Source organism: Luteibacter sp. 1214 (assembly GCF_031455395.1).
GTDB lineage: Bacteria > Pseudomonadota > Gammaproteobacteria > Xanthomonadales > Rhodanobacteraceae > Luteibacter > Luteibacter mycovicinus.
Window position 1 is genome coordinate 56117 of sequence record NZ_JAVDSQ010000004.1, and the last position, 112313, is coordinate 168429.

Annotated in this window: 107 protein-coding genes and 2 riboswitches (2 of these 109 running past the window's edge); of the genes, 71 read left to right on the forward strand and 36 right to left on the reverse strand. The window is 65.5% G+C overall.

The window, feature by feature from the left end:
* Positions 1-337: the 5' portion of a hypothetical protein gene (locus J2X57_RS11115; protein ID WP_309866991.1), read on the reverse strand. 221 nt of this gene lie to the left of the window's left edge; only the first 337 of its 558 coding nucleotides appear in the window; its start codon is at positions 335-337; its stop codon lies beyond the left edge, outside the window.
* Positions 338-432: 95 nt separating this feature from the next.
* Here J2X57_RS11115 and J2X57_RS11120 point away from each other — a divergent pair, with 95 nt between their 5' ends.
* Positions 433-912 carry an SET domain-containing protein-lysine N-methyltransferase gene (locus tag J2X57_RS11120; RefSeq protein ID WP_036110728.1) on the forward strand — a complete coding sequence of 160 codons (480 nt, stop codon included), beginning with the start codon at positions 433-435 and terminating at the stop codon, positions 910-912.
* Between the two features lie 104 nt (positions 913-1016).
* On the forward strand, positions 1017-1562 hold the full coding sequence (locus tag J2X57_RS11125; RefSeq protein ID WP_043695622.1) for a type 1 glutamine amidotransferase domain-containing protein: 546 nt from the start codon (positions 1017-1019) through the stop codon (positions 1560-1562).
* Between the two features lie 94 nt (positions 1563-1656).
* Here the strand turns inward: J2X57_RS11125 and fusA are convergent, their stop codons facing one another.
* A complete protein-coding gene (gene fusA, locus J2X57_RS11130) occupies positions 1657-3696 on the reverse strand; it encodes an elongation factor G (RefSeq protein ID WP_309866995.1) in 2040 nt (679 codons plus the stop codon).
* A gap of 183 nt (positions 3697-3879) precedes the next feature.
* Between fusA and J2X57_RS11135 the strand changes: the two genes are divergently transcribed.
* Both J2X57_RS11135 and J2X57_RS11140 read left to right on the forward strand, forming a co-directional pair.
* Positions 3880-4884 (forward strand): hypothetical protein, encoded by a 1005-nt coding sequence (locus J2X57_RS11135; protein WP_051943340.1) that lies wholly within the window; start codon positions 3880-3882, stop codon positions 4882-4884.
* 58 nt (positions 4885-4942) lie between these two features.
* Entirely contained in the window at positions 4943-6955 is a 2013-nt protein-coding gene (locus J2X57_RS11140) for a hypothetical protein (protein WP_309866998.1), read from the forward strand.
* Here J2X57_RS11140 and J2X57_RS11145 read toward each other — a convergent pair.
* Positions 6948-7436 (reverse strand): RDD family protein, encoded by a 489-nt coding sequence (locus tag J2X57_RS11145; RefSeq protein ID WP_309867001.1) that lies wholly within the window; start codon positions 7434-7436, stop codon positions 6948-6950. The genes J2X57_RS11140 and J2X57_RS11145 overlap by 8 nt on opposite strands.
* 184 nt (positions 7437-7620) lie before the next feature.
* Between J2X57_RS11145 and J2X57_RS11150 the strand changes: the two genes are divergently transcribed.
* From J2X57_RS11150 to J2X57_RS11175, 6 genes are all read left to right on the forward strand, one after another.
* On the forward strand, positions 7621-7971 hold the full coding sequence (locus J2X57_RS11150) for a hypothetical protein (RefSeq protein ID WP_309867003.1): 351 nt from the start codon (positions 7621-7623) through the stop codon (positions 7969-7971).
* 54 nt (positions 7972-8025) lie between these two features.
* A complete protein-coding gene (gene xerD, locus J2X57_RS11155) occupies positions 8026-8958 on the forward strand; it encodes a site-specific tyrosine recombinase XerD (RefSeq protein WP_036110738.1) in 933 nt (310 codons plus the stop codon).
* An 88-nt stretch (positions 8959-9046) separates the two neighbouring features.
* Positions 9047-9796 carry a DsbC family protein gene (locus J2X57_RS11160; protein WP_309867008.1) on the forward strand — a complete coding sequence of 250 codons (750 nt, stop codon included), beginning with the start codon at positions 9047-9049 and terminating at the stop codon, positions 9794-9796.
* Between the two features lie 95 nt (positions 9797-9891).
* The gene (gene purL, locus J2X57_RS11165; protein WP_043695610.1) at positions 9892-13755 is read left to right on the forward strand and encodes a phosphoribosylformylglycinamidine synthase; all 3864 of its coding nucleotides are present in this window, start codon (positions 9892-9894) and stop codon (positions 13753-13755) included.
* A gap of 16 nt (positions 13756-13771) precedes the next feature.
* A complete protein-coding gene (locus J2X57_RS11170) occupies positions 13772-14626 on the forward strand; it encodes a glycosyltransferase family 2 protein (RefSeq protein ID WP_309867015.1) in 855 nt (284 codons plus the stop codon).
* Positions 14623-15525 (forward strand): DMT family transporter, encoded by a 903-nt coding sequence (locus tag J2X57_RS11175; protein ID WP_309867018.1) that lies wholly within the window; start codon positions 14623-14625, stop codon positions 15523-15525. The genes J2X57_RS11170 and J2X57_RS11175 overlap by 4 nt, the downstream gene beginning before the upstream one ends.
* Before the next feature lie 3 nt (positions 15526-15528).
* On the opposite strand, the gene J2X57_RS11180 is transcribed toward J2X57_RS11175, so the two are convergent.
* On the reverse strand, positions 15529-16659 hold the full coding sequence (locus tag J2X57_RS11180) for an aldose epimerase family protein (RefSeq protein ID WP_309867020.1): 1131 nt from the start codon (positions 16657-16659) through the stop codon (positions 15529-15531).
* 137 nt (positions 16660-16796) lie between these two features.
* On the opposite strand from J2X57_RS11180, the gene J2X57_RS11185 reads away from it, so the two are divergent.
* A complete protein-coding gene (locus J2X57_RS11185) occupies positions 16797-17504 on the forward strand; it encodes a FadR/GntR family transcriptional regulator (protein WP_036110755.1) in 708 nt (235 codons plus the stop codon).
* Positions 17505-17551: 47 nt separating this feature from the next.
* Here J2X57_RS11185 and J2X57_RS11190 read toward each other — a convergent pair whose 3' ends face one another.
* Positions 17552-17758 carry a YbdD/YjiX family protein gene (locus tag J2X57_RS11190; RefSeq protein WP_081996606.1) on the reverse strand — a complete coding sequence of 69 codons (207 nt, stop codon included), beginning with the start codon at positions 17756-17758 and terminating at the stop codon, positions 17552-17554.
* A 10-nt stretch (positions 17759-17768) separates the two neighbouring features.
* Positions 17769-19844 carry a carbon starvation CstA family protein gene (locus J2X57_RS11195; RefSeq protein ID WP_309867024.1) on the reverse strand — a complete coding sequence of 692 codons (2076 nt, stop codon included), beginning with the start codon at positions 19842-19844 and terminating at the stop codon, positions 17769-17771.
* 199 nt (positions 19845-20043) lie between these two features.
* On the opposite strand from J2X57_RS11195, the gene def reads away from it, so the two are divergent.
* Complete coding sequence (gene def, locus J2X57_RS11200) at positions 20044-20580, forward strand: peptide deformylase (RefSeq protein ID WP_043695599.1); 537 nt, start codon at positions 20044-20046, stop codon at positions 20578-20580.
* A gap of 132 nt (positions 20581-20712) precedes the next feature.
* Here the strand turns inward: def and J2X57_RS11205 are convergent, their stop codons facing one another.
* From J2X57_RS11205 to ettA, 3 genes are all read right to left on the reverse strand, one after another.
* The gene (locus J2X57_RS11205) at positions 20713-21096 is read right to left on the reverse strand and encodes a hypothetical protein (protein ID WP_036110760.1); all 384 of its coding nucleotides are present in this window, start codon (positions 21094-21096) and stop codon (positions 20713-20715) included.
* Between the two features lie 119 nt (positions 21097-21215).
* Positions 21216-22031, reverse strand: a complete 816-nt coding sequence (gene pyrF, locus J2X57_RS11210) for an orotidine-5'-phosphate decarboxylase (protein ID WP_090352606.1) — start codon at positions 22029-22031, stop codon at positions 21216-21218.
* Positions 22032-22188: 157 nt separating this feature from the next.
* Entirely contained in the window at positions 22189-23847 is a 1659-nt protein-coding gene (gene ettA / locus J2X57_RS11215; RefSeq protein WP_036110767.1) for an energy-dependent translational throttle protein EttA, read from the reverse strand.
* Between the two features lie 256 nt (positions 23848-24103).
* On the opposite strand from ettA, the gene J2X57_RS11220 reads away from it, so the two are divergent.
* Positions 24104-25294: a hypothetical protein gene (locus J2X57_RS11220; protein WP_309867032.1), complete on the forward strand. Its 1191-nt coding sequence runs from the start codon at positions 24104-24106 to the stop codon at positions 25292-25294.
* 5 nt (positions 25295-25299) lie between these two features.
* Here the strand turns inward: J2X57_RS11220 and J2X57_RS11225 are convergent, their stop codons facing one another.
* Entirely contained in the window at positions 25300-26265 is a 966-nt protein-coding gene (locus tag J2X57_RS11225) for a hypothetical protein (RefSeq protein WP_309867035.1), read from the reverse strand.
* A 229-nt stretch (positions 26266-26494) separates the two neighbouring features.
* Between J2X57_RS11225 and glyA the strand changes: the two genes are divergently transcribed.
* From glyA to J2X57_RS11285, 12 genes are all read left to right on the forward strand, one after another.
* A complete protein-coding gene (gene glyA / locus J2X57_RS11230; protein ID WP_036110770.1) occupies positions 26495-27751 on the forward strand; it encodes a serine hydroxymethyltransferase in 1257 nt (418 codons plus the stop codon).
* A 3-nt stretch (positions 27752-27754) separates the two neighbouring features.
* Positions 27755-28270, forward strand: coding sequence for a transcriptional regulator NrdR (nrdR, locus tag J2X57_RS11235; protein ID WP_079522607.1), 516 nt, complete (start codon positions 27755-27757; stop codon positions 28268-28270).
* A 41-nt stretch (positions 28271-28311) separates the two neighbouring features.
* Positions 28312-29376: a bifunctional diaminohydroxyphosphoribosylaminopyrimidine deaminase/5-amino-6-(5-phosphoribosylamino)uracil reductase RibD gene (gene ribD / locus J2X57_RS11240; protein WP_036117160.1), complete on the forward strand. Its 1065-nt coding sequence runs from the start codon at positions 28312-28314 to the stop codon at positions 29374-29376.
* Complete coding sequence (locus J2X57_RS11245) at positions 29373-30359, forward strand: Gfo/Idh/MocA family oxidoreductase (protein WP_309867041.1); 987 nt, start codon at positions 29373-29375, stop codon at positions 30357-30359. Before ribD ends, J2X57_RS11245 begins: the two co-directional genes overlap by 4 nt.
* An 88-nt stretch (positions 30360-30447) precedes the next feature.
* A riboswitch (FMN riboswitch) is annotated at positions 30448-30599 on the forward strand.
* A 125-nt stretch (positions 30600-30724) separates the two neighbouring features.
* On the forward strand, positions 30725-31366 hold the full coding sequence (locus tag J2X57_RS11250) for a riboflavin synthase (protein ID WP_036110775.1): 642 nt from the start codon (positions 30725-30727) through the stop codon (positions 31364-31366).
* 12 nt (positions 31367-31378) lie between these two features.
* Complete coding sequence (ribB, locus tag J2X57_RS11255) at positions 31379-32470, forward strand: 3,4-dihydroxy-2-butanone-4-phosphate synthase (RefSeq protein ID WP_079522606.1); 1092 nt, start codon at positions 31379-31381, stop codon at positions 32468-32470.
* Positions 32471-32540: 70 nt separating this feature from the next.
* On the forward strand, positions 32541-33473 hold the full coding sequence (gene ldcA / locus J2X57_RS11260) for a muramoyltetrapeptide carboxypeptidase (RefSeq protein WP_309867048.1): 933 nt from the start codon (positions 32541-32543) through the stop codon (positions 33471-33473).
* A 45-nt stretch (positions 33474-33518) separates the two neighbouring features.
* Positions 33519-33986 (forward strand): 6,7-dimethyl-8-ribityllumazine synthase, encoded by a 468-nt coding sequence (ribE, locus tag J2X57_RS11265; protein ID WP_036110782.1) that lies wholly within the window; start codon positions 33519-33521, stop codon positions 33984-33986.
* Positions 33983-34429 carry a transcription antitermination factor NusB gene (gene nusB, locus J2X57_RS11270; RefSeq protein WP_036110783.1) on the forward strand — a complete coding sequence of 149 codons (447 nt, stop codon included), beginning with the start codon at positions 33983-33985 and terminating at the stop codon, positions 34427-34429. The genes ribE and nusB overlap by 4 nt, the downstream gene beginning before the upstream one ends.
* A gap of 35 nt (positions 34430-34464) precedes the next feature.
* Positions 34465-35418: a thiamine-phosphate kinase gene (gene thiL, locus J2X57_RS11275; RefSeq protein ID WP_309867055.1), complete on the forward strand. Its 954-nt coding sequence runs from the start codon at positions 34465-34467 to the stop codon at positions 35416-35418.
* Positions 35415-35915, forward strand: a complete 501-nt coding sequence (locus tag J2X57_RS11280; RefSeq protein ID WP_309867058.1) for a phosphatidylglycerophosphatase A — start codon at positions 35415-35417, stop codon at positions 35913-35915. Before thiL ends, J2X57_RS11280 begins: the two co-directional genes overlap by 4 nt.
* Positions 35916-35924: 9 nt before the next feature.
* Positions 35925-36896: an aldo/keto reductase gene (locus J2X57_RS11285; RefSeq protein WP_309867061.1), complete on the forward strand. Its 972-nt coding sequence runs from the start codon at positions 35925-35927 to the stop codon at positions 36894-36896.
* A gap of 317 nt (positions 36897-37213) precedes the next feature.
* Here J2X57_RS11285 and J2X57_RS11290 read toward each other — a convergent pair whose 3' ends face one another.
* Positions 37214-37948, reverse strand: coding sequence for a 16S rRNA (uracil(1498)-N(3))-methyltransferase (locus J2X57_RS11290; RefSeq protein WP_309867065.1), 735 nt, complete (start codon positions 37946-37948; stop codon positions 37214-37216).
* An 83-nt stretch (positions 37949-38031) separates the two neighbouring features.
* Here J2X57_RS11290 and J2X57_RS11295 point away from each other — a divergent pair, with 83 nt between their 5' ends.
* Positions 38032-38661, forward strand: coding sequence for a 2-hydroxychromene-2-carboxylate isomerase (locus J2X57_RS11295; protein WP_036110797.1), 630 nt, complete (start codon positions 38032-38034; stop codon positions 38659-38661).
* Between the two features lie 199 nt (positions 38662-38860).
* On the forward strand, positions 38861-40342 hold the full coding sequence (locus tag J2X57_RS11300; RefSeq protein ID WP_309867070.1) for an N-acetylmuramoyl-L-alanine amidase: 1482 nt from the start codon (positions 38861-38863) through the stop codon (positions 40340-40342).
* 76 nt (positions 40343-40418) lie between these two features.
* On the opposite strand, the gene J2X57_RS11305 is transcribed toward J2X57_RS11300, so the two are convergent.
* Complete coding sequence (locus J2X57_RS11305) at positions 40419-41762, reverse strand: adenosylmethionine--8-amino-7-oxononanoate transaminase (protein WP_036110800.1); 1344 nt, start codon at positions 41760-41762, stop codon at positions 40419-40421.
* A 57-nt stretch (positions 41763-41819) separates the two neighbouring features.
* Here J2X57_RS11305 and gspN point away from each other — a divergent pair, with 57 nt between their 5' ends.
* Genes gspN through mazG form a run of 5 tightly spaced genes read left to right on the forward strand, consistent with a single transcriptional unit; the run spans position 41820 to position 45541 of the window.
* Entirely contained in the window at positions 41820-42593 is a 774-nt protein-coding gene (gspN, locus tag J2X57_RS11310; protein ID WP_036110802.1) for a type II secretion system protein N, read from the forward strand.
* Entirely contained in the window at positions 42590-43378 is a 789-nt protein-coding gene (locus J2X57_RS11315; RefSeq protein ID WP_043695567.1) for an inositol monophosphatase family protein, read from the forward strand. Before gspN ends, J2X57_RS11315 begins: the two co-directional genes overlap by 4 nt.
* Positions 43375-43932 (forward strand): ADP compounds hydrolase NudE, encoded by a 558-nt coding sequence (nudE, locus tag J2X57_RS11320; protein WP_036110809.1) that lies wholly within the window; start codon positions 43375-43377, stop codon positions 43930-43932. The genes J2X57_RS11315 and nudE overlap by 4 nt, the downstream gene beginning before the upstream one ends.
* Positions 43929-44750: a 3'(2'),5'-bisphosphate nucleotidase CysQ gene (cysQ, locus tag J2X57_RS11325; RefSeq protein ID WP_309867076.1), complete on the forward strand. Its 822-nt coding sequence runs from the start codon at positions 43929-43931 to the stop codon at positions 44748-44750. The genes nudE and cysQ overlap by 4 nt, the downstream gene beginning before the upstream one ends.
* Positions 44747-45541, forward strand: a complete 795-nt coding sequence (mazG, locus tag J2X57_RS11330) for a nucleoside triphosphate pyrophosphohydrolase (RefSeq protein WP_308847896.1) — start codon at positions 44747-44749, stop codon at positions 45539-45541. The genes cysQ and mazG overlap by 4 nt, the downstream gene beginning before the upstream one ends.
* Positions 45542-45628: 87 nt before the next feature.
* Here the strand turns inward: mazG and J2X57_RS11335 are convergent, their stop codons facing one another.
* Entirely contained in the window at positions 45629-46189 is a 561-nt protein-coding gene (locus J2X57_RS11335; protein WP_309867080.1) for a hypothetical protein, read from the reverse strand.
* Between the two features lie 165 nt (positions 46190-46354).
* Here J2X57_RS11335 and J2X57_RS11340 point away from each other — a divergent pair, with 165 nt between their 5' ends.
* Together J2X57_RS11340 and J2X57_RS11345 are read left to right on the forward strand one after the other, a co-directional pair.
* Positions 46355-47134 (forward strand): DUF4097 family beta strand repeat-containing protein, encoded by a 780-nt coding sequence (locus J2X57_RS11340; RefSeq protein ID WP_309867083.1) that lies wholly within the window; start codon positions 46355-46357, stop codon positions 47132-47134.
* Between the two features lie 65 nt (positions 47135-47199).
* On the forward strand, positions 47200-48303 hold the full coding sequence (locus J2X57_RS11345) for an SLC13 family permease (RefSeq protein WP_309867085.1): 1104 nt from the start codon (positions 47200-47202) through the stop codon (positions 48301-48303).
* A gap of 44 nt (positions 48304-48347) precedes the next feature.
* Here the strand turns inward: J2X57_RS11345 and phaZ are convergent, their stop codons facing one another.
* From phaZ to J2X57_RS11370, 5 genes are all read right to left on the reverse strand, one after another.
* Positions 48348-49631: a polyhydroxyalkanoate depolymerase gene (phaZ, locus tag J2X57_RS11350; protein ID WP_051943347.1), complete on the reverse strand. Its 1284-nt coding sequence runs from the start codon at positions 49629-49631 to the stop codon at positions 48348-48350.
* A gap of 83 nt (positions 49632-49714) precedes the next feature.
* Positions 49715-50479 (reverse strand): class I SAM-dependent methyltransferase, encoded by a 765-nt coding sequence (locus J2X57_RS11355; RefSeq protein WP_036110825.1) that lies wholly within the window; start codon positions 50477-50479, stop codon positions 49715-49717.
* A gap of 25 nt (positions 50480-50504) precedes the next feature.
* The gene (locus J2X57_RS11360) at positions 50505-52787 is read right to left on the reverse strand and encodes a molybdopterin cofactor-binding domain-containing protein (protein WP_309867095.1); all 2283 of its coding nucleotides are present in this window, start codon (positions 52785-52787) and stop codon (positions 50505-50507) included.
* On the reverse strand, positions 52784-53335 hold the full coding sequence (locus J2X57_RS11365; protein WP_079522592.1) for a (2Fe-2S)-binding protein: 552 nt from the start codon (positions 53333-53335) through the stop codon (positions 52784-52786). Before J2X57_RS11365 ends, J2X57_RS11360 begins: the two co-directional genes overlap by 4 nt.
* Positions 53336-53382: 47 nt before the next feature.
* Complete coding sequence (locus tag J2X57_RS11370) at positions 53383-54696, reverse strand: amino acid permease (RefSeq protein ID WP_043695548.1); 1314 nt, start codon at positions 54694-54696, stop codon at positions 53383-53385.
* A 131-nt stretch (positions 54697-54827) separates the two neighbouring features.
* On the opposite strand from J2X57_RS11370, the gene J2X57_RS11375 reads away from it, so the two are divergent.
* From J2X57_RS11375 to murD, 3 genes are read left to right on the forward strand one after another with little or no spacing between them, the layout of a single operon-like run.
* Positions 54828-57440 carry a bifunctional aspartate kinase/diaminopimelate decarboxylase gene (locus J2X57_RS11375; RefSeq protein ID WP_303048772.1) on the forward strand — a complete coding sequence of 871 codons (2613 nt, stop codon included), beginning with the start codon at positions 54828-54830 and terminating at the stop codon, positions 57438-57440.
* The gene (gene murL, locus J2X57_RS11380; RefSeq protein ID WP_309867099.1) at positions 57437-58786 is read left to right on the forward strand and encodes a UDP-N-acetyl-alpha-D-muramoyl-L-alanyl-L-glutamate epimerase; all 1350 of its coding nucleotides are present in this window, start codon (positions 57437-57439) and stop codon (positions 58784-58786) included. The genes J2X57_RS11375 and murL overlap by 4 nt, the downstream gene beginning before the upstream one ends.
* The gene (gene murD, locus J2X57_RS11385; protein ID WP_309867102.1) at positions 58773-60125 is read left to right on the forward strand and encodes a UDP-N-acetylmuramoyl-L-alanine--D-glutamate ligase; all 1353 of its coding nucleotides are present in this window, start codon (positions 58773-58775) and stop codon (positions 60123-60125) included. The genes murL and murD overlap by 14 nt, the downstream gene beginning before the upstream one ends.
* 36 nt (positions 60126-60161) lie before the next feature.
* Here murD and J2X57_RS11390 read toward each other — a convergent pair whose 3' ends face one another.
* Complete coding sequence (locus J2X57_RS11390) at positions 60162-60425, reverse strand: hypothetical protein (RefSeq protein ID WP_036110839.1); 264 nt, start codon at positions 60423-60425, stop codon at positions 60162-60164.
* Complete coding sequence (locus tag J2X57_RS11395) at positions 60422-61594, reverse strand: flagellar hook-length control protein FliK (protein WP_309867106.1); 1173 nt, start codon at positions 61592-61594, stop codon at positions 60422-60424. The genes J2X57_RS11390 and J2X57_RS11395 overlap by 4 nt, the downstream gene beginning before the upstream one ends.
* 219 nt (positions 61595-61813) lie before the next feature.
* Between J2X57_RS11395 and tgt the strand changes: the two genes are divergently transcribed.
* From tgt to secF, 4 genes are all read left to right on the forward strand, one after another.
* Entirely contained in the window at positions 61814-62944 is a 1131-nt protein-coding gene (gene tgt / locus J2X57_RS11400; protein WP_036110844.1) for a tRNA guanosine(34) transglycosylase Tgt, read from the forward strand.
* A gap of 142 nt (positions 62945-63086) precedes the next feature.
* Positions 63087-63428 (forward strand): preprotein translocase subunit YajC, encoded by a 342-nt coding sequence (gene yajC, locus J2X57_RS11405; RefSeq protein ID WP_036110847.1) that lies wholly within the window; start codon positions 63087-63089, stop codon positions 63426-63428.
* 59 nt (positions 63429-63487) lie between these two features.
* Complete coding sequence (gene secD / locus J2X57_RS11410; RefSeq protein WP_309867110.1) at positions 63488-65368, forward strand: protein translocase subunit SecD; 1881 nt, start codon at positions 63488-63490, stop codon at positions 65366-65368.
* A gap of 12 nt (positions 65369-65380) precedes the next feature.
* Complete coding sequence (gene secF, locus J2X57_RS11415) at positions 65381-66343, forward strand: protein translocase subunit SecF (RefSeq protein ID WP_036110852.1); 963 nt, start codon at positions 65381-65383, stop codon at positions 66341-66343.
* Between the two features lie 991 nt (positions 66344-67334).
* Here the strand turns inward: secF and J2X57_RS11420 are convergent.
* Positions 67335-67574, reverse strand: coding sequence for a hypothetical protein (locus J2X57_RS11420; RefSeq protein WP_036110855.1), 240 nt, complete (start codon positions 67572-67574; stop codon positions 67335-67337).
* Positions 67575-67775: 201 nt separating this feature from the next.
* Here J2X57_RS11420 and J2X57_RS11425 point away from each other — a divergent pair, with 201 nt between their 5' ends.
* The 5 genes from J2X57_RS11425 (at position 67776) to J2X57_RS11445 (ending at position 71791) form a co-directional block, all read left to right on the forward strand.
* A complete protein-coding gene (locus tag J2X57_RS11425) occupies positions 67776-68054 on the forward strand; it encodes a hypothetical protein (RefSeq protein WP_036110859.1) in 279 nt (92 codons plus the stop codon).
* A gap of 119 nt (positions 68055-68173) precedes the next feature.
* Positions 68174-69487 (forward strand): ATP-binding protein, encoded by a 1314-nt coding sequence (locus J2X57_RS11430; protein WP_308847717.1) that lies wholly within the window; start codon positions 68174-68176, stop codon positions 69485-69487.
* 79 nt (positions 69488-69566) lie between these two features.
* Positions 69567-70421, forward strand: a complete 855-nt coding sequence (gene motA / locus J2X57_RS11435; protein WP_036110862.1) for a flagellar motor stator protein MotA — start codon at positions 69567-69569, stop codon at positions 70419-70421.
* 6 nt (positions 70422-70427) lie between these two features.
* The gene (motB, locus tag J2X57_RS11440; RefSeq protein WP_308847718.1) at positions 70428-71474 is read left to right on the forward strand and encodes a flagellar motor protein MotB; all 1047 of its coding nucleotides are present in this window, start codon (positions 70428-70430) and stop codon (positions 71472-71474) included.
* Positions 71475-71563: 89 nt separating this feature from the next.
* Positions 71564-71791 carry a hypothetical protein gene (locus tag J2X57_RS11445; protein WP_036110866.1) on the forward strand — a complete coding sequence of 76 codons (228 nt, stop codon included), beginning with the start codon at positions 71564-71566 and terminating at the stop codon, positions 71789-71791.
* Between the two features lie 60 nt (positions 71792-71851).
* On the opposite strand, the gene murU is transcribed toward J2X57_RS11445, so the two are convergent.
* Complete coding sequence (gene murU, locus J2X57_RS11450; protein WP_309867120.1) at positions 71852-72523, reverse strand: N-acetylmuramate alpha-1-phosphate uridylyltransferase MurU; 672 nt, start codon at positions 72521-72523, stop codon at positions 71852-71854.
* Entirely contained in the window at positions 72520-73533 is a 1014-nt protein-coding gene (locus J2X57_RS11455; protein ID WP_043695522.1) for a phosphotransferase, read from the reverse strand. Before J2X57_RS11455 ends, murU begins: the two co-directional genes overlap by 4 nt.
* 154 nt (positions 73534-73687) lie before the next feature.
* On the opposite strand from J2X57_RS11455, the gene J2X57_RS11460 reads away from it, so the two are divergent.
* The 5 genes from J2X57_RS11460 (at position 73688) to J2X57_RS11480 (ending at position 77922) form a co-directional block, all read left to right on the forward strand.
* Positions 73688-75289 (forward strand): flavin monoamine oxidase family protein, encoded by a 1602-nt coding sequence (locus J2X57_RS11460; protein ID WP_197056489.1) that lies wholly within the window; start codon positions 73688-73690, stop codon positions 75287-75289.
* On the forward strand, positions 75286-75708 hold the full coding sequence (locus tag J2X57_RS11465) for a cytochrome c (RefSeq protein ID WP_043695517.1): 423 nt from the start codon (positions 75286-75288) through the stop codon (positions 75706-75708). The genes J2X57_RS11460 and J2X57_RS11465 overlap by 4 nt, the downstream gene beginning before the upstream one ends.
* A gap of 3 nt (positions 75709-75711) precedes the next feature.
* Positions 75712-76206, forward strand: a complete 495-nt coding sequence (locus J2X57_RS11470; protein WP_043695515.1) for a RidA family protein — start codon at positions 75712-75714, stop codon at positions 76204-76206.
* A gap of 77 nt (positions 76207-76283) precedes the next feature.
* Positions 76284-77561: a nucleotide sugar dehydrogenase gene (locus J2X57_RS11475; protein ID WP_309867128.1), complete on the forward strand. Its 1278-nt coding sequence runs from the start codon at positions 76284-76286 to the stop codon at positions 77559-77561.
* 136 nt (positions 77562-77697) lie between these two features.
* A complete protein-coding gene (locus tag J2X57_RS11480) occupies positions 77698-77922 on the forward strand; it encodes a hypothetical protein (protein WP_079522865.1) in 225 nt (74 codons plus the stop codon).
* 75 nt (positions 77923-77997) lie between these two features.
* Here the strand turns inward: J2X57_RS11480 and J2X57_RS11485 are convergent, their stop codons facing one another.
* The 4 genes from J2X57_RS11485 to J2X57_RS11500 all read right to left on the reverse strand — a co-directional run bounded on the left by J2X57_RS11485 (position 77998) and on the right by J2X57_RS11500 (position 81881).
* Complete coding sequence (locus J2X57_RS11485) at positions 77998-79326, reverse strand: ammonium transporter (RefSeq protein WP_309867132.1); 1329 nt, start codon at positions 79324-79326, stop codon at positions 77998-78000.
* Positions 79316-79654: a P-II family nitrogen regulator gene (locus tag J2X57_RS11490; RefSeq protein WP_036110894.1), complete on the reverse strand. Its 339-nt coding sequence runs from the start codon at positions 79652-79654 to the stop codon at positions 79316-79318. The genes J2X57_RS11485 and J2X57_RS11490 overlap by 11 nt, the downstream gene beginning before the upstream one ends.
* A gap of 167 nt (positions 79655-79821) precedes the next feature.
* Positions 79822-81171: an ATP-binding protein gene (locus tag J2X57_RS11495; protein ID WP_309867136.1), complete on the reverse strand. Its 1350-nt coding sequence runs from the start codon at positions 81169-81171 to the stop codon at positions 79822-79824.
* The gene (locus tag J2X57_RS11500; protein ID WP_036110900.1) at positions 81171-81881 is read right to left on the reverse strand and encodes a response regulator; all 711 of its coding nucleotides are present in this window, start codon (positions 81879-81881) and stop codon (positions 81171-81173) included. The genes J2X57_RS11495 and J2X57_RS11500 overlap by 1 nt, the downstream gene beginning before the upstream one ends.
* Before the next feature lie 166 nt (positions 81882-82047).
* Between J2X57_RS11500 and J2X57_RS11505 the strand changes: the two genes are divergently transcribed.
* The 11 genes from J2X57_RS11505 (at position 82048) to J2X57_RS11555 (ending at position 90653) form a co-directional block, all read left to right on the forward strand.
* Positions 82048-82881 (forward strand): VacJ family lipoprotein, encoded by an 834-nt coding sequence (locus J2X57_RS11505; RefSeq protein WP_309867141.1) that lies wholly within the window; start codon positions 82048-82050, stop codon positions 82879-82881.
* 10 nt (positions 82882-82891) lie between these two features.
* Positions 82892-83101: a hypothetical protein gene (locus tag J2X57_RS11510; RefSeq protein ID WP_036110902.1), complete on the forward strand. Its 210-nt coding sequence runs from the start codon at positions 82892-82894 to the stop codon at positions 83099-83101.
* A 72-nt stretch (positions 83102-83173) separates the two neighbouring features.
* Positions 83174-83626, forward strand: a complete 453-nt coding sequence (locus J2X57_RS11515; protein WP_052191368.1) for an SUF system Fe-S cluster assembly regulator — start codon at positions 83174-83176, stop codon at positions 83624-83626.
* A gap of 14 nt (positions 83627-83640) precedes the next feature.
* On the forward strand, positions 83641-85101 hold the full coding sequence (sufB, locus tag J2X57_RS11520; protein WP_309867517.1) for a Fe-S cluster assembly protein SufB: 1461 nt from the start codon (positions 83641-83643) through the stop codon (positions 85099-85101).
* Between the two features lie 2 nt (positions 85102-85103).
* Complete coding sequence (locus J2X57_RS11525; RefSeq protein ID WP_036110905.1) at positions 85104-85511, forward strand: ACT domain-containing protein; 408 nt, start codon at positions 85104-85106, stop codon at positions 85509-85511.
* 20 nt (positions 85512-85531) lie between these two features.
* The gene (gene sufC / locus J2X57_RS11530; RefSeq protein ID WP_309867520.1) at positions 85532-86317 is read left to right on the forward strand and encodes a Fe-S cluster assembly ATPase SufC; all 786 of its coding nucleotides are present in this window, start codon (positions 85532-85534) and stop codon (positions 86315-86317) included.
* The gene (sufD, locus tag J2X57_RS11535; protein ID WP_309867148.1) at positions 86314-87639 is read left to right on the forward strand and encodes a Fe-S cluster assembly protein SufD; all 1326 of its coding nucleotides are present in this window, start codon (positions 86314-86316) and stop codon (positions 87637-87639) included. The genes sufC and sufD overlap by 4 nt, the downstream gene beginning before the upstream one ends.
* Positions 87640-87657: 18 nt before the next feature.
* Positions 87658-88905: a cysteine desulfurase gene (locus J2X57_RS11540; protein ID WP_043695497.1), complete on the forward strand. Its 1248-nt coding sequence runs from the start codon at positions 87658-87660 to the stop codon at positions 88903-88905.
* Between the two features lie 32 nt (positions 88906-88937).
* Positions 88938-89468, forward strand: coding sequence for a GNAT family N-acetyltransferase (locus tag J2X57_RS11545; protein WP_309867151.1), 531 nt, complete (start codon positions 88938-88940; stop codon positions 89466-89468).
* Positions 89465-89779, forward strand: coding sequence for a non-heme iron oxygenase ferredoxin subunit (locus tag J2X57_RS11550; protein WP_043695494.1), 315 nt, complete (start codon positions 89465-89467; stop codon positions 89777-89779). Before J2X57_RS11545 ends, J2X57_RS11550 begins: the two co-directional genes overlap by 4 nt.
* Positions 89780-89873: 94 nt before the next feature.
* On the forward strand, positions 89874-90653 hold the full coding sequence (locus J2X57_RS11555; RefSeq protein WP_309867156.1) for a CPBP family intramembrane glutamic endopeptidase: 780 nt from the start codon (positions 89874-89876) through the stop codon (positions 90651-90653).
* Between the two features lie 10 nt (positions 90654-90663).
* Here J2X57_RS11555 and J2X57_RS11560 read toward each other — a convergent pair whose 3' ends face one another.
* Entirely contained in the window at positions 90664-91428 is a 765-nt protein-coding gene (locus tag J2X57_RS11560; protein WP_036110915.1) for a MipA/OmpV family protein, read from the reverse strand.
* Between the two features lie 133 nt (positions 91429-91561).
* Here J2X57_RS11560 and J2X57_RS11565 point away from each other — a divergent pair, with 133 nt between their 5' ends.
* The 4 genes from J2X57_RS11565 to J2X57_RS11580 are packed head-to-tail and all read left to right on the forward strand — an operon-like array spanning position 91562 to position 95592.
* A complete protein-coding gene (locus J2X57_RS11565) occupies positions 91562-92278 on the forward strand; it encodes an MtnX-like HAD-IB family phosphatase (protein ID WP_309867161.1) in 717 nt (238 codons plus the stop codon).
* A complete protein-coding gene (locus tag J2X57_RS11570) occupies positions 92275-93678 on the forward strand; it encodes an aminotransferase class III-fold pyridoxal phosphate-dependent enzyme (protein ID WP_043695487.1) in 1404 nt (467 codons plus the stop codon). The genes J2X57_RS11565 and J2X57_RS11570 overlap by 4 nt, the downstream gene beginning before the upstream one ends.
* 17 nt (positions 93679-93695) lie before the next feature.
* A complete protein-coding gene (locus J2X57_RS11575) occupies positions 93696-94760 on the forward strand; it encodes a GNAT family N-acetyltransferase (protein ID WP_309867166.1) in 1065 nt (354 codons plus the stop codon).
* Positions 94738-95592 (forward strand): hypothetical protein, encoded by an 855-nt coding sequence (locus tag J2X57_RS11580; protein ID WP_308847729.1) that lies wholly within the window; start codon positions 94738-94740, stop codon positions 95590-95592. Before J2X57_RS11575 ends, J2X57_RS11580 begins: the two co-directional genes overlap by 23 nt.
* A 56-nt stretch (positions 95593-95648) precedes the next feature.
* Here the strand turns inward: J2X57_RS11580 and J2X57_RS11585 are convergent, their stop codons facing one another.
* Positions 95649-96662 carry a putative sulfate exporter family transporter gene (locus J2X57_RS11585; RefSeq protein ID WP_309867169.1) on the reverse strand — a complete coding sequence of 338 codons (1014 nt, stop codon included), beginning with the start codon at positions 96660-96662 and terminating at the stop codon, positions 95649-95651.
* An 88-nt stretch (positions 96663-96750) separates the two neighbouring features.
* On the opposite strand from J2X57_RS11585, the gene J2X57_RS11590 reads away from it, so the two are divergent.
* On the forward strand, positions 96751-97632 hold the full coding sequence (locus J2X57_RS11590) for a LysR substrate-binding domain-containing protein (protein ID WP_309867172.1): 882 nt from the start codon (positions 96751-96753) through the stop codon (positions 97630-97632).
* 63 nt (positions 97633-97695) lie between these two features.
* Here J2X57_RS11590 and J2X57_RS11595 read toward each other — a convergent pair whose 3' ends face one another.
* From J2X57_RS11595 to J2X57_RS11615, 5 genes are all read right to left on the reverse strand, one after another.
* Positions 97696-98685, reverse strand: a complete 990-nt coding sequence (locus tag J2X57_RS11595; RefSeq protein ID WP_176167894.1) for a diguanylate cyclase — start codon at positions 98683-98685, stop codon at positions 97696-97698.
* Positions 98682-99251, reverse strand: coding sequence for a chemotaxis protein CheB (locus tag J2X57_RS11600; protein ID WP_309867176.1), 570 nt, complete (start codon positions 99249-99251; stop codon positions 98682-98684). The genes J2X57_RS11595 and J2X57_RS11600 overlap by 4 nt, the downstream gene beginning before the upstream one ends.
* Entirely contained in the window at positions 99248-100087 is an 840-nt protein-coding gene (locus tag J2X57_RS11605) for a CheR family methyltransferase (protein WP_043695468.1), read from the reverse strand. The genes J2X57_RS11600 and J2X57_RS11605 overlap by 4 nt, the downstream gene beginning before the upstream one ends.
* Before the next feature lies 1 nt (position 100088).
* Entirely contained in the window at positions 100089-103742 is a 3654-nt protein-coding gene (locus tag J2X57_RS11610) for a response regulator (RefSeq protein WP_309867180.1), read from the reverse strand.
* Positions 103743-103846: 104 nt separating this feature from the next.
* The gene (locus J2X57_RS11615) at positions 103847-104755 is read right to left on the reverse strand and encodes a type II CAAX endopeptidase family protein (RefSeq protein WP_309867183.1); all 909 of its coding nucleotides are present in this window, start codon (positions 104753-104755) and stop codon (positions 103847-103849) included.
* Positions 104756-104885: 130 nt separating this feature from the next.
* Here J2X57_RS11615 and J2X57_RS11620 point away from each other — a divergent pair, with 130 nt between their 5' ends.
* Entirely contained in the window at positions 104886-106544 is a 1659-nt protein-coding gene (locus tag J2X57_RS11620; protein ID WP_043695462.1) for an FAD-dependent oxidoreductase, read from the forward strand.
* An 89-nt stretch (positions 106545-106633) separates the two neighbouring features.
* On the opposite strand, the gene J2X57_RS11625 is transcribed toward J2X57_RS11620, so the two are convergent.
* Complete coding sequence (locus J2X57_RS11625) at positions 106634-108235, reverse strand: peptide chain release factor 3 (RefSeq protein ID WP_036110937.1); 1602 nt, start codon at positions 108233-108235, stop codon at positions 106634-106636.
* Between the two features lie 363 nt (positions 108236-108598).
* A riboswitch (SAM riboswitch) is annotated at positions 108599-108714 on the forward strand.
* A gap of 92 nt (positions 108715-108806) precedes the next feature.
* Between J2X57_RS11625 and J2X57_RS11630 the strand changes: the two genes are divergently transcribed.
* Genes J2X57_RS11630 through J2X57_RS11640 form a run of 3 tightly spaced genes read left to right on the forward strand, consistent with a single transcriptional unit; the run spans position 108807 to position 112114 of the window.
* Positions 108807-109847: a homoserine O-succinyltransferase gene (locus tag J2X57_RS11630; RefSeq protein ID WP_309867186.1), complete on the forward strand. Its 1041-nt coding sequence runs from the start codon at positions 108807-108809 to the stop codon at positions 109845-109847.
* 3 nt (positions 109848-109850) lie between these two features.
* Positions 109851-111050, forward strand: a complete 1200-nt coding sequence (gene metB, locus J2X57_RS11635; protein ID WP_309867189.1) for a cystathionine gamma-synthase — start codon at positions 109851-109853, stop codon at positions 111048-111050.
* Positions 111047-112114: a homoserine dehydrogenase gene (locus J2X57_RS11640; RefSeq protein WP_309867192.1), complete on the forward strand. Its 1068-nt coding sequence runs from the start codon at positions 111047-111049 to the stop codon at positions 112112-112114. The genes metB and J2X57_RS11640 overlap by 4 nt, the downstream gene beginning before the upstream one ends.
* Positions 112115-112183: 69 nt before the next feature.
* Here J2X57_RS11640 and J2X57_RS11645 read toward each other — a convergent pair whose 3' ends face one another.
* Positions 112184-112313 carry the 3' portion of an APC family permease gene (locus J2X57_RS11645; protein WP_036110943.1) on the reverse strand. The gene runs 1541 nt beyond the window's last position, so only the last 130 of its 1671 coding nucleotides appear in the window; its start codon lies off the right edge, out of view; the stop codon is at positions 112184-112186.

Below are 112313 nucleotides of genomic sequence, written 5' to 3' on the forward strand. Positions count from 1 at the left end.
CGAACGACGGGATGTCCTGGTCGACCTTCGCATCGAGCAACACCCCGGCGAGGTTGCCCACCTGCAGGGTGCCCTGGAACGCCTCGAACGACATGCCGCCGTAACTGTTGTTACGGACGCGCAGGGTCAGGTGCCAGACGCCGCCCGGCCTGGCGGTGACTTCCTGCAAGGTCACCGACGGCGGAAAAACACTCTTTTTCGCGGGGCCGCAGGCGGCGAGCGTGGCCACGCCGAGAAGCAGCGCGATGCGTACGAACGAGTTGCGGACGGTCGAGATCATTCCCTGGGCTTCCGGCATGGGTGCGTCGAACAGGTGTCGGATGGTAGCGCCGGGCATGCATGCGCGCGAGACGTGCGTTTGAAACGCGGTTCCCAAGCGGGGAGCGAGCAGGCATCATCAGCGATCATCATCCAAGACCATCGATTCTCCCTATGACCCGACGCATCGCCGCACGACGTTCGCCCATCCACGGAAACGGCGTCTTCGCCACCGCGCCCATCAAGGCCGGCGACGAGATCGTCGAATACAAGGGCGATATCATCACCCACGCCCAGGCCGACAAGAAGTACGGCGACGGTGGCGAGACAGGACACACCTTCCTCTTCACGCTGAACGAGAAGTTCATCGTGGACGGCAACAGCAACGGCAATACGGCGCGCTGGATCAATCATGGCTGCGATCCCAACTGCCAGGCCGTGGTCGAGGAAGCCGTGGAAGGCAAGCCGTCGAAGAAGGACCGCGTGCTGATCGAAGCCATCCGCGATATCGCCCCCGGCGAGGAGCTGACCTACGACTACGGCATCACGCTGGACATGCCGCATACGGCGCGCCTGAAGAAGATCTGGGCCTGCCTGTGCGGCTCGCCGAACTGCATCGGTACGATGCTCAAGCCGAAGCGCAAGGCCGCCTGAGCCTTCTCTTCACGTTTGCTCACGGGGCGCCGACGCCTGCGCGACGCCCCGGTCATGCTCCGCCATCGATCCTCGTAACACACCCTTTCCGAGGAATCATCATCATGGCAAGCCAATCTCTCGACGGTCGTCGCATCGCAGTGATCGCCACCGACGGGTTCGAACAGTCCGAGCTCACTGAGCCGAAGCGCCTTCTCGAAGCCGCCGGCGCAACGGTGGACGTCATCTCGCCCGGCGATGCCACGCAGATCAAAGGCTGGGACAAGAAAGACTGGGGCAAGAGCGTCGATGTCGACGTACGCCTCGACGACGCCGACGCCGGCAAGTACGACGCGCTGGTGCTTCCAGGTGGTGTGATCAATCCGGACAACCTGCGCACGGACGAGAAGGTGCTGGCTCTGGTCAAGGCGATCGCAGGTGCGGGCAAGCCCGTCGCCGCGATTTGTCACGGGCCGTGGACGCTGATCAACGCCGGGCTGGCGAAGGGCAAGAAGCTGACTTCATGGCCTTCGCTGAAGCAGGACCTGGTCAATGCCGGTGCGAACTGGGAAGACAGTCAGGTCGTCCAGGACGGCAACCTGATCACCAGCCGCAAGCCGGATGATATTCCGGCGTTTACGGATGCCTTGATCAAGGCTGTGGCTGCCTGACCTGGGAGCATCGCCAGGGCTGGCTTTCGCAGCCAGCCCTGGCGGGAGCCGACGCCGCTGGCGATCGACCTGCCTTGGCCTGAGGTCTTCCGGATCAATCCTCGTCCTCCCGCGGCTTCCACCGCTCCGCCAGCTTCCGCTGCACGGCCAGTGGGACCGTGTCGTAGTGACTGAACGCCATGCCGTACCGCCCCAGTCCCCCGGTCGTCGACTTCAACTGCGTGGGATAGTCGGTGAGCTCCGCCAAGGGCACGCGCGCACGGATGAGCGTCTCGCCGCCCCGTAGCGCGTCGCTACCCATGATCTGTGCACGCTTGCCGGCTAGCCCACCCGTCACGTCGCCGACATAGCGGTCCGGGATCGACACCTCCAGATCCATCACCGGCTCCAGGACCTGTGGCCGTGCTCGTGAGGCGGCATCGAGAAAAGCCTTGCGCCCCGCGCTGATGAAGGCGACTTCCTTCGAGTCTACCGGGTGATGCTTGCCGTCATAGACGGTCACACGCAGGTCCTGCATCGGGTATCCCGCCAACGCTCCAAGTTCCAGTGCCTGGCGCACACCTTTCTCGATCGCGGGGATGAACTGGTTCGGGATGACGCCGCCCCTGGTCTCATCCGCGAAGATGAAGCCCATGCCGCGCTCCAGTGGCTCCACGCGCAGGAATACTTCAGCGAACTGTCCCGCGCCGCCCGTCTGTTTTTTGTGCCGATGATGGCCCTCGGCACGCACGCCGATGGTCTCGCGGTAGGCGATGCGCGGCGGGTGCGTAACGACGTCGATGTCATATCGCGACTTCATCCGTTCGATCATGAGTTTCAGGTGCAGGTCCGACAGACCTCGCACCACGGTCTCATTCAGCTCCTTGTGATGTTCGACGCGGAAGCAGGGGTCTTCTTCCGCGAGCCTCGCCAGTGCCTGCGACAGTTTCTGTTCCTGCCCCTTATGTGCCGGTTCGATCGCCAGTCCGAACATGGGTGACGGGAACGGCGCCGCATCGAGATGGATGCCCGCTTCGTCCGCGGCATCATGCAACACGGCGTCGAAGTGGATGTCCTCGACCTTCGCCACCGCGGCAATGTCACCGGGCAGGGCTTCGTCCACTTCGACATGTTCACGCCCCTTCAGGCGGAACAGATGCGCCACCTTGAACGGCTTGCGTCCGTCGTCGACGAGCAGTTGCGAATCCCGGCGCACCGTTCCCTGCCAGACGCGAAAAACGCCGAGCTTGCCGACGAAGGGATCGTTGATGATCTTGAACACGTCGGCGACCACATGGCCTCCGGCATCGGCGGCCACCTCGAAACGCGTGCCGGCGTCGTCATGGAAGGGGGGAGGATTCGTTTCACCGGGACAGGGCAGAATACGCTCCACGATCTCCAGCAGTTCACTCACGCCGATACCGTCGCGCGCGCCGGTGAATACGATGGGCACCAGATGACCGTCGCGGAGACAGTGCTCGAACGCACCACGCATTTCCGTCGCGCTCAACGCCGACTCGCCCGCGTCGAGATAGTGCGCCATCACGTCGTCGTCGATCTCGACCACCTGATCGATGATGCGCTGGTGTGCCTCCCCGGGTGACGAGAAATCCGTATCTCCCGTCGTCTGGAAAAAGGCGTCGCGCACGATATGTCCCTGCGATGCGGGAAGGTTGAGGGGAAGGCATTCGTTCCCGAATTCGTTACGCAGATCGTCCACCAGCAGAGCGAGGTCCGCGCCCTCGGCGTCGATGCGATTGACCACGATGATGCGTGCGAGCCGACGCTCCTTCGCGTAATTCATCATGGCCCGGGTGCCGTGTTCGATGCCGTTGGCCGCGTTGACGACGATCGCTACCGTGTCGGCGGCGGCGAGCGCCGCGAGTGCCGGGCCTCGAAAGTCGGCGTAGCCGGGGGTGTCCAGCAGATGGATGCGATAGCCGTTACGCTCGATGGAGGCGATCGAGGCATCGATCGAATGCCCGCGCGCTTTCTCCATCGGATCGGTGTCGGAAACGGTACTGCCTCGCTCCACGCTGCCCATGGCGGTCAATGCGCCGCCGGCGTGGAGCATGGCTTCGAACAGGGTGGTCTTGCCGGCGCCGGCGTGTCCGGCGAGGGCGAGGCTGCGGATGCGTTCCGTGGATTGGGACACGATGCGACCCTCCTTCAGTGACACGAAGGATCCCCCCAGACCGCTAGCCTTCTCCTCCCGGGATGAAGAATCAAGGGGAATCTTCCGGGCGCCGCGCGGTCTGAAGCCCGGGCTTACGTTGCACTCAGCAGTACCCCGCTAACATTTGCGACTTTTCATCGAGCCCAAGGGATATTTCCCCGCGTGCAATACCCCGGCAAGGCGCCACCGCCGTTCGTCGACACCCACCGGCTGGAGCCGGAGGCGTCGTCGCGCCTGCATGGGCTGGTGCCGCTGGACCCGGAGACGCTCGCCGTCCTCAGGGCTATGCGACGGCAGCCGCCGCCGCGGAACCGGGTGCGTTTCATCCTGGCGCTTGCCGCGGTCCTGGTCTTCCACGTCCTGCTGATTCTGGTCATCCGCTACGAGATGGAACCGCGGGTCCAGGTCGGCTTCTTCGTCCCCCAGGACAAGGCTGACGTACTCGAGGTGCGCTTCATCGAGCCGACCGCGCCGGCGCCCGCGGTGGAGGCACCTCCGCCGCCGCCGGTAAACGAACCGCCGCCGAAAGTCCGCTCTCCGGAGGCTACCCGTCCCGAGCCGCCGCCGAAAAAGAAGCCGGAGGCACCGCCGTCAGCCGACACTGCGCCCGCCGCGACGCCTTCCGATGCGCGGCCCGCGCCCAACCTGTTCGGCACCGACGGCTCGATTGCCCTGCCGAAGACCGGTGCGAACCCGGCGGGCTCGGACTACACGCCCCCCCGGCCGACGGATAACACAAGCGTGATGTCGCACAAGACCACGGTCACCTACACGCAGACCCGCTTCGAGAAGGACTGGGCACCGCGCGACGAGAACGTGGTCAGTCAGGGCATGCGCCGCGTCATCGAGAAGACCACGGTGAAGAAGACCATCGACCTCGGTCACGGTACGCGGGTGAACTGCTCCACGGTCTTGTTCGTGCTGCCGGTGGGCTGCGGTGGCGAGGACCCCTCGAAGGCCGCGCATAAGGACGGCGACACACGCCTGAACATGGCTAATGCACCGCTGGTAAAGGATCTGCCGGGCGCGCCGCCTCAGCGCACGGAAGCCGAATGCATCGCCGCGTACCGTGCCGACGAGCGGGTCAAGGAGGGCTGCCCGACCGACACGCCGCTGAAGGCGATGGATCAGGAAAACGCCGAGCGCGCACGCCGCACGGGTAACTGACGCCTGCGACGCACGCCACGATTGTGCGGCGCGGCGTCAGCGTGGACACTAGCGCCCGATGCCGAACACTCTGCCCCCGGACAGCGAGCGACCCGACGCCGCCACATCGCTGCCCGTCTCGCCGCGCGAGGCGGCGATGCACGCGCTTGTCTACCGTCGTCTGCTGCGTGAGAAGCCGCGGGCGAGCGGCCGCCGGATCGCAGGCTGGGTCGGCACGCTGGTCATCCATCTGTTGTTTCTGTTCGGGATGATCCTGGGGCCGGCGTATGACGTTCTCCCGCCACCGCCCGAACCGGAGCACCCGGACGCCCTGAAGGTGCGCCTCATCGACAAGCCGCCACCGCCGAAGCCACCCGTGCGCGGCACGCCGTCGACGGCCGCCGTGGCCAAGGTCAAATACACCACGAAGTGGTCCACCGCAGCCAGTCGCGCGGCTCAGGGTTCGCACGCGGCCGCCGTGGCGGCGGCAAAAACGCCATCGCGCCCTGCCGTGGCGGTGCCAGCCGCACAAGCCCCCAGGGTGAAGGCCGCGCCGAAGCCGGCGGCGCCACCGCCGAGCATGGCGGCAGTGGCGGATCGCCCTTTGGTTCAGCCCAAGGCGCCGCCACCGCAGCCCGAACTGGAGAAGGTCCCGGTTCCTGCTCAGGCACCGCCGGATCTCGCGATGGATACGCCCAGGCCCCAGGTCGTGCCCCCGACATTCCAGCCGGAACCCGTGCGTCCGCCGCAGGCGGAAGGCCTCGCGCCGATGCCTCCCCCGGCCTCGCTGGCGATTCCGCCGACGCCAGCGTCGCAGATGACCGTTACGCCGACGCCGCCCACGATCACCTCCGAAAGGACGGCGCCCGTTCCCAAAACGTCGATGACGCTGGCGACGGTGCCGCGTCCGGACGTGGAGGAAAGCGCCGCACCGCCGACGCCACAGGACGTGCCCTTGCCCGAGGTCGCTCCCGAGCCGGTGGCGCCGCCGAAGCCCGACCTGGCGATGGATACGCGCCCCGTTCCGCCGAAGGTATCCGTGCAGCCCGTGACCGCGCCGCCGGTCGAGGCCGATGCCGATCTCGAGGCCGTACCGCTCCCGGACGCGGCGGCCAGACCGACGGTGTCGGCACCCGTCGCTACGGTGGACCGCCCGGCGGTGCAGGCACCGGCGGTGTCGCCGGGTGAGATGCAGCGTCCGGTCGCCGGCGCCGAGACGGCGCCATCGGCGCCTGGTCAGGCCCCGGGCGACACGGCCGCCGGTGAATCGACGGCACAGGCGGCCGCCAGCCAGGGCAAGCAGGGTGACAACAAGGCGGCCGAGCCCGTGCAAGGCCAGTCGGCGGGTAAGGCATCCCCGGGCGACGCCAACGTCGCCGGCTCGAACACTCCTGGCGCGAACCAGGAGTCCGGCAAGCCGGGCGCGGCCAGGGGCGCGGACGAAGGCGACCGCGTCACCGGCGCCAACGGCACGTCGGATCGCAGCGACGGGGTCGCTGGCGGGCAGGGCGTAAAAGCGGGGCAGGTCGGCGCGTACACCGAGCTGAGGCCACGCGGAAATGTTCTGCCGCAGAACGGCGCGCGCGTGCATATCGACTACAAGGCGACCCGTTTCGACGGCGCCTGGACGCCCAAGGGCGAATCGTCCGTCGATACGGCCGTGCGTCATGGTGTCGAGGCGACGACGGTGAAGTTCGCGGTGCCGCTCCCTCGTGGCATCCGCCTCAATTGCACGGCGGGTCCGGGTAACGCCGGCAGCAAGGCGGCGGGCAATCCGGGAATGAATGCGATCTCCCTGCTGACGCTGGGCTGCAGCGGTGGCGACGGTCCGCCCAAGCCGGCCAGTCAGGACGCCGTGGCGAAGACCCAGACCATGGCGCCGGCGAAGCCGCTGGCGGAGAACCTGCCGCCCGCGAACAGCTCCACCGTCGCCGCCGCACCGGTCGCACTGGATAACACCGCGCTCTGCACGACGGCGCGCATCACCGGCGGGCCCTTGCCACCCGGTTGCGAGGCGTCGATCAAGATCAACGTGCCCGCGCCGTCGGCGAATTCCGGCTCGTGGGTACCCGCGAGCGATCAGTTCAAGTAGGCAGACGGCGAATCTCGGTGCCCGCGACCATGTCGTGGATCGCGCGGCGCCGATGATCGAACCAGGCGGGACTCAGCAGGATCGCCCACCCGATGACCGGCGCCCACAGGGCCGCCTTCAGCGACGTCAGCGGAAAAATCAGCACGAGCGCGAGCGGAAGCGCCGCGATGACGAGGCGCACGGATCCGCGCTTCCAGCTCGCTGGCTCGCCGCTGGCGTCCGTGACACGGATGCGCCACGGCCGCATGCCGAGCGTCTGGCCGCCGGAAACCCACGACAGCAGAAAATAAGCGCCCACCACGAGGCCCTGTAGCGGCTGATACCACCAGGTCAGCATCCGCCCGTGCTCGTCGAAGAGCTTCCCGCCGGTGACCATCTGCGCGAGCAGGCCCACCACCATCACGATGGCGACGACCGCGAGCGCGTCGTAGACGATCGCCGCGAAGCGGCGCCATGCGGGAGCGGGCGAAGTCGGAGGCATGCGATTCCACGGCGTTGGCGACGCGGCATTGTAGACGGGATGCGTCATGCAAGCGGCGCGATAAATCGACAGCCGAATCCGGCTCCTTATCGCTCAAGTCAATGGTTTTTAAGCACTATGTGTGAAATGCTTCTCATTGACCCCGCGTGGTCCGTCTTCCTAGGCTGTCGACGAGGATGCGGTGATGGGCCGCGTCACCGACCAAGGACGCTTCGACATGGCGCTCAGACTGAGTTCGTCGTTCTCCGCACTGGATACCTACCTTCGCGCATTCGATGCGGACCAGCAAATGGTCCCGAAAGAATTCCTCCTGCTTCGTAGTGACGCGGACGTTCATCTTTCGCATGTCACTGAGATCGCTACCGGCGCATTTAGGCAGGCCGCCGATACGCTCGTGGAGACGATGCAGGCGTGCGCGCTGGAAGCAAGAAAGAAGCATCTGTCCGCGGAGCAGCGCGAGGTGCTCAAAGAAGCGGTGGAGCATCAGCTCGGGTATGTGATTGCAGGTTATCAGTCAACTCTTCAGCGGCTTTGAGCGATCCGTAACAGACGTGCGACTATCGCGGCGTATCCCTCGATCGTCTTTGCCATGCCCTCCGCCGCGTCAGTTGTCGTAAGCCCCGCCGAACTCGCCGCCGACGATACGCGCCTGATCGCCCGCTTCATCGAGCGCGTCTGGTCGGAAGACGGTCTCGCCGAGCGCACGCTCGAAGCCTACAAACGTGACCTTGAGGGGCTGGCGCGCTGGCTCGGCACGCGGGGAAAGGGACTGGCCACGGCCGGTCGCGACGATCTGTCCGCGTATCACGGCAGCCAGCCCGTCGCCGTGCGCAGCATGGCGCGGCGACAGTCGGCCTTTCGCCGGTTTTACGCGCAGCTGGCGCGCGACGACGGTGCGCGAGAGGATCCGACCTTGCTGATGCAGCGCCCGCGCATGCCGCGTGGACTGCCCAAGGCGCTTGCCGAGCGGGAGATCGAGTCGCTGATTGTCGCGCCGGACATCGGCACTCCGCTGGGCCAGCGTGACCGCGCAATGCTCGAATTGATGTACTCCTCCGGCTTGCGGGTGTCGGAATTGGTCGATCTGCCACTGGCGGGTCTGAACACGCGGCAGGGCGTCCTGCGGGTCACCGGCAAGGGGGGCAAGGACCGGCTCGTGCCCGTGGGAGAGGAGGCGCTGGCGCATGTGGAAACCTACCTGCGCGAGGCGCGTCCCCTGCTGGCGAAAGGGCACGGCCAGCCGGCGGCGTTGTTCCTTTCGAAGCGGGGCGGAGCGATGACCCGGCAGATGTTCTGGACCCTCGTCAAACGTTATGCCGTGCAAGTGGGCATTCCATCGAAACGGGTATCCCCGCACGTCCTGCGTCACTCCTTCGCTACGCATCTTCTCAATCACGGCGCCGACCTCCGTGCCCTGCAGATGCTGCTCGGGCACAGCTCGCTGAGCACCACACAGATCTATACCCTGGTGGCTAAGGAAGGTCTCAAGCGCCTTCACGCCCAGCACCACCCGCGTGGCTGATGCCCATGCCACAATCGGGGGAACCGAAAGCGGCGAACGTGTTCCAACGCTCTCCCGCATCCCCCCGGTGACAGATGGAGTCGTACCGATGTTGAAAAAAATCCTCCCGGCGCTGATGGCTGGCGCTTTCGCCATGGGCGCCCACGCCGCCGACGATACGAAAGCCGTCCGCGACGCGGTCGAGGCGCTTGGCCCGGGCATTACGGTGGATAGCATCTCCGCCGCGCCGATGCCGGGTTTCTATCAGGTCGTGGCCTCGGGCCGCATGGTTTATGTCAGCGCCGATGGCCGTTACATGATCAACGGCAACCTGATCGACCTGAAGTCGAAAACCGATCTCAGCGCCGCCAGCTGGGCCGCCACACGCAAGGTCGAGCTCGCCAAGGTGCCGGCCTCGCAGCGCCTCATCTACGCGCCCGCCAACCCCAGGCACACCGTCACCGTCTTTACCGACGTCGACTGCGGTTTCTGCCGCCAGCTGCACTCGCAGATCGCCGAGTACAACAAGCAGGGTATCGCGGTGGAATACGTGTTCTGGCCGCGCGAGGGCGTGAAGACCACGGCGGGCAACGACACCCCCTCGTATACCAAGGCCGTCTCGGTCTGGTGCGCCGCCGACCGCAAGAGCGCCTTCAATGCGGCGATGAGCGGCGCGACCCCCAAGGCCGCCACCTGCGCCAATCCGGTGAAGGACGAGTTCGAGCTGGGCGAGCGTCTGGGCGTGAACGGCACCCCGACCATCGTCACCGAGAACGGCGACGTCGTAGGTGGCTATGTCACCCCGGCTCAGCTGCTGAAGGCCCTTCAGGCTCCGGCCGGCACCATTCGCGGCGGCTGATCCGGCCGGTCGCCGGCAACATCGGGCCCGCCCCGATGTTGCCGCGCAACATCATGTAGAATGGGCGTTTTCCTTCAGCGCCTATACCTCCCCGCATGATCGCACTCGACGGGCAGAGCGCCCTCTCTCCATTTCGCCTCGAACGACTGAACGCCCACCTTGATGCCCTGCATCACGGGACGCGGGTTCAGGCCGCCTGGTTCACGTACTTCGTGGACGGCTCCGCCGCGCCGGAGGGTGAGGCGCGTGCGCGTCTGCTCGCCGTGCTCGAGGCGAAGACCACGGCCCCCGAAAACGCGACGTTCTGGGTCGTGCCGCGGCTGGGCACCATTTCCCCCTGGTCGAGCAAGGCCACCGACATCCTTCACGGCGCGGGTTTCGACGTGCGCCGTGTGGAGCGTGGCACCGCCTGGCAGGTCACCGGCATGCCGGCGGCCGGCGATCCGGCCTACGCCTCGGTGATGGCCGCGTTCTGCGACCCGATGGTGCAGTCGCCGCTGACCCGTCTGGATGACGCCGCCGGCCTGTTCCTGGCGGGCGAGCCGGGTCCTCTGGGTCATGTGGAACTGGGCAGCGACGCCAGCGCGGCGCTGGCCGCCGCCAACAAGGAACTGGGTCTGGCCCTGGCCGACGACGAAATCGCGTATCTGGCGGATCGTTACGCCGAGATGGGGCGTCCGCCGACCGACGCCGAGCTGATGATGTTCGCCCAGGCGAACTCCGAGCACTGCCGGCACAAGGTGTTCAACGCCAGCTGGACGCTGGACGGCAAACCGCAGGACATCTCGCTGTTCGGCATGATCAAGAACACGCACCAGAAGTCGCCCGCGCACACCTTGTCCGCGTACCACGACAACGCGGCGGTGATCGAAGGCTATGAAGGCCAGCGCCTGTTCGTCGATCCCGCCGACGGCGTGTTCCGCACGGTGGCGGAATCCGCGCCGTACGCCATCAAGGTGGAAACGCACAACCATCCGACGGCGATCGCCCCCTGGCCGGGCGCAGCCACCGGTGCCGGTGGCGAGATCCGCGACGAGGGTGCCACGGGCCGCGGTGGCAAGCCGAAGGCCGGCCTCACCGGGTTCTCGGTATCGCACCTGCGTATTCCGGGCTTGCCGCGCCCGTGGGAAAAAGATCGTCCGCTGCCGCCGCGCATGGCCTCGGCGTTCGAAATCATGCGTGACGGTCCGCTCGGCGCCGCCGCGTTCAACAACGAATTCGGTCGTCCCGCGCTGGGCGGCTACTTCCGCACCTTCGAGCAGGAAACCGGCGAGAAGGGCGTTCGTCGTGGTTACGACAAGCCGATCATGATCGCCGGCGGTCTTGCCGCCATTCGTCCCGACCACGTGCAGAAGCGTGCCGTCCGTCCGGGCGACAAGGTCATCGTGCTCGGTGGTCCCGCGATGCTGATCGGCCTGGGCGGCGGTGCCGCCTCGTCGGTCTCGTCGGGTACCTCCAGCGCGGAGCTCGATTTCGCCTCCGTGCAGCGCGATAACCCGGAAATGGAGCGTCGCTGCCAGCAGGTCATCGACGCCTGCTGGGCGCGCGGCGAGCACAACCCCATCGTCAGCATCCACGACGTCGGCGCGGGCGGTGTGTCCAACGCCATCCCCGAAATCCTCAACGACGCCGGCGTCGGTGGCATCATCGACCTGTCGAAGCTGCCTTGCGACGACCCGACGCTCTCGCCCATGCAGGTGTGGAGCAACGAATCGCAGGAGCGCTACGTCCTCGCCATCGGGCCGGACGAACTCCCCGAGTTCGAGGCGTACTGCGCGCGCGAACGCTGCCCGTACGCGGTCGTCGGCGATGCGACGGAAGAAGCCCGCCTGATCGTTCGCGACACGCGACGCGACATCACCGTGATCGATCTCGGCATGGATGTGCTGTTCGGCAAGCCGCCGCGCATGCACCGCGACGCCGTGACGGTAAAACCGCGCGTCGACCTGGTCGCCGACCTCTCCGGTATGGGCATGGATGAAGCGCTGCTGCGCGTGCTTCGCCTGCCCGCCGTCGGCAGCAAGAACTTCCTCATCACCATCGGCGATCGCACCGTCGGTGGCCTCAACGCGCGCGACCCCATGGTCGGCCCGTGGCAGGTGCCGGTGGCCGATGTCGCCGTCACCATGACCGATTTCGACGGCTACACCGGTGAAGCGATGGCCATGGCGGAGCGTGCTCCCATCGCGCTGTTGTCCAGCGCCGATGCCGCGCGCATGGCCGTGGGTGAAGCGATCACCAATCTCGCCGCCGCCTCACTGAAGCTGGACGAAGTGCGGCTGTCCGCCAACTGGATGGCCGCGGTCAATCACCCCGGCGAAGACGCCGCGTTGTTCGACGCGGTCAAAGCGGTCGGCATGGATCTGTGCCCGGCGCTGGATATCTCGGTGCCGGTCGGCAAGGACTCCCTGTCCATGCAGACCGTGTGGACCGACGAGGCGGGCAAGGCGCAGAAGACCGTCTCGCCTGTATCGCTCGTCATTACCGGCTTCGCCCGCGTCGACGACGTGCGCCGCACGCTCACGCCGCAGCTCAAGCTCGATCGTGGCGATACGGAGCTCTGGCTCATCGATCTGGGGGCCGGTCGCGATCGTCTCGGCGGCTCCGCGCTCACCCAGGTATTCAACCGCGGCGGCGGCGTGCCGCCGGATCTGGATGACCCGAAGCGCCTGCGCGCCATGTTCGAGCTCATCCAGGAAGCCAATCGCTCCGGCCTGCTGCTCGCGTATCACGATCGCTCGGACGGTGGTGCCATCGTCACGCTCCTCGAAATGGCGTTCGCGGGTCACTGCGGTCTCGAGATCCGTCTTGACGGCTGGGCCGAAGCCACGCTTCGCGCACTCTTCAACGAAGAACTGGGTGCGGTGGTGCAGGTGGCTTCGGCCAATCGCGAAGCCTTCGAAGCCTTGCTGGTGAAGTACGGCCTCGCGGGTATGACCCACATGGTCGGTCGCCCGAAGGAAAAGCTCGGCATCAAGATGCACCTGAACGGGGAAACCGCGTTCAAGTGGAACTGGACCGAGCTGTTCCGCGCCTGGAACGAGACCAGTCACGCCATGCAGCGTCTGCGCGACAACCCGCACAGCGCCGACCAGGAAAGCGAGTGGCGCCTCGACGATGCCGATCCGGGCATCTCGCCGAAGCTCACGTTCGACCCTGCCGACGACATCGCCGCGCCGTACATTCAGTCCGGCAAGCGCCCGCGCGTGGCGATCCTGCGCGAGCAGGGCGTGAACGGCCAGGTGGAGATGGCCGCCGCGTTCGATCGTGCCGGCTTCGACGCGGTCGATGTGCACATGACCGACCTCGTTTCCGGTCGTCATCATCTGAAGGACTTCGTGGGCCTCGCGGCCTGCGGTGGGTTCTCCTACGGTGACGTCCTGGGGGCCGGTCGCGGCTGGGCTACCTCGATCCTCTACAACGACGCGCTGCGCGAGCAGTTCGCCCGGTTCTTCGAAGACGGCAGCAAGTTCGCGCTGGGCGTCTGCAATGGCTGCCAGATGCTGTCGCAGCTGAAGGACATCATTCCTGACGCAAAGCACTGGCCGCAGTTCCTGCGCAATCAGTCGGAGCAGTACGAAGCCCGCGTGGCCACGCTCGAGATCCTCGACACGTCGAGCGTCTTCTTCCGCGGCATGGCGGGTTCGCGCATTCCGGTCGCGGTCGCGCACGGCGAAGGCCGTGTGTACTTCCCGAACGTCTGCAGCCCCTCTAAGAGCCACGGCGCCGCACGTTTCGTCGACAACCGCGGCAGGCCGACCGAGAGCTACCCGCTCAATCCCAACGGGTCGCCGGGTGGTCTCGCCGCGTTCACCGCCGCCGACGGTCGCGTCACGATCATGATGCCGCACCCGGAGCGTGTGTTCCGTAGCGCGCAGCTGAGCTGGCATCCGGAAAACTGGGGCGAAGATTCCCCGTGGATGCGCATGTTCCGCAACGCGCGGGCCTGGGTCGGCTGATTCCCCGGAGAAGACGGTGAATACACCCGGCCTCACGAGCGTTGTCGTCGTCCTTGCGGACAGCGGCCCGTTCACCCGCGAGTGCGTGGATCACGCGCTCGCCAGTGACGTGCCCGTCGAAGTCATCGTCGTCGATAACGGCTCGACCGATTGCGTCCCCGAGTCGCTGGACCGCGCCTATGCGGGCGACGACCGGGTGCGGGTCGTTTACAACCGCGCCAATCTCGGCTTCGGCCCCGCCGTGAACCGCGGTGCGGCGCAGGCGCGCGGGGAACGTCTGCTCATCCTCAATCCCGACTGCCTCGTCGAGCCGGACACCATCGCGCGGATGTCCGCACACATCGATGTCCACACCGGCATCGTCGGCGCGGTCGTATGCGACAACGAGGGTCATCCCGACCCGGCATCGCGCCGCCGCGATCCGTTGCTGGCTCGCGCGCTGCGTACCAAGCTGGGACTGGCCGGTGACGCGGGTATCGATATTCAGGGGCCCATTCCCAGTGGCGCGGAAGAGGTCGAGATCGTCTCCGGCGCCATCATGCTCATCCCGCGTCAGGTGTTCGACCGCCTGGCGGGTTTCGATGAAACCTACTTCCTCCACTGCGAGGATATGGATCTCTGTCGTCGTGCGCGCGACGCCGGATACCGGGTCGTCCTCTCCGGCGACGTGCGCGTCCTGCACGGGAAGGGCGGATCCAGCCGTCATCGTCCCGTTTTCGTCAGCCGCCACAAGCATCGCAGCATGTACCTCTGGTTTCGCCGGCACGATCCCTCCGCGCGTAACCCCTTCGTGCGCTGGGCGGTCTGGCTCGGCATCTGGAGTCATTTCCTGCTGAAGATCCCCGGCCAGCTGATGCGCAAGCCGCGATGAGCGCGCGAAAAGGCGGTGGTCTCGCCACTATCGGGCTGCTATCGGTCACGGCGATCTGGGGATCCACCTTCGTCCTCATCAAGGACGTCGTCGGTCGTATGGCGGTGGTCGATTTTCTCGCCGTGCGCTTCCTTCTCGCCGCCATCGTGATGCTCGTGCTCTTCGCGCGGCCGGTCTGGCGTCTTGGTCGTGCGGAGCGCAGGCGTGGCCTCGCACTCGGCGTGCTCTATGGGTTCGCGCAGTGGCTGCAGACGGAAGGCCTCGCGCTGACCTCGCCCAGTGTCAGTGGCTTCGTTACCGGCATGTATGTCGTGCTTACGCCGATTCTGGCGCTCGTGCTGTTCCGCCAGCGTATGCCGCTGAGTACATGGCTGGCCGTCGTGCTGGCGACCGCGGGCCTCGGGGTTCTGGCCCTGAACGGCTTCCAGATCGATATCGGTGTGCTGCTGACCCTCGCGTCCGCGGCCTTGTACGCGCTGCACATCGTTGGACTGGGCCATTGGTCGAAACCGGGCGATGCCTTCGGCATGTCGGCCGTCCAGATGGTCGGTATCGCCGCCGTGTGTCTGCTTGCGACGCTGCCCCATCATGGCCCGTCGTTGCCGCCGGACGGCAAGGCCTGGATCGCCGTGCTGTACATGGCGCTGGTCGCGGGCGCCTTTGCGATGCTGGTGCAGACCTGGGCACAGGCGCACATGCCGGCGACCCGCGCCGCGATCGTGATGACGACCGAGCCGGTGTTCGCGGCGGGATTCGCCGTCCTGCTTGGCGTCGACGCGCTTACGACGCGCATGGTCGTTGGCGGAACGATGGTGCTTGCCGCGATGTATCTCGTGGAGCTGGCGCCCCGCTTCCGCCGGCGTCGGCCGGCGGAAGCGTTGCATCACGACGTCGGATAGCGGTTACTTCGTGGTCGTGAACTTGTAGGTCATCGTGTTCTTGTAGGTTTTGCCCGGCTCCAGGCGAGCGGAGCCGAAGTCAGGATGGTTCGGGGTATCGGGGAAGATCTGCGGCTCGAGCGCGAAGGCATCGCCCTGACGATAGATACCGCCCGATTTGCCCGACGACGTCGCGTCGAGGAAATTACCCGAATAGAACTGCAGGCCCGGCTGTGCCGACCACAGCGACAGCACGCGTCCGCTCTTCGGATCCGTCACCCGCGCCACCTCGCGCGGCTGCGCGGCTTCCTTCCGTGAGATCACCCAGTTGTGGTCGTAGCCCCGGCCAAAGACCAGCTGCTGTTCTTTCGAGTCGCGGATGTCCTTGCCGATCGGCTTGGCCTTGCGGAAATCGAAATCGGTTCCCGCCACGTTGCGCACTTCTCCCAGCGGAATCGCCGTCGCGTCGGTGGGCAGATACGCATCGCCCGCGATCATCAGTACCTGGTCCATGACGCTGCCGCTGCCTTCACCGCTGAGGTTCCAGTAGGTGTGGTTGGTGATGTTGACGATGGTCGGCGCGTCCGTCGTCGCGGTGTATTCGATGGTCAGCTCGTTCTTGTCATTCAGCGAATACTTCGCCGTGGCGGTGAGCTTGCCGGGGTAACCCTGGTCGCCATCGGGACTGACGTAGGTCAGCGTGACGCTGGGCGTGGCGCCGGATTCGACCTTGTCGACGGTCCAGATGACCTTGTCGAAGCCGACCTTGCCGCCGTGGAGGGAGTTCGGGCCATTGTTCACCGGCACCGAGTACTGCTTTCCATCGAGCGTGAACTTGCCCTTGGCGATACGGTTGGCATACCGGCCAACGGTGTTGCCGAAGTACTGCGGATTGTCGAAAGTGCCCTTCAGGTCGGGGTAGCCGAGGACGATGTCACCCGGTTTACCGTTGCGATCCGGCACATCGAGTGCATAGAGCGCGGCCCCGAGCGACAAGACTTTCGCGGTCATCCCCTTGCCGTTGGTGAGGGTGACCACGGTGACGTCCTTGCCATCCGGCGTCGTGCCGAAAGAGGCCCTGGAAGCTTCGCCGGCGGTTGCCGCGGCGGAAGTTGCCAGGAGGATCGCCGAGACCAGTGCGCTTACCGGTTTCATCACAACTCGACTCCTTTGGGTGGGTAGTCCTGCGACCAGATCATATTTGTCCGACAAGTGACAAGTTGCGCTGCATCATCGCGTAACGCCGTTACGTCGCTAGGATGGGCGGGTCGTTGCGGAAAAGGCATGGTGTGATGGCTGGGAAGGCGGGCGGGGCGAAGAATCTGCATGCGAGAGTGACCGAGGACATCGGCGAATCCATCGTCAGCGGCGTCTTCGCGCCGGGCGATGCCTTGCCCGGGGAAGCCGTGCTCGCCGAGCAGATGTCGGTCAGCCGGACCGTGCTGCGCGAGGCGCTGAAGGTCCTGGCCTCGAAAGGCCTGATCGAGACACGCCAGAAGACCGGTATGCGCGTGCGCGAGCCGAAGTTCTGGAAGCACCTGGATGCCGACGTGCTGGGCTGGCGCTGCGCGTCCATGCCGACGGAAGACTTTGTCGAGAAGCTGGTCGAGATGCGCGAGATCATCGAGCCCGCCGCCGTCATGGCCGCGGCGCGGCGACGCGAGCCGGAGCAGCTTGCCGTCATCGCCGCGGCACTGAAGGGTATGGAGGATGCCGCCGACCTCGATGCCTGGGCCGCGGCGGACCTGCGCTTCCATGAGGCGGTGCTGGCCGCGACGAATAACGAACTGCTGAGCGCCTTGTTTTCGGTGATCGAGACGGCGCTGGCGACGTTCTTCGTGATGTCCGCGCGCACGGCGAAGCATTTCAAATACTCGCTGCCGCAGCATCGGGCGGTGTACGAAGCCATTCGTCGACGTCGTCCGAATGAGGCCGCCGTGGCCGTGCGTGCCCTGATCGCCGATTCGCGGGCGAACATGCGTAAGGGGCGGAAAAAATAGGGCCGCGACTTCCGTCGCGGCCCTCGCTCAAACAACGACGGGTGATGTCAGCAACAACGCCCACCCGTCCCCCGATACCGCGCTTCCTGCCTCTCACGGAAAAACTGCGAGTAAGTGGGAATATCGCGTTCGGGGTGATGCTCGCGCAGGTGTTTCACATACACGTCGTAATCCGGCACGCCGCAGCAGAGGCGGGCGGTCTGGACCGCCCACTTCCATAGCGAGCGCGGCGCGTTCGGTGTGTTCGTGTCCATGGCGGCCTCCTCAGTTCGCCACGCTCGACAGCGCGACATAGGGTTCTTCCTGCGCGGTCGGGCGGTTGGCCTTCCACGCGCGGACGATCGCACGCAGCGAGAAGAACAGCATGGTCAGCACCAGCAGCATGAATAGCGCGGTGAGGATCATGTCCACGCGGTTATTGGTGATGATGCGCTGCATTTCTTCAGCGGTCTTGGCGGGTGCGAGCAGCTTGCCGGACGCGGCGGCGTCGGCGTACTTCTGCATGGCAGCCGTGAAGCTGATCTTCGCGTCGAACAGCTTCTGCCAGCCGGCGGTGAGCGTGCAGATCACCAGCCAGGCGGCGGGAACCGCGGGCACCAGCACATAGCGCTCGCGCTTCAGCTTCACCGTCACCACCGTTGCGAGCATCAGCGCGATCGCGGCCAGCATCTGGTTGGCGATGCCGAACAGCGGCCACAGCGTATTGATACCGCCGAGGGGGTCCACGGCGCCCTGATAGAGGAAGTAACCCCAGAGGCCGACGCAGATCACGGTGGCGATGACATTGCCCAGCCAGGAATCGGTCCGCTTGAGCGGCGCCCAGGCCATGCCGGCCAGTTCCTGGATCATGAAGCGGCCGACACGCGTGCCGGCATCGACGGTGGTGAGGATGAACAGCGCTTCGAACAGAATCGCGTAGTGGTACCAGAGCGCCATCATGCCTTCGCCGGGCATGATCCCGTGCAGCAGCTGGGCCATGCCTACGGCCAGGGTTGGCGCGCCGCCAGCGCGGCCGAGGATGGTGCTTTCACCGATGTTGCGTGCCGTGTCCGTCAGCTCGGCGGGAGTCACCGTAAAGCCCCAGCCGCTGATGGCCTGAGCGGCCGCTTCCGCGGTGGTGCCGACCAGGGCACCGGGGGAGTTCATGGCGAAATACACCCCCGGGTGCAGCGACGACGCGGCGATCAGGGCCATGATGGCGACGAAGGCCTCCATCAGCATGCCGCCGTAGCCGACCATACGGGCCTCGCCCTCATTGGCCAGCAGCTTGGGGGTGGTACCCGACGCGATGATCGAGTGCCAGCCCGATACCGCACCACAGGCGATCGTGATGAACAGGAACGGGAACAGGTTGCCGGCGAAGACGGGCCCGGAGCCGTCGATGAACTTGGTGACCGCCGGCATCTGCAGGGTCGGCGCCGCCAGGAAGATCGCGAGGGCGAGCAGGGCGATCGTGCCGATCTTGAGGAAGGTCGACAGGTAGTCGCGCGGTGCCAGCAGCAGCCAGACGGGCAGGACGGAGGCGAAGAAGCCGTAGCCGATCAGCCACCAGGCCAGGGCCCTGGCGTCGTAGTCGAACAGGTTGGCCAGGGCCGGCGTATCGGCCACCGTCTTGCCGTACCAGATGGACGCCAGCAGCAGAACGAGGCCGATGATCGATACCTCGAGAATGCGTCCGGGTCGGACGTACCTCAGATAGAGACCCATCAGCAGGGCGATGGGGATGGTTGCCGCGACGGTGAACGTTCCCCAGGGGCTGTGCGTCAGTGCCTTGACCACGACCAGCGCCAACACCGCCAGCACGATCATCATCAGGACCAGTACGCCGACCATGGCGATGACGCCGGGCACTTCACCCAGTTCGGCACGAAGCATGTGGCCGAGGGAGCGGCCATCGCGACGCAGGGACAGTCCGAGGATCATGAAATCCTGGACGGCGCCGGCGAAGACAACGCCGACCAGAATCCAGAGCGTGCCCGGCAGATAGCCCATCTGAGCCGCGAGAACGGGACCGACGAGGGGACCGGCGCCGGCGATAGCGGCGAAGTGGTGCCCGAAGACCACCCACTTGTCGGTGGGGACATAGTCCAGCCCGTCATTGCGCAGCACCGACGGTGTCGCGCGGCTCGGGTCGAGCTGAAGCACCTTGTCGGCGATCAGGCGGCTGTAAAAACGGTAGCCGATCAGGAAAACGGCGATGGAAGCCGTCACCAGCCAGATCGCGTTGATGGGCTCGCCGCGTCGCAGGGCGACGACGCCGAGGCACCATGCGCCGACGATGGCGATGGCGGCCCACAGGATTTTCCCCGCGGGACTGGGTTTGGGAATGGCGCTTTGCATCGTTTGGGTGCTCCCCTTGCAGATGTGACAAGGGTCGTCCTGCCCGGGATGGGGGTCAATGTCCTAGGAGCGGTTCACGCATTAGCCATTGGTCGTATGGCTCCGTACCCGGGCGCGTGCTGCGGTGCGGCGACGGGAGGCTTGAGCCCGGCGCCGTCCGCCGCCATGCTTGAGGCAATCCCACTCCCCGGGCACGACCATGATCCGCGACATTCTCAAGATGGGTGACGAGCGCCTGCTGCGCGTGGCACCGCCGGTGCCCGATGCGATGATCGGTTCGCCCGAACTGGACACGCTGATCCAGGACATGTTCGACACGATGCATGACGCAGGCGGCGTTGGCCTTGCCGCGCCGCAGATCGGCGTGGACCTGCAGCTGGTGATCTTCGGCTTCGATTCGAGCGAGCGCTATCCGGACGCGCCGCCGGTTCCGCAGACGATCCTGCTCAATCCGGTGATCACGCCCTTGTCCCAGGATATGGAAGAGGGCTGGGAAGGCTGCCTTTCGGTGCCCGGCCTGCGCGGGGCGGTGAATCGCTATTCGCTGATTCGCTATCAGGGCGTGGACCCCAGCGGTGCGCCGATCGATCGTACCGCCGAAGGCTTTCATGCCCGCGTGGTGCAGCATGAATGTGATCATCTCATCGGTCGGCTGTATCCGTCGCGGATCACCGACTTTACGAAATTCGGCTTCACCGAGGTGCTTTTCCCCGGCATGGACGTCGGCGACGACTGAAGGCGTTCTTCTTTAAGATTCGCCGTATAGACGCCTATACGGCGAAATTACCTAAGTAATTTCTTGCCGGGATCCTGCGTGATACGGTTCCGGGCCTCGCAGGACATGGCACGGCTGCCGAAGCTGCGGCGATTATTCCGCTTCCGCGAGCGCCTCGACTATCACCAGCAACGCCTTGCGACGCTCCTTCGGAAGCCGGCTTACAAGACCGACAAGGCGTAGCTGCTCACGCGAATCCGCGCGGTAGAGAGCCGGACTCTCGCGCACGCCGGTGGCGCCATTGGGGGAGCCGCGACCTGTCGCAAGCCATTCAAAGTTCACGCCAAATCGGGTCGCCATATCGATCTGGCGCTCGAGTTCGGGAAGGCCAAGATCGCTCAGCCACTTGCGTGCCGTCTCACGGCTGACATCGAAAAGATCGGCCAGCTGCGTGATGCGGCCGCGGCCTTTCTTCACGCCAGCCATGTCCAGCGCGACATGCAGGCGTTGGGAAAAACCTCGGTTCATAGGTGGCATGACAACTCCGGTAGAACGCGGTGGCGCCTTAAGCCCGGTATTGTTGGATAGCGTGCAGCGCGAGCGTAAGCCTTTTGCAGTTGCCAAGTCGTGCAATTTGCGACTGCCTTTTGTTTTGCTTAGTGCTCGCGGTGCAAGTTGACCAACTTTCTCAAGTCATCAGCGGCGCGATGTGCTACGTCCGCAAAGTCCGGACCGCCGCTAGCGTAAAGGATGGCGCGCGAGGAAGAAATCATCAGTCCCGTGCCATCGACGGTCTTTCCTTGCCTGAGAACCGCTTCCACGTCACCGCCCTGTGCTCCGATGCCCGGAACGAGGAGCGGCATGTCACCCACCGCCAAACGCACCCTGCCAAGCTCTTCCGGCCACGTCGCACCGGTCACGAGGGCGCAATTGCCGTTTGTGTTCCATTCGCGGGCGATCGTTTCGGCGACGCGTATGTAAAGCGGCTGTCCGCCGCAATCGAGTGCCTGAAAATCTTTCCCGCCCGGATTGGACGTGCGGCAAAGCAGGATCACGCCTTTGTCCGCGCGTTCGAGAAACGGGGCGATCGAGTCGTGACCGAGGTATGGATTGAGCGTTACCGCATCGGCGTCGTAACGGTCGAAAGCCTCGGCGGCATAGTGTTTCGCCGTCGATCCGATGTCGCCACGCTTGGCGTCGAGAATGACGGGGATGCCTGGCTGGGTCGCATGGATATGCGCGATGACCCGCTCCAGCGCATCCTCGGCGCGCTGCGCGGCGAAATGAGCGATCTGCGGCTTATAGGCGCAGACCAGGCCTGCCGTCGCATCGACGATGGCGCGGCAGAACTCGAAAATGCCTTCGTTGCCGGACAGCCCGGCCGGCAGGCGACCCGGTTCCGGGTCGAGGCCCACGCAGAGCAATGAATCGTTGCGACGCCAGGCGTCCTTCAGTGCGGTCATGAAGTTCATGGATGGCTTCGCTCGTTGGATGGAAAGGGTGGTGCGTAAAATTACTTAGGTAATTTCGTGAGCCTCTTCCGGTAGAAGCGCGCCCTGTGCGCGAAAGGCACTCTCGCGATGGGCCTTTCGCGCGCAGGGCGCGCTCCTACACAGGGTGACGACTTCGTCAGACCAGTTTCTTGTATTTGACGCGCTTCGGGCCGGCGTCATCACCGAAGCGACGCTTCTTGTCGGCTTCGTATTCGTTGTAGTTGCCCGGGAAGAACTCGACGTGCGAGTCGCCTTCGAACGCGATGATGTGTGTGGCGATGCGATCGAGGAACCAGCGGTCATGCGAGATGACCACGGCGCAGCCCGGGAACTCGAGCAGGGCGTCTTCGAGCGCCCGCAGGGTTTCCACGTCGAGATCGTTGGACGGCTCATCGAGCAGCAGCACGTTGCCACCCTGGAGCAGCGTCTTGGCCATGTGCAGGCGGCCACGCTCACCACCCGACAGCTGACCGACGATCTTCTGCTGGTCGGTACCCTTGAAGTTGAAGCGGCCGATGTACGAGCGTGACTGGATTTCGAAGTTGCCGATGGTGAGGATGTCCGAGCCGCCCGACACTTCCTGCCACACGTTGTTTTTCGGATCCAGGGCGTCGCGCGACTGGTCGACGTAGGCGAGCTTGACCGTATGGCCATGCTTGACCTCGCCCGAGTCCGGCTTTTCCAGGTTCATGATCATCTTCATGAGCGTGGACTTACCGGCGCCGTTCGGGCCGATGATGCCGACGATGGCGCCCGGCGGGATCTTGAACGACAGGTCTTCGATGAGCATGCGGTCGCCGAACGACTTGGTGACGTTCTTGAACTCGATGACCTCCTGACCCAGGCGCTCACCCGGCGGAATGAAAATTTCGTTCGTCTCGTTACGGCGCTGGTACTCGACCGAGTTCAGTTCCTCGAAGCGGTTGATACGCGCCTTGCCCTTGGACTGACGTCCCTTGGCTGCCGTGCGGATCCAGTCGAGTTCCTTCTGCAGGGCCTTCTGGCGCGACTTCTCCTGATTGGCTTCCTGCTTCAGGCGCTCGCCCTTCTGCTCGAGCCATTCGGTGTAGTTGCCCTTCCAGGGAATGCCGCGACCGCGATCGAGTTCGAGGATCCACTCGGCGGCGTTGTCGAGGAAGTAGCGGTCATGGGTGACCGCGACCACGGTGCCCGGGTAATCGTGCAGGAAGGTTTCGAGCCAGTCGACCGACTCGGCGTCGAGGTGGTTGGTGGGCTCGTCGAGCAGAAGCATGTCCGGCTTGGAGAGAAGCAGGCGGCACAGGGCGACGCGGCGCTTCTCACCGCCGGAGAGGGGGCCGACGAGGGCATCCCAGGGCGGCAGGCGCAGCGCGTCGGCGGCCACTTCGAGCTGGCGCTCGAGCGCATGCGCATCGTTGGCGGCGAGGATGCCTTCGAGGGCCTCCTGCTCCTTGGCGAGCTTGTCGAAGTCGGCGCCTTCTTCCGCGTAGGCCGCGTAGACCTCTTCGAGGCGCTTCTGGGCGTCCAGGACCTCGGAGACGCCTTCTTCGACCACTTCGCGTACGGTCTTGTTCGGGTCGAGGTCCGGCTCCTGCGCGAGATAGCCGATTTTCGTACCCGGATTGGCGCGGGCCTCGCCCTGGAAGTCCTTGTCGACGCCGGCCATGATCCGCAGCACCGTCGACTTGCCCGAGCCGTTGATACCAAGCAGGCCGATCTTGGCGCCAGGGAAGAAGGACAGGGAAATGTCCTTGATGATGTGGCGTTTCGGGGGGACGATCTTGCTCACCCCATTCATGGTGTAGATGTATTGCATGCGGCCTCCGGAAGGCGCGGCCGCCTGCCCTCCGAGGTGGAGGGGGCGTCGACGCGCGGGTACAAACTCCCATTATAGCGGGTCGCGGGAGGTGCCAGTGACGCCCCGGGCGGGTCTGCGACCGGTTCCGGGAGCAGGGCGGATATTCCCGTAGGCCAGCCGCCCGGCGGTTGTCCGTGGACCCACCGCGGCGGTCCGGGGCCGGTAACCTTCCTCTCCCCGGCGGGTCTTCCGCCCTCATTCAAGGACTGAATGCATGTTTCTCCCCGTCTTTCGTGCCGGCCCGTGCCTGCTGGCGGCTCTCCTCCTCGCCACGCCGTGTGCGTTCGCGCACGGGCCGGAACATCCGCTCCCGCCCGCCGCGCCCGCCGACGATCCGGTGAGTGGCTTCGTCGAGGCGTTCGATAAAGCGGTGGCTGCCGGGCTGCCCGCCGACATCGCCGTGCCGGTCGACGTCCACCGCCCGCGCCGCGACGTCGCGGCGGCGCAGCTCGTCGTGCAGGATGCTCTGAATATCGAGGTAGACATTCCGGGGATGCCCGCCGGGCGCATGTATCGCGGTCTGTTTGGCGGGCGGGAGGCGGCGATCACCCGGATCGGCACTCAGGTCGATATCAGCGTGCCCGTCCGGGACGGTGTCGATGTCACGGGCTATACGGCAGGGAGTCCGGATGTGCTGCGGGAGCGTGTACGGAACCCCGACGCTCCCGAGCCCGGACGCCGTCCCGTCCCCCGGCCGCGTGACGAGTCGCACGTCATGCCGGGGTGGCCGTTCGACATGGACCCGCCGTTATTGTCGGAGCAGGCATCGCTGGGGCGCGGCGTCCGCGCCATCGAGGATCCGCTGGCCTATTCCCCTCATTTCTTCGTTCTGATTCACGACGATCTCGACGCCAGACCGCTGCATATCCACTCCGTGTTCGCCGCCTGGTGGCTTACGGAACTCGCGCGCAAGATCCTGCCGGCGGAGAACATCCGCATGTCCTACCGCTATCGGATACCCGGCGTCACCGACATGCCTTACGGCTACCCCGAGGCGCTGGACAACTGGCACGAGACCGTCAAGGCCTATGCCGAACTTTACGGCCTGGCCCATGGCAAGACCTACAAACACAAATACCTGCTCATGAGCCGCGACCGCCCGATGACGGATGCGTTCGGGGTGGCGTTCGAGGGCGGCAACGAGGCCATGGCGTCCACCGAAGGCCGGGTCAACATCGTGGCCCACGAGTTCGGTCACACTCTGGGCGCCGAGCACGGACTGGCCGAGCGACGTTACGAAGGCTGGTGGTGGTGCGTGACCAACATGGCGACAGGTACCGACGATCTCATCGGCGACTGCCACCGCTTTTCGTACGACAACGCCCGGCGCATCCGTTCATATCTCCGGCACGGTCCCGACCCGGAGGTGCTGGCCGAACGCAGCTTTTCCATGATCCTGAACTGAGCCGGTCAGGGTTCCAGGGCGCGCCTCACGTAGGCGCGAATCTGGTCGTCGTTGCGCCTGGAGTAGTAGCGGCAGCTGACGAAGCCGATGGTGTAGTCCTTCATGTTGGTCACGCACCAGCGGGTCTCGGCGTATTCGTGGCGCGCATCCAGCAGGTGACCGAATTCATGAGCCACGATGTGACGCGGCCCCCAGCCCGTGGCCATGGCCACTCCTCGCAGGGCTTCGGATTCACCGTACGTGCCTTCCTGCCTCCATCGGGTCGGTCTGTCACCGACGAAAAGCATGTATTTGGTCAGTCGATCGGGTCGTTCGCCCCGCGCCTCCGCGTACTTCCGCGCGTTGACCAGCAGCTCCCGATAGAGCGCCTCCGGCTTTGCATTCATGTAATCGAGATCGGTGATACCCGGTACGTTGGCCTGCAGGATGACCTTGATCGCGACGCCGGGCCGCACCGCCGTTTCCATATCCTTGATCCACCAGCCCAGGTACCAGTGATGGAACTTCGCGTAATCGGGCTCACCCGCGCGGTCGTGCAGGAAGATCCAGAAGCGCAACGCATCGGGCCCCGCCGGGTCGTCGTCGTTCTCCGGCGGCGTCGGCGAGCGGTTCGCAAGGGCGGCGGCTCGCCGGGAACGCGTCAGCTTGCCCTCCGCGGGTTCGTCGACGGAAATATTCAGCGTCTCGCCAGTCCGGGAGAACACGGCTTCCTGGCCGGCGACGTTACCCGTATACAGCGTGGCGTGATTGCCGTCCGGAAGCACCACGTCGCTGTTGAGGCGCCGGGCCACGAGCACCCGGCGGGCGGTCTGGCCATCTTCGACCGGGAGGGAGAACGCCTGCGGGAGGCCGGCCGACACGTGCTTGTCGAAGGTGGTGACCCGGGCATCGGCGGTCGTGGCGCCCGCGTGCCACGCGGTGGCGAAGAGAATCAGGCTGACGGCGAGTCGGCCGGAGCGAGGCAGGTGCATCGATGCAGAATCCATTCTGTGTGGGGAAATGCGCACATGGCGCGGACAAACCTTACTTTGCGAGCGAAGGCGCACAGAGTCGGCGCCCGCCCCGGAGTCGGGCGGGGCGTGGCCCCGGCGATACGTAGGTGCGGGTCCCAATTGCCTTGAGACGGGGCGGCAGTGGCCGCAAATCGCCGCTACCGCTACACTTTCGGTCTTGTTTCCCCACCTGCCCCATGAGGTCGAGATGTTCCCGAAGGATGCAACGATCGCTGGCTATGACGACGAACTCGCCAGGGCCATCGCCGACGAGACCCGTCGCCAGGAAGATCACGTCGAGCTGATCGCCTCCGAGAACTACGCCAGCCCACGCGTCATGGAGGCCCAGGGTTCGTCTCTGACCAACAAGTATGCCGAGGGGTATCCCGGTAAGCGCTACTACGGTGGCTGCGAATACGTGGACATCGCCGAGAAGCTGGCCATCGAGCGTCTGAAGAAGCTCTTCGGGGCGGACTACGCCAACGTGCAGCCGCATTCCGGCTCGCAGGCCAATCAGGCCGTGTACTTCGCGCTGCTGCAGCCGGGTGACACGATTCTCGGCATGAGCCTCGCCCACGGCGGTCACCTGACCCACGGAGCCAAGGTCAATTTCTCCGGCAAGATCTTCAACGCCGTGCAGTACGGCATCGACCCGGAGTCGGGTCTGGTCGACTACGACGAGATCGAAAAGCTCGCCGTCGAGCATAAGCCGAAGATGATCGTCGCCGGTTTCTCGGCTTATTCGCAGATCATGGACTGGGCGCGTTTCCGCGCGATCGCCGACAAGGTCGGTGCGTACCTGTTCGTCGACATGGCGCACATCGCCGGCCTCGTCGCCACGGGGCACTATCCGAGCCCGATCGACCATGCCCACGTCGTGACGTCCACCACGCACAAGACGCTTCGCGGTCCGCGCGGCGGCATCATCGTGGCGAAGGGTCTCGGCGAGGAGCTCGAGAAGAAGCTCCAGTCGATCGTGTTCCCGGGTATCCAGGGCGGTCCGCTGATGCACGTCATCGCGGCCAAGGCCGTGGCCTTCAAGGAAGCGCTCGAGCCCGAGTTCAAGGCGTACCAGGGTCAGGTCGTGAAGAACGCCAAGGCCATGGCGAAGACGCTGATCGAGCGTGGCTACAAGGTGGTCTCCGGCGGTACCGAGAACCACCTGATGCTGGTCGACCTGATCGGCCGCGATGTCACCGGCAAGGACGCGGAAGCGGCCCTCGGCAAGGCGCACATCACGGTCAACAAGAATGCCGTACCTAACGACCCGCGCTCGCCGTTCGTCACCTCGGGCCTGCGCGTCGGTACGCCGGCGATCACCACCCGCGGCTATCTGGAAGCGGACACCATCGAGCTGACCCAGTGGATCTGCGACGTGCTGGACGCGCCGGGCGACGAGGCGGTCATCGCCTCGGTCCGCGAGAAGGTCACGGCGCAGTGCGCCAGGTTCCCGGTTTACGGCTGATCGATGCATTGTCCGTTCTGCCAGCATGAAGACACCCGCGTCATCGACTCCCGCCTCACCGAAGACGGGAGCACGGTGCGTCGCCGGCGCGAGTGTCCGCAGTGCGGCGAGCGGTTCAACACGTTCGAAACGGCGGAACTGAAGCTCCCGGCGATCGTCAAATCCGGCGATCGTCGCGAGCCGTTCGACGAACACAAGCTGCGCGTCAGCTTCGAGAGGGCGCTGCAGAAGCGGCCTGTCGCCAGCGATGCGGTGGATACCGCGGTGCGCGCGGTCATCAACGATCTGCGTCGGCTCGGCGAGCGCGAAGTCCCGTCGCGCCAGGTCGGCGAACTCGTGATGCGTGAGCTCAAACCCCTCGATCAGGTGGCCTACGTGCGTTTCGCGTCGGTCTATCGCCGGTTCGAGGATGTCCACGCGTTCCGCGAGGAAATCGAAAAGCTCGAGCGCGATCTGCCCTCGGTCGAAGGCCTGCAATTGCCGCTGCTGGATGCGGCCAGGCGCGGGCGCAAGAGCTGAGGATGTCGCGGCCGTTCTTCCCCGCCGTGGATCACGTCCACATGGCGCACGCGCTTCGGCTCGCCGGGCACGGGCTTGCCACCACCCAGCCGAATCCTCGCGTGGGCTGCGTCATCGCACGTGGCGACACCGTGCTCGGCACGGGCTGGCACCCGCGTGCCGGCGAACCGCATGCGGAAATCTTCGCCCTGCACGAAGCCGGTGAGTCGGCACGTGGCGCCACGGCGTATGTGACCCTCGAGCCATGCGCACATCACGGCCGCACGCCACCGTGCGCGGACGCGCTGATCGCCGCGGGTGTCGGTCGTGTGGTCATCGCGCACGAGGATCCCTTCGACAAGGTCGACGGCGAAGGCATCGAAAAACTTCGTGCGGCGGGCATCGGCGTGCAGGTCGGTCTGATGCGTGACGCCGCGCACGAACTCAACATCGGGTTCTTCAGCCGGATTCAGCGCGGTCGGCCGTGGGTGCGCGTCAAACTCGCCATGAGCCTCGACGGTCGCACGGCGCTCGCCGACGGCTCGTCGAAATGGATCACGGGCGAAGCGGCGCGCGCGGATGTGCAGCGCTGGCGCGCGCGCTCCTCGGCGATCCTGTCCGCCAGCGGCACCGTCCTCGCCGACGACCCGCAACTCACCGTCCGGCTGCCGGAAGGCCAGTCCTTCGTGCCTCCGCTGCGGGCCATCATCGATACCTCATTGCGTACGCCCGCCGGTGCGCGCGTGCTCGACGGGTCGGCGCCGACGGTTCTGTTCCATGCCGCGGATGCGGCGATTCCCGCGCATCTTGCCGACGTGCAGCGCGCGCCCCTGCGTCGCGAAGCGTCCGGAGGCCTCGACCTGCGCACCGTGCTCCACTGGCTGGCGCTGCGTGACGTCAACGAGGTTCATGTGGAGGCGGGGCCGGTGCTTTGCGGTGCCTTGTTCGCCGCCGGGCTTGCCGACGAACTGCTCGTTTACGTCGCGCCGATCCTGCTGGGTCACACCGGACGACCGATGCTGCACCTTCCGCCGCTCGACGACATGGCGTCGCGCTGGCGCCTGACCACGGTGGATCGTCGCCAGGTCGGTGACGACACGCGACTGCAGTTGCGCCCGACGTCATGACGTACGCGCGTGTTCGCTGGGGCATCATCGGCTGCGGTGCGGTGACCGAGGTGAAGAGCGGCCCCGCGTTCCAGAAAGTCCCCGATTCCTCGCTGGTCGCGGTGATGCGCCGCGATGGCGACAAGGCGCGCGATTACGCGCAGCGCCACGCTGTTCCTCGCTGGTATGACGACGCCGCGGCGCTCGTCGCCGATCCCGACGTCGACGCGGTTTACGTGGCGACACCGCCGTCGAGCCATCGCGACTATGCGTTGATGGCGATCGCGGCGGGCAAGCCGGTGTACGTCGAGAAGCCGATGGCGATCGATCGCACCGAATGCGACGCGATCATCGATGCGGGCAGGGCGGCCGGCGTACCGGTGTTCGTCGCCTATTACCGCCGCGCCCTTCCGCGCTTCCGGCGTATCGCCGGGCTGCTGCGTGAAGGCACCATCGGCACGCCGCGGCTGGTCAACGTGGTCCTGCACCATCCGCTCGAAGCGCGCTACCGCGATCCCGAGAATCTGCCGTGGACAGTGCGTCCTGAAATTTCCGGGGGTGGCGTGTTTGTCGATATCGGCTGCCATACGCTGGACATCCTCGACTTCCTGCTCGGCCCCATCGTCGACGCCCGGGGCATGGCCACGAATCAGGCGAACGCTTATGCCGCGGAAGACACCGTCGCCATGGCGTTCCGTTTCGACAGCGGGGTGCTCGGCACGGGCGTGTGGAATTTCTGTGCCGATCGCCGCGAGGACCGCGTCGAGATCGTCGGCGACCGCGGTCGCCTGATCTTCGCCACCTTCGGCGACGGGCCGGTCGTGCTCGAGTCGGACGGGCGCCGCGAAGACATCCACGTCGACAATCCCGAACACATCCAGCAGCCACTGATCGCATCGATCGTGGCGGAGCTGACGGGGAAGGGCGTCTGCCCGTCCACCGCGGAGAGCGGCGCGCGCACCAGCTGGGTCATGGATCAGGTGCTCCGACCCGCACGCGGCTGACCCGGGCCGTCGGGAGCTTGTATTCGCTGCGTTCGATGCCCATCTCGCTCAGGGCGAGGGATGGCGGCATGCTATTCTCTCGCCTCCACAGCGTCTTCAGGGCGGGGCGAAACTCCCCACCGGCGGTAGGTTTCCGTAAGGAAACGAGCCCGCGAGCGCTCCCGGTGTCATGCCGGGAGGTCAGCAGATCCGGTTCGATGCCGGAGCCGACGGTTACAGTCCGGATGAAAGAAGACGGCGGTCGCACGTTCCCCAGGGAGCGAGCGGCGCCATGCGCCTTGGGGCGTTTTTCGCTCACCACCGCGGGAAACGTTTCATGAAAAACCGACTCTCCATCGCCGCCTCCATCCACGGAGGTCGCTGACATGTTCACCGGCATCATCCAGGCCGTCGGCCGCATCGCGCGGCTGGAGCCGCGTGGCGGTGACGTCCGTCTCGTCGTCGATACCGCTTCCCTCGACATGTCCGATGTCGCCCTCGGCGACAGCATCGCCGTGTCCGGCGTGTGCCTCACCGTGATCGAGTTCGACGCGAAGCACTTTGCCGCCGACGTCTCCAACGAGACCCTCGCACACACCACGCTGGGCCAGCACAAGGCCGGCGACCCGGTGAACCTCGAGAAGGCGCTGCGCCTGGCCGACCGCCTCGGCGGTCACCTGGTCTCCGGTCACGTGGATGGCGCCGGCAAGGTCGTCTCCGTCGTCCCGGACGGGCGTTCTCAGCGCTGGACGTTCGAAGTGCCGGCCGACCTCGCTCGCTACATCGCGCACAAGGGTTCGGTTTGCATCGACGGCACCAGCCTCACGGTGAATGAAGTGAGCGGTCACCGTTTCGGGGTGAACCTCATCCCCCATACCGTCGAACATACGGCGTTCTCGGATCGCCGTCCCGGCGACGCCGTGAACATCGAGGTCGACGTGGTCGCCCGTTACGTCGAGCGCCTGCTCGCCAGTGGCGATGCCCCGCGCCTCGACGAGGCCTTTCTGAAACAGCACGGTTTCGCCTGAGGATTCCCCGGCATGTCTTTCCATACCATTCCCGAGATCCTCGAGGATCTTCGTCAGGGGCGCATGGTCGTCATCCTCGACGACGAAGACCGTGAGAACGAAGGCGATATCGTGATGGCCGCCGAGAAGGTCCGTCCCGAGGACGTCAACTTCATGGTCCGCGAGGCCCGTGGGCTGCTCTGCCTCACCCTGACGGAGCGGCATACCCGCCAGCTGGGGCTGAAGCCGATGGTCAGCGACAACACGTCGCCCTACCACACCAACTTCACCGTCTCGATCGAGGCCGCGGAAGGCGTCACCACCGGCATCTCGGCGCAGGACCGCGCGCACACGATCCGCGTGGCCGCCGCGAAGGATGCCAAACCGGCCGATATCACCATGCCCGGCCACATCTTTCCGCTCACGGCACAGGCCGGTGGTGTCCTGAGCCGCGCGGGCCACACCGAAGCGGGTTGCGATCTCGCCGCGCTGGCCGGACTCGAGCCATCGTCGGTGCTGATCGAGATCCTCCACGACGACGGTTCGATGGCGCGCCGTCCCGAGCTGGAGATCTTCGCCGCGAAGCACGGGCTGAAGATCGGCACCATCGCCGACCTCATCCGCTACCGCCTTGAAACCGAGAAGACGGTCGAGCGTGTGCACGAAGAAGATGTCGACACGGAGTTCGGTGCTTTCCGCCTGGTCGCTTTCCGCGATGCGATTCGTGACGGTCTGCACTTCGCGCTGGTGCGCGGCGACGTCGCCGATGGCGAGCCGGTGCTGACCCGGGTCCATGTCCGCAACACCTTGTCGGATGTGCTTCACCTGAAGCGGGACGACCTCGGCCAGACGGTCACCGATGCCTTGCGTCGCATCGACGAGGCGGACCGTGGCGTCCTCGTGGTCCTTTCCGGTGGCGACACGGCCGAGTCCTTGCTCGGCCGGCTCAAGCGGGACGTCGCGCCGACGCCCGCCCCCGGGGACGATCAGGAATGGCGACAGCTGGGCCTCGGTGCGCAGATCCTGGCGGACCTGGGGGTCAGACAACTGCGTGTCATGGGGACCCCGCGTCGCTTCGTCGGCATCGCGGGTTTCGGGCTCGAGGTGGTGGAACAGGCAGGCTGAGCCCGGCGGGTTGCCATCCCGCCGCCTACCCCTTATTGCTAGGCAGTCCCTGGCAGACCACGCAGACTCCATGCCCCAGACCTACGACATCCGTCTCATCGCCCCGTCCGGCTACCCGCAATCCGCTGAAGCCATGCAGCGAGGCATCGCCCGCCTCGAGGCCGCAGGCCATCGGGTGAGTGGTCTGGAGGTCCTCTCGCGACGCGAACTCCGGTTCGCGGGCAGCGACGCCCAGCGCGCCGCGGACATCAACGCGCTCGCCGATCCGTCGCGGGAGCTGCCGGATATCGCGCTTGCCATCCGTGGCGGCTACGGTGCGCATCCCATCCTTCCCCTGCTCGACTACGACGGCCTGGCAAAGCGGCTGCGCGATGCACCGATCGCCCTGGTGGGGCAGAGCGATTTCACCGCCGTGCAATGCGCTCTGTATGCGAAGTCCGGCCTGATCACGCTCGGCGGCCCCATGCTCGGCGGCGATTTCGGGGCGTTGCATCTCGACGAACTGACCTGGAAAAGCTTCTGGCAGACGCTCTCCTCGGCGGAGGGCTCGGCGACGTGGGCCGCGCCGGCAACCGTCGACCTCGCCGTCGAAGGTCCGGTCTGGGGCGGCAACCTGGCGATGCTCGCCGGCCTGGCGGGCACGCCTTACTTTCCCGTCATCGAAGACGGCATTCTGGTGGTCGAGGATCTGGCCGAGCCGCCTTATCGCGTGGAGCGCATGCTTTATCAGCTGCTACATGCCGGTGTCCTGCGTCGACAGGCCGCCCTGGTCATGGGCGACTTCATCAACTACCGCGTGACCGAATACGACAACGGCTATGACGTCGATGTCGCCTTCGACCGGATCGCCGCCGCCAGCGGCATACCAGTGGTGCGCGGCCTGCCTTTCGGCCATGGGCCGAGCAAGTTCACCCTGCCTTTCGGCGCCCCGGCACGGCTTCGCGTCGCCGCCGGCGAGGCCGCTCTCACGTTTACCGGCCACCCCCGGCCGAAAACCCCGTAAAATACCCGGCCGCGCGGCGGCCGATCCGCCACAGGACAACCGAACATGAAGATCATCGAAGGCGATTTCGCCACCCCCAAGGGCCGTTTCGCCATCGTCGCGGGCCGTTTCAACAGCTTCGTCGTCGAGCCGCTGATCCAGGGCGCGCGTGACACCCTCGTCCGTCATGGCGTGAATGATGATGCGATCGACCTCATCCGCGTTCCTGGCGCCTGGGAAATCGCTCAGGCCGCTTATAAGGTAGCCGGCGCCGGCAACTACGCCGCGGTGATCGGCCTGGGCGCGGTCATCCGCGGTTCCACGCCGCACTTCGACTACGTGGCCGGCGAAGCCGCCAAGGGTCTCGGTCAGGCCGCCTACGCGTCCGGCGTACCGGTGTCGTTCGGTGTGCTGACCACCGACAGCATCGAGCAGGCCATCGAGCGCGCCGGCACCAAGGCCGGAAACAAGGGCAGCGACGCGGCCATGGTTGCGATCGAAATGGCCAACCTCTACACGAAGCTGGGTAAATGAACACTCCTCCTCACGGTATCGACCTCGCCGCGCGTTCGCGCGCACGCCGCCGCGCGCTGCAGGCGCTATATGCCTGGCAGGTGGGTGGCTCGAAAATGGGCAGCGTGATCGAGCAGTTCCGCCACGAGCAGGACATGGTCGTCGCCGATCTCGAATACTTCGAGGACATCCTGCGCGGCGTCGAGAAGCACGTGAAGGAACTGGACGACGGCATCAAGCCCTTCGTCGACCGTGAGGTGTCGCAGATCGACCCCATCGAGCTGTCGGCCCTGCGCATGGGTGCCTACGAGCTGAAATACCGCCCGGACGTGCCGTATCGCGTGGTGATCAATGAGGCCGTGGAAGCCACCAAGCGGTTCGGCGCCGATCACGGCCACAGCTATGTGAACGGTGTTCTCGACAAACTCGCGACGCACTGGCGTACGGCCGAGAAGCGATCCTGAGCGGACCGCGAATCCTCGCGGGACAAGGAACCTGCATGGAATTCGACCTGATCGATCGTATCCGTCGTCACACGAGCGTCCATCGCGACGATGTGGTGACCGGCATCGGTGACGATGCCGCCGTGGTGGCGGTACCGGCCGGACGTGAGCTCGCGATCGCCGTGGACACCCTCGTCGAGGGTGTCCACTTTCCCGTCGGCACGTCCGCATCCGATATCGGCTGGAAAGCGCTGGCGGTCAATCTGTCGGATCTGGCGGCCATGGGCGCCACGCCCGCGTGGGCGTTGCTCGCGCTGACGACGCCCGATGGCGATGAAGCCTTTTTCGACGGCCTCGCGCAGGGCTTCGCCGAACTGGCGACGCCTTATCGGCTCGCCCTGATCGGTGGCGACACCACGCGCGGCCCGCTTACCGTCACCGTTGCCGTGCATGGCTTTACCGCACCGGGCGAGGCGCTGCTCCGGTCGGGCGCGCGCGTCGGCGACGTGGTGATGGTCACCGGGACGCTCGGTGACGCCGCCGCGGGTCTGCGTTGCCTCGATGAAGCCGACACGGCGCCTTACGCAGCCATGATCGAGCGACTGAATCGCCCTGTGCCGCGTGTCGCGGCAGGGCAGGCGCTGCGTGGCGTGGCAACGGCGTGCATCGACGTCTCGGACGGCCTGGTCGCCGACCTTGGCCACATCTGCACGGCGAGCAACGTGGGCGCGTCCATCGATGCCGCGCTGCTGCCCCGTTCGTCGGCGCTGCTGACGCACTTCGCCGAGGCCGACGCACAGGATTTCGCTCTGAGCGGTGGCGACGACTACGAGCTGTGTTTCACCGTACCAGCCGACAAGGCGGCCGAAGTCGGCGCCGTGCTGTCGCGGCTGGGTTGTGGCGCGACACGCATCGGCCGCATCGTCGAGGGTGCCGGTGTGCGCGTGGTCGATGCGGCAGGTGAAACCCTCATGCCCGCTCGCAGCGGCTGGAATCACTTCGCCGCATGACCACGAAGTACGTCCTCGATCCTGCCGATCGTCGCCGCCTGCTGGCCTCGCCCTGGGGCTGGATCGCCTGCGGCGTCGGCTCCGGACTGACGCCGAAGGCGCAGGGGACGTTCGGGTCGCTGGCGGCGATCGTTCCGTGGCTGTTGCTGCGGGAGCTGTCCGTGCCGGCCTGGCTCGTCATCATCGCCCTGTCGTTCGCGCTGGGCGTATGGGCCTGCGACGTCGCCGGGCGCCTCCTTGGCGTGGCCGATCATCGCAGCCTCGTCTGGGATGAATTCGTCGGGCAATGGATCGCCTTGCTGCCTGCGCTGCTTGCACCGTGGTGGGCCGTGGCTGCCGGATTCCTCCTGTTCCGTCTGTTCGACGTGTGGAAGCCATGGCCGATCGCCTGGTTCGACCGCCGCGTGAAAGGCGGCTTCGGTGTCATGCTCGATGACGTTATCGCCGGTATCTTCGCCGGTATCGTGCTGTTGTCGATCCTTCACTTCGTTCGTTAGGAACTCGCCATGGAATACCGTCGCCTCGGTTCGACCGGTCTCAAGGTTTCGGCGCTGTCGTACGGCGCGTGGGTCACGTTCGGTCGCCAGGTCGGCCGGTCGGAAGCGCGTGAGCTGATCGCGCTGGCCTACGACCATGGCGTGAATTTCTTCGATAACGCCGAGACGTACAACGCGGGCGATGCCGAGCGCCTGATGGGCGACGTGATCGCCGACCTGCGTCTGCCGCGCGACGCGTACACGGTGTCGAGCAAGGTGTTCTTCGGCGCGGTGAAAGATCCGAAGCCGACGCAGCGCGGCCTCTCGCGCAAGCACGTGTTCGACGCCTGTCATCAGGCGCTCGATCGTCTGCGCGTCGATTACCTCGACCTGTATTTCTGCCACCGCGCCGATCCGGATACGCCGATCCTCGAGACGGTGCTGGCGATGGACACGCTGGTCCGGCAGGGCAAGGTCATGTACTGGGGCACCAGCGAATGGGCCGCCAGCGAGATCGAGGAAGCGCACCGGCTTGCGCGCGAACATCATCTCATCGCGCCGTCGATGGAGCAGCCGCAGTACAACCTGTTGCATCGCGAGCGCTTCGAGCAGGAGTACGCACCGCTGTACGAGCGCTACGGCATGGGCACCACGATCTGGTCGCCACTGGCGTCGGGGCTGCTCACGGGCAAGTACAACGACGGTATCCCTGACGACTCACGCATGGGCCACGCCGACTACGCATGGCTGCGTGAGTCGCTGCTCGGTAACGACGGGGCGCGGCTTGAAACGGTGCGTTCGCTCGCCCCGATTGCGGCTGATCTCGGCATTCCGCTGGCGCGGTTGTCGCTCGCCTGGTGTCTGAAAAACCCGAACGTTTCGACGGTCATCCTCGGTGCCAGCCGAACCTCGCAGCTCGAAGAAAACCTGAAGGCTCTCGATGCGGTAAGTCTGCTCGACGATGCGGTTATGGGGCGCATCGAAGCGGCGCTCTCGCGCTGAGGCGAGGGAGTCGCCGGCTGACATTCTTGTCGCTAGGTCCTCCTACGGCCTTCGCCTTCGTGCGGAAGCGCTCCAAGAACGCCAGCCGCCGACTCCCTTCCAGCGTTACGTTGCAGTGGGGTGCGAGCAGAGCACTCTTCGCTTTCCTGCCTGCAACCTCAGGAGTCGGAGGGTGCTGTTGGATGCCGTTCTCGGAGCGCTTCCGCACGTAGGCGAAGGCCGAAGGAGGACTTAGCGACGAGAAGGGCACCCAACAGTACCCCTTCGTCAGCGCGTGCTGTGCAAACGTGCGGCCGCACCCGTCACGGCGATAATGCTCAAATGTCGCCGTAAAGCGCCTGCAAGGCTGCAATCGCCGCCAGACCCGCTGTTTCCGTCCGCAGGATTCGTGGTCCCAGCTTCAGTCCCGCAAACCCGTGCGCCGCCAGCGCCACAGGGTCCCTGTCTCCGAACCCGCCTTCGGGGCCAATAGCCAACATCGCCGCACCCGTCAGTCCGAGTTCGCCGGCGCGCTTCGTTCCTTCGGGCAGTAGCGCGAGCCGCATCGGGCCGCCTTCGCCCAGCGAGGCAAGCCAGGTCGCCATCGGTACGGCGGCTTCCACCTGCGGCACCCGGGCGCGTCCCGACTGCTCGCATGCGCTGGCGGCGACCGCGCGCCAGTGGAGCAGGCGTTTCTCGGAGCGCGCCGCGTCCAGCTTCACTTCGGAACGCTCGGTCAGGATCGGCACGATGCGGGCGATGCCCAGTTCGGTGGCCTTCTGCACGATCAGGTCCATTTTCTCGCCGCGCGCCACGCCCTGTACCAGGGTGAGCGACAGCGGCGATTCGTTCTGGAGCTGCCGCCCTTCGCCCACGCTCGCCACCACTTCGCGTTTGCCCACGCTGGTCAGCGTGGCATCGAACTCCGTGTCGTCGTGGCCCGAAAACAGCACGACCGGCGCGCCGGCCTCCATGCGCAAGACGCGGGCGACGTGCTCGCCCGCCTGGGCGGGCAGGGTGATGTCAACTCCGCTGGTCAGCGGCATGTCGACATGGATGCGGATGGTGCGCATGGTGGGGCCTTCTGTCACGGAACATGCATTGTAGCCAGCGATGCGGACGGCTATCGTCGTCCCATCGACGAAGGAGCCGCGTAATGCCGATCGCCTGGTACTTCGATTTCGTCTCCATGTTCAGCTGGCTGCAGTGGCCGGCGGTGCGCGAACTGGCTCAGGAGCGGGAGGTCGTGCTGCGGCCGATCCTGTTCGGCGGCCTGCTGAAGCAGATGGGGCAGCGCGGCCCGGCGGAGATCCCGCGCAAGCGCGAGTTCACCTATCGGTACGCGCTGTGGCGGGCACGGCAGGCGAACGTGCCGCTGAAGTTTCCCCCGACCCATCCGTTCAATCCGCTGCCGGCGCTGCGCCTGTGTGTTGCCGCCGGGTCGACGCCCGAGGCCGTCGGTGCCATCTTCGAGTGGATATGGGTGCATGGCCGTGCGGCGGATACGCCCGAGACGATCCAGCCACTGGCGACGTCGCTGGGCATCGGCGACGTCAGCGCCGCGCTCTCCGCGCCCGGCGTCAAAGCCGCCCTGCAGGCGAATTTCGAACAGGCGATGCGCGATCAGGTCTACGGCGTGCCGACGCTGGCGATCGGCAACGAGTTGTTCTGGGGTGCTGACGCGCATGCGTTTGCGATGGATTACCTCGCTCATCCCGAGCTGTTCGATGACAGTGAGATGGCGCGTCTTGGCGATCTGCCGATCGGGCTGTCGCGGATCCGATAAGGCCGTCGCAAAGTCGAAGCTGGCGACCGGTCAAGAAAAACGGATTTTTCAGAATTTTCGCGTAGTACGGCGCATGGCCTGAAACCTAGGCTTCACTTGCGGGCGTCGAATGGCGCGACGTCATTCGGCACCTGCATCGTGAATCTACGGAGTCGGGCAGATGATGAGAAGAAGAAATCGCACTAAAGCAGGCTTGTGGATGCTTGCTGCGCTCAGCGTGGCAGCGGGGGCGGAATTGCCAGGCGCGGCAAGGGCAGATGACCAGAATCAGGTTTCGGTGTCGTCGATGAGCATCGATGCCCGCCGTAACGTCGAGCGTCGCGTCGACGAGGTCGCTAATCGCATCGCGAACTCGAAGTCTTTCTTTGAGGAAGATCATCTCCCCATCCATATCAAATCCCAATTTGATCCGGTGGGCCAGTCGCTTCTCATGGAAGTGGATGAAAGGTTCGGCCCGGTTTCCGGCTACGTGGAAATGGAAAATCTCCAGTCGGAAATTGCCAATGAGATCTGGCCGATGCTGGAGAATATCCATGGAATCCAGGGGCTTGATTGGCGCTACGGTGGGAAAGACTTGTACTTCTGGTTCCCTGGCGACAGGCGTGAGCCCGAAAAATCGAAATCAACAAAGCCCACTAGCAGGGACGGCCTCGGGTCAGTCTTGATCAACGATGGACATGGTTACTACTACCACCATGGCTTTCACGACTGGCGATTCCAGCGAGAACCGGCGAATGGAATTATCGAGGACCGGGTCACTTCAGAGATTGCTACCCCACTATGGGCGTGGCTGAGCATGGACGGCGTGGCTGTGAAAACTAGCCGGGAGTCGTCTTTCGGGAATCACGAGCCGAGCGGCAAACCTCTTTATCTGATGGCCGCTCGTTACCTTCTTGAGCGGTCCCTTCCAGAGAGACCGGATATCTGGCATTCGTTGCCCGATGATGTGAGCGACTTGCGGGAGTATAGGGAAGACATTCGAAGTCGGCCGCTGTTCGCAAATGCGCTTGGCGTAGACGCCATGATCAGCATTCACACCAATGCTTCGGACAACGCCAGTGTACGGGGTACAAGGGTCTTCTCTCAGCCCGGTCGCCCCGAGTCGGCTGAATTTGCATCCATGGCTCTCTGCTACATGCGTGAACATATTCATGCGAGCAAAGCTTATGAGGATTTTGCGGTCGCACCGAATCCCCAGTTTTCCGACAAGGGTGAGAATCGCCTGGCCGATATGCCGGCGATTATCGTTGAGCTCGGTTTCCATACAAACGCCGAGGACGCCGCGGCATTGAAAGATCCACTTTTCGTCGGAAGCGCGATGCGCGGTTTGGCCAAGGCCTATCGTCTCTTCCGTAACGGTGAACGTTGCGAGGAGTTCGCCGTTCGGGTCCCAGACAAAGCAGAGAGCATAGTGGGTGACGTAACCAAAATTCCCATTACCTGGACCGGGTATCCCGATTATCCGATGAGCGTCAGTGCAGAGCGAGGATGGGCTATGGTGCCCGAAGCCCCTGCTGAGCAGCGCGTCGACCTTGGTTATCAGTGTCTTGACGATGACGTAGGGCGGTCTCCGTTCGCACTGAAAGTCGTAGGAAGAGACTTTGCTGGCATAGAGACAAAACCAGCGGAAATCATCATGAGCTGTCTGCCCAGGCCTGAGATAGGCGTTGCTCAGCGATAGACAACCGTGCGGATAAAAGGCGGCAGCGTAGAGCTGCGACTCGACGGCGTGATGAGTTGCCGTACCCGGCAGTTCGTCACGCCACAGCCTTTCCGATTCCCGCGATCGCCGTATCCACCATGAAGTCGATCTCGTCTTCCGTGATGCAATACGGCGGCATGAAATAAACGATGTTGCCGAGGGGCCGCAGCAGCGCGCCGTTCTCCAGCCCATGGCGATACACCCGCAGGCCACGTCGGTCGGCGGCCGGGAACGGCGTGCGCGAGGCTTTGTCGGCGACCAGTTCGATCGCCGCGATCATGCCGGTCTGACGCACCTGCGCCACATGAGGATGATCCACCAGCGGAGCGATGCGCATAGCCATGTGAGCTGCAAGCACGCGATTGCGCTCCAGCACCGGATCGTCACGGAAGATCTTGAGTGTCGCGGTTGCGGCGCGGCAGGCCAAAGGATTGCCGGTGTAACTGTGCGAATGCAGGAAGGCCTTGCCCGCCGCATATTCCGCATAGAACGCCTGATACACGTCGTTCGTCGTGACCACGGCGGACAACGGCAAGAACCCGCCGGTCAATCCCTTCGACAGGCACATGAAATCCGGTGACACGACTGCCTGCTCGCAGGCAAACAACGTGCCGGTACGGCCGAAGCCCACGGCGATTTCGTCTGCGATGAAGTGCACGTTGAACTCGTCGCACAGGGCGCGTAACCCGGTGAGATACGAGGGGTCATACATGCGCATGCCGCCGGCGCACTGGACCAGCGGCTCGACGATCACTGCACAGGTTTCGTGCGCGTGGCGTTCGAGGATCGTGCGCATCTCGCCGAGGCGGCGAGTGGCGATCTCCTTCGGGGTCTCGCCCGGCTCGCCCTCAAACGTATCCGCGGAGGGTGCCAGTTCCGGCGTGAGCAGCAGGGGCGCATACGTCTTGCGGTAAAGCGCCACGTCGCTCACCGACAGGGCACCCAGCGTCTCACCGTGGTAGCTACCGGTAAGGGCGATGAAGCGGGTCTTCTCGCCGTGCCCCTGGTTCAGCCAGTAATGGAAGCTCATTTTCAGCGCCACTTCGATCGCGGCGGAGCCGTTGTCGGCGAGGAATACCCGGTCGAGGCCATTCGGCGTGATCCGGACCAGTTCCTCGGCCAGTTCCACGGCGGGCTCGTGGGTGAAGCCGGCGAAGATCACGTGCTCCAGCCGGTCGAGCTGGTCCTTCAGTGCCCCGGCGATGCGCGGCTCGGCGTGGCCGAACAGGTTGGTCCACCAGGAACTGACGGCATCGAGGTAGCGTTTACCGTCCGCGCCCACCAGCCATGCCCCTTCGCCGCGTACGACGGGTACCATGGGCAGGGTTTCGTGGTCGTGCATCTGGGTGCACGGGTGCCAGAGGACGGAGAGATCGCGTGCGATGAGGGTGTCGGTCATCCGCCCATGATCGCCCCCGGTCCTTCGTGGCTCAAGTGAGGATGTTGAGGTGATGGTTTGAAATGGCTTCGCCGGGTCGCCCTGATCGTTGTCGTGCTGCTGCTGGTCTCGGGCCTGCTGTACTGGTTCCTGCCGGCCAGTCTGGCCGTGCCGTTCGCCGCGTCCCGCGCGAAAGGGCTGGTGCTGGACGATCTCTCGGGCACCTTGTGGGATGGGCGGGCAGGGCGTGTCACGGGCCGTGACGGCCGCGAACTGGGCAGCGCCACGTGGCGCCTCGGTCGGGACGCCATCCTCGGCCGCATTCATCTCGATCTTCATCTCGAGGGGCGCGCCGGCCGCTTCGACGGCCATCTCGAACGGACCGATCCCGATGCCATGCATTGGACCGGCATCGACTTCCGGCTCGACGCCGCAGCGCTGGCTGGCCCGGCTCTGCCACCCGAACTGATCCCGATGGGCGTCGTCGACGGCCAGATCCCGCGCGCCGACCTGCAGGGTAACTGGCCTGTCGCGCTCGACGCCGATATCCACTGGCGCGCCGCGGCCATACGCACGCCGGAGGGCTACGTCGCCCTGGGAGGTCTCGCCCTGAAGGCGGCCAGCGTCGGCGGCGTGCTTCGCGCCACGCTCGCGGACGACGGCAAGGGCTCGCTGGCGGTCGACGCCGCGCTCGCCGCGTCGCCGCTGGGCTGGCGTCTGGACGGCAAGCTGGTCCCGCGGGTCGCGGACAGTGCGCTGTCGCACCTCATCGCACGTTTCGGCCCCATCGGGCGCAACGGCTCCGTCAATCTGCAACGCAAGGCCGGGTTAGCGCCCGCGAACACGCCATGACCGACACCCTCGACAAGGCGCTTGCCGCCGCCCGTGACGCCGCCGGCGCCGCCGCGGAGATCATCCTTCACTACTGGCGCTCGGGCGTCGACGTGATCGTCAAGGGCGACGACACCCCCGTGACCGTCGCCGACCGCGAGGCCGAGCTGGCCATCCGTGCGATCCTCTCCAAGGCATTGCCGGAGGCCGGTATCTACGGCGAGGAGTACGGCGCCGACGACACGACGCGCGACTACCTGTGGCTGGTCGATCCGCTGGACGGCACGAAGAGCTTTGTCCGCCGCACACCGTTCTTCTCCACGCAGATCGCGCTGATGCACCGGGGCGAGCTGGTGCTCGGCGTCTCCTCCGCCCCGGTGTATGACGAGCGGATGTGGGCCGTACGCGGGCGCGGGGCCTTCCTCGACGGTGAGCCGGTGCGCGTGGCGGCCACCGAGGCCATGTCCCAGGCATCGATCTCCACCGGTAACGTAAAAACGTTGACGAGCGATGCCCGCTGGGATGCGCTGGGCGCGATGATCCGCGACAGTAACCGCATCCGCGGCTACGGCGATTTCTGCCACTACCACCTGCTGGCGCGCGGTGGCCTCGATCTGGTGGTCGAGTCCGACGTCAACATTCTGGATATCGCCGCGCTGGCCGTGATCGTCAGCGAAGCCGGTGGCGTCTTCACCGACCTGTCCGGCGCCGCGCCTGGCCTGGAGACGCGCAGCGTACTGGCCGGCACCCCCGCGATCCACGCCGAGGCGCTCGCCCGGCTTACCGGGGCTACAATCGACCGATGAACAAACGCCCGACGATCCTCGCGACGCGCGACGCGTCCAGCAGCTACTTCCGCCATGCGGAAGAAGTCGACCTCGAATTCTCGAACGGAGAACGCCGCACGTTCCAACGGCTGAAGAGCGGCGGTCACGGCGCCGTGCTCATCGTTCCGATGCGGGATGCGGACACCGTGCTGCTGGTGCGCGAATACAGCGTCGGCGTCGAGCGCTACGAGCTCGGCGCACCGAAAGGCCGCATGGATGCCGGCGAAACCGCGGAAGAGGGCGCGAACCGGGAGCTGAAGGAGGAAGTCGGCTTCGGTGCGCGCAAGCTCACCTTCCTCGGCACGCTGTCGCTGTCGCCCGCGTATATGACCCACCAGATCCACATCGTGCTGGCCGAGGATCTGTACCCGGAACGCCTCGCGGGTGACGAGCCCGAGGAACTGGAAGTCCTGCCATGGCGCCTGGATAACCTCCACGAGCTCATCGCGCGCGACGACGTGACCGACGGACGTTCCATCGCCGCACTCTTCATGGCCCGCGAGTTCCTCGCCGGGCGCTATACGCCGGCATGAGCGGCGCGCACGCCGCCTGGCTCGACCCGGTCTGCGCGATCGCGCGCGAAGCGGCCGAGGCCATCCTCGCCATCTACGCGCAGGATTTCGAAGTCGTCTGCAAGGACGACAATTCACCGGTGACCGCCGCCGACCTCGCCGCGCAGCGTGTCATCGCGGAAGGCCTGCGGAAGCTCGCGCCGGGCGTGCCGGTGATTTCCGAGGAGGCGCTCGCCGCGTCCTGGGCGGAGCGTCGCACCTGGCGCCGTTACTGGCTGGTCGACCCACTCGACGGTACGCGCGAGTTCGTGAAGCGCAACGGCGAGTTCACCGTGAACATCGCACTGATCGAGGACCATCGCTCGGTGCTGGGTGTCGTGCTGGCGCCGGTTACGGGCGATCTCTACGCCGCGGTGGCTGGCGGTGGCGCGTGGCGCCAGCGCTCGGTCGATGCACCACGCGAAGCCATTCGCACGCGTTCCGCCGACAGTCTGCTGATGGTCACCGGTAGTCGCTCTTACGGCACCGGTGGTCGCACGATGACCTTGCTCGAACGCCTCGGTAAGCACGAGACCTTTGCGCTGGGCTCTTCGCTCAAGTTTTGCGTGATCGCTCGCGGTGAAGCGGACATCTATCTGCGCCTGGGCGCCACGTCCGAGTGGGACACTGCGGCGGCTCAGTGCGTGCTCGAAGAAGCGGGCGGCGCGGTGCTCGATCTGGCTGGTCGTCCGTTCCGGTACAACACGCGCGACTCGTTGATCAATCCCGAGTTCATTGCCTGCGGCGACACCGGCGTCGACTGGACAGCGCGGCTGATCGACCCGGAGAATCCCGCGTGACACGACCTGTCGACGACCTCATCGCGATCATGGCGCGCTTGCGCGATCCGGAGAACGGTTGCCCCTGGGATGTGAAACAGAACTTCGCCACGATCGGGCCATACACGATCGAGGAAGCTTACGAAGTCGCCGACGCGATCGATCGCAACGACATGCGCGATCTTCGTGATGAACTGGGCGACCTTCTCCTTCAGGTGGTCTTTCATTCGCGCATGGCGGAAGAGGCCGGGCACTTCGCATTCGGCGATGTGGTCGACGCGATCTGCGACAAGATGGTGCGCCGCCATCCGCACGTGTTCGAGGATGTGACGCACGCGAATGACACGGCACGTTCGCGTGACTGGGATCGTCTGAAGGCCGAAGAGCGTAAGGCGCGTGGCGTGGAAGACACCAGTGCGCTGGCCGGTATCTCTTCCGGACTGCCGGAGTGGCAGCGTGCGGTGAAATTACAGAAGCGCGCGGCTAACGTCGGCTTCGACTGGCCGGATCACACGCCGGTGCTGGACAAGATGGCGGAAGAGATCGAGGAGGTCCGCCACGAGTTCGAAAACGGTGCCGATGAAGATCGGCTGGCCGACGAGATTGGCGACGTGCTGTTTGTCGCGGCGAATCTGGCGCGGCATGCGAAGGTCGATGTGTCACGCGCGTTGCGTGGGGCGAATGCGAAATTCGAGCGACGCTTTCGCGGGATGGAAGCCATGGCCGCGGCCGAGGGCCGTACGTTGTCGTCGTATTCGCTGGAGGAGCAGGAAGCGCTCTGGGTTCGCGTCAAGCGCGACACCGCCATGTAGGAGCGCGCCTCGCGCGCGAACCCAGAACATCGCGCGCAAGGCGCGCTCCTACAGGCAAGAAACGGGGCCTTTCGACCCCGTCGTGTCTTATTTGCCGTCAGCCGGCTTCGAAGCGGCGCGTGCCTGCATGCGCTGCCTGAAAGCCTCCATGTCCTGATGACGCTTCTGGTCCTGCGCGAGGTTCTCGTCGAGGCTCTTGCGCAGTGTCGAGATCGCGGCATCGACGTTCTGCGGCTGCATCTGCGCACGTGCCAGGTGACGGTACGCATAGTCACGCACTCGCGGATTCTGCGACTTGGCGAGTACTTCGTTGTACAGCGCCGGCAGTTCCTTCTGGCGACCGGTGGTTACGTAAAGGCGCTCGAGCGAACGAAGGTCGCCGATCACGCCACCGTCTTCCGGACCGCCATGGCCATGCTGGCCCCAGCCGCCACGCTCGCCGCGGCCGTGCCCATGATCGCCACCGTGGCCCCATTTCGGACCGTCGGGACCCTGCGGGCCGGGGCCACGCTGCGGGCCGCCGGTCTGGGCGGACGAGGTGGCCGGAGCGGCAGGGGTCTTGGGAGCGGCATCCTGCGCATACGCGAAGGCAGCCGAGCCGGCGAGGAGGAGGGAAGCGGCACTGGCGAGAAGGGTCTTGCGTTGCATAGGTTATCTCCCGGTTGGACTTGCACGGTGAAAAACGTGCCGCCGCGCGACCGGTTGACCGACCCGTTGTGATCCAGTCAGCATTCCGTGCGGGTCGCTTGCAACCTTTTCCGTCCGGCCGGCATCCATCACCGGTACACCGAATCACTCCGGAGGGTTTTCCCCATGCGGCACCTGATCTTCGCGTCACTCCTGCTTCTTCCCGCCATCGCTCTTGCCGATGATGTGCCTTCCTGCCAATTTCATGCGGACCGCAACCTCGATCTCGACCTGTCGGGCGTGCGTTCCGTACATTTCATCGTGAATGCTTACGACCTCTCGGTCGAAGGTGGCGCGGCGGCCGGCAAGGGAACCATCCGTGGCAAGGCATGCGGTTCGAGCCAGGAACTGGCCGATAACCTCGTCGTGACCCAGGAAAAGCGCGGCGACACGCTCGTGGTCGAACTCACCACCAAGCGCAAGGGCTGGTCGGGCGGCTGGGGAAGCAATTACAGCTACCTCAAGGTCGACGCCAGTATCCCCGTGACGCTGCCGGTGACGGTTGAAGTCGGTTCGGGCGACGCGAAGGTGCGCGGCGTCGCTTCGCTGGACAGCAAGGCAGGTTCCGGCGATATCGAGGTCTACGACGTGAAGGGTGCCGTCAAGACACGCATCGGTTCGGGTGACTTCACCAGCGACGGTACCGGCTCGATCGAGGTCGACTCCGTCGGCTCGGGTGATTTCAAGGCTCGCCATGTCTATGGCGACGTTCGCATCGGCACTGTCGGGTCGGGCGACGCCAAACTGGTCGACGTCGACGGCAACGTTGAAGTCGGCACCATCGGTTCGGGTGACCTCGAGGTCGACGGCGTGAAAGGCAACCTCACCGTCCGGACCAAGGGCAGCGGCGACATCGAGGAGCACGGCGTGAGCGGCAAGGTTGACGTCCCGAATTCGGACCGCTGAGTCCACACGTTCCGGCGACATCGTCTGACGATATGATCCCGCCCTCACCGGCGGGATTTTTTCAGATGGCGTGGCTACCCGAATCGTTGCGCAACCTTCGCCGCGATGTACTTTTTCTCGTACTGCTGGCCGTGGCCGTGGTCTTCGCGGTGGCGAAACCGTCGCATCTGAAGGCGTGGCCTGGCCTGGTCGACTGGCCGACGATCGCGACCCTCACCGGGTTGCTGGTTCTGACCAAGGCCGTCGAGAACAGCGGTGCGCTCAACGTCGCGGGGCGCTGGCTGATCGATCGCACTTCCACACGCCGCATTGCCGCGCTGGGGCTGATCGCGCTCACCGCGCTGTTGTCGATGCTGCTGACCAACGACGTGTCGCTGTTCGTCATGGTGCCGCTGACGCTGAGCATGTGTCGCATCGCACGCATGCCCGCGACGCGTCTGGTCATCTTCGAGGCCCTTGCGGTCAACGCGGGCTCGATGCTCACGCCGATCGGCAATCCGCAGAACCTGTTCCTGTGGCAGCAGTGGAACAACGGATTCGGCGGCTTCGTGTGGGCGATGCTGCCCCTGGTCGCGATCGTACTGGTCTTGCTGCTCGGCCTGACCGCGGTCGCATTCCCCTCCACGGCGCTCGAAGTTCACGAAGACACGGACGATCGTGTCGATCGCGGCATGCTCATCGTTGCCGCGGCCCTCTACGTTCCCTTTCTGGTGCTGGCCGATCTGCACCACGAAATCTGGGCCCTGGCGGGCGTGCTCGTCGTGTTTCTCGCGTACCGCCGCCGCATCGTCGCCGCGATCGACTGGGGCCTGCTGCTTACCTTCGTACTCATGTTCATCGACCTGCGCATGCTCGCGGGGCTCGAAGCGATCAGGTCGTTTATCGGCGGGTTTGGGCTGGACACGCCGCTGCATCTCTATGCGACGGGCGCGCTGGCGTCGCAGGTGGTCAGCAACGTGCCGGCGGCGATTCTGCTGGCGGAGTATTCGCATGACTGGCGCACCATCGCGTTCGGCGTGAACGTGGGTGGCTTCGGTTTCGTGCTGGGGTCGCTGGCCAACCTGATCGCGTTGCGGCTGCTGGGGGAGCGCAAGGCATGGGGCACGTTCCATCTCTGGTCGGTGCCGTTTTTTATCCTTGTCGGTCTGATCGGCTGGGCGTTGTTGTAAGAGCGTGCTCCGCGCGGTCCTGCAGGGTCGCGCGCGGGGCGCCCTCAGACCTTCCGATTGCCCTTGGCGCCCGTGTTGCTGTTGCCTCGGTCATGCGCCTTGATGAAATCGCGCACGTCCGGGTAAACGATGTCGCGCCAGCGACGACCGCTGAAGATGCCGTAATGACCGGCGCCTTCCACGGTGATGTGCTTCTTGCGCTTCTTCGCGATGCCCTTGCAAAGGCTGTGCGCGACCTCGGTCTGACCGGGGCCGGAGATGTCGTCGAGTTCACCTTCGATGGTGAGCAGGGCGGTGTCCTTGATTTTGGCCGGCTGCACCAGTTCGCCGTGGATCTCCCACGTACCCTTGGGCAGGCGGTGCTCCTGGAACACCGTCTCGATCGTGTCGAGGTAGTACTCGGCCGGCATGTCGAGCACGGCGTTGTATTCGTCGTAGAACTTGCGGTGCTGCTCGGCGTCGTCGAGGTCGCCCTTGCGCAGGTTCTCGTAGAAGTCCCAGTGCGACATGACGTGGCGGCTCGGGTTCATCGCCAGGAAGCCCGCGTGCTGCAGGAAGCCCGGGTAGACCTCGCGGCCGGCACCGGGATACTGGTACGGCACCTTGTGGATCAGCTGGTTGCGAAACCACGACAGCGGCCGCGTGGTGGCCAGGTTGTCGACACTGGTGGGACTCTTGCGCGTGTCGATCGGGCCGCCCATGAGGGTGAGCGTGGCGGGCGTCGCCTCACCGCGCGCAGCCATCAGCGAGACGGCGGCGAGCACCGGCACGGTCGGCTGGCAGACCGAGACGACGTGCGCGCGGTGCACGCCGACGTGACGGATGAATTCCTCGACGTAGGCGACGTAGTCCGCCAGCGAGAACGAGCCTTCGTCCAGCGGGATCATGCGCGCGTCGACCCAGTCGGTGATGTACACCTTGTGGTCGCGTAGCAGGGTGCGCACGGTGTCGCGCAGCAGGGTCGAGTGATGGCCCGACAACGGAGCCACGACCAGCACCGCCGGATCGTTCTTCATCTTGTCGACGGTCGACTGATCGTCGGAAAAGCGTTTGAAACGCTTCAGTGTGCAGAACGGCTTGGCCAGCGCCACCTGCTCGACGATGGCGACGTCGTGCCCGTGCGCGTGCACACTGTGGATATCGAATTCAGGCTTTTCGTAAGCCTTGCCCAGGCGGAACATGAGCTCGTACCCCGCCGCGGCGCGATCGGCGCCGGGCATGCGGGCAAACGGGCTGGCAACGTCGCCAAACATCTTCGCGCTCGCCTCGGCCCAGTAGGTCAGAGGGCTGAGCATCGAGCGTTGCCATTCGTGCATGAGATAGAGCATGCAGGTTCCGGAAGGGGCGGGGAGGGTGGCGCATCATAACCAGTTGCGCCGCGCCATATGTAAAGCCCCTGTTTTTGCTCGATTTAAACGGCGGCCTTGCGGCAGACCAGCAGGACCTCGTCCACGCCCGGGCCCGGCTCGAAGCCCGGCCTGAAGTCCAGGGCCTTCTGGAAACGCACGCCGAGCGGCATGAACACGCGGTTGTACCACCACATGGCGCGGGCGCGCTGGTGGGTCAGGTACCACTGGCCGAGGTCGAGCAGCTTCGAGGATTTGGGCTGCATACCGTAAACGGCGCTGCGCTCGATGGTGAATCCGTGGCGGGCGAGCAGGTCGCGGATGGCGTCCGGCTCGTAGCGGCGGTAATGCCCGACGAAATCGTCGAAGGCGGTCCAGGCGTCGGGATGCAGCGGCACGGAAATCAGCAGGCGGGCACCCGGCTCGGCGACACGCGCGAGTTCACCGAGCGCGCCTTCATCGTCCACCACGTGCTCGAGGATGTCGAAAGCGCAGACGAAATCGAAGCTGGCGTCGCGAAACGGCAGGGCGCCGATCATGGCGTTGGCGACCCTGGCACCGTTGCGGCCGAGCTCCGCCAGCGCGGGAACGCTGAGATCGACGAACTGGGTGCCTTCGAGCGGCAGGCGCGGACGCAGGCCCGGCGCGACTTCGAGGCGGCGCGACGTCTGGGCCGCCAGTTCGGAAACCAGCGGCCAGGTATTGAAGCGCTTCGGTGAAAACAGCTTCGCTTCGGACCACAGCGCGTCGTAGAAACGCTTATTGCTGCCGATCAGGTCGGCGTCGGTCCGCGAGGCCGTCGAGCCCGAGGTGACTGATGCAGTGGACATACGTTACCTCGGGCGGGACGAAACATCAGCGCAGGCGGGAAAGCTCACGCAACAGGGGCAGGCGGCGGACGCGAACCGCGGTGGCGCGGAACACGGCGTTGGCGAGCGCGGGCGCCGCCGAGGGTACACCGATGACGCTGGCGCCGGTGGGTTCGGCCGTGGAGGGCACGATCACCGTTTCGACCTCGTAGGGCAGCGGCTGCGTCGCCGAGACCGGGTAGTCACGGAATCCCGTCTGCTGCACCTTGCCGTCCTTCACCGTGATGGCGAGGTTGAGGGCGGTCGACAGGGCATCCATGGTGGCGCCCTGCAACTGCGCTTCCAGGCCCAGCGGGTTGATCGCCCGGCCCACATCCGCGACGCAGACCGCGCGGCGGATATCGATGCCGTCCGCCGTGGGCGCCACTTCGATGGCGTGCGCCACGTAGGCGCCGAATACATACGAGCAGGCGATGCCGAGGCCGTTTTCGCTGCGCAGCCAGCGGCTCCAGTCGATCTTCTCGGCAGCCAGTTTCAGCACGTTGGCGAGGCGGGCCGTGTCGAGGGGGCCGCCACGGCCGTTGTATGGCAGCTGGCGTCCCTCGCCGAGCATGGCGAGCCGGAAATCGAGCGGGTTCAGCTTCAGCGAATGGGCGATCTCGTCGATGAAGCTTTCCGTGGCGAACGCGGGTGTGACATGCGGCGAGCCGCGCCATTCACCGCGTGCCAGCTGCGATTCCAGGGGGTACCAGTCGCTGCGGAAGTTCGGTACAAGTCCGGCGGGAAGCGCGTCGGGGACCAGCTCGGACTGCCACAGGCGGTTGTCCGGCGTGGCGCGGCCGACCAGCATCGACGGGCTGGCCATCCGCTGGTGCCAGCCCACGATCGCTTTCTTCCGGTCGATGGACGCGTTCAGTCGATGCACCGCCAGAGGGCGGTAATAGTCGTGTTCGAGATCGTCGTCACGGGTCCACAGCAACTTGATCGGCCGGTTGCGAACGGTGTCGGCCTTCTTCGCCAGAGCGACGGCGACAGCCTCGGCGATATAGTCCTGCTCGAGGCGACGGCCAAAGCCGCCGCCACCGCGGGGCACCTGGATATCGATCTGTTCGGGCTTGAATCCGGTCATGCGCTGCACGACGGCGTAGGCCGCGCGCGGAGATTGGGTAGCTGCGATCACCGTGATGCTGGTATCGGCATCCAGGCGAACCACACAATTCGGTGTCTCCGCCGTGGCATGGGCGATCCAGGGCTGGAAATAGGTGGCTTCGAGCGCGCGTGCGGCCTTCTTGCGCGCGGCGGCGACGTCGCCGTCGTTGCGAACGGTGGAAGGCTCCGCCGCCCCGGCCTCGTCGCCAAACAGCTCCAGCGCCTTCTGCTCGAGCGTGTACGCGGAAGGTTCGACGCTGGGGCCCTGCTTCCAGGTGGCCTTCAACGCGGCACGACCGGCGAGAGCGCTCCAGGTATCCGTGGCGAGCACGGCTATCGAAGGCACCTGTACGGCGGTGCCTGAAAGCTGGCCCTGTTCGGGTGTGATGTCGATGACGTCGTAGACGCCGGCAATCTTCCTGGCCGCTTCGCGATCGGCGGTATCCAGCGAGCCGCCCGGGTAGGGGCAGCGCGCGAGCACGGCGACCACGGCGTCGCCGATACTGTCGTCACCGGCATAACGAAGCTGTCCGGTCACCGCCGCGCGGGCGTCCACGTCACCGGCAGGCTGACCGATCAGGCGGTAGGCGTCGGTGGCCTTCAGCGGCGGCGCTGTCGACGGCGCGTCGATCGAGGCAGCGGCCGATGCGAGATCGGCATAAGAAAGACGACGCCCATCGCTCGCGATGACGACGCCGTTCTCCGTGTGCAGCTGGTCGGCAGGCAGGCCGAGGCGACGCGCGGCCGCCTGCAGGATCAGCCAGCGACCGAGGGCGCCTGCCTGGCGCAGGTCGGCCCAGGCGGCGGGAATGCTCGTCGCGTCGCCGCTGCGCTGCCGGCCATAGGTGAATCTGGGTTCGCCGTTGCCTGCCTGGATGCCAAGCCCGAGCGGCTCGACGATGACGCGCGACCAGTCGGCATCGAGTTCTTCGGCGATGATGCGCGCCAGCGACGTCGCGGTGCCTTCGCCGTTGTCCGGATCGCGCACGCCGATGTAGATGCGACCATCGGCTGCGACGCGCAGGTACGAGCCGACCTGGGCCCAGGCGTCGCCCAGCAGGCCGACCGGCGGCGGTCGGTCGAGGGCTTCGGCGCTGCCGATACCGATGACCAGTGCCCCCGCGGTGCCCGCGGCGTACTTGAGAAAGCGGCGGCGGGAGAGTCGGACTTCGCCACTCATGCCTTGCCGTCCTTCATGTTGCCCGCGGCGCGTTTGATCGCCTTGCGGATGCGGCCATAGCTTCCGCAGCGGCAGAGGTTGCCTATCTTGTCGATGTCGGCGTCCGACGGGTTTTTCTGCCGCGAGAGCAGCTCCACCGCCGCCATGATCTGGCCGGGCTGGCAGAAGCCGCACATGATCGCGTCCTCGTCGATCCACGCCTGCTGTACCGGATGCAGCTTGCCGTCGGCGCCGGCCAGACCTTCGACGGTGGTGACACGCTTGCCGGTGAGCTTCTCCATCGGCGTCTGACACGAGGCCACGGCCTTACCGTCGACGATGACCGTGCAGAAGCCGCAATCACCCTGATCGCAGCCGTATTTGGCGCCGGTCAGGCGCAGGACGTCGCGCAGGTACCAGAGCAGGGGCATGGTCTTGTCGCCCGAGTGCCGGTACCGCTTGTCGTTGATGATGAGGTCGATGCCTTCGCGTACGGGCTTGGGCGCCGGTTGCGAGGCGTCCTGTCGGGTCGGAACGGGTACGGGAGACGTCGGGCCTTGCTGTGCCATCTGCTTTCCTCAGCTGAACCGGTTCATTGTGGCATCCGTGCCCATGATCAGCGAGCCACTTTACTGAACAGATGTCGCCAGACCGCATACACAGGCAGTCCGGCGAGCACCACGAGGCACACCACGCCGGCGCTCAGCGGCTTGTCCCAGGCGTAGGCGACGACCACCGCGATCACGGTGCCGAGGAAAATCATCGGCAGCAACGGATACGCCGGCGTGGCGAACGCCGGCCGGCTGCCGCCGTGGCGGCGATACCAGAACAGCGTGGCGATGGTCACGGCGTACGCGACCCAGTCGCCGAACGCCGCGAAATCCAGCAACTGCCCGTAATTGGCCGACAGGACCAGCACAATGGCCCACGCCGCGAGCGCCATCAGGGCGATGTTGGGCGTGCGGTAACGCGGATGCAGCCGCGCTACGCTGGAGAAGAACAGGCCATCCTCGCCCATCACCTGGAGCACGCGGGCGCCCGCCACGAGGGTGATGTTGCAGAAACCCAGTGTGGAAACGGCGATGCCGATGGCTATGACTTTGGCGCCGGCCGCACCGAACACACGGCTCATGACGTCGGCGGCGGGTGCCTGGCTGGCGGCGAGGCCATCGTGACCCAGCACGGCCATATAAGCGTAGTTGGTGAGCACGTAGGCGGCGATGACCACCAGCATGCCCAGTACCAGCGCGCGTGGCAGCGTCCGCTGCGGGTCACGTACTTCGCCCGCGAGATTGTTGAGGTAGCTGAAGCCGGAAAAGGCGAACAGCACCGGCAGCAGGGCGCCGGCGAGGCTGCCGCTCGTCGGCGCGACGCCCGGTGCCAGTGCATGAGTGGTGCCGACGCCGGCGAAGGCCAGGCCGGTCACCACCAGGGCGGCGATGGCGAGCAGCTTCAGGATGGCGAAGAGATTCTGTACCTGGGCGCCGAAGCGGATCCCGAAAAGATTCAGCCCGGTCACGAAAATCAGCGCGCCCACGGCCAGCGGCTTGACCAGGCCGGGCGACAGACCGAACACCGACGTGGCGTAGCTGCCGAAGATCGTCGCCACCGCGGCGCTGCTGCCGCTGTAGATCACCAGCAGCATGGTCCAGCCGAACAGGAAGCCGGCCAGACGGCCGAACGCCTCACGCAGGTAGACGTAGCTGCCGCCCGCTTCCGGGCGCCGGGCGCCGAGTTCGGCGTAGCAGAGGCAGCCGATCAGGGTCAGCAGGCCCCCGCCCACCCACAACGCCAGCAGTACCCAGCCCGAGGACGTGCGTTGCGCGACGATGCCCGGGTTGAGAAAGATGCCGCCCCCGATGATGCCGCCGACGACGATGAGTGCGGCATCCATGAGGGTGAGGCGGCGGGCGTAGCCGGGATTTTCCATGAGACGTGGGTCGTGATCGGGATAAAGGACGGAGAATAGCCCAGATTGCGTTTTCTCCGTTGCGGCGCAACACTTCGGGGGATAGTCAGCCTTGGCTGACCGCTTCTTTCCCCAGCCAACAAAAGAGTCCCGTGAGCGAAAACGCAAACGCGCCGTTGCCTCTCAACGCGCCCTGGATCGTCATGAAGTTCGGCGGCACTTCGGTGGCCACCGCCGCACGCTGGCGCAATATCCTCGAGCTGGCCGCCAGCCGCCGCGCCGAAGGCGCGCGCGTGCTGATCGTGGTCTCGGCCCTGTCCGGCATTACGGACGGCCTGAAACAGCTTTGCACGCACACGGAATCGAAACGCCGCTCGGACGCGGCCGCCGCCCTGGCCGATCGCCACCACGCCCTGCTCGCCGAGATGTCGCTCGCCATGCCGGAGACGCTCGGCGCGCGCCTGGCCGATCTGGCCGGTCTTGCCGACAGCGGTGCCGGCGAGCTCGGTGAACTGGCCTGGCAGGCCCGTGTTCAGGCGCATGGCGAGCTGATGTCCAGCGCGCTCGGTGCGGCATTCCTCAGCGCGAACGGTCTGCCCACCACGTGGGTCGACGCGCGCGAGTGCCTGCATTCGGTGGCTCTGCCCAACCAGAACGAGCGGACCCGCCTGCTCTCGGCGATGGTCGAGCCTCATCACGATGCCGCCCTGACGGCCTCGCTGGCCGAGCGCGGTGAGGTCTTCATCACCCAGGGCTTCATCGCCTGCGACGAGGAAGGCCGCACGGTGCTGCTCGGTCGCGGCGGTTCGGATACGTCGGCGGCCTATTTCGGCGCGCTGCTGGCGGCTTCCCGCGTGGAGATCTGGACCGACGTGGCGGGCATGTTCAGTGCCAACCCGCGCCAGGTCGCCGGCGCGCGCCTGCTCCAGCGCCTGGACTACGAAGAAGCCCAGGAAATCGCCTCCACCGGCGCCAAGGTGCTGCACCCGCGCTGCCTGTCTCCGCTGCGCGAGCCCCGCGTCCCCCTGCTGATCAAGGACACCAACCGGCCCGAACTGGAAGGCACCTTCATCGGTCCCGAGATCCGCGAACACGCACCCAGCATCAAGGCGATCAGTGCGCGCAAGGGCATCACGCTGGTCTCGATGGAGTCTGTGGGCATGTGGCAGCAGGTCGGCTTCCTGGCCGACGTGTTCGATGCCTTCCGCCGGCATGGTCTCTCCGTCGACCTGATCGGCTCGGCGGAAACCAATGTCACGGTCTCGCTCGACCCGACCGAAAACCTGCTCGATTCCGACGCCATCGCCGCGCTTGCCGCGGATCTGGCGCGCGTCTGCAGGGTGAAGGTGATCGCGCCGTGCGCGGCGATCACGCTGGTCGGCCGCGGCATGCGCTCGATGCTGCACAAGCTGTCGGGTGTGCTGGCCGAGTTCGGCCAGCTTCGCGTCCACCTGATCTCGCAGTCGTCCAACAACCTCAACCTGACCTTCGTCGTCGACGAGGACGTGGTGGACGACATGCTGCCGCGTCTGCACGAACTCCTGATCGGTGCGGGCGCTCTGCGCACGGACGACAGCGTGGTGTTCGGGCCGTCGTGGCAGGCCTTGTACGGTGCGGGCGAACAGGTGCTGCCGGCCGCCGCATGGTGGCAGGGCGAGCGCCTGAAGCTCGTCGACCTCGCGAAAGAGCGCACGCCGCGCTACGTCTATCATCTGCCGACCGTGCGTGCGCAGGCACGCCGGGTGAAATCGCTGCAGGCGGTGGACCGCGCGCATTACGCGGTCAAGGCCAATACGCATCCGGGCATCCTCAAGGTGCTGGCGGAAGAAGGCTTTGCCTTCGAGTGCGTCTCGCCGGGCGAGCTCGCCGCCGTCTCGGCGGCGGTGCCCGAGAGCACGCCGCTGCTGTTCACTCCGAACTTCGCCGCGCGTCGCGATTTCGAAGCCGCGTTGCGGACGCGCGCGACCATCACCATCGACGCGCTGTATCCGATCGAGCACTGGAGCGATCTGTTCGCCGGTCGCGAGATCATTCTGCGCGTGGACCTCGGTCGCGGGCTGGGGCACCACGACAAGGTGAAAACGGGCGGTACCGGCAGCAAGTTCGGTGTGCCGATCGAGCAGATCGACCGTTTCCTGCGTCTGGCCGATGCCGCGGGCGCACGGGTGATCGGCCTGCATGCGCATCTGGGCTCGGGCATTCTCGATGCCGCGCACTGGGGCGAGGTCTACTCGCAGCTGGCGGCGCTCGCGGAGCGTATCGGCACCATCACCGTGCTGAACATCGGCGGAGGCCTGGGTGTGCCGTCGCATCCGGGCGAGACCGCGCTCGACATGCCCGCGCTCGATCGCGTGCTGACCTCGGTACGTCAGGCCTATCCGCAGTTCCAGTTGTGGATGGAGCCCGGCCGCTATCTGGTGGCCGATGCCGGCGTGCTGCTGGCGCGTGTCACACAGGAAAAGGAGAAGGGCGCCAACGTGCGTTACCTCGGTCTCGACACGGGCATGAACAGCCTGATCCGTCCCGCGCTCTACGATGCCTGGCACGAGATCGTGAACCTCACGCGCCACGGTGAAGCGGCGACCACGATGTACCAGGTGGTCGGCCCCATTTGCGAGTCCGGTGACATCCTCGGTTCGGACCGGCGCCTGCCGGAATCGAAAGAGGACGATGTGATCCTCGTGGCGCAGGGCGGCGCATACGGTGCCGTCATGTCATCGCGCTACAACCTTCGTGACGAAGCTGACGAGGTGCTGCTGCCGTGACCGCCAACCTCACCGATCCACGCGGAAGCGAGCGCTTCCGCTTCGTCCGTCACAGCTTCGTCGATGGTGTCGCCGAGCTGGTCTACGCCTTCGACGACGGCCTCGAGCTGATCGAGCGCGTTACGTTTCCGGGGGCGCCGACGGTCCCGCCGGAGCGCGAGGCGGCGTTCGCGTCGGCGCTCCGGCTGCTGCATATCGTCGCCGGTGTCAGCTACTACAAGGCGGGCATCCCGCCGTCGATCGTGATCGACGGCGAGCCGCTCGACGAAGAGACGGCGACGCTTGCCGACGCGCTGTATCTGCATGGTCTGGCCGAGTTCGCCTATCGCAACCGGCTGGATCTGCGTGGGCGTATCGCGTTTCCGTTCGAAAGTCGTGATCGCGTCACGGCCCCCGCGATCGGTTTGCCGGCACGCTCGTTGCTGCCGATCGGTGGCGGCAAGGATTCCGTGGTCGCCGTCGAGGCCGTGAAGTCGATCGGTGGTGACGCGACGGCGGCGTGGGTCGGCAATTCACCGCTCATCGCCGAATGTGCGGCGCGAACCGGTCTGTCGACGCTGAACATTTCGCGCGAGCTGGCGCCGGGTCTGTTCGAACTGAACCGCCTGGGCGCGTGGAACGGGCATATCCCCGTGACGGCGATCAACTCGGCCATTCTGACGCTGGCGGCTCTGTTGTACGGCTACGACTCCATCGTATTCGCCAATGAACGTTCGGCATCGGTCGCCACGCTGGAATACGAAGGTCAGGAAGTGAATCACCAGTGGAGCAAGGGCTTCGGTTTCGAGAAGACCTTCCACGACTATCTGCATTCGCATGTCGCCGCCGATCTCGACTATTGTTCGCTCCTGCGACCGTGGTCGGAGCTGGCGGTGACCAGCGCATTCGCGCGCCTTGGCGCGGCGTATTTCGATGCGTTCTCCAGTTGCAACCGGAACTTCCGTATCCTCGGCCCCAAGCCGGCGGATCGCTGGTGCGGTCAGTGCCCGAAATGCCATTTCGTGTTTCTCGCGCTCGCGCCGTTCATGGCCAAACCGCGGCTGGTATCGATCTTCGGGCGCAATCTGCTCGATGACGACTCGCTGGCCGACGCGTTCGACGCGTTGCTCGAATACAAGAACCACAAGCCGTTCGAGTGCGTGGGCGAGGGCGCCGAAGCGCGCGCCGCGCTCGCGTCGCTGGCGGAGCGTCCGGAGTGGCGCGAAGATGCGCTGGTGTCGCGTTTCCGTCGCGAGATTCTTCCGCAACTTGACTCGTCCGAGCTCGTACTCGAGCCCTGGCTGAAGCCGGGTGCGTCGCACCTCGTGCCATCGCGTCTGCTCGGAGCGCTGGATGCGCTGGGCTGATCTCGAGGGGCGCCGCGTCGCCGTCTGGGGTTTCGGTCGCGAAGGGCGTGCGGCCCTCGACGCGCTGGCCCGGCATCTGCCGGGTCAGCTGGTCGATGTCTACTGTTCGTCCGACGAGGCGGCCGCGGCACGTGCTTCGTTTCCATGGGCGCACGTACATGACGTGTCCCCCGATGCCGATGCGCTCGCGTCGTACGACATCGTCATCAAGTCCCCCGGTATCTCCGCGTACAAGCCCGAACTGCTCGATGCGCAGGCGCGCGGCACGCGTTTTACATCGGGCACCGCGCTCTGGTTCGCCGCCCATGTGACGGCGAAGACCATAGCGGTGACGGGTACCAAGGGCAAAAGCACCACATCCGCTTTGATCGCGCATCTCGCGCGTTCGTTGGGTGTGCGCACGGCACTGGCCGGCAACATTGGCTTGCCAATGCTCGAACTCGATGGCGAGAGCGCCGATCTGTGGGTGATCGAACTGTCGAGTTTCCAGACCGGCGAAGCGTTTGGTGTCGGGCTTGGCGTCGTCACCAGTCTCTACGAAGAGCACCTCGACTGGCACGGCTCGCGCGAGCGTTACGTCAGCGACAAGCTGAAACTGCTTGCGTCATCCGCGCAGGTGCTGGTCAATGCGATGCAGCCTGCGCTGATGGCGCGAGCGGCGGGCCATCCGGGTCTGCATACGTTTGGCGACGAGGCGCACTGGCATGTCGCCGATGGCTGGATTCGGCGTGGAAGCGAAAACGTGATCGCGGCGTCCGCCGTGTCCGCGCCGGGTCTGCACAACGCGATCAACGCGTGTGCCGCCCTTGCCGCACTGGAGATCGCCGGCCTCGACGCGCGCGCGGCCGCGCCCGCGCTGTCTACCTTCGTTCCTCTGCCACATCGATTGCAGCCGCTGGGCGAGATCCATGGCCTGCGCTGGATCAACGATTCGATCAGCACGACGCCGCTGGCGAGTCTTGCCGCGCTCGAAAGCGTGGGAGCGGGACGTGTCGCGCTGATCGTCGGCGGGCACGATCGCGGTCTCGACTGGACGCCGTTTGTGGAAGCGATGCGCCTGCATGCGCCTGAGGCGATCGTGTGCCAGGGCGCCAGCGGTTCGCGTATCGCGGATGCGCTGGAGGCGGCGGGTGTCGCGAATGTGTATCGGGCAGCGGATCTCGCCGCCGCCGTCGGTGCCGCGCGTAACGCCCTGAGCGGCGAGGGCGTCATCGTGCTGTCGCCGGGTGCGCCGAGCTTCGACCAGTTCAGGGATTATGCGGAGCGTGGCAAACGCTTTGCCGAGCTGGCGGGGTTTGAAGCCGGCGCGGCCCGTATCCAGGGGCTGGGCGTCAGCTGACGCCGTCGCCGACAGGCTGACGTGAGCCGCGGCGCATCAGGCCTCAACAGCCCCGAGCAAGGTCCCCACCACCGCCGCCAGTGCCGCATACAGCTCCGGCGGCACGTCGTCGCGCAACCGCACGGCCGCCAGCAAGGTAGCGATCTGCGGATCCAGTTGAGGTGCAAGCCCCAGCGCCTGCGCGCGCTCCAGCATGTTTTTCACGCTGTCGGCGTCGACACGCTGGGTTTTCCCATTGCTGGTCGGCGTCGCGAGCCGCAGCGTGACACTGCGGCGCGGGGAGGGCAGGGACGGATTCATGCGCGGGCTTCGAGGAGGACCGCGCTATACGCGCTGGTCGGCACGGGCAGGCCGTGCATGCAGGAGAAATGATCGAGCTGCAGGCCGCTTTTCTCGAGCACGCGCCGCAGCGAGACGAATTCGGTTTCCAGGCGCGACACGGTGTCGGCCTGTTGTACCCACAGCCGCACCGACACGCGCGGTATGCGCAGCTGGATCTCACCCTGTACGGCGCCCAGCGAGGGCGGGTCGATGGCGAAGCCGACCGTCCACAGGCCATCCGGCTCGCCAGGGCCTGGCTTGCCTTCCTCGATCCGCAACTGGAGCACGTCGTAACCGCGCGCGTTCGCCAGCGGCACTTCGATCATCCATAGTCCGGCCTGCGGCTGGGATTCCAGCTGACCGATCTCAACACGGGACAGTGCGGCACGCGTGTCGGTCCGTAACTGGCCGACCAGCGCGTCGACGTCGTCTTCAGTGATGGCGAATTCCGCTACGCGAGGCTGGGCAATCAGTGCGCGCTGGGCGAGCGGCGGGGGTGTGTCACCAAGCTGGCGCGGAAGTCCGGGGCCGGTGCTGACGCCCGATGCGCTTCGTGTCGGCGGAAGATCGGCCAGCGTACGGCGGAGCGCCATCAATGCCGCCTTGAAATCGTCGGCCGCCGGCGTCTCTTTCGTCGGCTCGGCAAGATGGGATTCGAGGAAGCTGCCGCTCTTGGCGATCGCTTCCTTCATGCCCATCGGCGTGCTGACGTCATCGGGCCCGCTGATCGAAGCCTCGAGCGTGGCGAGTGCGGCTCGCAGGGGTGCCGGCAGCGAGCGGGCCACCGGGCTGCGCGCCAGTGAGGCCAGTGCGCCGAGCAGCGGCGCGTAACCATTCTGCAGCGGGAGCCGTTCGCGCAGTCCCTGCATCGTGACGCCTTCCTCGGGGTGGGCGATGAGGACTTCGAGCTGAGGCTGTGCGCCCTGAGTCAGGACGCGCACCTGAAACTGCTGGGGAAGCTGGGTGCCCGTGGTGTCGGCCTCCACCGTGATACCGCCGATGTCCAGCAGCAGCTTGCCGATGTCGTTCTGCCCCATGACGCGTGCCGTCAGCAGCGTACCCACCCGCCAGGCGTCAACGGCCGCGGTGGTGCCCGCTGCCGCGCCGGCCCATAGCTGGGCGGCGATACTGGTCGGCTGGATGATCAAAGGGCAGGTCCTCCGAGGGCCTGGGCGGACCCCGGTCTGGGCTCGCTCCTGTGGCATAGGAATCGGCGGAAACGTGCGGAACTTTAGGTAGGCGCTTGCCGACACCTGTACGCGTAAACGGCGAGCGCATTGGGCCGCCGCCCCGGCAAGGTAATGCTCCCCGTCCGCGCAGCGCCCGACCTGCAGGTCCGAAGGGCCGACTCCCGGTACACTACGCGGATGACCCAGCTTCCCTTCGAACTCCTCGCCACCGATGGCGCGGCCCGGCGTGGCCGTCTCCGATTCGGCCGCGGCACCGTCGAAACCCCGGCCTTCATGCCGGTGGGCACCTACGGCTCCGTGAAAGCCATGACCCCGCGCGATGTCCTCGACACCGGCGCGGAGATCATCCTCGGCAATACCTTCCACCTGTTTCTGCGGCCTGGCCTCGAGATCGTCGGCGAATTCGGCGGGCTGCATAAGTTCATCGGCTGGAACAAGCCGATCCTTACGGACTCCGGCGGTTTTCAGGTCTTCTCGCTGGCGCACAAGCGCAAGATTACCGAAGAGGGGGTGACCTTCGCCTCCCCGGTGGATGGGTCGAAGGTGTTCCTCTCGCCCGAGGAGTCGATGCGGATCCAGAAGGTGCTGGACTCCGACGTCGCGATGATTTTCGACGAATGCACGCCGTATCCGGCGACCGAAAAGGTCGCCTCTGACTCGATGGAGCTCAGCCTGCGCTGGGCCGAGCGTTCCCGCCAGGCTTTCGACGACCTGAAAAACCCCAACGCGCTGTTCGGCATCGTCCAGGGCAGTACGTACGAAAAGCTGCGCCACCGTTCGGCGGAGCGGCTGGTGGAAATCGGCTTCGACGGTTACGCCGTGGGTGGTCTGGCCGTCGGCGAGCCGGAGGCGGAGCGCAATCACACGCTCGACCTGACCCTGCCGATGCTGCCAAAGGATCGACCCCGTTATCTGATGGGGGTGGGACGCCCCGAAGACATCGTCGAGGCCGTCCGTCGCGGCATCGACATGTTCGATTGCGTGATGCCTACGCGCAACGCGCGCAACGGGTTCCTCTTCACGTATGAAGGCACGTTGCGCATCCGGAACGCGAAGTTCGCTACCGATACCCGCGTGATCGAAGAAGGTTGCGACTGCTACGCCTGCGCCAACGGCTTCTCGCGCGCCTACCTGCGACATCTCGATCGCTGCAACGAGATCCTGGCCAGCCAGCTGGCGACGATGCACAACCTGCGTCACTACCAGCGCTTGATGGCCGGGCTGCGCGGCGCGATCGAGACGGGTACCCTCGACGACTTCGTCACCGCCTTCTATGCGGCCCGCCAAAAGGCTGTCGTCGACGGCTGACCGGGCTTGAGGGCGCAGTCCGGCGCCCCCAGAAGCCTTGACGAGTCCGGTACATAAGCACCGGGGCGCGTGGCATAATCCACGATCTTTTTACGTGAGCAGCCGCTTTTCCTTGGCTGTTCCATGACTTGCGAGATATCCGATGAGCCTTCCGACGTTCGCCGCCATTGCCCAGGCCACTGCCCCCGCTGCCGCACCCCAGGGCGCTCTGAGCTTCTCGCCGCTGATCATGATGGCGGTGCTGTTCGGCATCTTCTATTTCATGATGATCCGCCCGCAGATGAAGCGTCAGAAGGAGCACCGCAACCTGCTCTCTGCGCTGAGTAAGGGCGACGAGGTCGTGATGAGCGGCGGCATGGCCGGCCGTATCGAAGACGTGGGTGAGGCCTTCGTCCGTGTCGAGATCGCTCCGGGCACCGTCGTCCAGGTCCAGAAGAGCTCGATCACCCAGGTGCTGCCGAAGGGCAGCCTCAAGAAGTCCTGAGCTTCATCTCATCGCGTCAGCTGCGGCCGGCACCCGGCCGCCTCCACGGAATGTAAGGCATGAGTGATTTTCCACGCTGGAAATACGCGCTGGTTGTGATCGTATTGCTGTTCGGCATCGTCTACGCGCTGCCGAACGTCTATACGCCGCAGCCCGCCGTGCAGATCTCGGGTAACCACGGCAGCGCCGTCGACGCCACGCTGAAGATCAAGGTCGAGAGCATTCTTGCCACGGCCCACGTTCCGGCAGCGAGCGTCGACGTGACGTCGTCCGAGAAAGGCAGCCGTCTGCTGGCGCGCTTCGCCAGTGCCGACGCGCAGGCGAAGGCGTCCGACGCGCTTCGCGGTGCGCTCGGTGACGATTACACGGTCGCGCTCAACCTCGCCTCGACCGTGCCGTCGTGGCTGCGCTCGATCAACGCGTTCTCGATGCCGCTGGGTCTCGATCTGCAGGGCGGTGTGCACTTCCTGATGGAAGTCGACCAGAACGCCGTGATCGACGGTCAGGAAACCCGCTACGCGGACGACGTCCGCTCGCTGCTGCGTGACAGGAAGATCTCGTACGACTCGGTGGCGCGCAATCCGCGCGGTCAGGGCATCGGCATCATCCTGCGCAGCGACGCCGATCGCCAGGCCGCCGCGTCGCTCATCGCTACCGAGTTCACCGATCTGACGGTTTCCGATGGTCCGTCCACGGGCAACCGCTTCACGCTCAATGCCGTGGTCAAGCCGGCCAAGCTGCGCGAGCTCGCTCAGAGCGCCATCACCCAGAACGTCACCACGCTGCGCCAGCGTGTGAACGAACTGGGCGTGTCCGAGCCGCTGATCCAGCAGCAGGGCCAGAGCCAGATCATCGTCGAGCTGGCCGGCGTGCAGGACACGGCCGAGGCCAAGCGTCTGATCGGCGCGACCGCCACCCTGGAATACCGCGCCGGCCTGTACACCCCGCAGCAGGCCATGGATGCCGCCCGCAGTGGCAGCGTTCCGCCCGACGCCAAGCTGTATTACGGCCGCGATCGTCGCCCGTACCTGCTCAGCAAGACCGTCATCGCCACGGGCGATCAGCTGACCTCGGCCGTCTCGGGTCGCGACCAGCAGAACGGCACGCCGAACGTCAGCGTCACGCTGAACAGCGCCGCCGCCCGCAAGATGCAGGACTTCACCAACGGTAACGTCGGCAAGCCGATGGCCGTGCTGTACATCACGCGTACCAACGACATCAAGATGGTCGACGGCAAGGAAGTGAAGACGCCGAAGACGACCGAGGAAGTCATCAACTACGCGAACATCAGCTCGCCGTTCGGCAAGCAGTTCTCGACCAACGGCCTGCCCAGCGACGCCGAAGCCTCCGATCTCGCCCTGTTGCTGCGCGGCGGTTCGCTCGCGGCGCCGGTCGACATCGTCGGTGAAAGCGTCATCGGTCCCAGCCTCGGCGCGGACAACATCGACCGCGGTTTCAAGGCGGTGATGCTCGGCCTCGGCCTGGTGCTGATCGCGGCGGCCATCTACTACAAGCTGTTCGGCATCGTCGCGGACATCGCCCTGTTCTTCAACCTCGTCCTGCTCGTCGCGGTGATGTCGCTGATCCACGTGACGCTGACGATGCCCGGCATCGCCGGTATCGTGCTGACGCTGGGTATGGCGATCGATGCCAACGTGCTGATCTGCGAACGTATCCGCGAGGAACTCCGCAACGGCTCGTCGCCGCTCGCGGCTATCCGCACCGGTTACGACAAGGCGTGGGCGACGATTCTCGACGCCAACGTGACCCACCTGCTCGCCGCGCTCGGTCTGATGACCATGGGTTCGGGTCCGATCAAGGGCTTCGGTGTCACGCTCTTCATCGGTATCCTGACCTCGATGTTCACGTCGGTGACGGTGACCCATGCCATCACGGCGCTGATCCACGGCGGCCGCAAGCTCAAGACCCTGTCGGTCTGACGGGAGGACGCCATGGAAATCTTCAATCACAACTCGAACTTCAACTTCCTCGGTCTGCGCAAGTACAGCATCGGCCTCGCCGTGCTGCTTATGCTGGGCTCGATCGGCCTGATCCTGACCAAGGGTTTCAACTACGGCCAGGACTTCCTGGGCGGCGTCTCGGTCATCGTCGACTACGCGCAGCCGATCGAGGTCAACGAGGTCCGCGCCACGCTCGAAAAGGCCGGCATCGAAAACCCGCTGGTGCAGTCGGTCGGCGGCACGCGCGAGTTCAACGTGCGCATGTTGCCCAAGGACGACAAGGGCTCGGTCACGCTGGTCGGTGAGGAGGCGGCAACCAAGGTCTCCTCAGACATCATCGCCGCCCTGAAGACCACCCGCCCCGATGTGACGATGAAGAGCAAGTCCTTCGTCGGCCCGCAGGTGGGTGAGGAGCTCCGCAGCGACGGTATCGTCGCCGTCGCCTTCGTCATCATCGGCATCATGGGTTACCTGTGGATCCGCTTCGAGAAGCGTTTCGCCATCGCCGCGCTCGCCACCGAAGTCCACGACGTTCTCGTGACCCTGGGTATCTTCGCGCTGACCCAGCGTGAGTTCGACCTGACGGTGCTCGCCTCAGTGCTGGCGGTGGTCGGTTACTCGATCAACGATAAGGTCGTCGTCTTCGACCGTGTCCGCGAGCTGTTCCGCTCCAGCCGTAACGCCACGCCGGAAGAAGTGCTCAACCGTTCGATCAACAGCACGCTGTCGCGAACGATCATCACCTCGCTGTTCACCGGCATCACCATGGCCGCGCTGTTCTTCATCGGCGGTCCCGTCGTCCATGCCTTCGCGATCACCATGCTGATCGGTATCGTGGTCGGCACGCTGTCCTCGATCTTCGTCGCCAGCCCGATCCTTCTCTGGCTCGGCGTGTCGAAGCAGGACCTGATGCCCGTCAGCAAGGAAGACCCGGAACTGGCGCGCCGCCCGTAAGGCTGCTCCGTTCCGCTTCGGAAACCCGGGGGCTTCGGTCGCCGGGTTTTTTTTGCCTTTGCAAATGGTGTGAGGGCTCGGCTTGCGCCATCGCGTTTGGATTCGTCGCGAGCGTGTTGTGTCGCGTTGGAGAGCCGGCGGGTGTGACCCTCGAGGCCACGCCTGCGGCGACCCCTCAGGGAAGGGCCGCTCCGCGGCCGTGTATCAATGGCCTTCGGCCGGGTCGGGCTCCGACTGGGGGTTTTCGAGTCGGCTGTCCCTGCCTCCCCGAAAACGGCCGGTCATCCCTGACCGGCCCCGCCTGCGCGGCCTTGTCCAGTCGAAGCCCTCGCCTGCGGCTACCGGCCCCGAGGGTCACCCCCGCCGTCTCTTTGGTGTACCGAGGTGGGTTGATGGTCGAGCGGGGTGTGGCTTCTTCGCTTCGTTGGCTTTTCGCGCGCAGGGCGCGCTCCTACAGGCCGCCATGTATCCCCCATTGCGGTCGCCGTGCGGTAGGAGCGAACCCTGTTCGCGAACCCTCAGCCTCACTAAGGCGAACGAGGCCATCCGAAACAGGCAGGCGAGCGGTCCCAGCCACGAAGCGAGCCGCGGTTCGGCCGCACGATGCCTCAGTCCCCCAAAGAGCCGGCGGGTGCCACCCTCGCGTCCGGTAGCCGCAGGCGAGGGCTCCGACTGGAAGAGGCCGCGAGAGCGGGGCCGGTCAAGGATGACCGGCCGTTTTCGGGGAGGCAGGGACAGCCGACTCGAAAACCCCCAGTTGGAGCCCGACCCGGCCGAAGGCCATTGAAATACGGCCGCGGAGCGGCCTTTCCCTGAGGGGTCGCCGCAGGCGTGGACGCGAGGGTGGCACCCGCCGGCTCTTCGACGCGACACCACACGCCGCGGCAACACAAAGGCGAGGGCGCAAGCCGAGCCCCCCCCCAAAAAAAAGACGGCCACAAAAAAAAGGCCCGCCACCGGCGAGCCCTCAGTTTTCACCCCATCCCTGAGATCAGAAGTCGTCCCTGTCCTCGGTGGCGCCTTCGGCATCGTTCGCAAGCGTGACGACGACGTAAGCGGAGCCCACGAGGGAGGCGCAGAGCCACGCGTAGACCATCTGGATCGCCGTGCGCGGGATCGCGGCGGCGACCATGGGCGCGAGTGCCAGGCCGGCGATGCCGGCAATGGCGAGTACGGCTGCGACGGCCCACGCAAGGCGCCGCGACGGCGACGTGGTGGTGGTGAGATTCATGCGGTGCTGCCCCTGTTCCCCTGTTTCGCGCCCTTCGTGAAGTCTATGTGAGGACGCTTAATGTAGGAAATACCCTACAAAATTCCGCAAGGCAAGTGACTTTTTCTGAACAATCGGTCGGATTTGCTGAGGGTTTCGATGCAAGAGAACCGGCAACCCTCCGGCTACGTTAGACTTTCCGCCCCATCGAGGTCACGGTACATGGCACAGCGCGAATTCCCTGGCTTCACCCTGAAGAGCAGTGCGATCCGTGAAGGCTCGCGCTACACGGCCCTGATCGCTTCCCATCCGGCGGACGGCAGCTTCCCGTCGTACTTCGCGGTCTACGAGAATCGCAGCTTCCGCGACGAAGACAGTGCCGCTGAGGCGGCGGAGAAGGCCCTCGGCCTGGTGCTGGGCGTGGACGACGACGGCGCGCCTGCTTTTGCCGAAGGCGAGACCGGCTTCGATGACGACCGGACGGACGACGCGGACGACTGATTCGCCGGCTCGCATGTGCACGGTGACCGCTCCTGCTCTCGATTCGCTTGACACGCCCCGGCGCCGCGGTGCGTCATAGGGGCGGCGGGGCAATGTGATCAAGGGATAACGAGCGGGCCATGACAAGCGAAGACGGGCTGTACAGGCAATTCGTCGAGGCGTCCGCCGACTGCATGAAGGAACTGGATCGGCACGGCGTGATCCGCTTTATCGCCGGCATGGGCAGCTTGGCGCTGACATCCGAGGAGCCGGAGCGCCTGATCGGCACGCGCTGGGTCGATCTGTGGCCGCCGGAAGCGCACGCGATGGTATCCCGGGTACTCGAACGCGCCCTGTCCGGCGAGCGCGTCGACTTCGTCGCGCCGCGTCCCTCGGCGACCGGGGCGTCGCGCTGGTGGGAAGTGACGGTCGCCGGGGTCGTGGCCGACGATCGGCTCGACCATCTGATTGTGATCAGTCGGGACGTGACCGAGAGGGTCGAACTGCAGGCCGCGATCGAGTCCATCAACGAACTGCTTCAGGAACGTCTCAACGAGACAGTCGCCCGCTCGGCCACCGCGTCGAGCCGGTATGGCACCTTGCTGGAGCGATTCGAGTCCGAGCACGGGGCGCGCCGCGACGCCGAAAACCGGCTCGCCGGCGTGAGCGAGCAACTCGCTATGGCGACCCATGCCCGTGACCTCGCCGAGGCGAGCGCTCGTCAGGCGCAGAAACAGCAGGCGGTCGGCCAACTGGTCAGCGGCATCGCGCACGACTTCAACAACATGCTGCAGACGGTGATCGTCAGCCTCTCGGGGCTGGAGGACGATGCCGCTGACCTGCTGCCCAGGCACCGCCGCATGCTGACTTATGCGATGGAGGGTGCGCGCCATGCGACGGCGCTCACGCGCCGTCTGCTCGCCTTCGCACGCAATCACCCCTACCAGGCGGAACCGGTCGACATCGGTGTGCTGGTGGAGGGCTTCGCGGACTTCGCCCGCCACGCCCTTGGCGGCCGGGTCGGTATCGAGGTGCTTCGCCAGCCGGCCCCCTTGCCCGCGTTGCTCGACCGCCAGGGGCTGGAACAGGCCCTGATGAATGTCTGCCTCAATGCCCGCGACGCCATGGAAGGGTTCGGCACCGTGGTCATCGAAGTGGGCGAGCGACAGGGCGACGCGGCTTTTGCCAGCGCGATGCGCGATAACGACACCCTGCGTCAGGTCTTCATCACCGTGGCCGATACAGGGGGAGGGATGTCGGAGGAAGTCCGGCATCGCCTGTTCGAGCCGTATTTTACGACGAAGCCCGGTGGCTCAGGCCTGGGCCTGGCGCAGGTATACGGCACGGTGGCGCAGGCCGGCGGCGGGGTGGAGATCGAGAGCGACGCCGGCATCGGTACGCGCATTCGGCTGGTCTTTCCGCACTACGCCGGACCACTCGAATCCGGCGGGTAAAACGTGCGGTAATTGTGACGGAATTCCTCAACTATCGGCCGGTCCGGCCGATACGCACAGGGTTAGGAGGAAGCAAGTCATGCTGGTCATTATCGGGTCCATCGTCGTCCTCGTCTCCGTACTGGGCGGCTACGTTCTTTCACACGGCTCGATCGGTGCGCTCTGGCAGCCGTACGAACTGCTCATCATCTTCGGCGGCGCCATCGGCGCCTTCATCAGCGCCAACTCGATGGACATCGTCAAGGGCTCGGTCCGTGACGGCATCGCGCTGCTCAAGGGCCCGAAGTACCGCCGTCAGGACTACGTCGATCTGCTGTCGCTGCTCTACGACATCTTCATCAAGATGCGTAAGGAAGGGCAGCTCGGCATGGAAGCGCATATCGAGGATCCGGCGAACAGTTCGCTGTTCTCGGCGTATCCGCGTCTCATCGCGGAACATCACCTCATCGACTTCATCACCGACTGCCTGCGCCTCATCGTCGGCGGCAGCATGGATCCGCACGAACTCGAGCAACTGCTCGACGTCGAGCTGGAGACGCATCATCACGAAGCGGCCGCTCCGGCGCATGCCGTGCAGAAAATGGCCGATGCGCTGCCTGGCTTCGGTATCGTGGCGGCGGTGCTCGGCATCGTCATCACCATGAAGTCGATCGACGGCGACGCGGCGGTCATCGGTGAGCACATCGCCGGCGCACTGGTGGGCACGTTCCTCGGCATCCTGCTGTGCTATGGCTTCATCGGCCCCCTGGCGGCGGCGATGGAAGCGCGCGTCAACACCGATGGCAAGGCGTTCGAGTGCGTCAAGGTGGCGCTGCTCGCCAACCTTCGCGGTTACAACCCGATGGTCTCGGTGGAGTTCGCCCGCAAGTCGCTGCAGTCCGGCACCCGTCCGACCTTCCAGGATCTGGAAGCGCACCTGAAGGCCGCACGGTAAGTCCCGATGAGCGAGTTGAAGCAGGTCATCATTGTCCGCAAGAAAAAGGCGGGCGGCCATGGCCACCACGGTGGAGCGTGGAAGGTCGCGTACGCGGACTTCGTGACCGCGATGATGGCCTTCTTCCTCGTGATGTGGCTCGTCGGTGCGGGGACGAAACAGCAGCGTGCCGCCATCTCGGAATACTTCAAGAATCCGAGCATGACGGCGGGGCAGTCCACCATGGCGCCGTCGGGCAAGATGGGGCCCGGCGGCGCCAGCACCAGCATGATCAAGCTCGGTGGCGCGATGGACCTGCCCAAGGGTCCGGGTGACCAGCAGGCGTTCGCCAGGCCGGCCACCGCCGCCGACGCCGAGAAGCTGGCGAAAGCGCAGGAAAAGCGCCGCCTCGAACAGCTGATGAAGGACCTCAACGAGGCGATCGCCAGGAGTCAGGCGATGGCCCCGTACAAGGACCAGCTGTTGCTCGATATCACGTCGGAAGGCCTGCGCATTCAGATCGTCGACAAACAGAATCGCCCGATGTTCGACACGGGCAGCGGTGCGCTGAAACCGTACACCGTGCAGATCCTGCACGAACTGGCCGGCTTCGTGAACCAGGTGCCGAATCAGATCAGCATCTCCGGCCACACGGATAATTCGCCTTACGTGCGCGCGAGTCAGGCTTACGGTAACTGGGAGCTTTCGGCCGACCGTGCCAATGCCGCGCGTCGCACGCTCACGGATGGCGGTATGCAGGCGGACAAGGTGGCGCGTGTCGTCGGCCTCGCGGCATCCGTGCCGTTCGACAAGAACGATCCGTCCTCGCCGATCAACCGACGCATCAGCATCGTGGTCATGACGCACGACGCGGCCAAGGCCGCGCTGTCGCCTGAGATCGCATCGGTGCCGCCAGCCACGCTGCCGCAGGCGGCGACGCTGCACTCGGCCGAGGAAGAGCACACCGCCGGCGGTGCCGCCGCCGCGGCGCCGCCGGCACCGCAGGCAGCGGTCGCGGGCAACGTCGCGCCTGCGCCTGCGCCCGCGGCGGCGCCGGCTGCGCCAGGCGGTTGACCGGGTGCCTTCGGGACGAAACCGAAGTCACTTGCAACAGTCATCTTCCCCGGTCAGTATCGGAGACGTGACAGGGGGGAGGAGTTGCAGTGGAAAACCAGAGCAAGTTCCGAGTGGTTGCGAAAGCGGTAAAGCACAATGGTATCGGCGGTGAGCAGGTCTATCGCGCGAGCTACCGGATTCTCGATCACGTCGGTGAAGAAATAGAAGCCAATACCGGCACGCATGACTTCGTCGATATCACCAGCGCCTTCAATCAGGCGTTCGCGATGGGTCACGAGCGATTGCGTGAACTGAACACCGTCACCGTTCAATAACCTCGTCCGCGACGAAGAGGGTGGCGGTAGCCCTCTTCGTTCGCCGGCATCGTCGTTCGGTCAACGTAGTGTGCGCAGTTCGTCGAGTTGCGCCGGTGTACCGACATTTCGCCAGAATCCCTCGAATTTTTCGCCAGAAAGGCGTCCCTGTGCGATCGCGCGCCGATACATCGGAAGCAGTTTGAACCTGCCCGGTGTCTCGTCTTCGACGATCTCCCGCCGGTAGACACCTACGTTTCCGAAAGTCAGGCGCTGCGCCGACGCGGGCGCGTCATCGCCATATAGACGTCCATCCCCGAGGGCGAAATCGCCCGTCGGATGGAAGTCCGGGTTGGGCACCATCACCAGATGCGCGACGCCTTCCGGTTCGGCGGGCAATGCCGCGTAGTCGATATCGCTCCAGATATCCGCACTGACGACGATAAAGGGCGCGGTGCCGAGTAAGGGCAGCGCTTTGAGCATGCCGCCGCCCGTCTCCAGCGGCGTCGGGCCTTCATACGAATAGCGAAGCCGCACGCCCCACCGCGAACCGTCGCCGAGTGCCTCGGGAAATCGATCCGCCAGATGGGAGGTGTTGATCACGATGTAGCGGACATCCGCCGCCGCCAGCTTCTCGATATGGTGCACGATCAGCGGCTTGCCATGTACGTCGAGCAGGGGCTTCGGCGTGTGATCGGTCAGTGGCCGCATGCGCTCGCCGAGGCCGGCGGCGAGGATGAGTGCATGCCTCACGCGGGATTCGCCTGACGCAGGTCACGTCCGCCGATCTTTGCTTCGATCAGGTCGGCGAGGGGAGCGACATCCGCATGTCGGCGTGCGGTGTCCAGCACGTAGCGCAGGACGCGGGGCAGGTCGTCGAGATAGCCCGGTTTGCCATCGCGGTAGCAGAGGCGGCAGAACAGGCCGAGGATCTTGATGTGGCGCTGCAGTCCGGCGAGATCGAACCAGCGGCGGAAACGATCGGTATCGACGGTCTCATCGAGCAGGCGAGCATCGAGCAGACGAAGGCGGTACGCCTCGACCCAGCCCTCCACGCGTTCGTTGTCCCAGACGATGTAGGCATCGCGCAGCAGCGATGCCAGGTCGTAGGTGATCGGCCCGGACATGGCGCCCTGAAAATCGATAATGCCGGGCGAGCGTTCCGTGGTGACCAGCAGGTTGCGGCTGTGATAGTCCCGATGCATGAATGCGCGGGGCTGTTCGGCCAGCGTGCGCAGGATCGCGGTGAAGGCTCCCTCGACGACGTCCCATTCCTCACAGGCCAGCGTGACGCCCAGGTGCCGTTCGAGCAGCCACGTCGGCATGATTTCCATTTCCATCGTCTGCCACGCGTGATCGAACGACGGCAGTCCCGATGTATCGACATGCGACTGCATGCGAAGCAGTGCGTCCAGCGCATCCCCGTAGAGCGCGTCGACCGTCGCGTCGCCGAGTTCGGGCAGATACGTACGCGTGCCGAGATCTTCGATGAGCAGGAAGCCTTGCGCGAGGTCCGCGACCATCACCGTGGGCACGTGCAGGCCCGCGTCGGCAAGACGTTTACCGATCTCCACCCATGGTGCGGGGTTCTCTTTTTCCGGTGGGGAGTCCATCACGATCACCGGTTGTCCGTCGACATAACCGCGCCAGTAACTGCGAAAGCTGGCATCGGCGGAAGCGGGTTCGAGCACGAGCGTGGCTTGGCCGGTAACGTGGCGCGCCCAGGTAAGGCGGGCTGCGGAACGGTCATCGGAGACGGTCATGGATGATCTTTGCAGTGGACTATGCGGGCAGCTTAGAGCCTTTGTGCACACGTGTCATTGCACCGCATTGGTGCGTGACGTTTGACCAGTTGTTGTGCGTCGCAACATGTGGTTATTCTGCGTGAACGGGGTTCCTGCTCGGGGGTGAAACTTGATGGAAGGTGACTGTCGGCCGACGTCCATGACGCGGCGAGATCTCTTGCGAATGATCGGTGTGGCCGGGGGCGGCGCACTGATGTACCAGTCCATGACTCAGTTGGGTTTTGCGAAGGAATCGCCGTATCGGCGACCCTCGCCACTGCAGGGTTCGGGTAAGGGGACGGTGCTGATTCTCGGTGCCGGACTCGCGGGCCTGGTGGCGGCATACGAGCTGGGCAAGGCGGGCTACAAGGTTCAGGTGCTCGAGTACAACGGACGTGCGGGTGGTCGTAACTGGACGATCCGCGGCGGTGATGTCTACACCGAACTGGGTGGCCATACGCAGACCTGCGGGTTCGACAAGGACCAGTACTTCAATCCCGGTCCCTGGCGCATTCCCTACCATCACCATGGCGTGCTCGACTACTGCCGACAGTTCGGCGTTGCGCTCGAACCATTCGTGCAGGTGAATCACAACGCTTATCTGCACAGTACGAAAGCCTACGGCGGCAAGCCGCAACGGCTGCGCGAAGTCCAGGCCGACCTGCACGGCGGCATCGCCGAGCTGCTTGCCAAGGCGACCGGGAAAGGGCGCCTGGACGACATGGTAACGAAGGAGGATCGCGAGATCCTGCTCGAGGCCATGCGTGAGTTCGGCGGCCTCGACAAGGACTTTCGCTACGTCGCGGGCCGCGCGAGCAGCGAGCATCGCGGTTATGCGAAGCACGCCGGTGGTGGTGTCGACGGCAAGCCTGAGTTTTCGACACCCAATGGCCTCTCCGAAGTGCTTCAGGCAAAGCTCTGGGCCGGTCTGGGGATGAATGCGCAGTACGAATACCAGACGACGATGATGCAGCCGGTCGGCGGCATGGATGCGATCGGCAAGGCCTTTACGCAGCGCGTCGGCGAGCACATCGAGTACAACGCCAGGGTCACCGCCATCGCTCAGGACGAGCACGGCGTCACCGTGACCTACGAGGATGCGCGAAAGCCCGGTCAGCCCCGTCAGGCGAAAGCGGACTGGTGCGTGTGCACGATTCCTTTGTCGATCCTCAGTCAGATTCCCGTGCAGGTATCGCCGGCCAAGGCCGCCGCCATCTCGGCCGTGCCGTACTGGTCGTCGTCGAAGATCGGTCTGCAGTTCGATCGTCGATTCTGGGAAGAGGACGAGGCGATCTATGGCGGCATCAGTGTCACCGACACGCCGATCGGCATGATTTCCTATCCGAGCCATGGCATCGGCACGAAGAAGGGCGTGCTGCTCGGCTCGTATACGTTCGCGATGGAGGCCTTCGAATTCACCGCGCTCGATCCCGCCGCGCGTATCCGCAAGGCCGTCGAGTACGGCTCGCAGATCCATCCGCAGTACAAGACGTCATTCGAGAACGGCATGTCGGTCGCCTGGCACCGGGTGCCGTTCACGCTCGGCTGCTTCGGCGGCTGGACCGACGCGACGCGCGAAAAGCACTTCGCCGATCTCTGTTCGCTCGACGGTCGCATCGTGCTTGCCGGTGAGCACGCGTCCTATCTTCCTGCATGGCAGGAGGGCGCGATCCTGTCGTCGCTCTCGGCCATCGATCAGCTGCATCGCAAGGCGATGGCGGGAGGTCGCGCATGAGAGGCTTCGCTCTGACCACCGCCGTCGCGGCCTTGTTGTCCGCCGGTATCGCGCAGGCAGCGCAGACCACCGATGCCGATTTTCTCGATGCGAAAGACATCTCGCACGTCACCGGCCAGCAGATCTTCACGCACATCTGCCAGGGCTGCCACATGCCCGACGGCAAGGGCGCGGTCGGTGCCGGGCACTACCCGGCGCTGGCTGACAATCCGAAACTCGCCGCCGCCGCGTATCCCACCGTTATGGTCGTGAACGGGCGAGGTGGCATGCCCGCGTTCGGGAAGCAGCTGTCGGACGCCCAGGTCGCCGACGTGGTCAACTACGTGCGCACGCACTTCGGCAATCACTACGCCGATACCCTTAAGCCGGAAGACGTGAAGCCATTCCGTCCACCCGCCGACAACTCCGAGGAAGACTGACGCATGACCAAGACAAGCCGTTTCCTGCCGATCCTGGCCCTTCTTGCCACGACGCCCGCTTTCGCCGCCGACGTGGTCCGGCACAAGATCCCCAACAGCACCTTTCCGATTTCGGCCGCCGTGGAGATCCCGGCGGGCAAGACGCTGGTCTTCCTCAGCGGCGCGGTGGCGCCGGTCGCCGACGCGAGCGCGCCTAAGGACAGCCCGCAGGCCTATGGCGACACCAAGACGCAGACGGTGGGCGTGCTGACCTCGATCGAGAAGCAGCTCAAGGGCATGGGCCTGACCATGGGCGACGTGGTCAAGATGCAGGCGTTCCTGGTCGGTGACCCGGCCAAGGGCGGCAAGATGGACTTCACCGGTTTCATGGCGGGCTACACGCAGTTCTTCGGCACGGCGGCCCAGCCCAACCTGCCGTCGCGTTCGGCGGTGCAGGTGGCGGCCCTCGCCAACCCCAGTTTCCTTGTCGAAATCGAGGTCACCGCCGTTCGTCCGTGACGCACCTGACGGGGCGGTGGTACTAAGCCGCCGCTCCGCCGTGTACGCTTCGTTTCTTTTGGAAGCCCGGGCGCCTCATGGCTCTTACTCCTGATCCGCGGATCGGCATCATCGGTCTCGGTTACGTTGGACTGCCGCTTGCCGTCGAATTCGGTCGGCACTTCGATACCCTCGGTTTCGACATCGCACCGGCACGCCTCGCCGAGCTGCGCGCTGGCCACGACCACACCCTGGAAGTCACCGGCGAAGCCCTGAGCGCCGCCGCGCGGCTCCGCTATACCGGTGACGTGACCGATCTGGCCGACCGCAACGTCTATATCGTCACCGTGCCCACGCCGATCGACGAGGCGCAGCGGCCGGACCTCGAGCCGCTGGAGAAAGCCTGCCGCATGCTCGGTGGACTGCTCACGCGAGGCGACCTGGTCATCTTCGAATCCACCGTCTATCCGGGTACGACCGAAGAAATCTGCGTGCCGATTCTGGAGGAGGGTTCCGGGCTTACCTTCAACGTGGACTTCCATTGCGGCTACAGCCCCGAGCGCATCAATCCCGGCGACCACGCCCGTCGTGTGGTGGATATCCGCAAGCTCACCTCGGGCTCGACGCCGGAAGCCGCCGACCGCGTGGATGCGCTGTACCGCACGATCATCACCGCCGGCACGCACAAGACCTCGTCGGTACGCATCGCGGAAGCGGCCAAGGTGATCGAGAACGTGCAGCGCGACGTCAACATCGCGCTGGTCAACGAACTCGCCCTGATCTTCAATCGTCTGGGCATCGATACGGGCGAAGTGCTTGAGGCGGCGGGGACGAAGTGGAACTTCCTGCCGTTCCGTCCGGGTCTGGTCGGCGGGCATTGCATCGGCGTCGACCCGTACTACCTCACGCACAAAGCGGAGGTCACGGGATATCACCCGGAACTGATCCTCGCCGCGCGGCGGATCAACAGCCGCATGGGCACATACGTGGCCGACCGCGTCATCCGCCTGATGAGCGAGCGGCGCCTGCACATTGTCGATGCACGCGTGCTGGTGCTGGGATTTGCCTTCAAGGAAAACTGCCCGGACCTGCGCAATACGCGGGTGATCGACATCGTTCGCGATCTGGAGCAGTCGATGGCACGGGTCGATGTCTACGACCCTTGGGTCGATAACGAAGAGTGCGCCCGCGAATACGGCGTGCGTACGATCGAGGCAATCGAAGAGGGCGTCTACGATGCGGTCATCGTCGCCGTGGCGCATGACGAGTTCCGTGCGTTCGGTCCGCAGAAGATTCGCGCGTTCGGTAAGGCGGGTGCGGTGGTGTACGACGTGAAGTCCGTGCTGCCTCAGAACAGCGTCGACGGGCGCCTGTAAGTGAGCGAAAGAACTTGCGGTTCTTCGCGTCGCATCAACCTTGCTGAATGCCGTCATGGCAGTTTTTACGAACGTATTGACTCGCTCAGCCGGAACGGCGACGTTGTGTTCCCGCCCACTGGAACAGGAACGCAACATGACGCTCACCACCGGAAGCACCAACCGCAAGCGTTCGCGGGCCCTCGGCATTCTGGTGATGGCTGCCGCCTTCATGGCGCCTCTGGCCGCCAACGCTTATGACCATCATCCGGTTCCGCCGCATCGCCCGGTGCATCATCGCCACCAGGTCTGCAAGCCGGTACGCGTGTACGATCATCATCACCACTATCACACCGAGCGTCGCTGCCACTGGGTGAACTGATCGCTCACGGATGTGGAAATGGAAAGGCCAGGCGATTGCCTGGCCTTTCTTCATCCACCGGACGGACAGAACCGCTCAGGAGAGGTTGTAACCACGCTCCTCGTGCAGCGCGATGTCCAGGCCCACCTGTTCCTGTTCTTCATCCACGCGCAGACCCATCGTCACGGCGATGCCCTTGAAGATGACATAGCTCAACACCGCGCTGTAGACGACGGTGAAGCCGACGCCCTTGCACTGGATCCAGAACTGGCCACCCAGGTCGGTGACCGTGCCGAAGCCACCCAGGACCGGCGCCGCCAGCGGACCGGTAAGCAGCGCACCCATGATGCCGGCGATGGCATGCACGCCGAATACATCCAGCGAATCGTCGTAGCCGAACTTACGCTTCAGCCTGGTCGCACAGAAGAAACACACCACGCCGGCAACAAGACCGAGTACCAGCGCGCCACCCGGGCCGCACGTACCGGCGGCGGGCGTGATGGCGACGAGGCCGGCCACGGCACCCGAGGCGATACCCAGCACGCTTGGACGGCGATGGGTCAGCCATTCGATCGCGGTCCAGCCGATCGCCGCGGCGGCGGTGGCGATCTGCGTCACCAGCATCGCCATGCCCGCGCTGCCGTTAGCCGCGACAGCCGAGCCGGCGTTGAAGCCGAACCAGCCCAGCCAGAGCATGCTCGCGCCGATCAGGGTGTAGCCGAGGTTGTGCGGCGGCATGGGCGTGTTCGGGTAACCGCGACGCTTGCCGATCACCAGGCAGCCGACGAGACCGGCGATACCCGCGTTGATGTGGACCACCGTGCCACCGGCGAAGTCGAGCACGCCGAGGTCGCCGAGGAACGAACCGGGGCCACCCCAGACCATGTGCGCGACCGGCAGATAGACCAGCGTGAACCACAGGGCGGTGAAGACCAGCAGCGCGGAGAACTTCATGCGCTCGGCGATGGCGCCGACGATGAGCGCGGGAGTGATGATCGCGAATGTCATCTGGAACATCACGAAAACGCCCTCGGGGATCGTGAGGTACAGACTGTCCGGCTTAAGCCCCGCCAGCATCGCGTGGCCGAAGCCGCCGATGAACGAGTGGATGTTCGTGGAGCCCGCCGCCATGCCCGAGTTGTCGAAGGCCACGGAGTAGCCATAGACGACCCAGAGCACGGTGACCAGCGCCGTGATGGCGAAGCACTGCATCAGAACCGAGAGCAGGTTCTTCGCACGGACCATGCCGCCGTAGAACAGGGCGAGGCCGGGGATGGTCATCAGCAGCACCAGCATCGTCGCCGTGAGCATCCAGGCGGTATCGCCGGAGTCGAGCTTCGCCGGTGCGGCGGCGGCCTGCGCAAAGGCCAGGCCGGGAAGAAAGAGGGCGCTCGCGGCGAGCGCGCGTGGGGGCTTAAAGCGCATCGCCGTCGACCTCCTGCGTGCGGATACGGATGGCCTGCTCGAGGTCGATGACGAAGATCTTGCCGTCGCCGATCTTTCCCGTGCGTGCAGCGGTGCTGATGGCCTCGACGGCGCGCTCGAGCTGCTCGTCGGTGACGGCGATCTCGATCTTCAGCTTGGGCAGAAAGTCCACGACGTACTCGGCGCCGCGGTAGAGTTCGGTGTGGCCGTGCTGCCGGCCGAAGCCTTTGACCTCCGTGACGGTCATGCCCTGTACGCCGACCTCGGCGAGCGCTTCGCGGACGTCGTCCAGCGTAAACGGCTTGATGATGGCGTTGATCCACTTCATGTGCCGCGGTTCCCCTTTGGTTTGGCTGGGGGAGAGCAGAGCAGGATGCGTGCCAGCTTGAATCGAACCGCCAACCCGTTGGGCCGCAGCCCATTCAGTCACATGGGAGGTCGCAGTCGAAACGCTTTGCCTCAATCGGGGGAAGTGATTTGCACCAGATGGGTGCCTTATGGCATCTGAGCGTCCAGCACAGGCAGCCTGACGCGGGCCTTCAGTCCGCCCTGCGTTCCCTGCTCCAGTGCGATGTCTCCACCGTGCCCGCGCACCGCCGACCGTACGGCCGGCAATCCCAGGCCGACGCCGCCGGTCTGTCGGTTGCGTGAACTCTCGATGCGAAAAAAGGGTTTGAAGACTTCCTCGTGCAGATGCCGGGGGATGCCCGGGCCGTCGTCCTCGACGGCTATCTCGACCCATTCGTTGTTCGACGACAATCGTACGATCGCGCGTCCGCCGTACTTGACGGCGTTGTCGACGAGATTGGCGACGGCGCGACGCAGCGTGAGCGGGCGGCCGACATAAGCCACGCTTTCCGACGACTCAAAGTTCACGTCGTGGCCGGCGTCGCGGAAGTCGTCGAGCACCGTATTCACCAGCTCCGACAGATTGAATCGCGTCGACGGCTCATGCTGACTGTCGTCGCGGAAGAAATTGAGCGATGCATCCACCATCGTCTGCATCTCGTCGACATCGCGGAACAGCTTGCGCTGCTGTTCTTCATCCTCGATGAACTCGCCGCGCAGACGCATGCGGGTCAGCGGTGCGCGGAGGTCGTGCGAGATGGCTGCCAGCATGGTCGTTCGATCCTCGACATAGCGCTGCACACGCGCCTGCATCTCGTTGAACGCCTGTCCGGCTAGCCGGATTTCCACGGGGCCGGTGGCTTCCATGGGCGGTGCGTTCACGTCTGTGCCGAAGCGCTGCGCCTGCCGGGCGAAACGCTCCATCGGACGTGCGAGCCGGCGGCTGGCGAGCGCGGCGACAAACAAGCTGCAGATCAACGCGAAGCCCAGTGTCAGCAGGTTGCGCGTCGATGCGTGCAGACCCCAGCTTCGCTCGGGCGTCATGAAGTGGACCCACGAGCCGTCCGATAGCGCGATGGCGAGACCGTAGGTGGTTTCAGCGCGACCCTGGCGGTCGAGGTCGCCCGGCTCGTAGGCGAGTACGCGTGCGGATGGCCGGTCGAGGAGGGCGCGTACCTTCGCACGGCCGGCGTGGAAGGTCGCATTGGCGATCGGGACGGGCAGTGCGTCGTCGTCCGGGTACCAGCGTGCCTGATAGCCGTCGTTGCTTGCCGCGGCGGCCAGCCTGGAGCGCCAGGCGCGAGGCGACCCGTCGAGGGTGCGGGCCACGGCCACGGCTTCGTCCACCACGCCGCTTTCTTCGATGCCTGGCCTGGCCCACACCCCGGCGAAGGCGGCGAACGCCGCGTTCATGGCGGCCGCGATGATCACGGTGACGACGATGTTGATCGCGAACCAGCGTCCGATCGTGTCGGCGGACCAGCGCCGCCCGTGCATCACAGTCGCTCCACGCGCGCGTTGAACATGTAGCCGACGTTGCGCACGGTGCGGATGATTTCCGGATCGCCGGGATCTTCCTCGATCTTGCGGCGAAGACGACTGACCTGCACGTCGATGCTGCGGTCGAAGGCCTCGTGTGTCGGCCCGCGCGACATGTCGATCAGCTGCTCGCGGGTGAGGATGCGTTGCGGGTGCTGGGCGAAGACGACGAGCAATTCGAACTCGCCACCGGACAGCGGTGTGAGTGTGAAATCCGACGAGCGAAGTTCACGCCGCACGATGTCGAGACGCCAGCCCGCGAAGCTGAGCATGGGTGAGTGGCTGGTGGGCGGCACAGCCGCTTGCGCGTCGCTGCGGCGGAGGACGGCGCGGACGCGTGCCAGCAGTTCGCGCGCGTCGAACGGTTTGGTGACGTAATCGTCCGCACCCAGTTCGAGGCCGACAATGCGGTCGGTCGGCTCGACGACGCCTGTGACCATGATGATGGCCGTGCGGCCGGTGGCCCGCAGTCGCTTGCAGAGGCTGAACCCGTCCTCGTCGGGGAGCATGACGTCGAGGATGACCATGTCGTACGACGCTTTTGCGAGACGCGCGTCCATCTCCGCACCCGAGGCGGCCGTGTCGGTCTCGAAGCCGTGACGCTGGAAGAACCGCTGCAGAAGCGCGCGGATCTCTTCGTCGTCATCCACGATGAGAAGGTGTTGCATGTGAGGCCGGCATCCGTACTGCGTGGCGCTATTTATAGCGGTTCGGTCCCCGGCCGTGTCATATGTTTCCAGCCCGAAACATTGTTTCCCGCCGGAAGCGAAGTGGAAAAACGGTATACGTAAACGCGCCGCACTCTCGGCGTCAGTCCCCCGCCGAGAGAGCCTCATGACCGCTATTCGTCGTCCCAACCTGTCCGCTTCACCTGCCGCAAGGCGTCACGGAGACCGCCGTTCGACGCACTGGAAGGCGGGTATGGCCGTAACCGCGGCACTTGCCCTCTCGGCCTGCTCGCACGGTGTGAAGAAGGCCGGCGCGGACGCCACGGCGCAGCCCGTCCACGATGAGCCGATCAACCGCAAGGTTTTCGCCTTCAACAAGGTGGTCGACCATGCGGTGATCCGCCCCGTGGCCCGCGGCTACTCGCACCTGCCGCGCCCGGTTCGCAACGGCGTGCGCAACTTCGCCCAGAACATGCGGGAGCCGCTGGTTTTCGCCAACGACCTGCTTCAGGCCAACCTGCTTCGTTCGCTGAATACGGCGGGACGCTTCGTCGTGAACAGCACGGTGGGCGTGGTCGGTCTTTTCGACGTGGCCAACCATTGGGGCATGCCGCACCATGACGCGGATCTGGGCCAGACCTTCGGGGTATGGGGCATGGGTCCGGGACACACGGTGGAGCTGCCGATCTTCGGTTCCTCCAACGTCCGCGATTCGGTCGGTCGCATCCTGACGATGTCGTTCGACCGCCTGGGCGACAACTCGGACACCGTCCGTACGCTGGATACGATCAGGACAGTGGGCGGCATCGTGGATGGACGGGCTCGTGCGCTGCCACTGACCGACCGGCTGGAGCAGTCGCCGGACTACTACGCGGCGTTACGGGACAGTGCGGCGGCACGCCGCGTGGCCCTGGTCGCCGATGGGCGTGAAGGGGCGGTGCGCGAGGCTTTCTCGCCAGCCGAGGGGCGAGCCGCCACGGGATTGCCGGTCAACCCCTGAGGGCCTGACGATGTCCGTCCGACTGCTTAGCGATACGGCCAGGGTGCTCGCTGAGGCCCGTCACGTCGAGCCCGACCGGGCCCGGCGGCGGGCCTGGTTCGTGGAGGATCCGATCGCCGAACTCGGCTATCGGACCGCGGAGGATGTGGTGGAGGCGGGGGAGACGTCGAGGCTGATTGCCATGATCCGGGCGATTCGGGCGCATGAGAGGGGCTTTTAAGCCACGCCTCGTTGCATCGAAGGCCGGAAAACAGTACCATTTTGGTCCGGTATTGACTGTGCCCCTTCCCCCATGCTCCGTGTCAGCCGATTGACCGACTACGCGACGGTGGTGATGACTTGCATCGCCGCCCATCCTGCCGACGTTCTGAGCACCGCTCAGATCGCGGAGGAGGCGCGCCTGGAGTTGCCCACGGTGTCCAAGCTGCTCAAGCTGCTGGGACACGCCGGGCTGGTGGAATCGTTTCGCGGCGTCAACGGCGGCTACCGTCTGGCGCGGCCGGCCGAGGCGATCAGCCTGGCCGACATCGTCGAAGCGATGGAAGGGCCGATCGGGATGACGGAGTGCAGCGTGGCCCAGGGCCAGTGCGAACGTCAGTCCCAGTGCGGCGTCAGCGACAGCTGGCGCTCCGTTTCCGGGGCGATCGGTGGCGTGCTGCGCGCCCTGACCCTGGCCCAGATGCTGGCCGACCGCTCCATGGCGTCGGCGAAGAACGCGACCACCGTCGCGCAGGCGAACGCATGAACGAGAGTGAGAACATGACACGCGACGTGGCAGACCCCGTGCGCGACAACGCCGAAGTCGTGGAGGCGCTCAACCGCCGCTACGAAGCCGGTTTCGTCACCGATATCGAATCCGACAGCCTCCCGCCGGGCCTGAGCGAGGACATCGTCCGTCAGCTCTCCGCGATCAAGGGCGAACCGGAGTGGATGACCGAGTGGCGGCTGTCCGCTTACCGGCACTGGCTGACCATGCCCGAGCCGGAATGGGCCAAGCTCGACATCGCGCCGATCGACTATCAGTCGGTCAGCTACTACTCAGCGCCCAAGGCGGGCCCCAGGTCGCTCGACGAAGTGGATCCGAAGTTGCTCGAGACCTACGAGAAGCTCGGCGTCCCGTTGCATGAGCGGGCGAAGCTCGCCGGCGTAGCCGTGGATGCGGTGTTCGATTCCGTATCGGTCGGCACCACCTTCCGCAAGGAGCTGGCCGAAGCCGGCGTGATCTTCTGCTCGATGTCCGAGGCCATCCGCGAGCACGGCGACCTGGTGCGCCAGTATCTGGGCAGTGTGGTGCCGACGGCTGACAACTATTTCGCGGCGCTCAATTCCGCCGTGTTCTCCGACGGCAGCTTCGTCTACATCCCCAGGGGTGTGCGTTGCCCCATGGAGCTGTCGACGTACTTCCGTATCAACGCGATCAACACCGGGCAGTTCGAGCGCACGCTGATCGTGGTCGAGGACGACGCCTATGTCTCGTACCTCGAAGGCTGTACCGCGCCCATGCGCGACGAGAACCAGCTGCACGCGGCGGTGGTCGAACTGGTCGCGCTCGAGCGCGCACAGATCAAGTACTCCACCGTGCAGAACTGGTATCCCGGCGACGAGAACGGCGTGGGCGGTATCTACAACTTCGTGACCAAGCGCGGCGATTGCCGCGGCGCGGATTCCAAGATCTCCTGGACCCAGGTGGAAACCGGCTCGGCGATCACCTGGAAGTACCCGAGCTGCGTGCTGCGCGGCGACCGTTCGGTGGGCGAGTTCTACTCGGTGGCGCTGACGCACCATCGCCAGCAGGCCGATACCGGTACCAAGATGATTCACATCGGCAAAGGTACCAAGTCGAAGATCGTCGCCAAGGGCATCAGTGCGGGCCGCAGTTCCAACAGCTACCGCGGCCTCGTAAAGATCGAGAAAGGCGCCGATGGCGCGCGCAATTACACGCAGTGCGATTCCCTGCTGATCGGCAAGCAGTGCGGCGCGCACACTTTTCCGTACATGGAAGTGAAGAATCCCTCGGCCATCGTCGAGCACGAGGCCACCACCTCGAAGATTTCGGACGACCAGCTGTTCTACTGCCTGTCGCGCGGCATCGGTGAAGAAGATGCCGTGTCGATGATCGTCGACGGCTTCTGCAAGCAGGTCTTCCGCGAACTGCCGATGGAATTCGCCGTGGAAGCCAAGAAGCTGCTCGAGGTTTCTCTCGAAGGCGCGGTGGGCTGACGATGGGCATCGCCGGTTCCGCTCCGGGCCTGACCGATCTGCGCGCGCTGCTCGCCGCGCTGGATCCGGATATCGACCCGATTCCCAAGCGCTTCCTTCACGTCTCGCACGAGAAGGCGCGCGAGCGCATGGCCGACGCCCTGATGATGTTCCGCGAAGCCGAAGGTACCACGCTGATCGTCGATGTCGACGAGGACAGCGCGGGCAACGAACGCATGCTCTGGGCCCGGATCACGCTGCGCGTGCAGTCCAGCCTCACCGCGGTCGGCATGATGGCCGCCGTATCCGCCGCGCTGGCAAAGCGCGGCATTCCCTGCAACCCGGTTTCCGCGTTCCTGCACGATCATATCTTCGTGCCCTGGGAACGCCGCGACGATGCGCTCGATGCGCTCTCGCACCTCACGCCCTGATGGACAGCCACGCCATGCACATGCTCAAGATCGACAACCTCCATGCCCGCGTCGAAGGCAAGGAGATCCTCAAAGGCCTTTCGCTCGAGGTGAAGCCCGGCGAAGTGCACGCCATCATGGGGCCGAACGGTGCGGGCAAATCCACGCTCGGCAACGTGCTGGCCGGCCGCGAAGGTTACGAAGTGACCGCAGGCTCGGTGCTGTTCAACGGTGTCGACCTGCTGGCACTCGAGCCGGAAGATCGCGCCGCGACCGGTGTGTTCCTGGCGTTCCAGTATCCCGTCGAGATCCCGGGTGTGAACAACACTTACTTCCTGCGTGCCGCGCTCAATGCGCAGCGGAAGTTCCGGGGTGAGGATGAGCTGGATTCGATGCGCTTCCTCAAGCTGGTACGCGAGAAGCTGAAAGTGATGCAGATCTCCGACGAACTGCTCCACCGTGCCGTCAACGAAGGCTTCTCCGGTGGCGAGAAGAAGCGCAACGAGATCTTCCAGATGGCCGTGCTCGAGCCGAAGCTGGCGATTCTCGACGAAACGGATTCGGGTCTCGACATCGACGCGCTCAAGCAGGTCGCCGAAGGCGTCAATGCGCTGCGTTCGCCGGATCGCTCCTTCCTCGTCGTGACGCACTACCAGCGCCTGCTCGACTACATCGAGCCGGACTTCGTGCACGTGCTGGCCGGTGGCCGCATCGTCGAGAGTGGCGACAAGAACCTCGCGCTGAAGCTGGAAGAGCAGGGCTACGCCTGGCTCGCCGACACGCATCCGGAATTGCGCAAGGCCGACCTGACCGGAGCGCCGGCATGACCCAGGCGCCGTCCCCGTTCGTGCGGGCGGCGCTGGATGCCGCCAGCGCGCTGCCTGAGAGCGGCATCGCGTGGCTCGACGCCGCGCGCCGCGAAAACCTGCAGGCGTTCGCCGAAGCCGGTCTGCCGGAAGGGCGCAACGAGGCCTGGAAGTACACTCCGTTGCGTGCGCTTTCGCAGCGTGCGTTCGCCGTCGCCGACGCGGCGCTGGCACGCGATGTCGCCATCGATGCGGCGTCGTTCGCGCTGCCGGGTGTCGACAGTGCGTGCATCGTCTTCGTCGACGGCGTCTTCCGTGCCGACCTGTCCGCTCTGGACGGCATTGACGGCGTATCGCTCGCGCCGCTGGCGGCCGCCCTGAAGGAGCAGCCGGAACCGCTTCGCTTCGCGCTGGCCAGCCGTTACCGCCGTGGTGCGGCCGATGCATTCGCGCATCTGAATGCCGCATTCGCCACCGATGGCGTGGTGCTGCGGATCGCCGACGGCATCGACGTGGCGAAACCGCTGCATATCGTCCATGTCTCCAGTGGCGGTCAGCCCGACACGGCCTGGCACGTTCGCGTGCTGGTGGAGGCAGGGCAGGGTTCCCGGGCCGACATCGTCGAGCAGTTCGTCTCGGCGGGTGAAGCGAATCAGCTGGGCACCGTCGTCGCCGACTACGTCGTTCGTGAGAGTGCCCGGCTCGGCGTGGTGCTGCTGCAGGCGGCGTCGACGGCGACCACGCTCGTACGTCGCGGTCACGTCCGTCTTGAAGCGAACGCGAGCGCAACCGTCCATGCGCTGGAAGTGGGTGGTGCTCTGGTGCGTCATGAACTCACGGCCGAACTGGCGGGCGACCACGCACGCTTCGATTCGCGCGGTGTGTTCGCACTCGACGGTCGCCAGCATATCGATACTCAGCTGGAAGTCCGTCATAACGCACGCGATACGGCGTCGGACGCCCTGTGGCGCGGTATCGCCAACGGTCGATCGCGCGGCGTATTCCGCGGTGCCATCGTCGTCGCCGAAGGCGCAGACGGCAGCGATGCCTCGCTCAGCAACAAGAACCTCCTGCTCTCGGGCTCGGCCGAGATCGACACCAAGCCGGAGCTCGAGATCTACGCCGACGAGGTCAAGGCCGCGCATGGCGCGACCATCGGTCAGCTCGACGAGCGCTCGCTTTTCTATCTCCGTTCGCGCGGTATCCCGCTCGCCCAGGCGCGCAGCCTGCTGACGCTGGCTTTCTGCCGCGCGGCACTGGAATCGCTGCCGAACGAGGCCCTGCGCGAACACCTCGGCGACCTGCTGGTGGCGCATCTGCCGACCGGTCCGTCCGCCGGCTAACGAAGTACGGAGCCAGCCATGAACGCCAAGCCCGAGTCAGCCATTCTGCCGCTCGACGTCGAGCGCATCCGCGCCGACTTCCCGCTGCTGTCGCGCACCGTCCACGGCAAGCCGCTGATCTATTTCGACAACGCCAACACCGGGCAGAAGCCGGTGTCGGTGATCGAGGCGGTCGATCGTCACTATCGCGAGCACAACGCCAATGTGTCGCGCTCCGTGCACGCCCTGGGCGAGGAAGCCACAGCGTCTTACGAGGCGGCACGCGACGCACTCGCACGTTTCATCAATGCGCCGTCGCGCGACGAAGTCATCCTGACCTCGGGCACCACGCAGGCGATCAACCTGGTGGCGTACAGCTACGCCATGCCGCGCATGAAGCCGGGCGACGCCATCGTCACCACGGTGATGGAGCATCACGCCAACATCGTGCCGTGGCAGCTGGTCGCCGAGCGCACCGGGGCGACGGTGAAGGCCGCGCCGATCGATGCCAGCGGCGAGCTCATCCTCGAGAAGTTTTTCGACCTGCTCACCCCCGAGGTGAAGCTGGCCTGCGTCACCCATGTGTCCAACGTGCTGGGCACGGTCAATCCGATCCGCGAGATCGCCCGTGAATGTCGTAAGCGCGGCATCCCGCTGCTGGTCGACGGCTCGCAGGCGGCACCGCATCGTCCGATCGACGTGCAGGCGCTGGGCTGCGATTTCTACGCGGTTACCGGCCACAAGATGCTGGCGCCCACCGGCACCGGCGCGCTGTGGGCGAAGCGCGAGCACCTGATGGCGATGCCGCCGTTTTTCGGCGGTGGCGAGATGATCCGCGAGGTGCGTTTCGAAGGCACCGTGTTCGCCGATCCGCCGCACCGCTTCGAAGCGGGTACGCCGAATATCGCGGGTTTTGCGGGCGTTACGGCAGCTATCGAGTACATCGAAAACATCGGCTTCGACCGTCTGAAGGCCTATGAGCAGGACTTGCTGGCCTATGCCGTCGACGCACTGGAAACCGTGCCAGGCGTGCGGATCTTCGGCAATGCGAAGGAAAAGGAGCCGGTCATCTCGTTCCTGATCGAAGGGGCGCATGCCAACGACATGGCCACGTTGCTCGATCTGCAGGGTGTCGCCGTGCGCTCAGGTCACCACTGCGCTCACCCGCTGATGCACTTCTTCGGCGTGCCGGCCACGTTGCGCGCGTCGCTGGCTTTCTACAACACGAAGGCGGAAGTGGATGGGTTTATCGAGGCGATCGCCAGGGTCCGCAAGCTCCTGATGTAGGAGCGCGCCCCGCGCGCGATTACAATCCCGCGATGATCTCCCATACCTTCCGCACCGCCACCCCCGCCGACGCGGCCCTGATCGCCTCGCTGGTCGAGTCCGCCTATCGCGGCGAAGCCAGCCGCGCGGGGTGGACCACCGAAGCCGATTTCCTTCACGGCCGCCGTACGGACGTGACCGAGATCGAGGCGCTGCTCACCGGTTCCAACGGCCGCTTCGTGCTGTTCGAGCGCGCTGAGCAGGTGCTTGCCTCCTGCTACATCGAGCGCCAGGGCCCGGTCTGCTATTTCGGCATGTTCTCGGTGCACCCGCCGGCGCAGGGCACCGGCATCGGCCGTCTGGTCATCGAAGAAGTCGAGCGTTTCGCCCGCGACGAATGGGCCAGTGAGCGGGTCGAAATGACCGTGATCGACATCCGTGCCGAGCTCATCGCCTGGTACGAGCGACGTGGCTACGTGCGTACCGGCAAGACCAGGCCCTTCCCCTATGGCGACGAGCGCTTCGGCGTCCCGCAGCGCGACGACCTCCGTTTCGAATACCTGGTGAAGGAGCTTCGCGCATGAACGGCTGGGTACGCGTCGGCTCCCGCTCCGAGCTTTTGCCGGGTGAACACAAGGTCGTCTGGGACGGCGATACGGCCATTGCCGTATACAACATCGACGGCCAGCTCTATGCCATCGAGGACGTATGTACGCACGACGGCGGGGAGCTCGCCGGCGGCCCCGTCATCGGCTTCGAGGTTGAATGCATTCGCCATGGAGCCCGTTTCGACGTGCGCACCGGCGAGGTGACCTGCCCGCCGGCGTACGAGCCGGTCACCGTCTTTCCGGTCACGGAAGCCGACGCAGCCATCTGGACCCGCGACGACCGCTGAGCGAGACGCGTAAGGGCAAACCAAAAAGACTATGGCGTGCAACGCTTTCCGGCCCTAAGCTTCCGCCCTGCGTCACCGATCATCCGGGGGGTCCATGTCACTCAACGAACGTCGGCGTGCCGCGATCGCGTTCGCGCTCCTGTTCGTTCTGTACCAGGGCGCTGAAGGCATCGGCGCGCGCCTGCTCGGCAGCTTACCGGTCCAGGCCGCCTTCACGGTGGGCGTGGTGCTGGCGGCGTGGCCGCTCGGCCGCTGGCTGGGGTTCCGCGGATATGACGCGTATGCGCTGGAATGGCGCCGTACCGCCCCGGTGCTCCTGGCCGGTGGACTGGCGTTGGCGCTGCTCACCAAGTACCTCGCTGTCTGTGTCGGCATGGCGCTGAACGTCTATGCGGCCAGGGCACCGCAGGCACCTGCCGTAGCCGCCGTTTCGTTCCTGTCGTCGATTCCCTGGGCGCTCGTGGCGACGTTCGTGCCGGCGCTGGCAGGCGACATCCTCACCCGCGGGTTTCTGTTCCGTGCGCTGCGTATGGCGTGGGCGCCGTGGGTTTTCGTCCTTGCATCCACGCTGCTGCAGACGCTCAATCACCTGTACACGCTCGATCAGGGTCCGGTCGAATGGCTGCGGCTGATCTGTTTCGGTCTGGCCTATGCGATGGCCGTGGCCCGCACGGGCTCGCTCTGGCTCGCGGTCGGCGTGCACTGGGGCTGGAATCTCGCCTATGTGCTGGTGGGCGACATCCTGCCGTACGAGACGTTGGCACCGGGCTGGTCGGCACTCCTGTCCGCAGGCGCGCACCTGGTCATGTTCGGTGTGTTGTTCGCCATCCCGACACAGATCGAGCGGGAAGATTTCAACGCGGATCCGGCATGAGCCTGAAGGCTCAGAAGTGATACACGAAGGCCAGTGTTTCGGTGACCTGACGAGGCGATCCGTACGACTTCACCAGCGGACTCGCCGCCGCATCGCCAAATAGCCGTCCATACGATATCGCCAGTGCGAAACCCGTCTGTTTCGACGTAGGAATGAAGGCGTCGTACTCCAGGTTGGCCGACTGCCCGCCGGCCCCGGGACGCCACGATCGCGTGCCGATGCCGGCCGCTTCGGAGGGCGTGACACCGAAGAATCGTCGCATCGCCGGCCCGTTCATGCCTTCGACCTGCAGTTCGACCGAGTGCTGGATGTACCAGACATCCGGTAGCTGGTAGTCGGCATACAGCGCGACATAAGCGCCGGCACCATCGGTGTCGTGCGCGACATGCCCGCCGACGCTGAAGTGTTTGTCGAACGCGTATTCGAGGTATCCGCCGCCCTGGAATCGCGGGGAGAGCGAGGCGACCTTACCGCCGAGCGGACCGAGATCGTCATGCGTACGTCCCCATAGCCAGTTCCCGTAGATCCCGCCATGCCAGTGCTCGCCGGCCAGCAGATCGATGGTCAGGCCATCGGCGGTCGAAAGCTCGCCCTTGCCGGGCAAATCGATGTCGATGTACGGAATCGGCTGGTTGCGTCGGTCTTTTGAGCCCATCCAGGCGGGCATGCGCTGAACGCCTGCGCCGAAGGCGTAGGTCGGGCCGTCGTCGTCCTGCGCATGCGCGGAAGCGGCCGCCAGCAACGTGACGAGGAGGGTGAGACAGGTTCGACGCATGGGGGGATGCCGTTCCGCGGTGGACGTGCGCAGGATATCGGCCGACACCTTACGGCATGCTTTGCGCCCGGGAAAGGGCTTCGAAAGGATGTGCGATTAGCCTGCGCTGCAACCTGATCACCGGCCCATCCACGTGTCGAGCCCTTCCTCCTGGAACATCCTCTGCGACTTCGACGGAACGATTGCCGTCGAGGACGTGATCGACTCCCTACTGGACCGGTACGGCCGTCCGGGCTGGGAGATTCTCGAACGCGACTGGCGCGCCGGCGTCATCGGCTCCGCTGTTTGTATGGCAGGCCAGGTCGCGCTGCTCGACATGAGTCGTGACGAGCTCGCTCGTCATCTGAACGGTCTTCACATCGATCATGGCTTCGCGTCCTTCGTCAGGGCCACCATCGAGCACGGCGTTCCGATGGAAATCGTCAGCGACGGCCTGGACCATGCGATCCACGCGATCCTGGCCAATCACGGCATCGACACGCTGCCGACCGTCGCCAACCATCTGCTGCAGAGCGGTCCGCGCGACTGGAGCCTCACCTCGCCATTCAGCGTGTCCGGTTGTCGTGCGGGTACCTGCAAGTGCGCACGCGTCGAAGCGGCGAATACCCGTGGCGGCAAGACCCTGCTCATCGGCGACGGCGCATCCGACTTCTGCGCCGCCGATCGCGTCGACTTCGTCTTCGCCAAGAACCGCCTGATCGAACACTGCCGCGCCGCCGGTATCCCGTATGCGCCTATCGCCAGTTTCGACGAGGCGCGCGAACTGCTTCCCGAACTGCTTGCCGGACGTCTGCCGGCACAGACCGTCATTCCCCTTCACGCGACGAGCTTCCAGGAACTGCCTGCATGAACATCCTTTCCAAGAACCCGCAGCTCGTCATCGACGACGCGACCCTGCTGGCCGACGAAGCGAAGTACTGCTCGTTCGGCGACACCGTGCACTACGTGGATCCGCCGAAGATCTTCCGTCACGCGGAAGGCAGCTACATCTACGACAGCGAGAACATCCCGTTTCTCGATCTGCAGATGTGGTATTCGGCCGTCAACTTCGGCTACGGCAACAAGCGCCTGAACGACACGCTGAAGGCGCAGATCGACCTGCTGCCGCAGGTGGCCAGCCAGTACCTCCATCAGGGCAAGATCGAGCTCGCCAAGACCATCGCCGTCGACGCCAGGCAGAAATTCGGCCTCGACGGTCGTTGCCACTTCAACGTGGGTGGCGCTCAGGCGGTCGAAGACTCGCTGAAGCTCGTGCGTAACGCGCGCGGCGGCAAGAGCCTGATGTTCGCCTTCGAAGGCGGTTACCACGGTCGCACGCTCGGCGCTTCGTCGATCACCTCCAGCTACCGGTACCGTCGTCGCTTCGGTCACTTCGGCGAGCGCGCGCAGTTCATCCCGTTCCCGTACCCGTTCCGTCGCCCGAAGGGCATGACGCCGGAAGAATATTCCGATGCGTGCGTGCGTCAGTTCGAGCGCCTGTTCGAAACCGAATACAACGGCGTGTGGGATCCGAAGGTGGGCGAGGCCGAATACGCCGCGTTCTACGTCGAGCCGATCCAGGGCACCGGCGGTTACGTCATCCCGCCGAAGAACTTCTTCATCGATCTCAAGAAGGTGCTCGACAAGTACGGCATCCTGATGGTCGTCGACGAAATCCAGATGGGTTTCTGGCGCACGGGCAAGCTGTGGTCGATCGAGCATTTCGGCGTCAACCCCGACGTGCTGGTCTTCGGCAAGGCGCTGACCAACGGCCTCAATCCGCTGTCCGGCATCTGGGCGCGCGAAGAACTGATCAACCCCGAGATCTTCCCGCCGGGCTCGACGCACTCGACGTTCAACTCCAACCCGCTCGGTACCGCGCTGGGTCTGGAAGTGATCAAGATGGGCTATGAGCTCGACTACGGTACCCGCGTCGCCGAGAAGGGCAAGCACTTCCTCGACGGCCTGCGCGACCTGCAGAAGCGTCACAAGGAGATCGGCGACGTCGACGGCCTCGGCCTCGCACTGCGCGCCGAGATCTGCACGGACGACGGTTTCACGCCGAACAAGGCGCTGCTCGACCGCATGGTCGACATCGGCCTGGCCGGCGGTCTCACTCACGAAGGCAAGAAGATCGGTCTCGTGCTCGATGTCGGTGGCTGGTACAAGAACGTAATCACGTTCGCCCCGTCGCTCGACATCAGCCACGAAGAAATCGACCTCGCTATCGCGTTGCTCGACCAGTGCCTCACGCTGGCCAAGCGCGGCTGATACCCGGCAGCCACGCGATGGCGTTCGTGAACCAGCTCGAGCCGGATGCCTTGCTCGGGCATTTTGAACGCCATCCACCGCACGGGTTCACCCCGACCCGTGCGGTGGATGGTTCGCCACTTTTCGTGGCTCCGTTCGACCTGCTGACCACCGCCGACGACGAGCTTCGCCGGCGTGTGGCCAGTTTTCCGTTTCAGTCGCTGCTGAAGCGTCTTCTGACGCCGCGTACCTGCTTTGCGGGGACGACGGTCTCCGAATATTCGCTGTTCGATGCATGCAACGACCCTGCCGCGGTGGCCGCATCGTGGGCGCGCTCGTTCGGTGCCAGCCATCCGCTGCTGATCGTGAAGGACCTCGCGGTGGATTCGCCGCTGACCAGCGTGCGCGATCGTGCCTGGACCGCGCGTTTCGTCGATGCCGCGCGCGATCGCGGTTACATCATCGTCGAAGGGCAGGCACTCGCCTATGTGCCGATCGACTTCGGCTCGGTCGACGAATACCTCGGCCGGCTCTCCGCGTCGCGGCGAAAGAATCTCCGTCGCAAGCTTCGTTCGCGCGACAAGCTCGACATCGCGGTGATCCCCACCGGCGATGCCTTCGCTTCAGACGAGGTGGTCGACGGGTACTATGCGCTGTTCGAAAACGTCCACGCGCAGAGCGAAGTCCACTTCGACAAGCTGTCACGCGATTTCTTCGCCGCCGTGCTGCGCGATCCGGGCGGACAGGTGTTCACCTACCGCGTCGACGGCCGGCTCATCGGCTGGAACCTCTGCTACGAACACAATGGCAAGTTGCTCGACAAGTACGTAGGCTTCGCGTACCCACAGGCGCGTGAGTTCGATCTGTACTTCGTCAGCTGGTTCGTCAATCTCGAATTCGCCCTGGCGCGCGGCCTCCGGTTCTATGTCGCCGGCTGGACGGATCCCGCGGTCAAGGCATCGTTGGGTGCGCATTTCCACCTGACCCGGCATGCCGTGTACATCCGTCATCCGCTGCTGCGCGCCGTGCTTCGGCGTTTCGCCCATCGTTTCGAATCCGACAGCGTATGGGAGGCCTCCGATGCGGACGCCCATCGTACTTGACCTCGATGGGTCGGTCGGCGCATTGCCGGGTCGCCTCGTGCTTCCGCTGAGGGAGTGGGAAGAGCCGATCCGCTTTGGCTGTTCGGTATCCAGCCTTCGTCGCTTCTCGGCCGACCTGGTGGAAACCCTCCCGCGTGAGCACGGCACGGTCTTCATGGGCAGCGGCGATTTCCATCATCTGACCTGGCCGCTGGTCGAGCGCGTCCCCGGTAAGGAAAGTTTTCAGGTCGTCGTGCTCGACAACCATCCGGACAACATGCGTTTTCCGTTCGGTGTCCACTGCGGATCCTGGGTACGCCGCGTCGCGATGATGCGGCGGGTCAGCCATGTCCATGTGATCGGGATCACGTCGGGCGATATCGGACGCGGACATGCCTGGGAGAACTACCTCGGGCCGCTGCGTGCGGGCAAGCTGACGTACTGGTCGACGGGCGTGGACACGAGCTGGGCGCTGAAGCTCGGGCTCGGTGCGCGTTTTCGTTCATTCCTGACCAGCGAAGGCATGGTCGACGCGTTCGTAAAAATGCAGGCGAGCAGCAGCGAGCCTGTGTATCTGTCGATCGACAAGGATGCGTATGCGCCCGATGTCGCCATGACGAACTGGGACCAGGGCACGCTCAGCGAAGCGGGCGGCGAGGCTATCATCCGGGTCGTGCGTGGGCGCGTCATAGCCAGCGACGTGACCGGCGAGATCTCCCGCTATAGGTACCGGAGCTGGTGGAAGCGCAAGCTCAGCGCGATGGATGGTCAGGATGAAATCGACGCCGGAAGGCTGGCGGTGTGGCAGGCGCAGCAGCATGCGCTGAATCTGCGGATTCTGGCTGCTATTTGAGCTTCTCTTTCATCTGGCCAAGTGGCTACCGACCTTGCGCGATTGGCGATGTGTTTTCACCAACGGCCGATCAGGTGCTGCACGAGCAGGCTGGTGAGCGCCACGGCGGCCCAGACACCGAGTCCGAGAAGGATCGGGCGGGGGCCGGTGGATGCCATGCGACGCAGGTCGGCCGACAGGCCGATGGCGGTGAGGGCGACCACGATCAGGCATTCCGCGATGAAGTGGATCACCGGCAGGGCGACCTCGGGAACGAGACCCGCGGTGCGGATACCCGAGGCGACCAGAAACCAGAGAATGAACCACGGAAAGATCTTCGCGAGACTGAAGTCGCTGGCGCCCGAGTGTTTCTGACGCCACGCCACGATGAGGGCGATGCCGAGACTGATGGGAATGATCAGGGTAGCGCGCGTTAGCTTGACGATGGTGGCGTAGTCACCAGCCGCATGACTGAAGCTGTAGCCGGCGGCGACGACCGACGAGGTGTCGTTGATCGCGGTGCCTGCCCAGAGGCCGAAGCCCAGATCCGTCAGGCCCAGCAGATGGCCCAGAAGGGGGAAGAGCAGCACGGCGACCAGATTGAACAGGAAGATCGTCGAGATGGCGAAGGCGGTGTCGTGTTCGTCCGGCTTGATGATCGGCACCACGGCGGCAATGGCGGAGCCGCCGCAGATCGCGGTGCCGATGCCGATCAGTACCTGAAGCTTGTCATGGACATGCAGCATGCGACCGAGCAGCCACGCCGAGAGGCCTGCCACGGCGACGGTGGCCAACGTCACCGAGAGCGATTCCAGGCCGGTATGGGCGACCTGGGTCAGGCTCAGGCCGAAGCCCAGCGCAATGATCGACCACTGCAGTACCTGCTTCGAGGCGAAGCGGATGCCCGGCTGGAAGCGCGCCGCCGGCGGCGCAAAATGGCGGACCAGGATGCCGAGCACGATGCCGAAGACGGCGCCGCCGATGAGCGGTACGGCGCGACCGAGCGCGAAGGCCACGGCCGCCACCGCGAGGGCGAGCAGGAAACCGGGAAGACGTGAGGGAGCGATGGGCGAAGCGACGACGGAGGACATGGCGGGATTCCTGGCAACGTCCCTATTGTCCTGATCGACCACGTATAAGCATATTGAAAATCCCTTATCGGGTGTATAAGTCGAACTTATGCATGCCGTCAGCCCTCGTCAGCTAGAGATTTTCGTCGCCATCGCCACCACGGGAAGTGTCCGCGCGGCGAGCGAACGACTGTTCCTCAGTCAACCGGCCGCGAGCATGGCCCTCGCCGAACTGGAGCGGCAGCTCGGTGCCGAACTGTTTGCTCGCGAGCGGGGGCGGTTGCGGATCAACGACCGGGGGCGCGAGCTGCTGCCGCTGGCGCAGGAACTGATCGAGCGGCATGCCGAGTTCGGTCGCAGGGCCGCCGGTGAACGGGCCGAGCTTGCCGGGGAAATTCGTGTCGGCGCCAGCAATACCGTCGGCAATTACCTGGTGGGCGATCTGCTGGGGACGTTCGCGTCCGCGCATCCGGGCGTTTCCTTGCGCCTGGGTGTCGCCAATACGGCGCGGATCGCCCAGGGCGTGCTCGACCATGACTTCGATATTGGTTGCGTCGAGGGGCCGGTGACGCACCCGTCGATCGAATCGCGCCCGTGGCGCGACGACCGGCTGGTGGTCTGCGCACGGCCGGATCACGTCCTGGCCGGAAAGAAGCGATTGCGCCGCGAGGATTTCGCCGGCGAACGCTGGGTGCTGCGCGAGCGAGGCTCGGCCACGCGGGCGCTGAGCGAGCGGGCGTTGGCCGAGTTGCCCGAAGGAAGAACCGTGCTGGAACTCGATCAGTCCGAGTCGATCAAGCAGGCAGTGATCGCCGGGCTGGGTATCGCGTGTCTGCCGGAGGTGGCGATCGGGGACGCGAGGGCGACGGGGCGGCTGGTGGTTCTGCCAACCCCTTTCCTGGATCTCCGGCGGGTGTTGTCGGTGTTGTCGCACCGGCAGCGGTATCGCGGGGCGGTGCTGGAAGCGTTTCTGGCCGGGTTGAGCCGATAAAAGCATCGCCGGCGAGGCTGGCTCCCGCCAGGAGAGCGGGAGCCAGCCTCGCCGGCGATGCGGTCAGGCCAGAACGCAGCGGTTCTTGCCGCTGCGCTTCGCCTCATACATCGCCCCATCGGCAATCGCCACGATCTCGTCGTACGCCATGCCGTGATGGAACATCGTCACACCGATGCTGGCGCCAACGCGGGCGGGTACGCGAATGTCCCCGATCGTCAGCGTGTAGGGTTCAGCCACGGCATCGCAGAGTGCCTGGCAGCGCGTCAGCGCACCCGCGGCGTCCGCCGTATCGTGCAGCAGCACGGCGAACTCGTCGCCGCCCAGACGGGCCACCGTATCCGTACCACGCGTGCGGGCGTCGATGCGCAGCGCGATCGCCTTGAGCAGCTCGTCGCCGGCGGCGTGTCCGCTGGCGTCATTGACGCCCTTGAATCCATCGATGTCGATATAGGCCAGCGCGAAGGTCGCGCCGCCCCCGTTACCGAGCGTGATGGCGCCTTCGAGGCGTTCGCGGAACAACAACCGGTTCGGCAGCCCGGTAAGCGCATCATGCGTCGCCTGATGGCGAACCAGCTGCTCCATCCGCGTGCGTTCGGCCACCTCGTTGGTCAGCTGCTCGTTTCGCGTCGACAGTTCGTCGAGCGCACTCTGTAGCAAGGCGCGGGCGCGATACAGCTCGAGGAAGATCTTCACCTTCGACTGCAGGATGACGTCGTTGATCGGCTTGGCGATGTAATCGACCGCGCCGGCCGTATAGCCCTTGATGCGGTTGACGTCATCGGCGTAGGCGGCGGTCACGAAGATAATCGGCGTCTCGTTCAGGTGGTCGTTTTCCGAGATGAATTCCGCCACCTCGAAGCCGTCCATCTCGGGCATGTTGACGTCGAGCAGCACCAGTGCGAACTGGTGATCGAGACACAGCGCAAGCGCCTCGTTGCCACTGGATGCTTCGAAAATGTCCGCGTCGGCACGGGCCAGCAAGCGGCGCATGGCGACGAGGTTGGCGGGCGTGTCGTCGACGACGAGGATCTTGGGTCGGATCGGATTCATGTCAGGCATAGTTCGTTGAGTCGCGGGGCGATGGCGTCGAGGGGCAGGCAGGCGTCCGCTCCCGCGCGTTCGAGGCCAGTCAACGGCATCACCTTCGCTTCGGCGGTCTGGGGATCCTGGATCACGGCATAGCCACCGGCGTGGCGTACGGCGACGAGGCCGTTGGCGCCGTCCGAGTTGGCGCCGGTCATCAGCACGGCGACGAGGGCATCGTGCCAGGCATCGGCGGCGGTTTCGAAAAGTACGTCGATCGACGGCCGTGCATAGGCGACCTTGGCGTCGATGCTCAGGGAGAAGTGCAGGTTCGGTTCGATCAGCAGGTGGTAGCCGGCGGGAGCGACGTGGATCACGCCCGGATCGACGGGGGCGCGCTCCTGGGCTTCGACGACCGGCAGCGGGCTGACGCGCGCCAGCAATTCGACCAGAAGCGATACGTCGGCCGAGCCGGTATGGCAGCAGATGACGACAGGCACGGCGAGCCGTCTGTCGAGTCCGGGGAGGACGCGTTGCAGCGCCGACAGGCCACCGGCGCTGCAACCCATCACGATCGCCTGATGCGTGCTCATCGCGTCAGCGGCCTCGCACCGGAACCGCCCACCTGGTAAACGCGCAGCGCGTTGTCGACGTCCGAAAAGCCCGCCGCCGCGGGCGAGAAATCGATGTTCTCCCGGGTGCCGAGGCAAAGAAAACCGCCGCGCACGAGACTGTCGCGGAACAAGCCCAGCGTGCGGTCCTGCAAGGTGTTGGTGAAGTAGATCAGGACGTTGCGACAAAGGATCAGATGCGCCTCGCAGAACACCTCGTCCGTCACCAGGTTGTGATTGAAGAAGGTGACGTTGCGGCGCAGGCGGGTGTCCAGCTTGATGAAGTCGTAGCGCGCGCTGTAGTAGTCGCTGAGCGAGCGCTGCCCGCCGCCTTCGAGATAGTTACGGGACCAGTCCCGCGCTTCGCGGGTCGCGTAGATGCCTTCGCCCGCGATCGCCAGCGCCGCGTCGTTGAAATCCGTGGCATAGATGCGCGAGCGCTCGTAGAGTCCGGCTTCCTCGAGCAGGATGGCCAGCGAATAGACCTCCTGTCCATGCGCGCAGCCGGCCTGCCAGATGTTGATCTCGGGATAGGAGGCCAGTACCGGAAAGACCTTGTCGCGCAGGACGCGAAAGACCGCGGGGTCCCGGAACATTTCCGACACCGGTACCGACAGACCTTCGATGATCCTGGCGACGAAGCCCGGCTCGTGCAGCAAGCGCCGGGTAAGCTCGCTGACGCTGCCCGCATCGTGCGTGCGCACGAGCTGCTGCACCCGCCGCTTGAGCGAGGCGGGCGCGTATTCACTGAAATCGTGCCCGTGGCGCAGCTGCATCGCGCGCACGAACAACTGGATTTCGATGTCTTCGATATCCATATCAGCCGCGCTGCGGCAGCCACACGCGAATCAGCGAGAGCAGGCGGTCCACGTCGATCGGCTTGGACAGGTAATCGTTGGCACCCGCCTCCAGGCACTTTTCACGATCGCCGCGCATGGCCTTCGCGGTCAACGCGATGATCGGCACCTTCGCGACCGCCGGCTTCGCGCGGATCGCGCGCATGGTCTCGTAGCCGTCCATCACCGGCATCATGATGTCCATCAGCACGAGTTCGATGTCCGCGTCCTTGTCCAGGGTGTCGAGTGCTTTCTGGCCATCCTGCGCCATCACGACATCGACGCCCTTCGCCCGGAGCACCTTGGACAGGGCGAACAGATTGCGCATGTCGTCGTCCACCAGCAGCAGGCGACGGCCGCGGAGGTCCGCCTCGTCCATGCCGCCGGCAGGAGTGATCGCTTCGTCGCGCGCGCCGCCGCCATGACGGATCGAGTGCAGGAACAGGCTCACTTCGTCGAGCAGGCGGTCTGGCGAGCGGGCGCCCTTGACCACGATGCTGTCGGTGTACTGGCGGATCTTCATGCTTTCCTCGCGACTGAGGTCGCGACCCGAATAGACCACCACCGGCGGCGTATGACCACCGCGCGCGAGCCGCTCGAGGAACTCAATGCCCGACATGCCGGGCAGGCCGAGATCGAGCACGATGCAGTCGTACGGTGTATCGCCGGTCATGGCGAGCGCTTCCTCGCCGGAGGAAGCTTCGTCGATGACGACCGAGTCGTCCTTCAGCAGCGTGCGCACGGCGGCGCGCGCGCTGGCATCGTCGTCCACGACCAGCAGGTGGCGCGTGCGTCCTTCCGCGAAGTGCAGCAGGCGCTCGAAAGCGTCCGAGATGGATTCGCGGCTGACCGGCTTGGTCAGGAAGCCCACCGCACCCAGCTCGAGGCCGCGGGTGGAATCGTCCGTGGCCGAGATGAAGTGCACGGGGATGTGCCGCGTGGCGGCATCGCCCTTGAGGCGCTCGATCACCGTCCAGCCGTCCATGCCCGGCAGCATCACGTCGAGCAGGATGCCGGTGGGGCGGTAACGATTGGCCAGGGCCAGGCCGGTCTCGCCATCCGCGGCCGCCAGCACACGGTGGCCCTTGCGATGAATCATGTCCGCCAGAATGCGCGCGAAGGCCGGGTCGTCCTCGACGACGAGAATGATCGTATCGCCCGGATTGAGCGAGCCGCGGTCGTCATCGATGCTGTCCACGAGCAGGCCGGGCGACAGCGGGAGCGTCGCCTCGGCAGCCGCCTGCTGGAGCGGGATCGGCTCCGCGATCGAATCGCTCTCGGGCGCCGTCTCCGGCAGGAAAATGGTGAAGGTACTGCCCTTGCCGGGTTCGCTGACGAGGGTGATGTCGCCGCCCAGGAGCATCGCGATGCGCCGGGAGATGGCGAGGCCCAGGCCGGTGCCGCCGTACTGGCGGCTGGTGCTGGCGTCGACCTGCTCGAAGGCGTGGAACACACGCTGGAACTTGTCGGCCGGGATGCCGATGCCCGAGTCGATGACGGCGATCGCGATGGTGTGGGCCGGATCGAGGCCGTCCGGCAGCGCCGCCCCGGCGGCGGGGCGCGAGATGCGCAGCGCCACGGTGCCGCTGGAGGTGAACTTGAACGCGTTGCTGAGCAGGTTGTTGGCGACCTGTTCGAGCTTGGCGCCATCGGTGCGGATGGACGCGGGAAGCCCGGGGGCGACGGTCACCTCGAAGTCGAGCTTCTTTTCCTGCGCGACGTGGTTGAACGTCCGGCTGAGCGTGCGTGAGAGATCGGCCAGCGGGAACGTATCGACCATCAGTTCCATCTTGCCGGCCTCGACCTTGGACAGGTCGAGGATGTCGTTGATCAGCCGGAGCAGGTTGGAGCCCGCGTCGTGGATGATCCGGGCCGACTCGACCTGCTCGCCGGTGAGGTTTTCTTCGTCGTTGTCGGCAAGACTGCGCGAGAGGATCAGCAGGCTGTTCAGCGGCGTACGCAGCTCGTGCGACATGTTCGCCAGGAACTCGGACTTGTACTGGCTGGCGCGCGCGAGCTCTTCGGCCTTTTCCTGGGTTTCGTTCTGCAGGGCCTGCAGCGAGTCCTTCTGCTGGTTGAGGGTGAGGCTCTTCTCTCGCAGTTCCTCGTTCGACGCATGCAGTTCTTCCGTCTGCACGCGCAGTTCTTCCTCGGAGGCGACCAGCCGCTGCGACTGCTCCTGCAGCTCGTTCGTCCGGTTCTTGAGTTCTTCGTTGGTCGAACGCAGATCTTCCTGCTGCGAGCGCAGCGCTTCTTCCGAGGCGCGCAGTTCGTCGGCCTGGCTTTGCGTCTGCTCGAGGAGCGTGCTCGTGCGCAGCGCTCGCGAGAGATTTTCCAGCGAAAGGGCGACGATCGGCATCAGTTCGTCGAGCAGGCGTTCCTGGACCGACGACAGGTGATCGAAGCTGGCGATCTCGAGGACGCCGAGCAACGTGTCGCGTGAGAGCACGGGCACCAGGATCACGCTGCGCGGCGACGCTTCGCCGGTGCCTGAGTGGATGCGCGTGTAATCGTCCGGCACGTCCTGCAGCACGATGGGCCGGCGCTCGATGGCGGCCTGGCCGACAAGGCCCTCGCCAAGAGCATAGGACGTGGTGACGTGGCGTCGCTGGCGGAAGCCGTAGCTGCCCAGCATCTCCAGCGTCGAGGTTTCTTCCCGCAACACGTAGAACACCCCGACGCCCGCCTTGAGGGTGGGAACCAGCTCGGAGAGCAGCGTGTCGGCGAACTCGCGGTAGGTCGTCGCGCCCTGCAGGCGGTTCGATACCGCGGTGACGGTCGACTTCAGCCAGTTCTGTCCCGCCGTTTCGATCGCCATCTCCTTGAACACCTGGAGCGCGCGGGCGATCTCGCCGATCTCGTCGCGGCGGCTCAGCTGCCGAACCTCGATGGTGTGGTCATGACCGGCCAGTCGCGTCATCAGCTCGGTCATCCGCACGATGGGCCGGGTGATCAGCTGGGAGGTCATGAGGATCACGGCGATGCCGAACAGAAGGCAGACCACCAGCGAGATGACATCGATGTACTGGGTTGCCGCGAGTACGTGGTCCAGGGCCCTGGTCCGCTCCTCCAGCAAAACCCGCTCGCTGGCCGACATCTCGTCGATCAGCTTGCGAATGTCGCTCATCAGCACCGTGCGATGGTCGAGGTAGTCGTGACGAACGCGGTCCCGGGCGAACGACGCCTCGGGGGTGGCCGCGTTGCCGATGGCGCGCATCGGCTCCAGTCCGGCTTTGGTGACTTCGGTCTTCCACCGGTCGAGCATTTCCTGGGCACGGTCCAGGCGCGCCTGCTGCAGCGGATTGTCGACCGTCAGCTGGCGGATCTGGGCGATGTCCTGGGTTATCTTGCGGTCGGCCCGGTCGAAGTCGGCCCACTCGGTTTCCGCCTGGTTGAGCAGGTAACCACGCGCCGCCACCTGCCGGGCCTGCGCGTCGTCGCTCGTATTGGCCAGGGTCAGCAGGACGACGTAGGTATGCGTCGACCAGGCCCGCGTGTCGTTCTCCCGGTAGAGCGACACCAGGTTGGCGACACAGGCCGCCACGAAAAGGGCCAGAAGGGCGCCGATGGCGAAGACGATCTTGCGCTGAAGGGGCTGGTCGGCCAGCCAGTTGCGCTTCTTTTCGTGAGAGGACATGCGAAGACCGGTAGTGGGACAAGGGTGCCGCGTCTGGCCCGTTCAGGTACTACACCCAAACCGGGCCGGGCTTCCATGGCGTCATACTGATTATCGGCGATACGTCACACGACTGGAGCCTGCGGGACGCGACGCCACGGCGGCGGGACCAGTGTGCCGAGGCGGATCGCCACGGCAAGACATACGGCCGTCGCCATCGAGCAGATGCAAAGGGCCGCGACGGAGGCCTCGGCGCCGAACGCGCCGCCGGTGAGCCATTCGGGCCCCTGCATATGGGAGGCCAGCAGGCCGTGCTGTTCGAAGCCCGACACCGGAATGCCGTAGAACGGCCCCTGGGCCATGTTCCACGCGGCGTGGACGCCCATGCAGAGCCAGAGGGAGCGGGTCACGTTGTAGAGCAGCCCGAACAGGAGCCCGGCTTCCAGCGCAATGGCGATGGCGCTCCAGGCGGTGGCGCCGGGGTTCCAGATGTGCACGCCGCCGAAGAAGGCCGCGGAGATGATCAGCGAAGCCCAGGTCCCCAGGCCTTCTTCGACGATGCGGAAGAGCACGCCGCGGCTGATGATTTCCTCTCCCACGCCGGCACCGACTCCCGTGACCAGGATGGGACCGAGCCAGGCCACGTCGTGGTTCACGCCGTCGACGACGAAGACGCCCAGGGCGTAGAGGGTTCCCACGACCAGCGAAAACAACGCCGCGCCGCCGATCAGGCCGAGGGCCAGATGCGGGACAGCCTTGCGTGGCGCGAGCTCGTCGATCCGCCGTCGCTCGATCGTCCGCACCAGCAGCCAGTAGGCGATCACGATGGGTAGCAGCCGGAAGGCCTCGATCAGGGGTGTGACCTGATCGAATGGCAGGCTGCCCCGGGGCAGACCGATGCCGTTGTAGATGCGGCCGGCGATGAAGCCCAGTGCACTGAGCGTCACGGCGAAAACGAGAATGCGACCGACCGGTGAGCGCAGGAGGCGCAATGGCAGCGAGGGGCGGTTGACGGCAGTGGGCGGCGCGGACATGAACAGTATCCTGATGGGCTTGCGGGCAGAGTCTACGCAGGCATGATGGTGCTCCGATACAAGATCGTCCCGTGCCACTTCGGCTATCTTCCCACGAGGGCATACGGCCCAAACCCCTGGAATCCGCTGCATGGCCATACCGTCAGAAAACGATCCGTCGAGCCCGATGAACCGTCGTGAGCAGACCTTCCCCCACCTTAGCGAAGAGATGGCGGCGCGGCTGGTCAGGTACGGAGTGGAAGAGACGGTCCCGGCCGGTACGCTGCTGTTCGAGCGTGGGCAGCGGCGCGTGGATTATTTCTTCGTGCTGGAGGGCAGTATCGAGGTCTACGACTTCCACGAGAACGGCGCGCCCAACATCTTCGTCGTCCACGGTCCGAACCAGTTCACCGGTGAGGTCGACCTCTTCAGCGAGCGCCAGGTGATGGTCAATGGCCGGACGGCCGTCGATACGCGTCTTGTCCGGCTCAATCCCCTGCAGTTCCGTAAGCTGGTGTCCGGTGAGCCGGATATCGGCGAAATCATCATGCGTGCCTTCATCCTGCGCCGCGTGGGTCTCATTCAGAGCGGGCAGGGCGGCGTGATCCTGGCAGGCTCCGCCCACGCGGCGGACACGGTGCGCCTGCGCAGCTTCCTGATTCGCAATGGCTACCCGTACCGCTTGCTGGACACGGATATCGATGAAGACGCGCGCCACCTGATCGACGGGTTCGGCCTCGATCCGGAGGAGTGTCCGGTCGTCATCCTGCCCGATCGAACGGTACTCAAGTGCCCGACGACTTCCCAGCTGGCCGACGAACTGGGCATCTCCATCCTGCTCGATACCGATCACGTGCACGACGTCGCGGTCATCGGCGCCGGGCCCGCGGGACTCGCCGCGGCCGTGTACGCCGCGTCGGAGGGACTGGACACGCTGGTGCTGGAATCGCTGGCGCCGGGTGGTCAGGCCGGCACCAGCTCGAAGATCGAAAACTACCTCGGCTTTCCCACCGGTATTTCGGGGCAGGCCCTGGCCGGCCGCGCCCAGGTACAGGCCATGAAGTTCGGTGCGCACATGGCCATCGCGCGTGAAGTGCAGGGCCTGGACTGCTCGGCGCACCCGTTCCGTCTCAAGCTCGACAACGGCACCGTCGTCACGGCGAAGTCCGTGGTCATCGCGACGGGTGCGCGCTATCGCAAGCTCGATCACGTCGACTACGAGCGCTTCGAGGGCCAGGGCATTCATTACGCGGCGACGGCGATGGAAGCGACGCTCTGTGCCGGCGAGGAAGTGGTGATCGTCGGCGGCGGCAACAGCGCGGGTCAGGCGGCGGTTTTCCTCGCGCGCACCGTGGCGCACGTACATATCCTCGTGCGTGGCAGCGGGCTCGCCGCGACCATGTCGGATTACCTGGTGCAGCGTATCGACCAGTCGCCGCGCATTACGCTGCATACGCACTGCAAGGTGGATCACCTCGACGGCGATGCCTATCTGCGTGAGGTGGGCTGGATCTGCAACGACGGCACACAGACGCGCAAGAAGATCGGTGCGCTCTTCGTGATGATCGGCGCGGAGCCGAATACGGCCTGGCTGGACGGCTGCCTGGATCTGGATCGAAAGGGTTTCGTGCTTACCGGCCGCGATGCCGATGGTTACGCGACACCTTCGCCGTTCGCTACGACCCTGCGCGGCGTGTTCGCGGTGGGCGATGTGCGGTCGGGATCGATCAAGCGTGTGGCTTCCGGGGTGGGGGAGGGGTCGGTCGTGGTGCAGGCGATTCACCGGTATCTGCATCCGTCGCCGGTCTGAGGCCCGATGAACGCACGCCTCCTTTTCGCGCCATAAAAAAAGTCCGGCCAGGCCGGACTTTTTTTATGGCGCCTCGGATCGATCGAACCTCAGACGTCGACCGACGCCGCATGCTCGCGCGTCGCCGAGAACCGGACTCCCGGCCAGCGCTCCTGTGCCAGCTGCAGATTGACTCGCGTCGGGGCGAGGTAAACCAGCTCGCCCGCCGCATCGATCGCCAGGTTACCCGCGTTCTTCTCGCGGAATTCCTCGAGCTTCTTCGCGTCGTCGCAATGGATCCAGCGCGCCGTCGCCACGCCGACCTGCTCGAAACTCGAGTCGACGTTGTACTCGTCCTTCAGACGATAAGCGACCACATCGAACTGCAGCACGCCGACCGCGCCGAGAATCAGGTCGTTCGACATCAGCGGGCGGAAGAACTGCGTCGCGCCTTCTTCCGACAGCTGCGCGAGACCCTTCTGCAGCGCTTTCATCTTCATCGGGTCACGCAGACGCGCACGACGGAAGAGCTCCGGCGCGAAGTTCGGGATGCCGGTGAACGACAGTGGCTCCCCTTCGGTGAAGGTATCGCCGATGGTGATCGTGCCGTGGTTATGCAGGCCAATGACATCGCCCGGGTACGCCCGCTCCACGATTTCGCGATCGGACGCCATGAAGGTGAGCGCGTTGGCGATGCGCACTTCCTTGCCGGTACGCGTCTGCTGCATTTTCATGCCGGCGGTGTAGGTGCCCGAGCAGACACGCATGAAAGCGACGCGGTCACGATGCGCCGGGTCCATGTTCGCCTGGATCTTGAAAACGAAGCCGGTGAGCTTCTCTTCTTCCGGCTTGACTTCACGCGTCAGCGTCTCGCGGCTGCGCGGCGAGGGTGCGTGCTCGACGAAGAAGTCGAGCAGCAGTTGTACGCCGAAGTTGTTGACCGCCGAACCGAAGAACACCGGTGTCTGTTTACCGGCGAGGTAGGCGTCGATGTCGAAGGGATTCGATGCGCCGAGAACCAGTTCGAGCTCTTCGCGCAGTTCGTCGAGCGCGGCCTGTCCGATCATCGTGGCGAGTGCGGGATCGTCCAGGCCCTTGAAGATCGTCGAGTCCTGGCGGGTGAAGTTCTTGCCCGGCTCGAACACGTGCACTTCGTCGAGCACCACGTGGTAAACGCCCTTCAGGCGGGAACCCATGCCGATCGGCCAGGTCACCGGCGCGCAGGCGATCCCGAGTACGGACTCGACTTCGTCGAGCAGTTCGATCGGCGAGCGGCCTTCACGGTCGAGCTTGTTGATGAAGGTCATGATCGGCGTGTCGCGCAGCCGACAGACTTCCATGAGCTTGATCGTGCGCTCCTCGACGCCCTTGGCGCAGTCGATCACCATCAGCGCCGAGTCGACCGCCGTGAGCACGCGGTAGGTGTCCTCGGAGAAGTCCGCGTGGCCGGGTGTGTCCAGCAGGTTGACGATGGCGTCGTCATAGGGGAACTGCATGACCGACGAGGTCACCGAGATGCCGCGCTCCTTTTCCAGCGCCATCCAGTCGGACGTCGCGTGGCGGGCGGCCTTGCGGCTCTTCACCGAGCCGGCCATCTGGATCGCGCCGCCGAACAGCAGGATCTTCTCGGTCAGGGTCGTTTTGCCCGCGTCGGGGTGGCTGACGATGGCAAAACTGCGCCGCCGGCGGGTTTCGGTGAGGTGTGAGGACATGGGCAGGGTCGCTGTGAAGGCTAACCCCCTATTCTAGCAGGGGTTAGGAGGCTTGGCTGAGGCGGCCCGACACCTCTCCCCACCGGTGACCCGGCCCGGCCGGACGCCAGAGCAAGGCCATCGACCCGGGTCCGATGGGGTCCGGCCCTGCCGGCGACGCTCTTCCGCGTGTGCACGATCCCACGGCCTCGGACCGGTCCCGTTGCCGTCGCCATCCGTCATGCGCTTGCAGTCCGAAGGCCGCAGCCCGCCTGTGCCAACGGTTTCCACGATGATTCGCGCACCTCACACGTTCGGACATCTGGACATCTGGACGTCTAAACGGCTGTTGACACGTTTTGGATCGAGGCGTATCGTCGGTTTCACTCATCGAGACCGGCTGAGGGACAGGCCCTTTGAAGCCGGGGCAACCTGCGGATTTCCGCGACGGTGCCAACTCCTGCGGGTCGTGCTTCCGCACGTCAGCCGATAGATGGGATGTCCGTTGCGGGCACGCATTCGCGTACCCGTGGCCGGCAATCCGCATACCGGTGTTCCCGCAGGGCTCGATCCCGAACGCAGGAATCTGGATATGTCAGCCGAGCCCCTCACCGTGATCTCCCTCCCCGAAACGGCCTGCGTTGCCGCGCCGCGTTGCGCGGCCGACCTCACCGAGCAGCGTGGCGTGCGCCGCGTCTCCTTCGTCCCGAAGTACGGCAGCGAAACCGTCAATGTGGACGTCCGTTACCTGTGGTGCGGCGCGCCTCATGCGCCGACGGTGATCGTGCAGGGCGGCATCTCCGCCGATCGTGACGTCTGCGCCGGACGCGATCGAGCGACTGGCTGGTGGCAGGAGCTGGTGGGGCAGGGCGCCGCGATCGACCTCGCCGAATGCCGCGTGCTGTCGATCGACTGGCTGGTCCCGGGCGACCTGGGCGACGACGTGGCTTCGGTTTCCAGCGAGGATCAGGCATCCGCGCTGGCCGCGCTGGTGGACGAACTGGGCATCGGTCGCGTTCAGGCCTTCGTGGGCTCCTCATACGGCGCGATGACCGGCCTGGCCTTCGCGGCCGCCCATCCGGACAAGCTGCGTTCGCTGGTACTGCTCGCCGGGGCGCACCGTCCGCACCCGCTGTCCACGGCGCAGCGCTCCGTGCAGCGCGGCATCGTCCGCCTCGGCATCGAGTCCGGCCGGGTGGATGAAGCGCTCGCCCTGGCCCGTCAGCTGGCGATGACAACGTACCGCGGCAGCGAGGAATTCTCGCGCCGTTTCGCCGCCGGCCCTGAACTGCGCGACGGCCGCTTCCACTTCCCCGTGGAGGATTACCTGGAGCATGCCGGCCGTCGCTTCGTCGAACGTTTCGACCCGTCGCGTTTTCTCGCCCTTTCCGAGTCCATCGACCTGCATGACATCTCGCCGGAACGGGTTTCCGCACCGACGACGCTGGTCGGCTTCCCTTCCGATCGCCTCGTTCCGCTGTCGGACCTGTGCGAACTGCAGCGCCGTCTCGGCGGCACCGCCACCCTCGAAGTCGTGGACTCGCCGTACGGCCACGACGCCTTCCTCAAAGAAACCGTGCAGCTCGCTCCCGTGCTGCGTCACGCACTCAACGACTGTCGCGGAGACCGCTGAATCATGACCACCCACGAATCCCGTCTGTGTACCCGCGCCGTCCGCGCCGGCATCGAATCCGACACTCAGCATGGCGCCGTGGTGCCGCCGCTGCACCTGTCGACCAACTATGCGTTCGAGGGCTTCGGCCGCAAGCGTGCCTATGACTACTCACGCAGCGGCAACCCCACCCGCGACCTGCTCGGCGAAGCGCTGACGGAGCTGGAAGAGGGCGCGGGCGCGGTCGTCACCGGCAGTGGGATGTCCGCCGTGGCGCTGGCGCTGGAACTCGTACCCTCCGGTGCCCTCGTGCTTGCCGCGCACGATTGCTATGGCGGCACGTGGCGCCTGCTCGATGCCTGGGCGAAGAAGGGGCGCTTCCGTGTGCGTTTCGTCGACTTCACCGATCCGACCGCGCTTGCGGATGGCCTCGCGAAGAAGCCGGCACTGGTCTGGGTGGAAACGCCGTCCAACCCGCTGCTGCGTATCACCGACGTGCGTCACGTCGCGCAGGCCGCGCATGCCGTCGGCGCACTCGTCGTCGTCGATAACACCTTCCTGTCGCCCGCCCTGCAGCAGCCGTTGACACTCGGCGCCGACATCGTCGTTCACTCGACCACCAAGTACATCAACGGACATAGCGACGTGGTCGGCGGTGCGGTGATCGCCGCGGACCAGGCGGTCGCCGAGCAGCTGAAGTGGTGGGGCAACTGCAACGGGCTCACGGGGTCGCCGTTCGACAGCTTTCTCACGCTGCGTGGTGTGCGGACGCTGGCCGTACGCCTTCGTGCCCACGAAGAAAATGCTCGCCGTATCGCCGACCGACTCGACGCACACGACGCCGTGTCGCGTGTGTTCTATCCCGGTCTCGCGTCGCACCCCGGCCACGCGCTGGCGCAGCGCCAGCAGAAAGGTTTCGGCGCGATGCTCAGCTTCGAGATCGCCGGCGGTACCGACGCGATCGAAGCCTTCGTCGATGGCCTGCGCTATTTCTCGCTGGCGGAGTCGCTGGGTGGCGTCGAGAGCCTGGTCGCTCATCCCGCCTCCATGACGCACGCGTCGATGGCGCCGGAAGCGCGCAAGGTCGCCGGTATTTCCGACAGCCTGCTGCGTCTCTCGGTCGGCATCGAAGATGGTGACGACCTGCTGGCGGATCTCGAAGCCGCGCTGGCGCGCGCGGCGGCGGTGGCGTCGGTCACCTCGAAACGCAAGGTCGGCGCGTGAGCGCCGTGGTCGCCGCTCCCCTCGTGGACACGGCGCCGCGCACGGCGGTCGTCCTGCTCGGCACCGGCGTGGTGGGGCGTGCCTTGCTGACCCTGCTCGCGACACCGGCGGCGCGTTCCCTGCGCCTCGTTGGCGCCGCGAACTCGAAGCGTCAGCACACGCATGCTGACGGCCTGGTCCCTGCCGATGTCGCGGCGTTTCTCGCCAAGGGCAGGGATGGTCGCGAAAACGCGCCACTTCTGGCCGCGCTCGACGCCACGGGCGCCGAACGCAAGGTGGTCATCGACGCGACGGCGTGTTCGATCGAGGCCAGCCGCCACGCCGAGTGGCTGGCGGCGGGTTACCACGTCGTCACCGCCAACAAGGCGCTGGCCGGGGGCCATCTGTCCGGTTGGCGCGCGCTTCAGGGCGCAACCGCGAACGGCAGCGTTTACGGCGACGCCGCGACGGTGGGCGCCGGTCTTCCGGTGCTGTCCACGCTAAGGCGCCTGCGCAACTGCGGCGACAGCCTGCTGACACTGGAAGGCGTGTTTTCCGGTTCGCTGTCCTGGCTGTTCAACCAGTACGACGGCAGCCGCCCTTTTTCGGCGTTGTTGTCGGACGCGCGGCGGCTGGGCTTTACCGAGCCCGACCCCCGCTCGGACCTTTCGGGCGAGGATGTCGCGCGCAAGCTGCTGATCATCGCGCGCAACGCGGGATTCGCATTGGGTACGGAAGAAGTGGAGGTTGAGAGCCTCGTGCCCGAGGCGCTCCGCGATCTCGATACCGCCACGTTCCTCGAGCGGCTCGGCGAGCTCGATGAACCGCTGCGCATCCGGCACGAGCAGGCGAAAGCCAACGGCAAGGTGCTGCGTTACCTGGCACGCCTCAACCAACGCGGTCGGGCGCGCGTAGGCCTCGTGGAAGTGGGCCCGGACCATCCCGCGTCCCGCCTGTCCGGCACCGACAACCAGTTCGCGCTGACGACAACGCGCTATCACGCGACGCCTCTGGTGATCCAGGGTCCGGGCGCCGGCCCCGAAATCACGGCGCAGGCGCTGCTGGGCGATGTGCTGGCACTTTAATCCCGTCGGATCGTTTTTCTCCGCCCGGTAGTCGGGATCAAAAAAAACGCCCCGAGGGGCGTTTTTTCGTTACCGGCGACCGGTGACTGCTTCGGCCTCATCCGCGCTGGGCGGAAGGACGGGGCCGCCGCCGGAGTCCTCGTCATGGTGGAAGCGCGCGGCCTCGACCATCGGGGTGCGCCAGCCGGAGGCGACGCCC

Excerpts from the sequence above, each read along its gene's own strand:
- ribE (WP_036110782.1), top strand. The coding sequence starts at position 33,519 with ATGAAGATCATCGAAGGCGATTTCGCCACCCCCAAGGGCCGTTTCGCC.
- glyA (WP_036110770.1), top strand. The coding sequence starts at position 26,495 with ATGTTCCCGAAGGATGCAACGATCGCTGGCTATGACGACGAACTCGCC.
- secF (WP_036110852.1), top strand. The coding sequence starts at position 65,381 with ATGGAAATCTTCAATCACAACTCGAACTTCAACTTCCTCGGTCTGCGC.
- J2X57_RS11580 (WP_308847729.1), top strand. The coding sequence starts at position 94,738 with ATGCGGACGCCCATCGTACTTGACCTCGATGGGTCGGTCGGCGCATTG.
- motA (WP_036110862.1), top strand. The coding sequence starts at position 69,567 with ATGCTGGTCATTATCGGGTCCATCGTCGTCCTCGTCTCCGTACTGGGC.
- J2X57_RS11545 (WP_309867151.1), top strand. The coding sequence starts at position 88,938 with ATGATCTCCCATACCTTCCGCACCGCCACCCCCGCCGACGCGGCCCTG.
- J2X57_RS11185 (WP_036110755.1), top strand. The coding sequence starts at position 16,797 with ATGGCTGGGAAGGCGGGCGGGGCGAAGAATCTGCATGCGAGAGTGACC.
- J2X57_RS11220 (WP_309867032.1), top strand. The coding sequence starts at position 24,104 with ATGTTTCTCCCCGTCTTTCGTGCCGGCCCGTGCCTGCTGGCGGCTCTC.
- J2X57_RS11285 (WP_309867061.1), top strand. The coding sequence starts at position 35,925 with ATGGAATACCGTCGCCTCGGTTCGACCGGTCTCAAGGTTTCGGCGCTG.
- J2X57_RS11480 (WP_079522865.1), top strand. The coding sequence starts at position 77,698 with ATGACGCTCACCACCGGAAGCACCAACCGCAAGCGTTCGCGGGCCCTC.
- J2X57_RS11550 (WP_043695494.1), top strand. The coding sequence starts at position 89,465 with ATGAACGGCTGGGTACGCGTCGGCTCCCGCTCCGAGCTTTTGCCGGGT.
- J2X57_RS11345 (WP_309867085.1), top strand. The coding sequence starts at position 47,200 with ATGGCGTGGCTACCCGAATCGTTGCGCAACCTTCGCCGCGATGTACTT.
- def (WP_043695599.1), top strand. The coding sequence starts at position 20,044 with ATGATCCGCGACATTCTCAAGATGGGTGACGAGCGCCTGCTGCGCGTG.
- xerD (WP_036110738.1), top strand. The coding sequence starts at position 8,026 with ATGCCCTCCGCCGCGTCAGTTGTCGTAAGCCCCGCCGAACTCGCCGCC.
- J2X57_RS11625 (WP_036110937.1), bottom strand. The coding sequence starts at position 108,235 with ATGTCCTCACACCTCACCGAAACCCGCCGGCGGCGCAGTTTTGCCATC.
- J2X57_RS11245 (WP_309867041.1), top strand. The coding sequence starts at position 29,373 with ATGACGTACGCGCGTGTTCGCTGGGGCATCATCGGCTGCGGTGCGGTG.
- murD (WP_309867102.1), top strand. The coding sequence starts at position 58,773 with ATGCGCTGGGCTGATCTCGAGGGGCGCCGCGTCGCCGTCTGGGGTTTC.
- J2X57_RS11340 (WP_309867083.1), top strand. The coding sequence starts at position 46,355 with ATGCGGCACCTGATCTTCGCGTCACTCCTGCTTCTTCCCGCCATCGCT.
- J2X57_RS11365 (WP_079522592.1), bottom strand. The coding sequence starts at position 53,335 with ATGGCACAGCAAGGCCCGACGTCTCCCGTACCCGTTCCGACCCGACAG.
- J2X57_RS11430 (WP_308847717.1), top strand. The coding sequence starts at position 68,174 with ATGACAAGCGAAGACGGGCTGTACAGGCAATTCGTCGAGGCGTCCGCC.
- J2X57_RS11290 (WP_309867065.1), bottom strand. The coding sequence starts at position 37,948 with ATGCGCACCATCCGCATCCATGTCGACATGCCGCTGACCAGCGGAGTT.
- sufC (WP_309867520.1), top strand. The coding sequence starts at position 85,532 with ATGCTCAAGATCGACAACCTCCATGCCCGCGTCGAAGGCAAGGAGATC.
- J2X57_RS11595 (WP_176167894.1), bottom strand. The coding sequence starts at position 98,685 with ATGAATCCGATCCGACCCAAGATCCTCGTCGTCGACGACACGCCCGCC.
- J2X57_RS11525 (WP_036110905.1), top strand. The coding sequence starts at position 85,104 with ATGGGCATCGCCGGTTCCGCTCCGGGCCTGACCGATCTGCGCGCGCTG.
- J2X57_RS11370 (WP_043695548.1), bottom strand. The coding sequence starts at position 54,696 with ATGGAAAATCCCGGCTACGCCCGCCGCCTCACCCTCATGGATGCCGCA.
- J2X57_RS11485 (WP_309867132.1), bottom strand. The coding sequence starts at position 79,326 with ATGCGCTTTAAGCCCCCACGCGCGCTCGCCGCGAGCGCCCTCTTTCTT.
- J2X57_RS11145 (WP_309867001.1), bottom strand. The coding sequence starts at position 7,436 with ATGCCTCCGACTTCGCCCGCTCCCGCATGGCGCCGCTTCGCGGCGATC.
- J2X57_RS11555 (WP_309867156.1), top strand. The coding sequence starts at position 89,874 with ATGTCACTCAACGAACGTCGGCGTGCCGCGATCGCGTTCGCGCTCCTG.
- J2X57_RS11470 (WP_043695515.1), top strand. The coding sequence starts at position 75,712 with ATGACCAAGACAAGCCGTTTCCTGCCGATCCTGGCCCTTCTTGCCACG.
- J2X57_RS11280 (WP_309867058.1), top strand. The coding sequence starts at position 35,415 with ATGACCACGAAGTACGTCCTCGATCCTGCCGATCGTCGCCGCCTGCTG.
- J2X57_RS11295 (WP_036110797.1), top strand. The coding sequence starts at position 38,032 with ATGCCGATCGCCTGGTACTTCGATTTCGTCTCCATGTTCAGCTGGCTG.
- J2X57_RS11575 (WP_309867166.1), top strand. The coding sequence starts at position 93,696 with ATGGCGTTCGTGAACCAGCTCGAGCCGGATGCCTTGCTCGGGCATTTT.
- J2X57_RS11455 (WP_043695522.1), bottom strand. The coding sequence starts at position 73,533 with ATGACCGTCTCCGATGACCGTTCCGCAGCCCGCCTTACCTGGGCGCGC.
- J2X57_RS11465 (WP_043695517.1), top strand. The coding sequence starts at position 75,286 with ATGAGAGGCTTCGCTCTGACCACCGCCGTCGCGGCCTTGTTGTCCGCC.
- phaZ (WP_051943347.1), bottom strand. The coding sequence starts at position 49,631 with ATGCTCTATCTCATGCACGAATGGCAACGCTCGATGCTCAGCCCTCTG.
- J2X57_RS11605 (WP_043695468.1), bottom strand. The coding sequence starts at position 100,087 with ATGGATATCGAAGACATCGAAATCCAGTTGTTCGTGCGCGCGATGCAG.
- J2X57_RS11460 (WP_197056489.1), top strand. The coding sequence starts at position 73,688 with ATGGAAGGTGACTGTCGGCCGACGTCCATGACGCGGCGAGATCTCTTG.
- ribD (WP_036117160.1), top strand. The coding sequence starts at position 28,312 with ATGGCGCACGCGCTTCGGCTCGCCGGGCACGGGCTTGCCACCACCCAG.
- pyrF (WP_090352606.1), bottom strand. The coding sequence starts at position 22,031 with ATGAACTTCATGACCGCACTGAAGGACGCCTGGCGTCGCAACGATTCA.
- J2X57_RS11630 (WP_309867186.1), top strand. The coding sequence starts at position 108,807 with ATGTCAGCCGAGCCCCTCACCGTGATCTCCCTCCCCGAAACGGCCTGC.
- purL (WP_043695610.1), top strand. The coding sequence starts at position 9,892 with ATGATCGCACTCGACGGGCAGAGCGCCCTCTCTCCATTTCGCCTCGAA.
- J2X57_RS11570 (WP_043695487.1), top strand. The coding sequence starts at position 92,275 with ATGAACATCCTTTCCAAGAACCCGCAGCTCGTCATCGACGACGCGACC.
- J2X57_RS11355 (WP_036110825.1), bottom strand. The coding sequence starts at position 50,479 with ATGTCCACTGCATCAGTCACCTCGGGCTCGACGGCCTCGCGGACCGAC.
- yajC (WP_036110847.1), top strand. The coding sequence starts at position 63,087 with ATGAGCCTTCCGACGTTCGCCGCCATTGCCCAGGCCACTGCCCCCGCT.
- J2X57_RS11600 (WP_309867176.1), bottom strand. The coding sequence starts at position 99,251 with ATGAGCACGCATCAGGCGATCGTGATGGGTTGCAGCGCCGGTGGCCTG.
- J2X57_RS11250 (WP_036110775.1), top strand. The coding sequence starts at position 30,725 with ATGTTCACCGGCATCATCCAGGCCGTCGGCCGCATCGCGCGGCTGGAG.
- J2X57_RS11540 (WP_043695497.1), top strand. The coding sequence starts at position 87,658 with ATGAACGCCAAGCCCGAGTCAGCCATTCTGCCGCTCGACGTCGAGCGC.
- nusB (WP_036110783.1), top strand. The coding sequence starts at position 33,983 with ATGAACACTCCTCCTCACGGTATCGACCTCGCCGCGCGTTCGCGCGCA.
- J2X57_RS11515 (WP_052191368.1), top strand. The coding sequence starts at position 83,174 with ATGCTCCGTGTCAGCCGATTGACCGACTACGCGACGGTGGTGATGACT.
- nudE (WP_036110809.1), top strand. The coding sequence starts at position 43,375 with ATGAACAAACGCCCGACGATCCTCGCGACGCGCGACGCGTCCAGCAGC.
- J2X57_RS11120 (WP_036110728.1), top strand. The coding sequence starts at position 433 with ATGACCCGACGCATCGCCGCACGACGTTCGCCCATCCACGGAAACGGC.
- J2X57_RS11160 (WP_309867008.1), top strand. The coding sequence starts at position 9,047 with ATGTTGAAAAAAATCCTCCCGGCGCTGATGGCTGGCGCTTTCGCCATG.
- J2X57_RS11305 (WP_036110800.1), bottom strand. The coding sequence starts at position 41,762 with ATGACCGACACCCTCATCGCACGCGATCTCTCCGTCCTCTGGCACCCG.
- cysQ (WP_309867076.1), top strand. The coding sequence starts at position 43,929 with ATGAGCGGCGCGCACGCCGCCTGGCTCGACCCGGTCTGCGCGATCGCG.
- J2X57_RS11505 (WP_309867141.1), top strand. The coding sequence starts at position 82,048 with ATGACCGCTATTCGTCGTCCCAACCTGTCCGCTTCACCTGCCGCAAGG.
- J2X57_RS11425 (WP_036110859.1), top strand. The coding sequence starts at position 67,776 with ATGGCACAGCGCGAATTCCCTGGCTTCACCCTGAAGAGCAGTGCGATC.
- sufD (WP_309867148.1), top strand. The coding sequence starts at position 86,314 with ATGACCCAGGCGCCGTCCCCGTTCGTGCGGGCGGCGCTGGATGCCGCC.
- J2X57_RS11500 (WP_036110900.1), bottom strand. The coding sequence starts at position 81,881 with ATGCAACACCTTCTCATCGTGGATGACGACGAAGAGATCCGCGCGCTT.
- motB (WP_308847718.1), top strand. The coding sequence starts at position 70,428 with ATGAGCGAGTTGAAGCAGGTCATCATTGTCCGCAAGAAAAAGGCGGGC.
- metB (WP_309867189.1), top strand. The coding sequence starts at position 109,851 with ATGACCACCCACGAATCCCGTCTGTGTACCCGCGCCGTCCGCGCCGGC.
- tgt (WP_036110844.1), top strand. The coding sequence starts at position 61,814 with ATGACCCAGCTTCCCTTCGAACTCCTCGCCACCGATGGCGCGGCCCGG.
- J2X57_RS11175 (WP_309867018.1), top strand. The coding sequence starts at position 14,623 with ATGAGCGCGCGAAAAGGCGGTGGTCTCGCCACTATCGGGCTGCTATCG.
- J2X57_RS11300 (WP_309867070.1), top strand. The coding sequence starts at position 38,861 with ATGCTTGCTGCGCTCAGCGTGGCAGCGGGGGCGGAATTGCCAGGCGCG.
- ribB (WP_079522606.1), top strand. The coding sequence starts at position 31,379 with ATGTCTTTCCATACCATTCCCGAGATCCTCGAGGATCTTCGTCAGGGG.
- J2X57_RS11495 (WP_309867136.1), bottom strand. The coding sequence starts at position 81,171 with ATGCACGGGCGGCGCTGGTCCGCCGACACGATCGGACGCTGGTTCGCG.
- J2X57_RS11315 (WP_043695567.1), top strand. The coding sequence starts at position 42,590 with ATGACCGACACCCTCGACAAGGCGCTTGCCGCCGCCCGTGACGCCGCC.
- J2X57_RS11125 (WP_043695622.1), top strand. The coding sequence starts at position 1,017 with ATGGCAAGCCAATCTCTCGACGGTCGTCGCATCGCAGTGATCGCCACC.
- J2X57_RS11205 (WP_036110760.1), bottom strand. The coding sequence starts at position 21,096 with ATGCCACCTATGAACCGAGGTTTTTCCCAACGCCTGCATGTCGCGCTG.
- J2X57_RS11335 (WP_309867080.1), bottom strand. The coding sequence starts at position 46,189 with ATGCAACGCAAGACCCTTCTCGCCAGTGCCGCTTCCCTCCTCCTCGCC.
- sufB (WP_309867517.1), top strand. The coding sequence starts at position 83,641 with ATGACACGCGACGTGGCAGACCCCGTGCGCGACAACGCCGAAGTCGTG.
- J2X57_RS11420 (WP_036110855.1), bottom strand. The coding sequence starts at position 67,574 with ATGAATCTCACCACCACCACGTCGCCGTCGCGGCGCCTTGCGTGGGCC.
- J2X57_RS11615 (WP_309867183.1), bottom strand. The coding sequence starts at position 104,755 with ATGTCCGCGCCGCCCACTGCCGTCAACCGCCCCTCGCTGCCATTGCGC.
- thiL (WP_309867055.1), top strand. The coding sequence starts at position 34,465 with ATGGAATTCGACCTGATCGATCGTATCCGTCGTCACACGAGCGTCCAT.
- J2X57_RS11620 (WP_043695462.1), top strand. The coding sequence starts at position 104,886 with ATGGCCATACCGTCAGAAAACGATCCGTCGAGCCCGATGAACCGTCGT.
- J2X57_RS11140 (WP_309866998.1), top strand. The coding sequence starts at position 4,943 with ATGCCGAACACTCTGCCCCCGGACAGCGAGCGACCCGACGCCGCCACA.
- J2X57_RS11195 (WP_309867024.1), bottom strand. The coding sequence starts at position 19,844 with ATGCAAAGCGCCATTCCCAAACCCAGTCCCGCGGGGAAAATCCTGTGG.
- J2X57_RS11180 (WP_309867020.1), bottom strand. The coding sequence starts at position 16,659 with ATGAAACCGGTAAGCGCACTGGTCTCGGCGATCCTCCTGGCAACTTCC.
- ettA (WP_036110767.1), bottom strand. The coding sequence starts at position 23,847 with ATGCAATACATCTACACCATGAATGGGGTGAGCAAGATCGTCCCCCCG.
- J2X57_RS11475 (WP_309867128.1), top strand. The coding sequence starts at position 76,284 with ATGGCTCTTACTCCTGATCCGCGGATCGGCATCATCGGTCTCGGTTAC.
- J2X57_RS11150 (WP_309867003.1), top strand. The coding sequence starts at position 7,621 with ATGGGCCGCGTCACCGACCAAGGACGCTTCGACATGGCGCTCAGACTG.
- nrdR (WP_079522607.1), top strand. The coding sequence starts at position 27,755 with ATGCATTGTCCGTTCTGCCAGCATGAAGACACCCGCGTCATCGACTCC.
- J2X57_RS11225 (WP_309867035.1), bottom strand. The coding sequence starts at position 26,265 with ATGCACCTGCCTCGCTCCGGCCGACTCGCCGTCAGCCTGATTCTCTTC.
- J2X57_RS11360 (WP_309867095.1), bottom strand. The coding sequence starts at position 52,787 with ATGAGTGGCGAAGTCCGACTCTCCCGCCGCCGCTTTCTCAAGTACGCC.
- J2X57_RS11560 (WP_036110915.1), bottom strand. The coding sequence starts at position 91,428 with ATGCGTCGAACCTGTCTCACCCTCCTCGTCACGTTGCTGGCGGCCGCT.
- J2X57_RS11190 (WP_081996606.1), bottom strand. The coding sequence starts at position 17,758 with ATGGACACGAACACACCGAACGCGCCGCGCTCGCTATGGAAGTGGGCG.
- secD (WP_309867110.1), top strand. The coding sequence starts at position 63,488 with ATGAGTGATTTTCCACGCTGGAAATACGCGCTGGTTGTGATCGTATTG.
- ldcA (WP_309867048.1), top strand. The coding sequence starts at position 32,541 with ATGCCCCAGACCTACGACATCCGTCTCATCGCCCCGTCCGGCTACCCG.
- J2X57_RS11490 (WP_036110894.1), bottom strand. The coding sequence starts at position 79,654 with ATGAAGTGGATCAACGCCATCATCAAGCCGTTTACGCTGGACGACGTC.
- J2X57_RS11590 (WP_309867172.1), top strand. The coding sequence starts at position 96,751 with ATGCATGCCGTCAGCCCTCGTCAGCTAGAGATTTTCGTCGCCATCGCC.
- J2X57_RS11510 (WP_036110902.1), top strand. The coding sequence starts at position 82,892 with ATGTCCGTCCGACTGCTTAGCGATACGGCCAGGGTGCTCGCTGAGGCC.
- J2X57_RS11390 (WP_036110839.1), bottom strand. The coding sequence starts at position 60,425 with ATGAATCCGTCCCTGCCCTCCCCGCGCCGCAGTGTCACGCTGCGGCTC.
- J2X57_RS11610 (WP_309867180.1), bottom strand. The coding sequence starts at position 103,742 with ATGTCCTCTCACGAAAAGAAGCGCAACTGGCTGGCCGACCAGCCCCTT.
- J2X57_RS11585 (WP_309867169.1), bottom strand. The coding sequence starts at position 96,662 with ATGTCCTCCGTCGTCGCTTCGCCCATCGCTCCCTCACGTCTTCCCGGT.